Below are 115,343 nucleotides of genomic sequence, written 5' to 3' on the forward strand. Positions count from 1 at the left end.
GCAAGGGGGCCGGTTTCGATCCGATCAAGATCAATATGGTGGCCATGCGCGGCGTCAATGATAGCCAGATCGAGGCCATGGCGGCCTTCTGCATCGAGCAGCAGTTCATCCTGCGCCTGATCGAAGCCATGCCGATGGGCAGCACGGGCCGCAATGCCCGCTACATGCCGCTCGGTCCCGTGCGCGAACGCCTGGCGGCCCGATTTGGCCTGGTGCCGCAGGCGATGGAGCTCGGTGGCGGGCCGGCGCGCTACATGGCGACCCCCGACGGGCGCTCGAGCATCGGTTTCATCACGCCCATGTCGCAGCACTTTTGCGCCACCTGCAACCGCGTGCGCCTGTCCGTCGATGGTACCCTGTACCTGTGCCTGGGCCAGGAAGAAAAATTCGCCTTTGGCCCCATGCTGCGCGGCGGGGCCACGGATGCGGAGATCGAGGCGGCGATCCGTGCCGCCATCGAACTCAAGCCGCAGCAGCACGATTTCAATACGCAGCCGGACAAGATTATCCGTTTTATGGCCCAAACCGGAGGCTGAACGGGGCGGTGCCAAGTAAAGGGTGTATGAAATTTAAAGCGATGTTTTCCTCCTGGCAGAAGCTGTCGACCAAGATCGTCGGCGCGCTGCTGCTCATGCTGGTGCTGGCCCTGAGTGCCATCGGCTGTACCCTGTTCCTGTCGTGGCAGCTCGAAGGCAGTTCGGCCGCCATCAACGAGACGGGCCGGCTGCGCATGCAGACCTACCGCCTGACCCTTTTGCTTGCCAGCGACGCGGGCGAGCAGGCGCGCCAGCAAGTGCTGCTGATCGACGAGACCCTGGCCAAGATCGGCCATGGCGACCCGCAGCGCCCCTTGTTCCTGCCGCCCAGCAGCGCCATCAAATCCGAATTCGAACGCATCGGCACCGCCTGGCGCGGCGCCCTGCGTCCGGCCGCCCTGGCCGCCGATTCCAGCCTGCGCGCGCGCCAGTTCGAGCATGACGCCGATACCTTCGTCGGCCAGGTCGACCAGCTGGTGCGCCTGATCGAACACGATAGCGAACAGCGCACCTTCTGGCTGCGCGCCTCGCAACTGATCCTCGTCGGGATGGCCGTCATCGGCACGGTCAGCATGATTTACCTGATGTTCATGCTGATCATCGAACCGGTTACGCGCCTGCGGCTGGGCATGCAGCGCATGAAGGAACGCGATTTCAGCGTGCGCCTGGCCGTCGAGAGCAATGACGAATTCGGCCAGCTGGCCAGTGGCTTCAACCAGATGGCCGACCGCCTGCAGGCGCTGTACGGCAACCTGGAAGAGGGTGTGCGCAGCAAGACGGCCACGCTGGAATACCGCAACCGCGAACTGGCGCTGCTGTACGAAAGCGCCGCCTTCCTGCAGCGCCCGCAGCCGCTGGAAGACATCTGCGGCGGTTTCATGCAGCGCATCGTCGACTATTTCGAGGCCGACGGCTCCACCGTGCGCGTGCTCGACGCCGAGCGGGGCAACCTGCACATGGTGGTGCACCACGGCCTGTCCGAAGAACTGGTGGCGTCCGAGCATTGCCTGAAGGTAGGCGACTGCCTGTGTGGCACGGCCGTCGAGATGAAGGTGGCGAAGGTGCACGACATGCGCCGCATCGACAAGGCGCACGAGCTGCGCTGCCACCGCGAGGGCTTTGCCACCGTCTCCGTCTTCCATATCCACGCGCACGAACAGCACCTGGGCTTCTTCAACCTGCATTTCCGCCATGCCCGCGTGTTTTCCGCGCGCGAGCTGGCCTTGCTGGAAACGCTGGGCCAGTTGCTGGGCATCGCGCTGGAAAACCTGCGCCTGGCCGCGCGCGAACGCGAAATGGCCATTTCCGAAGAGCGCAACCTGGTGGCGCAGGGGCTGCACGACAGCATCGCGCAAAGCCTCAATTTCCTCAACCTGCAAGTGCAGATGCTCGACGACTCCGTGCGCAACGCCCGTTTCGACGAGGTAGCGGGCATCGTGCCGGCCCTGCATGCGGGCGTGAAGGAAAGCTATGAAGACGTGCGCGAACTGCTGGCCAATTTCCGCAGCCGCCTGATGGAAGATGACCTGATCGGCTCCCTGCGCGCCGCGGTGGACAAATTCCGCCGCCAGACGGGCATCGACGCCGAACTGCTGGCCGATGTCGACGGCGCGCCATTCCCCCGCGAGCAGCAATTGCAGTTATTATTCATCGTGCAGGAAGCGCTGTCGAACATCCGCAAGCACGCCCAGGCCAGCCACGTCGAGGTGCGCCTCGCCGACCACCAGGACTTTACCTTGACGATCAGCGACAATGGCGTCGGCTTCGACGCTTGCGCCGTGCTGGAAAAGGGCGACAGCCATGTCGGCATCCACATCATGCGCGAGCGCGCGCAGCGCATCGAGGCCACGTTCGACGTGCACGCCTGTCCTGGCGGCGGCACCACCGTCGAACTGCATTTGTCGCGCGAGCAGCGCCGCGCCGCCTAAGTAACCACCTGAAAGTACAAAAAATGGAGACTCCCGATAAACCGATCACCGTCATGCTGGTGGACGACCACGCGCTGTTCCGCAGCGGCATACGCTCGCTGCTGCAGCGGCATACGGACTTTTCCGTCGTGGGCGAGGCGGCCGATGGCGTGGAAGGCATCAAGCGCGCCATCCAGCTGCAGCCCGACGTGGTGCTGCTGGACCTGAACATGGCCGGCATGTCCGGCGTGGAAGCGCTGCAGCTGATGCAGCACGATTGCCCGGACACGGCCATCGTCATGCTGACCGTGTCCGAAGACGCGGAAGACCTGGCGACGGCCTTGCGCGCGGGCGCCTGCGGCTATCTGATCAAGAATATCGACGCCGATTACCTGGTGCGCGCCATCCGCCGTGCGGCCGCCGGCGAAGTCGTCATCGCCGAAGCCATGACGGGCAAGCTGGTGGCGCAGCTGCAGGCGGGCACGCGGCGCGAGGAGCCCGTGTCGGAACTCGACAAGCTCACGCCGCGCGAAAAGGAAATCATCGACTGCCTGTCGCGCGGCGAGAGCAACAAGGGCATCGCCCGCACGCTGGACCTGGCCGAAAGCACGGTCAAGATCCACGTGCAGAACGTGCTGAAAAAACTCAACCTCACCAGCCGCGTGCAGGCGGCCGTGTACGCGGTCGAGCACCGCCAGGGCAAGTAGCCTGCGCCGGCGGCTAGTCCTTGCGGGCTAGCCGTCTAATCCTTTTGCCGATGGCGGCAGCTGTGCTTTTAAAGTAGTATATTGAATATATCTTTAAATGCGAGTCCATCATGGCCATCACCCCGATCAGCGAACCATCTCCTTCTCCCGCCGCCCCCGGCGCTGCGCCCTGGCATGCCGGCCACGCCGTCTGGCAACTGGGTTTCCGCCCGTTTTACCTGCTGGCGGCCGTGTTTGCGGCCATCAGCATTCCCCTGTGGCTGGCCAGCTACTTCGGCGTGCTGGCGGGCGGCTTGCACGTGGGGCTGGGCTGGCATATGCATGAAATGGTGTTCGGCTTCGCGCTGGCCGTCGTCGTGGGCTTCCTGTACACGGCGGGACGCAACTGGACGGGCTTGCCCACGCCGCATGGCGCGCCGCTGATGGCGCTGGCGGCGCTGTGGCTGGCGGGGCGCGTGGCCATGCTGTGCGGGCCAAGCCTGCTGACGGCGCTGGTCGACTGGCTGTTCCTGCCGCTGGCCGCCTGGCCCCTGTATCGGGTGCTGCGCCGCTCGGGCAATACGCGCAACCTGTTCCTCGTCGGCCTGCTGGCCTTGCTGGCGCTGGCCAACGGCCTGTTCCACGCGGCTGTGCTGGGCTGGCTGCCGCTGTCGCTGTTCCTGCCCGTGCAGGCGGCCATCTTCATCATCGTGCTGATCGAATCGGTGATCGGCGCGCGCGTGATCCCCATGTTTACCCGCAATGGCGCTCCGGGCAGCACGCCGGTGGCCAGCCCGCGGCGGGCCTTGATCGCCGTGGCCTGCATGGCGGCGGCCGCGATCGCGTGGCTGGCCGGCGCGCCGGCCTGGCTGACGGCGCCGCTGGCTTTCTGCGCTGCCGGCGTCTCGCTGGCCAACCTGCTGGCCTGGCAGCCGCAGCGCACCCTGGGCGTGCCGCTGCTGTGGATACTGCACCTGTCGTATGCGTGGATAGGCATCGGCTTCGCGCTGCTGGCGGCCGCCAGCCTGGGCCTGCTGCCGGCCAGCGCCGCGTTTCACGCGCTGACGGTGGGCTCGATGGCGGGCCTGATCATCGGCATGATGACGCGCACCACCCTGGGTCATACGGGGCGGCCGTTGAAAGGCGGCAGGGCGGAAGCGGCGATGTACTGGCTGATCCAGCTGGGCGCGCTGGCGCGCCTGCTGGCCGCCGTCGGTCCCGCAACGCTGGCCATGCCGCTGCTGCTGGCAGCGGGCGCCTGCTGGTCGCTGGCCTTTTGCCTGTATGCGTGCGTGTATGCGCCGTACCTGTGGCGCGCCAGGGTGGATGGCCGCGAAGGCTAAGCGTCAGAAAGGGCGCCAGGCCAGCAGTTTCCTGATTTCCGGCGTCCAGTAAGACAGCGATTCGCCCACGACGAATAGCAGCAGCCCCAGCATCAAGGCTCTCAGCAGCAAATCCCTGCACCAGATCATGGCGTCTCCCAAAATTTCATATTGGCAAGTTTATCATTGGCATGCCCGGCCATGTTGCGTTTTTGGTACGGGCGCCTGGTCGGGCGGCGGCGTCCGTGCCGTGAAGGCGGCGACAGCCTCGAGGGCGTGCGCCAGCGCCTGCTCCAGTGTGTCGAGCGCGGCGGCCGCATCGTCGCCGGCGTGCAGCAGCTGTTCGGCATGCCGGGCCGCATGCAGGGTGGCGGGCAGGGCCAGGCTGCCCGCCTCGCCGGCCAGCTTGTGCGCCAGCGCGGCCGCGTCGCCGCGCGCATCGGCCGCCAGCAGCGCCCGCATGGCGCCGACCGTGTCGCCGTAGGTGTTGCTAAAACGCGACAGGTGCTGGCGGTAGGGCGCTTCGTCGAGCCACTGCGCCATCCCTTGCGCCAGGTCGATCGCAGGCGCCGCGCCGGCCGGCGGCTCGGTCATTGCCATTTCGGCCGTGACAGGCTGCAGGGCAGGCAGTCCTTGCGCATGACGCCGGTGCGCGCGCGCCACCAGGGCGATGGTCTGCGGCACGTCGAACGGTTTGCTGATGAAATGGTTCACGCCCGCTTCCAGTGCCGCCGTGCGCTGCGTCTGGAAGGCGCCGGCCGTCAGCGCCACCACGGGCAAGTCCTGGAACTGCGGCAACTGGCGCAGCGCGCGCGTCGCCTGCAAGCCATCCATGACGGGCATCTGCACATCCATCAGCACGATGTCGACGTCGGCGGGGTGGGCGAGCAGCCAGTCCAGCGCCTGCTGGCCGTCGCAGGCGAACGAGGGCACGGCGCCCTGGTCGCACAGGATATGCCTGACCACGTCGCGGTTGATTTCGCTGTCGTCGACCACCAGCACGCGCACGCCGGCCAGCTGGCGCTCTTCCAGCGGAGCCAGACTGGCGTCCAGGCCGGCGTCCCTGGCGCGCTGCTGGCGCGCAGCCATCACCGCGTTGTACAGGCTGGAAGCGGTCACCGGCTCGTTGAGGATGGCATCGGCGGCATAGACCGGGTCGGTGCGCCGGCGTGCCGGCGCCATTGCCGGCGCGCCGCTGGCGGCCAGGATGACGACGGGGCAGTCCTGCGGCGGCAAGTATTCGCGCAGCGCGCGCGCCGTCGCTTCGCCGTCCAGGTCCGGCATGCGCGCGGCCAGCACCACGACGCCGGGCCGCTCGCCCTCGGCGCAGGCCAGCGCATAATCGAGTGCCGCCTGGCCGCCGGACACGGCATGCACGCTCCAGCCCAGGCCGCGCGCCACGGCGTCCACCGCCTCGCGCGTGCCGGCGTTGTCATCGGCCAGCAAGACATGCAGGCCCTGCATGTCGGGCGAGGACAGGGCGCCGGCGGGCATCAATTGCAGGGGCACCGTGAAACTGAATTCGCTGCCCTGGCCCAGGCCGCTTTTCAGCTGCAGGGTGCCGCCCATCAGGTGGACCAGCTGGCGGCAGATGGTCAAGCCCAATCCCGTGCCGCCGAAGCGGCGCGTGGTGGAACTGTCGGCCTGGGCGAAGGCGGAAAAAATCGCTTCCTGCACCTCGGGGGCGATGCCGATGCCCGTGTCGCGCACGCAAAAGCGCAGCACCGCGGCGTCGCCGTCGCGGCTGTCCAGCGTGGTCAGCAGCTCGACCGTGCCCTGCGGCGTGAACTTGATGGCATTGCTGCCCAGGTTGACCAGCACCTGCTCCAGCCGCAGCGCGTCGCCCAGCATGTGGTCGATACCGTCGGGCAACGGCCCGATCCGCACCTCAATCGGCTTGTCGTGCGCGGCAACGCCCATGCTGGCGGCAATCTTTTCGATCACCTCGGCCAGGCGGAACGGCGCCTGCTCGATGCGCATGTGGCCGGCCTCGATTTTCGAGACGTCCAGCACGTCGTTGATGATGCCCAGCAGGGATTGGCCGGCGGCGCGGATCTTGCGCGTCATCAACAGTCCATCTTCATCCAGGCGGCCCCTTTCCAGCAGCCAGGCCATGCCGAGGATGGCGTTCAGCGGCGAGCGGATTTCATGGCTCATGTTGGCGAGGAATTCCGCCTTGCTGCGGTTGGCCGCTTCGGCCCCGTCGCGCGCCAGCAGCATGGCCGCCTCGGCCTGCTTTTGCGCGGAAATATCCTGGGCAAAGATCAAGGTGGCCGGCCCATCCTTGAGCATCACGCGCGTGCTGGTCTTGAGGGTGGGCACGGGCCGGCCCTGCTTGTCGAGGCCGACGGCTTCAAATACCTGTTCGCTGGCCGAATCGGCCTGGATCAGCGCCTCGTTGCTTGCCAGCGCCACTTGCGAGTCGGCCGTGAGCATGGTGCGCCAGGCCAGGCCGCTCAGGTCATCCTCGGGCGCATAGCCATGCAGGTGGCGGTAGCGCGGGTTGGAATACACGAAGCGCCCATGGCGCAGGATGGCGATCGCCACGGGCGCATCTTCGATCAGGGTGCGAAAGCGCGTTTCGCTGTCGGACACGGCTTGCATGGCCTGGCGCTCCCTTTCCTGTTCCACCTGCCAGGCCGCCTGCTGCCGGCGCCGCCGCTGGCTCCAGAACAGCAGGCTGGCCGCGGCCAGCGCCAGCATGGCAAAACCGAGCACGTAGCCCAGCGCCTGGCGCCGCAGGGGGGCCGCGATGGCCGCTTCTTCGCGGCTCAGGCCGATGATCAGGGCGCGGTCCATGTGCAGCGCGGCGGGGGCGATGGTTGCCATCGCCATGACGCGGGGGGAGGCGGACCCGCCGGCGCCGGCAATCTCGACGCCGCTCAGCACGCCCGCCTGAAAGCCGCTGTCGCGAAAGCGCCGCAGGAAGCTGCCGGGCGCGTCCACATTGCCGCCATTGGCGTTCCTGGGGGGATAGTTCAGGAATTGCCGGCCGTCGCCATGCACGACCACGGCCCAGACGTCGGCCGCATACATGGCGGTGCGGAACTTGGCCGTGAAATAGTCGGGGTCGAAGGTGGCCACGACGACGCCGGCAAAGCGGCCTTGCCGGTCCTGCACCATGCGCGCCGCCGTGATGACCAGGTCCCGCTTGAAGGACAGGAAAGGTGCCGAGATGTACAGCATGCGCGCATCGGGGGCGTCGCGCGCCGTCTGGAAGTAGCCGCGGCGCGAAAAATCCTGGCCGGCCAGTTCCGGGATGTTGGTGGCGACCGGCTTGCCGCCGGCATCGATGACCAGCATGGTGCGCACGCCCGGCATGGCGTCGACCAGCGCGGCCAGGCGCCGGGGCAGCGCTTGCCCGGCGTCGGGCGCGGCGCCGGCGGCAAGATAGTCGCGGATCACGCCGTCGAGCACCAGGTTGGTCGACGCCAGGTCGACTTCGATATTTTTTGCCAGCAGCGCCGTCAGCACGCTGAGCCTTTCGCGCTCGGCCGCATCGTGCCGCGACGCTTCGGCCAGGTGCGCGTAGGCGAGGGCGGCAGCCACGATCAGCAGCCCGAGGAGCAAAAACAGCCATTCGATCAATCGCCTGTGCACTGCCGCCGCGTCTGTGTGGTAGGTCATGTGGCGATGCTATACCCGATATGCACGGAGAACAACTTTTGCGCATGACTACGCAGGTGATAGTGTGGTCAATTTGCCGCCAGGCGGCCGCCGCGGGCTAGCGCGCCAGCCAGCGTTCCACCATGGCGCGCAACTGGGCGGCCGTGAAGGGCTTGGACAGGTAATCGTCCATGCCGGCCGCCGCGCAGCGCTGCCGGTCGTCGTCGGTGACGCCGGCCGTGAGGGCGATGACGGGCAGGCGCGGCGCGCCGCTGGCCGCTTCGCGGGTGCGCAGGGCCTGGCACGCCTGGTAGCCGTCCATGACGGGCATCATGCAATCCATCAGGACCAGGTCGTACTGCTGTCCGGCCAGCGCCTGCAGGCCCAGCGCGCCGTTCTCCGCCGTGTCGATGGCGTAGCCGCAGGTACCCAGCTGCAGGCACACCAGCTGGCGGTTCAGCGCCGTATCCTCGACCAGCAGGATGCGCGCGCCCGGCGCTATCTCCTGCTCCGGCGGCTTGGCGGCATCCGCTGGTGCCGCGCGCTCCTGCAGCGCCAGCACCGTGGCCGCGTCGCGCTCCTGGCGCCGCAGCAGGGCCAGGATCAGCGCGACGGCCGCGGCCAGCACGAGCAGGCTGACGACGGCCGCGCCGCCCATGGTGAGCAGCATGCGCCGCCAGCCCGCCAGGTAGACGTCGTCCGTCACGGTCACGTTGATGGCCAGCGGATAGTCGCGCACCAGCCGTATGGCGGCCAGGCGGTCGACCGCGCGCCCCTGGTCGGCCGCGCGCGGCGAGTCCACCTGCAGCACGCCATCGGTCTTGCCCTGTTCCAGCAGGCGGTAGGTGCTGCCCGTCAGGTTGCGCTTGCCCATCATGGCGGGTACGGCCGGCCAGCGGGCCAGCAGCCTGTAGTCGCTGCGGTACAGGGAAAAGGCCGTGTGTTCGCCGATGCTGGTGTTCTGGAAGAATTTGCTGAAGAAGTCGCACGACAGGCCCACCAGCACCACGCCCAGGAAGCGGCCGTCCGTGCCGCTGATGCGCCGGCTGATATAGAAGGTCCAGGCGCCATCGCCCTTGTTTTGCACGGGCGCGCTGACATGCATGCCGCCGTCCGGGTGGCGCCGGTGATACTCGAAGTAATCGCGCTCGTCGAGGCGGAGGGGCGGCGCGGGAAAGGCGCGGCTGAAGGCCAGCACCTTGGCATCGCCGCCGATGATGGACACCCCGTCCACTTGCGGCACGCCGCCGATCTTGTGTCGCAGCATCTGCTGCATGGCCGGGGTGCCGACGGCGGCGGCCAGCGCTTGCGCATCCGCCGGGGCGGCGGCATCGATGTCGCGGCTGACGCCGTCGAGCACCAGCCTGGCCGCCGTCATGCTCTGCGCCGTGTTTTCCGCCAGCAGCAGCGACAGCTTGGACAAGTCCTGCTTCCAGTCATCGACGGCTTCGCGGTGCAGCAGCACGCCGGAGACGACGATGCGCAACGCCAGCAGGCCCACCAGCACCAGGCCCACGACGGCCGCCGTGGTGCGCGGCCGATAGCGGTGCACCAGGCGCAGGGCGGCCTGGCGCGCGTTCATGCCTGCGCGCCCGTGTAGTCGAGCATGCTGCGGCGTACCTCCTGCTCCACGGCGCCGACCAGCGCCGCCGTCTCATCGAGCCAGTTCGCTGCCGGCACACCCTGGTGGCGCACCAGCTGCTCGAGTGCCGCCAGGCGCGCCGCCAGGGCGCTGGCGCCCAGCAGGACGACGGTGCCGCGCAAGGTATGGCAACTGTGCACGATGGCTTGCGCCGCGCCGCCGCGCACGGCCTGCTCGACGCGGGCAAACATGGCCGGCGCCGTATCGAGGTAGGTCTGCGACAGGGCGCGGAACATCTCCAGGTCGCGGCCGGTGGCCTGGAACAGCACGGCAGGATCGATGTGGCGATAGGCTGGCATGGCGGCTCCGTGGCGGGGGGAAGGCGGTGGCCGGCTAGGCGGCCAGGCTGTTGCGCCGCGCATGGCCGGCGCAGCAGGCGCGCAGATAGCCGCGCAGTTCGTCGTAATTGACGGGCTTGGCAAAAAATACCACGCCGGGCGGCACGCCGCCCCGTTCTTTCAGTTCCTCCGGCGTCAGGCTCGACAGCATGGCGATGTGCATGTCCGCCAGCAGCGGGTCGGCCAGGATGGTGCGGATCACCTCGTAGCCGTCGATGCCTTCCATGATGATGTCGGCCAGCAGGATGTCGGGCTGGTCGCGGGCGATTTCCATCAGCGCCTGGTAGCCGTTTTCGCAAAAGCGCAAGTCCGCCTGCAAGCCCCAGGAACCGATCTGCTTTTCATACAGCGCCCGTTCGATCGGGTTGTCTTCGATGACGAGGATGGACGGCGGGCGGCCGGACGGGGCGGGGCGGTTGGCGCGTGCGGCGCGCTGGTCCTGGCCCGGCTGGCCGGGATTGCCCTTGTAGGCTTCGACGGCCGCGAGGGGAATGCGCCGGTGGCCGCCCTTGGTCTTCCAGGCTTCGATCACGCCGGCCTCGACCAGTTGCTGCACCGATGTGACCGAGATGCCGAGGATTTCGGCGGCCTTTTGGGTAGTGCAAACGTCTGCAGTGTGCATGATGGGCTGTCTGGTCGCGGATGAAGTTGAAGGAGATGATACGCAATCGCGCTCAAAAAATCAATTTTAACGAATTAGATGAATTCAATAAAAACCTGGCTGGTTCAGGGTCGGGCAGGCGCGCCACGCCGATGCCCGCGCTCATGGCCGGCTGCCTGCGCCGCTGCGCTCCTCTGCCAGCACCGCGCCCGTTTGCAGGGCCGTGACGGCTTGCGACAGTGTGTCGAGCGCCATTAGCAGTTCCGCATGCAGGCGGCGCAGCGCGCCGATATCGTTGGCAAAGCCCGCATGCACGGCCTGGCGCGCCAGCGCCTGCAGGGGGAGCAGGCCCATGGCCAGGCTGCCGTCGAGAATTTCCTGCGCCAGCACGCGCGCCGGGGCGGTCCGCTCGCAGCGCAGCGCATGGGCGATGCCGGCGAGGCGGTCGCGCGTCTCGGCCACGAACAGGGCCAGAATCTCGCCCTGCAGGCGCCGGTCGTGGCCGAACATGGCGTCCAGGCGGGCCAGTTCGAATGGCGGCGCGCCCGGCGCCCTGGGCGCTTGCGGCGGCGGTGCGCTGTCAGTCCCCCTGGCCGGCGGGGCCGCTTTGCGCATCTGCAGCAGTTGATGCAGGTCGGACGGCGCGCTGCCGCTGGCCGCTGGCGCGCGGCCGGCCTGGCGCCAGCGGGTGCGGCGCCAGAGCAGGGCGGCCAGCAGCAACAGTAAGCCTGCCAGCGCCAGCGCCGGGCGCATCAGCGACAGCTCTTCGCAGCGCAGGAAGGGGTGGATGGAGAGAAAGGCATTCATGGCGGTGCTCCGGTGCGGACGATGCGCGTGATCCTACGTGAGGGCGGACCTAAAATACTTCCCAGTCGCCGGCATCGGCGCCGGCCGACGCCGTGTTCCCGGCCTGGCCCGCGTGGCGCGTGGCGACCAGCCTGAGCGTGGCCTTGTGCTGTGCGGGCCGCCGGGCGGCAGGCGCGCGGGGCGCCGCGCCGGCTTGCCCTTGCGCCAGCTTGAAGGTGCCCACCACGCCGGCCAGCTTGGCCGCCTGTTCCTGCAGCGATTGCGATGCCGCCGCCGCTTCTTCGACCAGGGCCGCATTCTGCTGCGTGACTTCATCCATCTGCGCGATGGCGCGGTTGATTTCCTCGATGCCCGTGCTTTGCTCCACGCTGGCGGCCGAGATTTCGCTGACGATGCCGGTGACGCTGCGTACCGTGTCGACCACTTCCGTCATGGTCGCGCCGGCTTGCTGGACCAGCTTGCCGCCTTGTTGCACCTGTTGCACGGAGTCGCCGATGAGTGCCTTGATTTCCTTGGCGGCGGCCGCCGAACGGTGCGCCAGGTTGCGCACTTCGGTGGCCACGACGGCAAAGCCGCGTCCCTGTTCCCCGGCGCGCGCCGCTTCCACCGCCGCGTTCAGGGCCAGGATATTGGTCTGGAAGGCGATGCCGTCGATGACGCCGATGATGTCGGCGATCTTGGTGGACGAGCTGTCGATCGCTTGCATGGTGCGGATCACGTCGCCCATCACTTGCCCGCCCCGCTGCGCCTGATCCGAGGCGCTGACGGCCATTTGCCGGGCCTGGCGGGCGTTGTCCGCATTCTGCCGCACGGTGGCCGTCAGTTCTTCCATGGCCGAGGCGGTTTCTTCCAGCGAGCCGGCCTGCTGCTCCGTGCGCGCCGACAGGTCCAGGTTGCCCGCCGCGATTTCGCTTGACGCCGTGCCGATGGTGTCCGTGCCGGCACGCACTTCGGCCACGATGCGCACCAGGCTGCCGCTCATCTCCGCCAGGGCCGTCATCAACTGGCCCACCTCGTCGTGCGAGGCGGCGCGGACCTGCACGCTGAGGTCGCCGCTTGCAATGGTGCGGGCCACGCCGATGGCGTCGGCCAGCGAGGCGGCGATGCGCCGCGCCAGCAGCAGGCCCATGCCGGCCACCAGGGCCGTCACGGCCAGGGCCAGGCCGCTGGAAATCCAGCGCGCGCTGGCCGCGGCCGCGGCGCCGTCGGCAGCCCCCTTGGCGGCCAGGGTTTCGTTGTAGCGGTGATGGGCGGCGAGGGCGTCGACCAGTTCCTTGATCAGGGGTTGGCTTTCCATCAGCAAGTCGCGTGCGGCGTCGAGTTCGCCCGCCTTCGACAGCGCCAGCACCTTGTCGCGCACGGCGTCATAGCGCAGCAGCACGGCACGGTCCGTGGCCAGCAGCGCCTTGTCTTGCTCGTCTGAAATGTTTTCCTTTTCATACTGGTCGAGCGCCTTGCCGACCGCCGCGCGCGCCTCGTTGATGCCCGCTTCCAGTTTGTCGCGCCTGGCGGCGTCCTTGCTGGCCATGTGCTGCCAGACGGCCGTGCGCATCTGCGTGAACGGCACGAACGCCCGGTTCAGGGTCAGCAGGCTGGGAACGGTGTTGACGGTGGCATAGCTGGCCGCCGTGTACACGCGGTCCATCTGGTAGATGCCAAAGCCCGCCAGGGCGGCCAGTCCCAGGACGACGGAAAGGATCAAGACGTACAGCCGTTTAGCGATGGTCATGATGGGCGCCGCTCCAATGAAGTGAAATTCAAGAAAAATACTTTGCCTGGATGAGTTTTTTCATTTTACGCCAAAAATTTGTTTTATTCGAGAAATTTGTTGTTTATCTATTTTAATTTATGTTTTTCATCAAAATCGCATCGTGGAAGCTGGCTGAACGCGCATGTCGTGTATAAAAAGCCACACGGCACGCGGCGGGCGTTCTGGCGTGTGGCACGCTTTGTCAATTAGTGAAAAAATGCAATTTCATTGATTGCCATCAAATACGGTGCGCAGGCGCGTGCCGCCGACTGACTCTTGTAAAGGAGCATCATGACTGCCTCTGCCCGGCCTGCACCCTTGCTTGTCATCACCGCAGTCATCTTTATCTTGCTGGGCCTGGCGCTCGTTGGCGGCGGCGCCTGGCTCGTCAGCCTCGGCGGTTCCTGGTATTACGTCGTGGCGGGTATCGGCATGATAGTTGCCGGTGTGCTCGTGTGGAAAAGGCGGCGCAGCGCCCAGCTCTTCCTCGCGCTGCTGCTGTTCGGCACCCTGATCTGGTCCGTGATCGAAGTGAAGTTCGACTGGTGGCAATTGCTGCCGCGCCTCGATATCTGGTTCGCCGCCGCCGTCTGGCTGCTGCTGCCGTTCATCGACCGCCGCCTCGATCCGCCGCTGATCGCGGGCGCAAAGCCGCGCGATGCCGGCAAGAGCGCGCTGCTGGCGGCCGTCGTGGTGACGGCTGCGGTGGGCGTGTTCTCGCTGTTCCAGGATTACTACACCTTGCACGGCGAAGTGCCGGCCGAGAACATGGCCGCCGCGCCCGCAGGCGATTTCGCGCCCGGCGTGGCGCCCAACGACTGGGCTGCCTATGGCCGCTCCGGCTATGGCGACCGCTATGCGCCGGCCGCGCAGATCACGCCGGCCAACGCGGCGCAGCTGAAACAGGCGTGGGTCTACAACACGGGCGACTTCAAGGGGCCGACGGATCCGGGCGAGATCGCCAATGAAGTCACGCCGCTGAAAGTGAACGGCATGCTGTACCTGTGCACGCCGCATAACATCGTCATCGCGCTGGACCCGGACACGGGCAAGGAGCTCTGGCGCCACGATCCGAAGATCAACCGCGACGCGTCCAGCTACCAGCACATGATCTGCCGCGGCGTTGCCTACTGGGACGTCAATGCGGGCCGCGCCAAGGACAGTCCGGCGCCGGAAGCGGCCAGCATGGAATGTCCGCGCCGCATCTTCGCGCCCACCATGGATGCGACCTTGATCGCCGTCAACGCCGATACGGGCGAAGCGTGCAAGAGCTTTGGCGAAAATGGCGTCATCGGCTTGTACCACGGCATGGGCATGAAGAAGCGGGGCTTCCTGATGCCGACGTCGCCGCCGGCCGTGGCGCAAAACGTGGTGGTGATGGCCGCCAGCGTGACCGACAATTTTTCCACCGAGGAGCCGTCTGGCGTGATCCGCGGCTACGACCCCGTCACGGGCAAGCTGATGTGGAACTGGGATGCCTCGAACCCGGACGACACGGCGCCGATTGCCGATGGCAAGACGTACACCAACAATTCGCCGAATTCCTGGGGCGTGTCCAGCGTGGATGAAAAGCTGGGCATGGTGTACATCCCGATGGGCAACGAAACGCCCGACACGTGGGGCGGCAACCGCAACCCCCATGGCGAGAAATACAATAGCGCCATCGTCGCGCTGGACCTGGCGACGGGCAAGGTGCGCTGGGTGTACCAGACCGTGCACCACGACATCTGGGACATGGATATCGGCGGCCAGCCCACCCTGGTCGACATCGACACGCCGAAAGGCAAGGTACCGTCCGTGGTGGCCACGACGAAACGCGGCGATATCTATGTGATCGACCGGCGCGACGGCAGCCTGGTCGTGCCGGCGCCGGAAAAACCCGTGCCGACGGCCAACGCGGCCCCCGGCGACAAGCTGTCGCCCACGCAGCCATTCTCTGCCCTCACTTTCTTGCCCGAGAAAAACATCAGTGAAACGGATATGTGGGGCACGACGCCGTTCGACCAGCTGGCGTGCCGCATCATCTTCCGCCAGCACCGCTATGAAGGGCCGTTCACGCCGCAAACGGTGGCCGAAGGCAAGATCAAGGGCGCCATCATTTCGCCCGGTCCGCTCGGCATCTTCGAGTGGGGCGGGGCGGCCGTCGATCCCGTGCGTCAGTTGCTGCTGGTCAACCCCGACTACATGGGCTTCCTGGAACGCCTGGTGCCGCGCGCGCAAGCCAATGCGCCGGGCGGCACGGGCACGGAAATGGGCTTGCAGCCGCAGACGGGCGTGCCATTCGCCGTGGAAATCAAGCCCTTCCTGTCGCCGCTGGGCTTCCCATGCCAGGCGCCGCCCTGGGGCTATATCGCCGCCGTCGACTTGCGCACGATGAAAAAAGTGTGGATGCACAAGAACGGCACCACGCGCGACAGCGCTCCCGTGCCCATCGCCTTGCCGCTGGGCGTGCCCAGCCTGGGCGGCATCAGCACCACGGGCGGCGGCGTGGCTTTCCTCAGCAGCACGCTCGACTACTACATCCGCGGCTATGACGTGCGCAACGGCAAGACCGTATGGAAAGCCCGCCTGCCGGCCGGCGGCCAGGCCACGCCGATGAGTTATGTCTCCGACAAGACGGGCAAGCAATATGTGGTGGTGATGGCCGGCGGCCACGGTTCGCTGGGCACGAAGATGGGCGACAGCCTGGTGGCGTTTGCCTTGCCGGACGAGGCGGTGAAGGAGGCGGGGAAAGGGAAGTAAGAAGAGAGGTAATTGAAGCGCATCCGCGGCATGGTCTGGCCATGCCGCGGATGCGCCGCCATCGAGGCACCAGCCGCTATTGCAAGCGGCGATTCAAGACGATGAGTTCGGCATTCTCCGCGCCATCGCCTGCCATGGGGTAGAGCACTACCGCATAAGCACGATCGCTCGTCTTGTTGATGCTTGAAATGATCAAGTTGTCACGGGGTATAGACAAAAGCTCGTTGGTCAGCAAGTTCCTGTAGCCTTGCTCATCTTTGCTATAGAAGATTTCCAATAACTCATCATTTTTCGTGGTCAGCCAGCCATTTCCAAACTCGCTATTGAAGCGTGTGATGAAAGTGTTGTCGGCGATGTTGACTGGTTGCCATGTATTGAACAATGGGTCAGCAAAATCCACCAATTCAATGACGGCACTTGCACCATTCTCATCTATTTTCTGGATAACGAGCTTGTCTTTTTCCTGCGCCAGCAGATAAGAATTCCCATCGAAGGAAGCGCTTAATATCTGCAAGACATAGACGCCATCCGAGTCGATTTCGCGATGGCGAATCACATTGCCTTTTTCATCAAGCTCCCGGTGCAGCAGCAGGCTGTCTTCATTGGCCAGCAAATGAATCGCCTTGTTGGCAATGCTGATTCTGTTATTTGCGGGCAATGGGATCTTGATATTGTTTTTCTTTTTTAGTTTTCCATTGATAAATTCGATGGCCAGGATCTTATCGGGTTTGCTGTCATAGAAATCCACATCGTGAAATATCGAACAGGTTTCCGTTGTTCCAATGAAGGTTCCTGTAAATGGACGGCTGCCCTTCGGTATTTCCACGTCTTCACGGTCAAAGATGGGAATGCTGATTTCCAGTTCCTTGTCAGGACGATAGGGGATGACGGAGACATAGTTTTCCTGATCCGGACTCAGGAACAGTGTCGGCAAGATGCCGTCATCCTCGATGTAGTTGTCGATATGGCCATCAATCCCGACCACCGTATAAATCAGCTTGTACGTGCCATTTTTCCCGTATACATAGTTCGCCAGCAGCGTCTTTTCAGCAAATGCAATGCTGTCTTTTGCCGATACCTGTGTCTCAGCGACGAGCGTTGTCATGGTGCACAAGTCGCCCTGTGTAACAGACGATGCATAGGGCGCTACCTTGTCGAGGTTTTTCATGCGTCAGATTCTCTCCGTGTCTTATTGCGTGGCCAGTCCCAGCTTCAATCCCACCAGCTTGCCCGGCGCGGCATCCGTTTTTTCCGGCGCGCCCGCGCTGACCCTGGCCGCCGGCGTGCCGTCCTGCTGCAGGGCCGCCAGGATGGCCGCGCTGCGCTGGGCGCCCAGCTTGCTCAAGGCGTCGGCAGGCAGGGGCTGTTTGGCTTCCAGCTGCTCGCGCAAGCCGTTATAGAAGGCGCCCGTGTCGGCTACTTGCGGCTCGCCCTCGATCAGCTTGCCCAGGCGTTGGAAGACGGGAATCTTGGCCGCCGCCGGAGCGGAGGCTGCCGCCGCTGTGGCTGGTACGGCCGATTCCGCCGCCTTTTTCTGCTTGTCCAGCTCGGCCTTGCCGAAGCGTTCGCCGTACAGGTCGCGCAGGGCGCCCCGTATCTTGCGTTCGCCCAGGTTCAACGGTCCCGGTTCCTCGCCCGCTTCCAGCTTGATGCCGGCCTTGGCGGCGACGGCGCGGCGCACGGCCTGGGCGCGCAGGGCGGCCGCATCCGTGTCGCTGTACTGGCCCGGCACGGCCAGCTTCAGCTGTTCGCGCTTGGCGAGGATTTGCGCCACCTGCTTGAGCTTTTCCCGTTCCGGCGGCAGCAGCACGGCGCTGCCCGCATCGAAGTCGATGGCTTCGAGCTTGTCGGCGCTGATGCCCAGCAAGTTGCCCAGCGCGCGGAACGGCGCCGTGACGATTTTCGTCAGCACATTGCCCACGGCTTTCCAGATCAGGGCGCCATAGCTGAATTGCGGGTCGTTCATGTCGCCCGACACGGGCAAGCCCAGGTCGATGCGCCCGTCGCTATCCTTGAGGATGGCCAGCGCCAGTTCCAACGGCAGTTTCAAGGCGTCCGGGCTGTCGATGCGCTCGCCCAGGGTCAGCTTGTCGAGCACGATCTGGTTGGTGCCGTCCAGCTGGTGGTTGCGCACCTTGTATTGCAAGTCCAGCGAAATCTTGCCTTCAGCCACTTTGTAGCCGGCGAACTTCATCGTATACGGCGAGGCGGACACCATGTCGACGTTCTTGAACACCACGTTCAAGTCCGTATTGTCGGTCGGCGCGAACGGATTTAATTGACCACGCACGCGGGCCAGGCCGAATTCGTCGATGCGGCCGTCCAGTTCGATCTGGCTGCGCGCATCGCGCTTCGTCGACAGGCCCGTGACGACGCCGTTGAGTTCATAGATCTTCGCGGCGAACTGGGGCCGCAAGCTCAGGTCGGCAAAGTCCAGCTTGGCATTCTGCAGGCGCACGCGGCGCACGCGCACGGGGAAGGCGGCATCGGCGGCCGGCGTGGCGGTGGCCGACGCCGCGGGCGCTGGCGCGGCCGGTTCCGGCGCTTTCACCAGCAAGCGCTGCGCGTTCAGGCTGCGGTCGTTTTCGATGATCAGCTGGGCGTTCGGTTCGACCACGCGCAGCTCGGGGATGTCGACAAAATCGGGGCCCACGCTGGCCGTCAGCTTGTCGGCGCGCACGCTTTTCCACGAGGCAAAACGCTTGCCATCCGTTTCATTGAGCACGAGGCCGGCGATGTCCACGCCCCCCACATAGCGTACTTTCGGCGCCTTCGGCGCGCCGCCGCCCGTCGTCAGGCGGCCGCTGCCGGAGAGCGAGCCTCCCGCCAGCTTCAGTTTCAGATGCTGCGCCAGCAAGGGTTGCACGGGGGCCAGGGTCAGCTGTTTCAAATTCAATTGCGCATCGACGGCGCCCGTGCCCGGCACGAACTTGCCGTTGGCAGTGAGCAAGCCGCCTTCGCGCAGGCCCACGCCCAGCTCGAACGGCAGCGCCCGCTGCATATCGTTGCTGACGTTCTGCAGGGACAATCTGGCATCCTGCAGATTGCCCTTGATGCCAGTGCCCGCATCGTCGAAGCGGGCGCCGAACTTGCTCAGTTCGACCTTGTCTACCTTGGTGGACCACGGTGCGGATGGCGCATCCTTGGCCGGGTCGGTTTTGCCGGAGGCAAACACGGGCAGCTTTTGCGTAATCGCAAATTCGCCCTGGCGGTTGCGCGCCAGGTCGATCTGCGCGCCGCTGGCCGTCACGGAACCCAGGTGCACGGCATGCGCCGCCAGGTCGATCTTGCCTTCTGTAAAGCCCAACTGGGCCAGCTTGAACGGCGTTTGCGCGCCTCGCTGCATGGCGAGGTCGGCCAGGCTGAAGCTCGCGCCGTCGATCACGGTAGCCATGCCCGCTGGACCTTGCTGCAAGCCCAGTTGCAGCTGCAGTTGTAATTGTTTCGCGCTCAACTGCAAGGCTGGCGAGACGGTTTCATCAATGGCGGACACGTCCACATTGGCCAGCGCCAGCTGTTTCAAGTCCACCTTCCATTTACCAGGCTTGGCTGGTGCGGCTGGCGCGGTGGCGGCGGGCGCGGGATTACCCGGCAGCATCAGGTTCGCCACGTCGATCTCGCCCTTGCTGTCGCGCCGCACGGCCACCTTGCCGCCATACAAGTTGATTTTATCCACGGTCACGCTCTGGCGCGCCAGATCCACGTTCACGCCGGCGACGCCCAAAGTATTGAGCGAAGTAAATGCTTCTCCTTTTCCGTCGCGCACCAGCGCCAGGTCGCGCAAGGCCAGGCCCGCGCCTTTGACGCTCGCTTCCAGCTTGCCGTCCGCATAGGAAAAGGCGTAGGGCAGGCGCGCCGACAATTGTCCGCTCGTCACCGTGGCGCGCGTATAGGCTTTCAGATACGCGGCCAGGCCGGGCAGGGAAGCGTCGTTCAATATCAGTTCGCCTTCGCCCCGGATCGGGCTGAGCGAGGCCGTGCCGCGCCAGTGCAGCTTGCCGCCGCGCGCCGCATCGGCGCTGAGGCTGTAGCTGCCGTTGGCGTCGGGCAGGGTCGAAATATTGTCGAGCGTAAAGTTAATGGGCGTGAAGTTGTCCGCATAGCCCGCCTTCTGGTCGTGCCAATCCACTTTGCCTTGTTCCAGCGCAAAGTGGGCGATGACGAGGCGCGGCATGCCGCCTTCGCTTTTTTCCGGATGGTTGCGTTGCCAGGTGGCCAGCACTTCGGCCAGGTTGAACTTGCCGTCCGGCGTGATCGTCAGCTGGGCTTGCGGCGCCGTGATGCGGATTTCCGCCAGGCTCCAGGCGCGGCGCACGATGGATTTCCATTCCAGCTGCACGGCCAGGGCGCCGATGGACAGCAGCGGCGCGCCGCTCTTGCCATCCGCGCCGGCCGCTTCCTTGAAAGCGATCTGGTCCGCTTCCAGGCGCAGGGTAAACGGGTTGAAGCGCACGTCGGCGATGCTGGCCTGGCGCGCGAGTTCTTTCTCGGCAAATTTGGGCAGCTGGTGCTTGATGACGTAGGGCACCAGCCAGAAGCCGGCGGCACTGTAGGCGGCCAGGGCGCAGCCTGTGCCAACGGCCCAGCGCTGCCAGCGTTTCCAGCGAAATGTTTTCGTCTGCACGCTTTTGTTGTCGATTGTATTCACGAACTTACCTTTTGATCTTGTTGGGCGGCACATCTTGCACGCCGTGACTGTCAGTATGCCTCTTTGCGGCTGTGTCTGCAAAATCCAAACGTGTTCAAGTGATAACAGGCGGCCTGGCGGACTGTTTATCTTATGAAATTCTCTGATTCTCACAAATTGTCACTTATTTATTGCGAATGATTCTCGTTACGGATATTATGCGCGGTAACTTGAAGTTTCCTTCTATCACTGTTCTCTGTTGAAAGACCCGTTTATATGCGCGCAGCTTTTCCTTCCTTGCAACTACTTCCAGTGGCCGCAGCCCTGTCGCTGGCTTTCGCTTCCCACACGGCCTGCGCCGCCAATGGCGCCAATGGCCAGGACGACTTGACGGCTGGCGATGAGAAAGTCATGCAGGCGGTGCAGGTGACGGGTGCGCGCGCGCAAGGCCTAGTGCCGACCACCACCGAGGCGGGCAGCTTCCGTGGCGCCAACATCATGGACGTGCCATCGACCGTCAACGTGATCACGCGCGAATTGCTGGAACAGCAAGCCGTGTCCGGCCTGTATGACGCCGTGCGCAATACGGCGGGCGTGACGCGCCAGCAAAACGGCGGCGATACCTGGGATCAACTGGTGGTGCGCGGCATCGCCGTGGAAAACCGCACGAATTACCGCCTCAATGGCTCGCTGCCCATCATGAATTTTTCGCAAGTACCCATGGAAAACAAGGAGCGCGTGGAAGTGCTGAAGGGAGCTTCTGCCCTGTATTACGGCTTCACCTCGCCGGCTGGCGTGGTCAACTTCGTCACCAAGCGGGCCGGCAGCAAGCCCGTCACGAGCATGGGCTTGAGTCTCGACGACCGGGGCAGTGCCGTGGCAAACGTGGACATCGGCCGCCGCTTTGGCGCGGAGCAGGAATTCGGCGTGCGCGTGAATGCAGCCGGCGGCACCCTGGGTTCCTGGCTGGACAATGTCGGCAACGGCAACCGCAGCTTCATTTCCACGGCGCTGGACTGGCGCGTGACGAACAAGCTGCTGCTGAAAGCGGACCTGGAATACGACCGCCGCCGGGTGACGGAGCAGGCGGGCGTGGCCTTGCCCACGGCCGTGAAAGGCGTGATCACCTTGCCGCGCGCCGTCGACCCGCGCAAGCTGATCGGCCCCGACTGGTCGAATTTCGAGGCGCAGACGAAAAATGCGCAATTGCGCGCCGACTACGCCATCACGGATGGCTGGGCCCTGACGGTCGAGGCGGGTCACTCGGAAACGGCGCGCGACCGCCGCCTGGCCATTTTCCGCCTGAACAATGTGGCGGCGCTGGCCACGGGAGCGGGCCGCATCACGGGCAATATGCAGCATCACGTGACGGCGTCGGACTTGCTGCGCGCGGAACTGGCCGGCACTTTCAATACGGGTTTCATTGCCCATGAACTGACCCTGGGTGCCTCGCGCACGGACAAGTCGCAAGACCCTATTTACCAGAGCAATTACACGATCGCCTCGCAAAACCTGTACAACCCCGTGCCCGTGACGAATGTCGTGTTCGGTCCCAAGCCGACGGCGCCCACGACGGCCGCGCTGGACACGCGCGACACGGGCCTGTATGCGCTCGACCGCATGGTCTTCAGCCCGCAGTGGCAAAGTGTCATCGGCGTGCGCCGCACCAGCTATCAAAGCGACCAGGGCGCCAGCCACTATGACGTCAGCAAGACCACGCCCATGGTGTCGCTGGTCTACAAGCTGACGCCGGCGATCTCGTTCTACGCCTCGTCGGCGCGGGGCCTGGAAGAGGGCGAGACGGGCCCGACGGGCACCGTCAACCAGAACGTCAAGATGGCGCCCGGCGTGAGCAAACAGAAGGAACTGGGCGCACGCTGGCTGACGCCTGGCGGTACCCTGGTGTCGGCCGCGCTGTTCGACATCACGCGTCCCGGCTACTACACCAACAGCAGCAACGTGTTCACTTCGGATGGCGAACAGCGCTACCGCGGCCTGGAATTGTCGACCCAGGGCAAGCTGACGCGCCAGCTGTCGTGGCAAACCTCGGCCCAGTTCCTCGACCCGAAATTCGAGCACATCAACGCCGACTACAACGGCAAGGCGCCGGAAAATGCGTCCAAGCGCACGGCCAGCACCTTCCTCGCTTACGCGTTCGACGCCGTGCCGGGCCTGTCCGTCAATGGCGGCGCGTATTACTACAGCGCCCGTCCCGTCAACGACCTGAACCAGGCATTCCTGGGCGGTGTGACCTTGTTCAGCGCCGGCGCCCGCTATGCGAGCACGGTCATGCACAAAGCCGTCGTCTGGCAGCTGAACGTGGAAAATGCGGCCGACAAGCGTTACTGGGCTGGCGCAGGCACGCGTCTGGCGTCCGGTGCGCCGCGCGCCATCAAGCTGAGCATGAAGGTGGACCTGTGATGCGTCTCGTCAAAACCGCGCTGGCGGCGGCACTGCTGGCAGGCACCTTGCATGTGCAGGCGGCGCAGATTGCACCTGGCAAGCAGGTGTTGCTGGTGGTGCGCCTGGAAGGCAAGAGCCTGCCTTTCGACCAGAAAATCAAGGAACACCTGGAATCGCGCGGCTATGCCGTCACGCTGCACAGCCAGTACGCGCCCGTGTCCGGCGCGCAAGGCAAGGACCTGGTGATCCTGTCGTCCACCATCCGTGGCCGCGACTTGCTGGGCGCCTACCGCAACGTCACGGTACCCGTGCTGACGTGGGAAAACGATTTGTATGACGACATGTCGATGACGGGCAAGCGGGCCGGCGTGGACTATGGCACGGTGGAAAAGTCGCGCTATGTGTGGCTGGTCAACGCGCCGCACGCGCTGGCAGGCGGCTTGCCGGCCGGCACGGTAGATATTTATCAAAAGCAGGCGACCATGAGCTGGGGCAAGCCTGGCCTGGGCGCGACGACCATCGCCACCATCTATGGCGAGCCGGAAAAAGCCGCAATCTTTGGCTATGAAAAGGGCGCCACCATGGATTACGACAGCCTGGCGCCCGCGCGCCGGGTCAGTTTCTTCCTCGATAATGAAACGTTTACGAATCTGTCGCCGGCCGGCTTGCGCCTGTTCGACGCGGCCGTGGACTGGGCCAGCGATGGCAAGTAGCCCATCCTTGCCGCTGGCCGCACTGATGCTGGCCATGTCCGCACCGGCAGCGGGCGCAGCCGCACTCGACCCCGCCTTGCCCGCCTACGCGCCGCAGCCCTTCAAGGTGCCGGCCACGGCCGGTTACCTGGACCGCAAGACGGGCGCGGCCATGATAGGCGGCGCCGAACATGTGGCTTCCGTCGTTGGCCAGTGGAATGCTCTGTTTGCGGCCAGCCATCCGGGCATCGTGCTGGGGTTTGACGGCAAGGGCACCAGCAGCGCCGTGCCGCTATTGATGCACGACAAGGTGCTGTTCGGCGCCATGGGCCGCGCCATCAATCCCATCGAGCTGGTGCCATACCGCAAGATCGTGGGGCGCGACGCGCTGGAAATCCGCATCGCGCACACGGCATCCACGCCGGGCGAGCACCTGGCCACGTCCCTGGCCGTGTACGTGAACCGGGCCAATCCCTTGACGCGGCTGACGGCGGCGCAAGTGTCGCAAATTTTATCTATCGGTAATCCAGGCGGCGACTTCAGCCGCTGGGGACAGCTGGGCTTGAGCGGCGAATGGCGCGAGCGCGCGATTCACCCGTACGGCACGGCCGCGTACACGGGCTTTGGCGACTACTTGCAGCGTGAACATTTCCAGGGCCGCGCGCTGGCAGCCAGCCACGAAGAGCTGGGCAACACGGTCGCCATCACGGGCCGCATCGCGCAAGACCCGGCCGGCATCGGCGTGGCCGCACTCGGTGTGCAGCACCCGCAGTTGCGCCAGCTGGCCATCGTGGGTGCGGATGGCCGGGCGACGACGGGCACGGACGAGGAAGTGGTATCCGGCCGCTACCCATACGGCCGCTACGTGTACCTGTACGTGCGCCGCTTGCCGGGCCAGGCCGTCGATCCGCTGGCAAAGGAATACCTGCACCTGGTGCTGTCGCGCGAAGGACAGGCCATCATCGCCGCGCAGCCGGGCGGCTATCTGCCCCTGACAGCCGCGCAAGCCAGGGCTGAACTGGAGAAACTCGAATGACGCCGTTGAACAAGACCGCGCTGGCCGTTTGCTGCGTGCTGGCGGCCGCCGTGCAGGCCGCGCCCCTGGCCGTCGATCCCGCGCAAACCTATGTGAACCGTGACGGCACGGTGGCCATCGTCGGCAATGATGGCCTGGAAGAAGTGATTACGCAGTTGAACGCGCTGTTTACGCGCCAGCATCCGCAGGTGCGCTTCAGCTTGCGCATGGAAGGCTCGTCGGCCGGCATGCCCGCACTGACGGCGGGCGCCACGGCGTTTGCGCCGCTGACGCGCGACATGTGGCCGGGCGACCAGGCTGCCTTCCGGCAAGTCTTTGGCTACGACGCCACGCCCGTGCGCATCGGCTACAACGGCCACGGTCCCCGCCCGCCGGCCAAGACGCCGCCCGCCGTGTACGTGCACCGCGACAACCCGCTGGCGGGCTTGACGATGGAGCAGCTGGGCCAGGTATTCACGGCAGGCGCACCGGGAGGCGACGCCAACCTGTGGTCGCAGATGGGCGCGACAGGGGACTGGGCGCCGCGCCGCATCCACGCCTATGGCTTGCGCGACGATGGCGGCTTCGCCACGGGCTTGCGCCATGCGCGTTTCGGCAAGCGTCCGTTTGCCGCCAGGTACGAGGCGCTGGCCTCGCGCGAAGCCGTGATCCGCGCCGTGGCCGCCGACCGCTATGGCATCGCCGTGCTGGGCTGGGTCAATGCGGCGCCCATCTCGGACCAGGTGCGCGTGCTGCCGCTGGCGGCGGCCCGGGGCGCGCCATACTACGGTCCCGACAAGGCCAGCGTGCGCGCCGGCAAGTATCCATTGACCATGCCGGTGCAGCTGTACGTGAACCGCGCGCCGGGGAAGGGGCTCGATCCGCTGGTGAAAGCGTACTTGCAGCTGGCCCTGTCGCCGCAGGGACAAGCCATCATTCTGGCCCAGCAAGATAGCGAAGAGGGCTACTTGCCGCTCAGCGAACAGGATTTGCAGGCCGAGCTCAAGAAACTGGACGCCTTGTAAAGTTTCTTTGACCGCATGGCTGGCTGCAGGGCAGGGCGGCCGCTATAATGCCGCCATGTTTATTCGCCAAGGCCGCGCCGTCGTCGTCCTGTGGATCGCGTGCCTCGCCATCCTCATGGCCGCGCTCGCCCCCACCTTGTCGCGCGCGTTCACGGTCGCCAGCGGCCAGGCCGTCCCCAGCTTCGAGATTTGCTCGGTGGCGGGCGGCATGAACATGCTGCCCGTGAAATTGTCCACGGACACGCCCGATCCCGCCAAGGGCGGCATGCGCATGGGCGATTGCCCGTGCTGCAGCATGCATGCCGACACCCTGGCGATACCGCCCACCTCCCTCGTGCTCGCTTCCGGCGAACTCATCACGGGCTTGCTGCCCGAGTTGTTTTACCAATCCGCCACGCCATTGTTCGCCTGGACGCCCGTCCAGCCCCGTGGCCCGCCCGCCGCTTTCTGATCTGTCCTTTCCCTGAACGGCCTTGCCTCGCACCCCTCGTGCGCTGGCGCCTGTTCGTCTTGCCCATACAGAAACTGAAAGCAGCACCATGAAACATTTACCGTTATTGATTTCCCTCGCCATCGCCATGCCTGCTGTGGCGCAAACGCGCACCGAAGCCGGCACCACCGTCTTGCCCGAAATGAAAGTCATCGTCACGGCCATAGGCGACGGCTACCGTCCTGCCGCCGACACGGCGCTGATGCTGTCTAGCACCCCCGGTTACAGCGTGGCGGCCGGAGGCGGCGTGTCCGGCTTGCCGGTAGTCAATGGTTTCGCGGATGACCGTATCAAGATCCGCATCGACGGCATGGAACTGACGTCGGCCTGCGCCAATCATATGAATGCGCCGCTGTCCTACATTGATCCGCAACAAGTGCAGCGCATCCGCCTGATCGCGGGCGTGACGCCCGTCAGCGCGGGCGGCGACAGCATCGCCGGCACCATCGAGGTGCAGTCGAACGCGCCCGTGTTCGCCCAGCCTGGCGGGGGCTTGCTGACGCAAGGCAGCTTTGCCGTCTCGGGACGCAGCGTCAACAGCAGCGTGGCGACCAGCGTGAATGCGTCGGCCGCCAGCGACACCTTGAGCGTCGGCTACAGCGGAGCTTACACGCGCGGCCACAGCTATGAAGATGGGCATGGCAACACGGTGCTGGCCAGCATGTATGAAAGCATCAACCAGTCCATCGTGCTGGCGGCGAAAGGCCAGGGCCAGCAGCTGATCCTGCGCGCCGGCGTGCAGCACATCCCGTACCAGGGTTTCCCCAACCAGTACATGGACATGACGGATAACCACGGCCAGTTCGCCAATCTCGCTTACAAGGGCGAATTCGGCTGGGGCGTGCTGGACGCGCGCGCCTACTGGCAGCAGACGGACCATGAGATGGGCTTCTTCAGCAGCGAGCGCAAGGGTTCGATGCCGATGCTCACGCATGGACGCAACACGGGCTATGCGCTGATGGCCAGCTTGCCGACGGCGGCGGGCGAGTTGCGCCTGGGCCAGGAGTGGCACGGCTTTCGCCTCGACGACTACTGGCCGGCCGTGCCCGGCTCCATGATGATGGGGCCGCGCACCTACCTGAACATCAATGACGGCAAGCGCGACCGCACCGTGCTGTTTGGCGAACTGGAAACGCGCCACGATGCGCGCTGGACCAGCGTGCTGGGCGTGCGCGGCGAATCCGTGCGCATGGACACGGGCGACGTGCAATCGTACGGCACCAACATGATGAACATGCCGGACCTGATGGCCGCGAATGCTTTCAATGCGCGCAGCCGCAGCCGGCGCGACACGAATATCGATGCCTCGGCGCAAGCCACTTTCACGCCCGATGCGGCCAGCAGCTACGAATTCGCGCTGGCGCGCAAGGTGCGCTCGCCCAATCTGTACGAGCGTTATTCCTGGGGCCGCGGTTCGATGGCCATGACCATGACCAACTGGTTTGGCGATGGCAACGGCTATGTGGGCAATATCGACCTCAAGCCGGAGACGGCTTACACGGCAGCATTGACGGCCGACTGGCATGGCGGCGGCGAGGAAGGCTGGTTCGTCCGCGTCAACCCCTATTACAGCAAGGTCGACAATTACATCGATGTCGACGTGCTGGCGTCTTTCCATCCGTACATGAAAATGGGCGCCAATGGCAACTTGCTGCGCTTTGCCAACCACGACGCCAGGCTGTACGGCGCCAATGTGGCGTGGCAACTGCCGCTGGCCAGCAGTGCCCGCTGGGGCCGTTTCATGGCGACGGGCAATGCCGCTTATACGCGAGGCAAGCGCAGCGATGGCGGCGACCTGTACCGTATGATGCCGTTCAACGCCTTGCTGGCCGTCGAGCACAAGCTGGGCGCCTGGAGCAACCGCATCGAAACGAAGATCGTGGCCCGCAAGGACAAGGTCGATGCGCGCCGCTTCGAACCGGAAACGGGCGGCTATGCCCTCGTCAACCTGCGCAGCAGCGTGGCATTGAACAAGATGGCCAGCCTGAGCGCGGGCGTGAGCAACCTGTTCAACCGCGCCTATGCGGACCCGCTGGGCGGCGTGTACCTGTCGGGCTTGAAGGCGAACGGCGGGGCGCTGCAAGCCTTGCCAGCCGAGGGCCGGTCGATTGATCTGGGGCTGCAGCTGAAGTTCTAACAGCAATGGCGCCTTCCCGTTGCCGGCGCGGGAGGGGAAGGCGCCTGCCAAGTGCACCGCATCGGCGCTGGCCAGGTGCTTGTGACAATGTGCGCATGTTTCTTCTTGGTAATTTGTTATGCTGCATAGCGTCCGGTTTTCGGCGTTTGCCGCACAGGCGGGCGATGGCGAGGTTTGCGGGTGTGGTATGAAGTGGGCGCCGTGCCGCTAAAGCCGTAAGGGGATTACTTTTCCTGGTTAATTCATCGTCATCCTGTTTCACCAATTAGTGCCATCGGAAACCTGTGAAATATCAAAAAATACTCGGCGAAGATGCCGCCGCCATCGTGCTGTCCCTGAGCGTTGTTGCATATGTGGCATCCCTGTTTTTAACGGCAATCGTGGACTCCCACGAAGTCTTGCCGGGCGGGGGCGTGTTATTGCTCGGCTGGCTAGGGCCGCTGGCCGGCAGTTTTGCCTGGTTTGCCAATCCGCTGCTTATTTTTGCCATGTATTTTTCGAAAGAGAAGCCCAGTGCCGCGATGCTGGCCGTTTTTTTTGGCTTTGTGCTGGCACTGACCACCTTTGGCATTAAAGAAATTCCTAGTGATAATGGTTCTTACGCGGTGTTGGGATTCGGCGCCGGATGCTATCTGTGGCTGGCCTGTTTTCCAGCCGTGTTTATTGCATCGTTCTTGAGCAGCAGAAAATCCAGGGCGCTTGCTCCTGGCAAATAGTCTTTTTTTCTGTTGCGGCATGACAGGTGATATCCCGTCACCTGTTGCCTGATCAACCATCCTTTGCCAGCAGCGCCCGGATGCGGTCTAATCATGGCTTGTTCCTTCACGAGGTTGCCATGCTGCCCACTTCCGCCATCGCCGCGCTGTGCGAAAAATTTCCCCTGATTACAGAACTGATGGCCTTGCAGCCCTTGAGCTGGTTCAATCCCCGCATTGCGCCGGCGGCCGAGGCCTTGCACGACGTGGGCTTGACGGCGGACGATGTGGCGCAGGCCAGCGCGCGCCTGGCGCGCTTTGCGCCATATCTGGCCAAGGCGTTTCCGGAAACGCAGGCCAGCGGCGGCGTCATCGAGTCGCCCGTCGTGCCGCTGCCCGCCATGCAGGCGGCGCTTGGCATGACGAGCGGTCAGCTATGGCTCAAGCAGGATAGCCATTTGCCCATTTCCGGTTCCATCAAGGCGCGCGGCGGCATCTATGAAGTGCTGAAGCACGCGGAAACGCTGGCGCTCGACGCCGGCTTGCTGAAGGAGGGCGACGATTACAGCGTGCTGGCCAGCGACGCCGTGCGCGCCTTCTTTGGCCAGTATGCGATCGCCGTCGGCTCCACGGGCAATCTGGGCTTGTCGATCGGCATCATGAGCGCGCGACTGGGCTTTCGCGCCACCGTGCACATGTCGGCCGACGCACGGCAATGGAAAAAGGACAAGCTGCGCAGCCACGGCGTCACCGTCGTCGAATACGCGACCGACTACAGCGTGGCCGTGGAAGCGGGGCGCAGGCAGGCGGAGAACGACCCGACCTGCCACTTCGTCGACGATGAAAACTCGCATGACCTGTTTCTCGGCTACGCGGTGGCAGGCCAGCGCCTGAAAGCCCAGTTCGCCGCAAGCGGCGTCGCGGTCGATGCGGCCCACCCCCTGTTCGTGTACTTGCCGTGCGGCGTGGGCGGCGGCCCCGGCGGCGTGGCCTTCGGCTTGAAGCTGGCCTTTGGCGACGCCGTTCACTGCATCTTCGTCGAGCCGACCCACTCGCCGTGCATGCTGCTGGGCGTGCACACGGGCTTGCACGAGGGAATCAGCGTGCAGGAAATCGGCATCGACAATGTCACGGCCGCCGATGGCCTGGCCGTGGGACGCCCGTCCGGTTTCGTCGGACGCGCCATGCAGCGGCTGATCGACGGCTACGCCACCGTCACGGATGAAGAACTGTACCGCCTGCTGGCGACGCTTGAGCAAACGCAAGGCTTGCGTTTGGAACCGTCCGCCGTGGCCGGTTTCGCCGGCATTCCGCCCGTGCTGGCCGCGCCGCAATACCAGCAGCACCTGGAAACGGCCACGCATCTGGTGTGGGGCACGGGCGGCAGCATGGTGCCGGAGCAGGAGATGACCGCCTACGTGGCGCGCGGCCGCGCCTTGCTGGCGGCCGGAGCCGCTTGATGCTGGCCGGCGCGCCGATCAGGGCCACGCTTGGGGCCACGCTCACGGCCAGCCAGTTCGCCAACCTGCACACCTTTCTCGTGGCGGCGCGCCATGCCAGTTTCGCGCTGGCCGCGCAGGAACTGGCGCTCACGCCCAGCGCCGTCAGCCACCGTATCGCGCGGCTGGAAGCGGGGTTGGGTCTGCGCTTGTTCGAACGCCTGACGCGCCAGGTCAGGCTGACGCAGGACGGCGAGCGCATCTTTGCGGCCCTGCAAACGGGCTGGGACAGCCTGCATGCGGCCCTTGCCGGCGGCGATGCGCTGACGGGCAGCGTCACCGTGCATGCGCGCCCGTCGGTCGCGCAATGCTGGCTGGTGCCGCGCCTGGCGGGCTTCGCTGCGCAGTATCCGGACGTGTCGATCGACTTGCGTGTGGGCAATGACGCCGTCGACTTTCGCGCCGGCCAGGTCGACCTGGCCTTGCACTATGGCGACGGCCACTTTCCCGGCCTCGTATCGCGCAAGCTGATGGATGAATGGCTGGCGCCCGTCTGCAGCCCGCAGTATGCGCGCGACCACGGCTTGCTCGATGCGCCACACAACTTGCCTGGCGCGACGGTGCTGCACGATACCCTGGCCTGGCCCGCCTCCGCGCCCGATGCCGAGTGGCGGTTGTGGCTGGACGCGCAGGCATCCGGCGTGGACTTGCCCGCGCGCAGCCTGCGCTTCGACCGCGCCGACCTGTGCGCGCAGGCGGCCATCCACCACGCGGGCGTGGCCATGGGCCGGCGCCAGCTGGTGCAGCCGTGGCTGGACAGCGGCCAGCTGATCCTGCCGTTCGGCGGATTCAACTTGGCCAGTCCGCAGGCGTATTACCTCGTGCACGCCGCGCGCACACCGTTGCCGGCACGAGTGCAGGCGCTGTCCGACTGGCTCGTGGGGCAGGCAATTTGATACACTGCGCGCCTTACCAAGCAACGCGCCAGAAAGCAGCCCCATGCAACCATCTCCCTTGACCTCCACCGCGCCAGCGGAATTGCGCGCATCTGCGCTCGCTTGCCTGCTCGAACCGGACCCGGCAACGAAGGTGGCGATGGTGGCAGCCATGGCCGCAGCCGGGCTGGCGCTGGACGTCAAGGCGCCGCTGGCGCCATCCGGCGCCGTGCCGGGCCGGCCCGCGCGTCCGGAGCTGGTGCCGCCGCGCCTGGTGGGACGGCGCTCGATGATCACGCCGGAAGGGCGCGCCATGCTCGTCCACGCGCTGGCGCATATCGAATTCAATGCGATGAACCTGGCGCTCGACGCCCTGTGGCGCTTCCCGGACCTGCCCGCTGAATACTATACGGACTGGTTGCGCGTGGCGAAGGAGGAAGCGACGCATTTCGCCATGCTGCAGGCGCACCTGCAGGTGCTGGGCCACACGTATGGCGACTTTCCCGGCCACGACAGCCTGTGGGAAATGGTCGACAAGACGCGCGGCGACGTGCTGGCGCGCATGGCGCTGGTGCCGCGCACCCTGGAAGCGCGGGGCCTGGACGCGATTCCGCCGCTGCGCGCCAAGCTGGCGCAGGCGGGAGACCTGGCCGCCGCCGGCATCCTCGACATCATCCTGCGCGATGAAGTGGGGCACGTCGAGATCGGCAACCGCTGGTACGGCTACCTGTGCGATCAGCGGGGGCTGGAATTGCGCGCCACCTATGCGGAGCTGGCGCTGCGCTACGAAGCGCCCACCCTGCGCGGCCCGTTCAATCTGGAAGCGCGGCGCCGGGCGGGGTTTTCGGAGCTGGAACTGTCCGACTTGCCTGCCTGAACACGTCCGGGCCGCCGCCCGGCTGTTCAAGGATGGGCCGTCATGCTCAGATGCCAGTGGTGCAAGTGGGACGGGTCGATGCTCACCTTGAGGGGTTTGGTCCACACCGGCACGCCCGGTATCCGCGCGTGCGGCGGGCTGGCGAAACAGCCGTCGATGAGGGCCAGCTTGATGAAACGGTGGCCGATGTAGACGACGCGCGTGCTGGCGGCGCCCGCTTCCAGGGTCAGCATGGCCCGGTTGGCCGTGATCCACGCGCCCAGCCTGGCCAGTTTCGGCTTTTTCGGCAAGCCGGCCGCCACTTCCGCTTCCGCATCGTTGATCAGCTGCAGAATGGCGGCGCCATTGCCCAGGCCGCCCAGCTCGTCCGAATAGCCGCCCGCGCCATCCGCGTAGCGCATGTCGATCTGTTGGCCATCGCTGTGGCCGTCGTGGTCGAGGATGGAACGGCCTGACGCCTCCTGCGTCACGTGCTGGCCGCTGATATCGTTGAAACGGTAGGGTTTTCCCGCCAGCCAGGCGATGGTCAGGCGCGTGGCCCACGAATCGCCGCCGTCATCGCGCGGCCCGTAGCGCCGCTTCGCCAGCGCCGCTTCGTTGTGGGCAAGATACAGCGGGATGAACGCCGTGTCGCCCTTGAGCGCCACCTGCCCCCCTTCCGCGGGGTCGGACACGGCGTTGGCATTGCCGACGCGTCCCTTCAGGCGGACGGTGAGCACGGCTTTCCTGTCGATTTTCGGCCCCGGGAAGTCGGGCAGCTTCAGGCGCGGGAAGGTGATCCTGTCCTTGCCGCGGATGTTGGCCTGGTCGAGCAGATTGACCGTGCTGAAGGCCGGGTTGGCGCCGTCGGCCGACATGCCGATATTCACCTCGGTCAAATTGACCCGCTCCGGCGAATAGCGCACTTCCAGTGAGATGGTGTGCCGGTCGGGCGTGTTTTGCGGCACGGACACGTAGGGGCCGGGGAGGTTGTGCGTGAGATTGCGCGGCTGCAGCACGGGATGCAGTTCCGCATTGATGGGGAACAAGCGCGCCCGCGTGATCTTCAAGCCCTTGCAGGCCAGGCTCAGTTCCACCGTGGCGAGCGTGGCCAGCAGGCTGTCGCCGATATTCGTGGCGCTGACGGCGCCCGTGATGACGAGCGGCCCCGTCCTGGTTGCCTGGCTGACATCCACGCATTCCGTCCTGACGGTGGTGCCTTGCGTGAAGTGCGACTGGTTGACGGCGCCCATGCTTGCCAGGTCGACGCCCGGCAAGCCGACCACGACGTAGGACCAGGTATCGTTGTACTGGCTTTGCTGGGTCGTGTAGGTGGGATATTCCGCCGTCCTGACGGTGATTTTCACGCCCACGTCCTGCGTGCCTTTCGCTACCGTGTAGCTGAAAGGACGCACGACGGTCTGGTTTTGCGGGCCGGCCGTGGCGGTGAAGGACTGGGTGTTGTCCTCATCCTGCGGCGTGGCCGGCGCCGGCGCGGCCATGGCCTGCGCCGCTTGCCGCGCCGGCGGCGCGGCGCCATCCTGCGTCACAGGTGCGGCGGTCCATGGCGCCGTCGCCGCCTGCAAGCCGGGGCCGGCGGCATACGGGTAGGTGATGCTGACGTTGACGATGGTGCTGGTGGGGAAGATGGCCGTGCTGATACCGACGACATTCGGATGGTCGAGGTCGTTCAGGGTCAGCTGGTAGGTGTCGGGAATGACGCCGTCGAAATGGAAGGCGCCCGCCGCGTCGATCACGGCCACGCGGCGCAGGTGGAAGTTATAGCCAGTGAGCAAGATTTTCTTGCCGGCCAGGCCGCTGGCGTTGCCGCCTGCCGGCGTGCGCATCTGGCCCTGCAGCACGGTGGCGGCCTTGATGACGGTGAGCGCGTATGACACGGCAAATTCGCCATCCTGCGTGACAAAATTCAGGTGCAGCTGCAGCGCGCCGGCCGGCAGTACGTTCAGCAGTTGCTGCATGGCCGTGGCGCTGATGCTGAAGCTGCCCGTGTCCGCATGAAAGACCCAGTAGGAATGGATGGCCACCGTCGCGCCGCCTTGCGCCGCCAGGAAGCCGCCGCTGTCGTTGCGCAGGTTCATCGGCGCCACGCCCTCGAGGCGGAAGGAGAGGCCGCCGGGCTGCAGCGTATTGTTCGGCCCCAGGCCGCCGATGGCCAGCTTCGGCGGCGCGGGCGGCAGCGAACCGTTCTCGAGCGGCTCGACATACACTTGCAGGGCGGTCGGCAGCTCGCTCTGGATCAGCAGGTCGAGGGTGGTGACGATGTTGCCCTTGGTGACAAAAAACTGCGCGTGCTGGTCTTCGCCCGTGTCGCCCGGGGTGGAAAAGCGCAGGCTGCCATCTTTCAGCAGCACGTCCGTCACGGCGCCGCTGGCCGCGACCTTGTCGGCGCCGGCGGGAAAGCCCAGTTCGGCCAGCGGCAGGCTGACCACCTGCGCCGGGCGCACGGGGTCGAGCGCCACGCTGGCGCCGGACGTGATGTTCCACGCCAGGCCGCCAAGCTCGAATGGACGCGTGCGGTCGATGCGCAGGGTGATGGTGTCGTCGGGGGTGACCGTCGCGCCCGCGTCGATGCCGCCGGCCAGGACGCTGTCGTCCACGATGCCGGCGCCGGCGGGCACGCTGGCGAGGACGGCGCGCACGTTGCTTGCCGCTTCGCTGCCATTGTTGCGGATGCTGATGCGGAACGTGTATTCGTAGATGCGGCGGTTGATGCGCTGCTCGCCCACCTTGCGCAGTGCCGTGACCGTGAAGGGACCGGCAGCCAGGCCGGCGTCCGCGCTGGCCGCCAGGGGCACGGCCGTGTCCGGCCCCGGCAGCGTCTGCGCATCCGCCGCCAGCATGACTTTCGGCATGGGCGGCTGCGTCGGATCGTTCGAACCGCCGCAGGCGCACAGGCTCAGGGTCAGCAATGGGGCCAGCACGGCGGCGGCCAGCTGCCGGCGCCGCAGGCGCAGTATGGCCAGCACGCCGGCCAGCAGCAGCCAGGGCGTGGAGGGCAGGGCGACGGCGGCCGGCTGCGTGCTGCCGGAGTCGAGTTCGATGAAGGAAACGGGGTCGAGGATGGAAAACCGCTGGGCGCCGGGGCTGCCCGCGCCCAGGTAGTCGAAGGTGACGGAAAAGCCCGTGGCCGTGGCGCGGGGATTGATGCCGCCGGCCAGCGCCAGCGCGTCGAGGTAACCGCTGGCGGGGATGGCGGGATCGGGCTGCACCAGCAGCAAGTCCCAGCCGGGCGCCGTGGAAACGTTGTGCAGGTTGGCGTACCGGCCCACGTTGAAGAACAAGGTGAATTCCCCGATGGGCACGCCCAGGGTGGTATTGCTGACGGTATAGTCGTAGCGCCACTGCGTGCCACCCAGCGCGGTTGCCGTGTAGCCGATGCGGGTGGCGTGCGCGGCGGACATGGCGCACAGCAGCAGCACCAGCAGCGCCTGTTTGATGAAACCCATGATCGTTCCCCCGTTGACTGGCGCCAAGCGTGCCCAGGCAAGAGGTCAAGCAGGAAGCGTTCCTGTATAAAATGTGCTGTAAAAACAAGGGCTTGGCTGAAACGGGCCGGCGCCGGTGTCAAATCCGCCGACACGGGTCTTTATGGCTGAGCCTGTCAGCGCTGTCCTACTTATCTTGTCGAAACTGTCTGATTGTATGCCTTGCGGAAACACGCGATGATGATGTTCATGCTGCAACAGCCAACCAGTCCGACGGAGTATGCGATGCAAAAGCCAGTCCAGTCCATCCACGTGAACAAGCCGTTCCTGCTGATCTGCCTGTTTACTTTTTCGACCCTGGCAGCCACCTTGATGAATACGGACGAGGCGCAGGCGGACGATGCCGCCCCGGCGCCCGTGGCGCGCGACGTTGGCCACGGCGCCTTGCCCGTCTGCCGCAGCGACGCCCTCACACTGTCGGCCCAGTGCCAGCCCCAGCCCGCCCGCCAGGCTTGATGGGGTCAGGCCTGCAGGCGCTGCTGCAGCAAGGCCAGCACGGCCGCTTCTTCCGGCGCCAGCGCCGGCAAGTCTTCCTGTAATTGCTGCCGCGCCCGCGCGCGCATGCCTTCCCATAAACTGCCATCCAGATACGATTCCAGCACGGCCGGGTGCACATAGCACTTGCGGCAGATCGTCGGCGTGTTGCCCAGTTTTTTTGCCACCGACTCGATCGCTTGCACGATGTTTTTCTTCACTTGCGCCTCGGAATCGACTTGCTCGAACGCCTGCAGGGCCAGCGCGGCCAGCAGGGTGCCGGACCAGGTGCGGAAATCCTTGGCCGTGTAGTCTTCGCCCGTGACCTCGCGCAGGTAATCGTTGACGTCGCCCGAATCGACGCCGTGGCGTGCGCCATCCTCATCGACATATTGAAACAGTTCCTGCCCCGGCAGCTCGCGCATGCGCTGCAGCACCCTGGCCAGGCGCCGGTCGCTCAGGCGGATATCGTGGCGCACGCCGCTCTTGCCCTTGAAGCGGAAGGCCACGGCGCTGCCGTCGAGCTGCACGTGGCGCGTGCGCAGGGTCGTCAGGCCGAACGATTTATTGGTGCGCGCATATTCTTCGTTGCCGATGCGCATCATCGTCAATTCCAGCAAGTGGACGATGGTGGCCAGCACTTTTTCACGGGGCAGGCCGGGCAGCTGCATGCCGCGCGCGACGGCGGCGCGGATGGCGGGCAGGGCGCGGCCAAAACTGAGCATGCGCTCATATTTCACTTCATCGCGCACCTGGCGCCAGCGCGCATGGTAGCGGTACTGCTTGCGGCCCCGCGCATCGCGCCCCGTCGCCTGCAGGTGTCCCGTCGCGTGCGGGCAGATCCACACGTCCGTCCAGGCGGGCGGTATGGCCAGTGCCTTGATGCGCGTCAAGGCTGCGGCATCGCGCAGGAACTGGCCGTCCCCGTCGCGGTAGCGGAATTTTCCGGGCTTGCCCAGGCGGGCGATGCCGCGCTGGTGGTCGCCCGTGTAGCGCAGGCCGGCGGCGCGGGCCGTGGTGGTGGCGGATATTTCCATGACGATAGCTTACCTTGCTCGCCGCGCGCCCGGCGCGCCGTTATGCTAAGGTGCGCATTCGTAACGCCGTGCGCGGCAGACAGGAGCAGCAGATGTTTGGCAGAAAAAAGAATCTGGAAGAAGACCACGCCCCCCAAGCCGACAAGCAGTATGAAAAGAAATACACGGATGACAGCTTCTGGGACAAGGTCGTCAAGTTCGCCAAGACGGCGGGGCGCGAAGTCATCGAGAAAGCCCTGTGGCTGTACTACGCGGCGCAGCAGCCGAACACCCCGCTGTGGGCCAAGACGGCCATCTATGGCGCGCTCGGCTATTTCATTTCGCCCATCGATGCGATTCCCGACATCACGCCCGTCGTCGGCTATGCGGATGACCTGGCCGTGCTGGCGGCGGCCGTCGCCACGGTCGCCACCTACATCACGGCCGACGTCAAGGAACGGGCCGCCGAGAAACTGCGCGGCTGGTTCGGCGCCTAGGCTTTCTTTGCCGCCGGCGCGCCGCTGCCGCCATGGGCCAGCAGGCGCAGCACGACTTCTTTCTGGAATGAACGAAACTCCTTGTCCGCGCTGACATTGGCGAAGGCCAGCACGGCCGTCTTGCTGGCGCGGTCGACGCAGACGACGGACGCGGCGCCCGGGTCGCCGCCGCTGTGCGTGGCCAGCGGCTTGCCGTCGACGTCGCGCAGCAGCCACACCAGGGCCTGGCGCACGGATGAATCGGCGGGCACGACGGGGGCCGCTTGCGGGGCGAAAAACAGTTGCAGGGTGGCGTCTTGCAGGTAGCGGTGGCCATCGACCCGGCCGCCATTGCTGAAAATGGCCAGGAAACGGGCGAAGTCATGCGCCGAGCTGCGCAGCAGGCCGGCCGGCCAGTCCGGATAGCCGACGGGCGGCAGCACTTGCAGGCCCGGCTCCTTGTGCACATACGGCTGGGCGACGACGGCGCGCCGCGGCAAGCCGGCCAGGCTCCACGCCGTATGGTCCATGCCCAGCGGTTCGAACAGGTGCTCGTGCGTAAAGGCGTCGAGGCCATCGGGGTTCACGCGGCCCACCAGATAGCCGAGCAGGGCGATGCCGACATTGCTGTAGCGCCATTCCGTGCCGGGCCGTGCCGCAAACGACACATCCGCGTCGTACCAGGCGCCGCCGCGCGACAGATAGCCCTTGACGAAGTCGCGCAGCGGTAATCGCGGGTCGCCCTGCACGGCAAACGCCGTCGTCTTTTCGTACACGGCGTCGGAAATGCCCGAGGTGTGGTTGAGCAGATGGCGAAAGGTGATGGGTACGTCGGGAAACTTCGGGTGCATGAGCGGGAAGTCCAGGTAGGCCGCCACCTTGTCGTCCAGCTGGAAGGCGCCCTGTTCCAGCAGCATCATGACGGCCGCGGCCGTGACGAGCTTGCTGACGGACGCGACATGGAACACCGTGTTGGCATCGGCCTTCTTGCCGGCCTGGATGTCGGCCCAGCCATAGCCGCGCGCGAAAATGGTCTGCTCGCCGCGCACCACGGCCACGCCCATGCCCGGCGTTTCCGTGCGGGCCAGTCCATCGCGCATGAAGCCGTCAAATTCCGTTTCCCACGCCAGCCTGGCCGGATCGGTGGCGCAGCCCGTTTGCAGCAGGGCCAGTGAGACGCCCAGTCCCAGCACGCTTCGTCGTTTCATTGATTCTCTCTTTTGCCATTTTTAATTATCTTAACAACATTTCCGCCCGACATAGGGGCGATTGACAAAACATTGCTGTGCAGCAATGACAAAGCGGGATAGCCGGCGCCTATTTGCGCCAATAGCGTTCCAGCAGGGGCTTGACCGTCAAGCCGTGCGCGACGATGGACAGAATGACGACGACCAGGGTGATGTCGGCCAGTTCGCGCGCGAGGCCGCGCGGCAAGCCATGCGCGATGGCATAGCTGAGGTAGTACAGCGAGCCGATGCCGCGCACGCCGAACCAGGCGGCCAGCCCGCGCAGGCGCACGCTGGTGCCCGAAGCGAGCAAGCCGAGCATCACGCTGGCCGGGCGCGCCACCAGCAGCAGGAACAGCGCCACGCTCCACGCCTGCCAGCGCCAGGCGGCGGCCGTGACGGCGCCGCCCAGCAGCAGTACCAGGGTCAGTTCGGACAGGCGTTCCAGGTGTTCCTTAAAGACGAGCGATTCGCCGCTGACGGTCAGCGTCACCTCGCCGTCGTGCGGCCTGGCGGCGGACGCGGCGTGGGTTTCCCCCGCTTGCAGCAAGCCTTGCCGGTCTTTCGGCGCGCCGGCCAGCCGGAGTTCCGTCTGGCGCAGGGCCACGCCGGCAAAGAACACGGCCAAGAAGCCCCACGCGTGCAGCCAGGTCGCCACGCCGTACACGCAGGCGATCAAACCCAGGGCCACCAGGTCGTCCAGCATCGCGTGTTTCGGTTCCTTGGCGCGCACCTGCCAGGCCAGCCAGGCCAGCAGCGCGCCGCCGGCCGCACCCAGGGCGATGGCGCCCGCGCTGGCCCAGAGCAAATCACGCCACAGCCAGGTGGCGCCATGGGGACCCAGCTCATGCAAGCCCAGCAATCCCAGGCCCAGCATGACGAAAGGAAAGCCGCTGCCATCGTTCATGCCCGCTTCGCTGGTCAGGATGAAGCGCAATTGCTCGCTGTCGCCCGCATGGCGCAGCTGCACGTCCGTGGCCAGCACGGGGTCGGTGGGCGCGAGGATGGCGCCCAGCAGCACGCCCGCGCCCAGGGGCAGGCCCAGCACCAGGCATGCAAAGGCCGCCACCAGGGCCACGGAGATGGCCATCGACAGCCACGCCAGGCGCAGCGACGGCAGCCAGCGCGCCAGGCTGAAGGGCACGGGCATCTTCACGCCGGCGGAAAACAGGGAGATGAGGACGGCGATTTCCGTCAGGGTTTCCAGCAGGGGCGCCTGCCGCACCAGGTCGAAGGCAAACAGGCCGAGGAACATGGGGCCCAGCAGCAGGCCCACGCCCAGGTAAGCCATGGCCGAGGTCAAGGGCAGGCGCGCGATGCCGTCGGCGCCCAGGCCGCGCGCCAGCATCAGGCAGCCGATCAGGATGAACCAGGCGGTGGTGCTCATGCGCCTTATTCTAGCGGCGCGCGGGCGAGGGCAGCGCGCCGCAGGTTTTGTCAAGCCTTGTGCTGCGCCTTGTACAGCGACACGCTGTCGTTCTGCGCCTGCATGGCGTGCAGTTCGATGGGGTCGTGCGTGGAGCGCAGGCGGGGCAAGCCATGCGGATAATTAGCCGTGATAAAGGCCAGCATCTGCTCGCGCACGATGCAGCGCAGCTCGAAAGCGAGGCCCGAATCTGCCGCACTGACGAGGAAGCGCACGCGCACGGCCCGCTCGTTCGAATCCGTCGCCTGCACCGTGCAGACGCGGCCATCCCATTGCGCGGCCCCTTCGCAGATGCGCGTCAGTTCCGCGCGCAGCGGGTCGAGCGGGATGCTGAAATCGAGCCACAGGAACACCGTGCCCAGCAGGGTGGACGAGCTGTGCGTCCAGTTCTCGAACGGATTTTCAATGAACCATTGCAGCGGCACGATCAGGCGGCGCTCGTCCCACACGCGCACGACGACATACGTGCCCTTGATTTCCTCGACCTTGCCCCATTCGCCATTGACGATCAGCACGTCGTCGATGCGGATGGGTTGCGAAAACGCAATTTGCAGTCCTGCAATGAAATTGCCGAGCACTGGGCGGGCGGCGATACCGGCCACCAGGCCCGCCACGCCGGCCGACGCAAGCAGGCTGGCGCCGATCTGCCGCGCGCCGGGCAGGGTCAGCAGCACGAAGGCCAGGCCCAGGATGACGACGATGGCGTGCGCGCTGCGCGTGAGCACGCGGGCTTGCGTGATCAGGCGGCGCGCGCGCAGGTTGTCGGCCACGTCGACGGGATTGACTTCGGAAATCGTGATGGACAGGGCCTGGATGCATTGCATGGCCAGCCAGGTCAGCGCGATGATCAGCGCCACGCTGGCGAGATGCGACATGGCCAGCAAGCCCGGCGTGTCGTCGGGCGCGCCGGCCAGCACCATGCGCAGGCCGAAGACGATCACGCACAGCTGGCTGGCGCGGAAGGCCACGCGCGTGGCGTTGGTGGTGAACGGCCGGCCATTGGCCAGCCTTTTCAGTAAACCAATGCCGGCCCGGTGCACGCCGATGGCGACCACCGTGACGAGCAGGGCGGAAACGAGCACGGTCAGCGCCGAGCGCAGCGGGCCTCCCATCAGCGAGTGGAACGTGCTGAGATCCATAGGTGAAAACTCCTTGTTTTTAGTGAAATGGATGTCGGAAGCGGTATTTTACGGGCAGATGGCGTAACGGGGGCGTGCGTTGCCGTACGGATAAGACCTGCGTCAAGGTGGATACTGGAAGAAATTGATGCGCTGCGCCATGCCACGTTGACGTTTCGCTACGGAAAGCAAACGGGCGTCGCCGCAGTGGAAACATAGTCATACTTGCCATGCTTTTTGTTTTTGCAAAGGAAAATGATGATAGTACGATCACTCCGAATGTCCTTGCGCTTCATCCTGCCACTGGCTCTGGTGCTGGGATTGTTTGCTTATATCGTGGTACCCCTGCTCGACAACATCACCCTGCGCTGGTATGTGCGCGACCTCGACAGCCGGGCAGAATTGCTCGCTGGAACCCTCCGGCCCTCGCTCACCGAATACCTGCCCGCGCAAGACGCCACGCGCGTCAAAGAACTGTTCCAGGGCGCCACGCGCGACGAACGCCTGATCGCCATCGGCTTTTGCGACAATGCAGGCCACTTGCTGTACCAGTCCGCGCAATACCCAACTTCCATCGGCTGCTGGAGCACGCCTCCCACGGGCGGCCTGTACAAATCCCTCGCGCAATTGCCGCAGGGCCAAGTCCACCTCAGCGAAACCCCCGTCATGCAGGATGCCTCCCAGCTGGGCCGCCTGGTGCTGGTGCAGGACATGAGCTTTGTCGAGCGCCGCAATACGGATACCAAGCGTTTCATCTTTGCCTTCCTGGCCGTGCTGGCCGTGCTGATTTCCCTGATGACCGTGTTCGTGGCCCACCTGAGCTGGCGCGGCTGGCTGTCGGCCGTGAAAGATATTCTGCGGGGCGAATTGTTGCCGAAAAGTAATGGGGCCGTGGCCGCCGCCGCACCCGCCGCCGCGCCCGCGCCGCCGCCGGAAATGCAGCCGCTGATCGGCGATTTGCGCGAATTGCTGCAGGAATACCACCTGGAACGCCAGGGCGATAACGGCTGGTCGTCCGACTGGACGCCGGACAAGCTGCGCGGCTTGCTGGAAGCGGATCTTGCGGGAGATCAAGTGCTGGTGGTGTCGAACCGCGAGCCGTACATCCACACCAAAACGGACGATGGCAGCGGCGACATACGCGTGCAGCGCCCCGCCAGCGGCCTGGTGACGGCCGTGGAAGCCGTGATGCGCGCCTGTTCCGGCACGTGGATCGCGCATGGCGCCGGTTCCGCCGACCGCGAGACGGTGGATAAACTCGACCATGTTCCCGTACCGCCCGACAATCCCAGCTATACCTTGCGCCGCGTATGGCTGACGGAAGAGGAAGAGCAGGGCTATTATTATGGTTTCGCCAATGAGGGCATGTGGCCGCTGTGCCATATCGCCCACGTGCGCCCCGTGTTCCGCTCGTCCGACTGGGAGCAGTATGTGAAGGTCAACCGCCGCTTCGCCGACGCCGTGATCGCCGAAGCGAAGACGGACAATCCCGTCGTGCTGGTGCAGGATTACCACTTTGCCTTGCTGCCGCGCATGGTGCGCGAAGCCTTGCCGAAGGCGACGATCATCACTTTCTGGCATATCCCCTGGCCGAATTCGGAATCGTTCGGCATTTGCCCATGGCGCGAAGAAATCCTCGACGGCTTGCTGGGCAGCACCATCCTCGGCTTCCACACGCCATTCCACCGCAAGAATTTCCTCGAAACGGTGGACCGCTACCTGGAAACCCGCATCGAGCCGGAAGCGTCGACCATTTCCTACGGCGGCGAAATGACGCAGGTCGAGGATTACCCGATTTCCATCGCCTGGCCCGAGGACGACCCGGCGCAGCCCGACGTGGCCACCTGCCGCGCGCAGATCCGCAGCGAGCTGGGCGTGGCCCAAGACCACTTGCTGGGCATCGGCGTGGACCGCCTCGATTACACGAAGGGCATCGTCGAGCGCTTCCAGGCCGTCGAGCGCATGCTGGAACAGCAGCCTGGCATGGTGGGCAATTTTACCTTTGTGCAAATCGCCGCCCCCAGCCGCGCTTCACTCGATGAATATCAAAGTTTTGACGCCAGGGTGCGCAAGATGGTCGAACGCATCAACCGCCGTTTCGGCAGCGGAGATTACGTGCCCATCCTGCTGAAAGCCGAGCACCACGGCCAGGACGATTTGCAGCGCTATTTCCGCGCCTCGGAAGTGTGCATGGTGACAAGCTTGCATGACGGCATGAATCTGGTGGCCAAGGAATTCATCGCCGCGCGCGAAGACGAGCTGGGCGTACTTGTTTTAAGTCAATTCACGGGCGCCGCGCGCGAGCTGCACGAAGCGCTGATCATCAACCCGTATCACATCGAGCAGGGCGCGGACGCCCTGTACCGCGCCCTCGTGATGCCGCCGGTGGAACAGCGCGAGCGCATGAAGAGCATGCGGGCCCGCGTGAAACATTTCAATGTGTACCGCTGGGCCGGGCGCATGCTGCTGGATGCGGCCCGTTTGCGCCAGCGCGACAAGGTCATGACCAAGATCGACGCCCACAGCCGCATCAAGCGGCGCAAGGGGATGATCTGATGGCCGATACCCCTGACGATAGCGCAGCCTTGCTGCAACTGCTGGGTACGCCCGGCACAGCCGTTTTCCTCGACTTCGACGGCACCCTGGTCGACCTGGCGCCCACGCCCGACGGCGTGCGCCTGGAAGCGGGCGTCATTGAGGCGCTGGCGCTGCTGGCCGAACGCCACGGCGGCGCGCTGGCCGTCATTTCCGGGCGTCCCGTGGCGCAGATCGACGCCATGCTGGCGCCCCTGGTGTTGCCGGTGGCGGGCGTGCATGGCGTGGAGCGGCGCGGCGCCGATGGCACGTTCAGCGTGGCGGCCACGCCCGACGTGTCGCCCGTGCTGGCGCGCGCGCAGGCGCTGGCGGCGATGCACCCCGGCTTGCTGGTGGAGCGCAAGCGGGGCGCCGTGGCCCTGCATTACCGGCTGGCGCCCGAACTCGAGCAATTGTGCTTGCAGGAAATGACGGCGGCCGTGCAAGCGTGCCCAGGGGTATTGCTATTGCATGGCAAAATGGTTCTGGAAGCCAAGCCGTCCGCCACGGACAAGGGCGGCGCCATCGCCGCCTTCATGCAGGAAACCCCGTTCGCCGGCCGCCGGCCCGTGTTCGCGGGCGACGACACCACCGATGAGGCAGGCTTTGTCTTTGTTCAACAAGCAGGCGGGCAGGGCGTGAAAGTGGGCAGCGGCCCCAGCGCCGCCACCCTGCGCCTGGCCAGCCCGCGCGCCTTGCGCGTCGCGCTGCTGGCCGCGTCCGTATCCCCTTTCAAGGAGTAGCCGATGACCATATCCCATGAACAAGCTGATGACACCCCCGGCGGCGCGTCCGCGCAAGCATCCCTCAACTGCGGCGTTGTGGGCAATTGCGCCTTCAGCGCCCTGATCGACCAGGCGGGGCAGGTCGTTTGGTCGTGCCTGCCCCGTTTCGACGGCGATCCCGTCTTCAACCGCTTGCTGGACGACACTGAAAACGGCAGCGTGTGGACCATCGACATCGAAAACTTTGCGCGCAGCGAACAAGTCTACGAGCCGAATACGGCCGTGCTGCGCACGCGGCTGTACGATACGCAGGGGCGCGGCGTGGAAATCACGGATTTCGCCCCCCGATTCCTCAGCCGCGACCGCATGTTCCGGCCGCTGATGCTGATCCGCCGGGTGCGGCCGCTCGATCATGCCGTGCGCATCCGGGTGCGCCTGCGCCCCCGCTACGACTGGGGCAAACTGGCGCCGCAGATCACGCAGGGCAGCCACCACATCCGCTACGTGGGGCCGGAACAGACCTTGCGCCTGAACACCGATGTGTCGCTCAACTATGTACTGAGCGAAACATATTTCGTGCTGGGCGGCACGGCCAACTTCCTGCTGGGCCCTGATGAGACCCTGGCCGGCGGCATCGACGAAACGGCGCGCATCTTCGAAAAGGAAACCATCAACTATTGGCGCACCTACACGCGCCGCCTAGCCGTGCCGCTGGAGTGGCAGGACGTGGTCATCCGCGCCGCCATTACATTAAAACTGTCTTTATATGAAGACACGGGCGCCATCATCGCCGCCATGACCACCAGCATTCCCGAAGCGCCGGGCAGCAGCCGCAACTGGGATTACCGCTATTGCTGGCTGCGCGACGCCTTCTTCGTCGTACGGGCATTGAACAGCCTGTCGGAAGTGGGCACCATGGAAGAATACCTGCGCTGGCTGACGAATATCGTTGCCCGCTCGAAAGGCGGCCATATCCAGCCCCTGTACGGCATCGGCCTGGAAGAGCAACTGCCAGAATCCATGCTCGACCACTTGCCCGGCTACCGGGGCAACGGTCCCGTGCGCGTCGGCAACCAGGCGCAGGAACACTTCCAGCACGATGTCTACGGCAACATCGTGCTGGGCGCCGCGCAAGCCTTCCTCGACCACCGATTGTTCCGCCGGGCCGGCAAGGCCGAGTTTGCCGCGCTGGAAGCCGTGGGCGACCAGGCCTTCCGTCTGCATGCGGAGCCGGACGCGGGCATGTGGGAACTGCGCACGCGGGCGAGGGTCCACACCTCGTCCATGCTGATGAGCTGGGCCGCCTGCGACCGCCTGGCCAAGGTCGCGCACAAGCTGGGCTTGCCGGACCGCGCCGACCATTGGAACAGCCGCGCCGTGCTGATCCGCGAGAGATTACTGCGCGAAGCGTGGAGCGAAGAGCGCCTAGCCTTCGCGGAAAGCCTGGGCGGACGCGACCTGGACGCGTCCGTGCTCTTGATGGCGGAAGTCAACTTCATCGACCCCATGGACCCCCGTTTCATCGCGACAGTCGATGCGCTGGAAGCGTCGCTGTGCGACGGCCCCTACATGCGCCGCTACGAAGCGCCCGACGACTTCGGCAAACCGGAAACGGCCTTCAACATCTGCACCTTCTGGCGCATCGACGCCCTGGCGCGCATCGGCAGGAAAGACGAGGCCCGCAAAATCTTCGAAACAATGTTGATGGCGCGCAACCACCTTGGCCTGCTGTCGGAAGATACGCATCCCGTGACGGGCGAAATGTGGGGCAATTTCCCGCAGACTTACTCGATGGTGGGCTTGATTAACTGCGCGGTGAGGTTGTCGGCGCCGTGGGATAGCGCTATTTAACTGTGCTATTCCAGCTTAATTATTCTAATTGAGTTTGATTTAATTTTTTCCTTGAAGTCCGCTGAAAGCGGGCTTTTCTCATACAGCGTTTGATCGATATTTTTAATGCCTTTATCACGCGGATTTTGTATTGCAAGGTGTAATCTAAAATAAAATTCCACTTTGAATTTTTCAGTTATATGAGAAGGTGTCTGTGGAGGTAAGTCACCTTCGAGTAGGCTTAGAGTAAGACGCGACGACTATCCGGAGCAGCCATTGCGGTGTTGGGAGATACAGTGGATAAGGTAAGCCCAAAAGTTAAATTATCAATATCTTCCTGCATGATGCACAGATCTTTCGCCAGCATGCTGCGTGTGATCTTTTCTGCCCGAAGTGCATCGAAAATTTTTCGTAAAACTTGAGAGGATTCATGACGCATCGGTCTTGGCTCTGAGGTGCGATAGCCATTTTTTGCCATTTGAATGCAAAGATTGCGATATGACCACTCAGTAAATAGGCCTAAATGATTCATTCGATATGCAAGAGCCGCTAACGAGACCCCCCATATATGTTTTATCTGCATCAATTTGTCTAGCGTCAAAACTCCAGAACCTCTTGCGAGTACATTCGCTCTCGGCATTAGGAATGCCGAGGCAAATGCATTCGCCTCACGTTCCATCTCCGGGTTATGATCCTCTCCGTGCAACATGCTATGTCGGTCGCGGACTAAGTGACCTAGCTCATGAGCAGCATCAAATCGGCTATGTTCGGCAGACTTGAACGTGTTGAGAAAGACAAAAGGATGTTCCCGGTGCCACACGCTAAATGCATCTACCTCTTTAGCTTCAATCGCTAATGAATAGACCCGAATTCCTTTTGCTTCTAGTAGATGAATAAGGTTGCCGATCGGAGTCTCTCCCAAGCCCCAAACACGACGTAAGGTTGCTGCTGCGTCTTCAGGGGATAGGTCACTTAGGTCAGGTAAGTTGGCCTGTGGAAGGCGAAATCGTTCTTCTATCCAATCGTTGAGTAAAAATGCCATTACACCAGCACCTAGAGCGGTGTTTCTTAGTGCTGCGGACATTTTTGACATTGACCGGAAACTGACTGTGTCCGGTTCAATAACGGGCAGGTCGTCTCCTGAAAAAAATTCTACTGGGAAATGGAGAAGCGAACTAATCGCTGCAAGTTTCTCCGGTTCTGGTGTGTATTCGCTCAATTCATATCCTTGTATCGAGCGCACTTGCAGACCTAATTCCTTGGCAAGGCGAGCCTTCGTAAATCCGCGTCGTGTACGAGCGAACGTTAGCCTTGATGGGTTAAAAAACATTATACCTCTAAATTATTTATGTTCCAGTGCGTCGTTCAATGGGTACATCAATCGGTCCAGTGGGACTGTCATTTTGAATAAAAGCTTCACCGTCAGGTAGAATGGAAGAGAGAATAATTCTCTCTTTCCAATTTATAATTTTTTTTCTTTCAAATTCCGAAGGCAATGAGAGTTCAGCTCTAATTTCAGCTTTCCCATTTGAGCCAGTACTGACGTGATAAAGTAAAACCCACAGTTGTGTAGCTTCTTTCGAATTGGCAAGCCTTGTAGATGCCAAATCTGCGTTAAAAAGAGTCAATTGTTTGTAGTTGTTGGCTACGGCTTGTTTAAGAACAGCCCCTTTTTCTGCTTGATTTGTGGGATATCCGCCGATGGAGCCAGTATCTGAATCACCTGTCATTACTACAATTGCAATTTTTCGATTGGGGTCGACAATAAACGGACAATTACGCGTGTTCTCAGGTTTCCAACCGCGCTCAACTAGTAAAGAGCGAATAGCGTACACAGCAGCGTGCCAATGATATGAACCAGCGGCTGTGGTCGAGTGTAACTCTGTCGCTTCAATTCGCGCTCGGTAGCCATGTTCGCTGACTTCTCGTAACAACGCTTCATTCAGGCTTGCGCTCAGTTCAGAGAGGCGACTAGAGACCAATGTGGGCTCCCAGACTACCTTGCACACAAATTGATTGGGCATCGGGGGAATACCAGGCAGTTCTTGTAACAAGGAAGCCTCCACAGGTAAATTTACTTCCGATAATCTTACCACGGAATGAGGTTGATAAACCGGAAGTTGGCGCTCGATTAGACTATAAGCATTTTTCGTCTGCACGGTGGCGTGGTAACGACGAGAACTCTCCTTCGTAGGCTCGAACACGGATCGTAAGGGCTACTGGCAACTTTTATGGCTACTGATACTCTGAAAAGCGTTCATAAAGCAGAAATCTATTAAGCACTCGAGAGCCTGCTGAACAGAATCATTCGCTGCGCTCGCCACGCCCATACAACCTGCATTCCGCCGCCAGCGCCAGCAGATTCGGGTCGCGCTCGCGGCTGCTCAGCATCAACAGGGTGATTTGCTGGTGCGAGCCGTAGCGGGCGTGCAGGGGCAGCAGTTCGATGCGCGAGCTGAAGGCGCGCACGCGGCCGGGCAGCAGGCTGTAGCCGATGCCGCCGCTCACCAGGTTGATCAGCGAGAAGATGTCGCCCACCCTCATGGCCGTGTCGGGCACAAATCCCGCCAGTTCGAATGCATGGTTGAAGCTTTGCGAGGTGACGAAACCCTCGTTGAGCGTGACGAATTTGTCGTCGCGCAGCGCCTGCAAGTCCACGGAAGCGGCCCCCGCATAGGGCGAAGCCAGCGGCGCGGCCAGGAAGATGTCGTCCTGGAACAGGGGCACGGCCACGAGGCCCGCATGGTGTTCGTCTTCCTGCACGCCGACGATGATGGCGTCCAGCCTGCCGTCGGCCAGGCTTTGCAGCAGTTCGCGGTTCGACCCCAGGGTCAGGTCGATGTCCAGGCCCGGCCGGCGCAGTTTCAGGGCGATCACCAGTTGCGGGATGCAGTGCAGGGTCAAGGAATACAGCGAGCCGATCTTCAGGCGCACGGGGTTGATGCCCGACATTTCGCGCACCTTGCGCACGCCTTCCTCGCACTCGGCCAGCGCGCGCCGCGCCGATTCGGCAAAGGTGTAGGCCGCATGCAGGGGGATCAGGCTGCGGCCCTCGCGCTTGAACAGGGGGCAGCGCAAGCCGTCTTCCAGCGAATGCAGGGCGCGGTGCACGCTGACGGTGCTCTGGCCCAGCGCATCGGCCACCCGCGCCAGGTTGTTCAATTCCATAAAGCTGAGAAACACTTCCAGCTTTTTCAAGGTGATTTCTTCATTGATGGCCATGGCTAAACCTTTTTAAGGGAGTTCATTAACTTCAAGGTAAAGAATATGCTAGCAGGTTGATTGTCGCGGTGACGCTTTCGTTCTATCGTCGGGGTTCGATAGCTCATTCCGGAGGCATGATGTCAACCGCCACAGCAGCGCCAGCGCAGCGGCAAAAACAATGGGACACGCGGCGCACCGAGAAGCGCCGCCGCCTCGACGCCGTGCGCCAGTACGCGAGCGGCCCCGTCCTGCAACAGGGCGACATGGTCGCCGTGCTCGAAGCGCTGCTTGCGCCGGGCGACCGCGTCGTACTCGAAGGCAACAACCAGAAGCAGGCCGATTTCCTCGCCCGCATGTTGACCAAGGTCAACCCCGACAAGATCAACCATCTGCACCTGATCATGCCCAGCGTCAGCCTGCCCGAGCACCTGGACCTGTTCGAGCGGGGCATCGCCCGCAAGCTCGATTTCTCGTTTGCCGGCACGCAAAGCCTGCGCATCGCACAATTCCTGCAGGATGGCTTGCTGGAAGTGGGCGCCATCCACACGTATATCGAGCTGTATGCGCGCCTGTTCGTCGACCTCACGCCCAACGTCGTCATGGTGGCCGGCTACATGGCCGACCGCCAGGGCAATCTGTACACGGGCCCCAGCACCGAGGACACGCCCATCCTGGTCGAATCGGCCGCCTTCCGCGACGGCATCGTCATCGCCCAGGTCAATCAGATCGTCGACGACGTCAGCGACTTGCCGCGCGTCGACGTGCCCGGCTCGTGGATCGATTTCGTCGTGCAGTCCGACAAGCCGTTCTTCATCGAGCCCTTGTTCACCCGCGACCCGCGCGTCATCAAGCCCGTGCACGTGCTGATGGCCATGATGGCGATCCGCGGCGTGTATGAAAAACACCAGGTGCAGTCGCTCAATCACGGCATCGGTTTCAATACGGCCGCCATCGAACTGATTTTGCCCACCTACGGCGAGCAGCTGGGTTTGAAGGGCAAGATTTGCCGCAACTGGGTGCTCAACCCCCATCCGACCCTGATTCCCGCCATCGAGACGGGCTGGGTCGAGAGCGTGCACTGCTTCGGCGCGGAGCTGGGCATGGAAGGCTATGCGGCCGCGCGGCCCGACGTGTTCTTCACGGGCCGCGACGGTTCCATGCGCTCGAACCGCGCCCTGTGCCAGCTGGCGGGCCAGTATGCGGTCGACCTGTTCATCGGCGCCACCCTGCAGATGGATGGCCTGGGCAATTCGTCCACCGTCACCAACGGCCGCCTGGCCGGTTTCGGCGGCGCGCCCAACATGGGCCACGATCCGCACGGCCGGCGCCACCCGACGCCCGCCTGGCTGGACCTGATCGAGACGGACGATCCGCTCGCGCGCGGCAAGAAGCTGGTGGTGCAGATGGTCGAAACGTTCCAGGACGGCGGCCAGCCGACCATCGTCGAATCGCTCGACGCCGTGGCCGTGGGCCAGGCCAGCGGCATGCCGCTGGCGCCCGTGATGATCTACGGCGACGACGTCACCCACGTGCTGACGGAAGAGGGCATCGCCTACCTGTACAAGGCCCGTTCGCTCGACGAGCGCAAGGCCATGCTGGCGGCGGTGGCTGGCGTCACGCCCATCGGCCTGCGCCACGACCCGAAGACGACGGCGAAACTGCGCGCCGACGGCCTGATCGCGCTGCCCGAGGATATCGGCGTGCAGCGGGGAGCGGCGAACCGCTCGCTGCTGGCCGCGAAAAGCATCGCCGACCTGGTCGAATGGTCGGACGGCCTGTATCAACCACCCGCCAAATTCAGGAGCTGGTAGTGAGCACAATGATGACGACAATGACGATGACAGTGCCGGTGCAGGAACGCGCCGCAGCGCTGGGACGGCAAGTGCTGCAGGCGCTGCTCGATGAAGTGACCCTGACGCCGAAACCGGGCCTCGTCGATTTGCGCAGCCGTGGCGCCCACGCGGACTTGAACTGGGCCCTGATGTGCCACTCGGCTTGCGTGCTGGAGCCCGTGTTTGCCGCCATGGCGCAGGCAGGCTGGGAAAGCGGCGATGACGACGAGCTGCGCCAGCACATCGGCGCCATCGGCCGCGATGGCGAAGCGCTGATGCTGGCAGCCACGGGCGGCGTGAACACGCACCGGGGCGCCATCTGGGCGCTGGGCCTGCTGGTGACGGCGGCGGCGCAGCAGGGTGCGCGCGGCGCGTCGCTGGCGCCGCAAGCCGTGGCGGCGCGGGCCGGCGCGCTGGCCCGCTTGCACGACCGCGGCGCGCCTGGCGCCACTGGCAACAAGGGCGAGCTGGCATGCCGCCAGTATCAGGTCGATGGTGCGCGGGGCCAGGCCCGTGCCGGCTTTCCCCTGGTGACGGGCGCGGGCTTGCCCGCTTTGCACGCCTCGCGCTTGCGCGGCGACAGCGAGACGACGGCGCGCCTGAACGCCTTGCTGGCCATTCTCAGCTGCCTGGACGACACCTGCGTGCTGTCGCGCGGCGGCGCGTTGGCCTTGCTGGCACTGCAAACGGGCGCGGCGCGGGTGCTGGCGGCCGGCGGCGCAGCCACGGCTGCCGGCACGCAGGCGCTGCTGGCGCTGGAAGCGGTGGCCCTGGCGCGCGGCGTGTCGCCGGGCGGCGCGGCGGACTTGCTGGCGGCCACCCTGTTCCTCGATCGATTGACAGAAGGAGAAGCGCATGGAAACGCGTGACTATACGTTCCCGGCCGGGCCAGCGGCGCCGGGGCGCGCTCTGGCCGGCGTCGTCGGCTCGGGCGACCTGGAAGTGCTGCTGCAGCCGGGCGACGACGGCGTGACCCGCATCGTCGTGAACACCTCCGTCGATGGCAAGGGCGCCGTGTGGGATGCGCTCCTGCAGCGCGTATTCGGCGGCGAGCCGCTGCCGGCGGCGAGCATCGTCATCAACGATTGCGGCGCCACGCCGGGCGTGGTGCGCATGCGCATCGAGCAAGCGTACGAAGAATTGCAAGCGGGGAGGGCGGCATGAGCACATTGACGCAATTGCTGGAGCGCGACAGCTTCATCGAACGGGGCGCGCGCAGCCGGGCCAAGGCCTTGCTGGACTCTGGCAGCATGCGCGAATTGCTCGACCCGTTCTGCGGCATCGCTTCGCCGTGGCTGCCAAAGCAAGGCGTGACGGCGCAGGCGGACGACGGCGTGGTGGTGGCCAAGGGCCTGTTCGACGGCCAGCCGGCCGTGGTGCTGGCCATCGAAGGCGCCTACCAGGGCGGCAGCATGGGTGAAGTGGGCGGCGCGAAGATCGCCGGCGCGCTGGAACTGGCGGCGCGCGACAACCGCAATGGCGTGCCGACGCGGGCAGTGATCCTGTTCGAAACGGGCGGCGTGCGCCTGCAGGAAGCCAACCTGGGTCTCGCTGCCATTGCCGACATCCATGCGGCCATCGTCGACTTGCGCCGCTACCAGCCCGTGATCGGCATCACGGCCGGCACCGTGGGCTGCTACGGCGGCATGTCGATCGCGGCGGGCCTGTGCAGTTATCTGGTCGTCACGCGCGAAGCGCGCCTGGGTCTCAACGGGCCGGCCGTGATCGAGCAGGAGGCGGGCGTGGACGAATTCGACTCGCGCAACAAGCCGTTCATCTGGAGCCTGACGGGCGGCGAACAGCGCTTCCACAGCGGCCTGGCCGACGCCTACGTGGAAGACGACACGGCGCAGATGCGCGCCACCGTGGCCGCATTGTTCGCGCGCGGCGTGCCGGCGCAGCACCGCAGCGACCAGGCGGAAGGCTACCTGGCCCGCCTGGCGCAAGTGGACGCGGGCCCGCAAGCCACGCCGGAAGCCGTACGTTTGATCTACAGCAAAGGAGCAGCAGCATGAACGCCATCACCGACACGAGCCGCGGCGCCGTCTGGCTGGCGGCGCTCACGAACAACGCTGCGCCGCTGGACGGCTATCCGCCTTCCGTGCGCGTGGTGGACGCGCCGCTGGCGGGCGAGCCGGCGCGCTACCTCGCCGTGCTGCCCGACCCCGGCAACCGTTTTACGCGCGCCCGCACGGGGGAGGTCGGCCTGGCCGAGGCGTGGCAGCTGGCGCGCGCCGTGCAGCAGGTGCTTGCCGAGGACCGCGACCTGGCCGTGAAGCGGCCCATCGTCGCCGTCATCGACGTGGCCAGCCAGGCGTATGGCCGGCGCGAAGAAGCGTATGGCATCCACCAGGCGCTGGCGGGCGCGGCGGGCGCGTATGCCGAGGCGCGCCTGGCGGGCCATCCCGTGATCGGCCTGATCGTCGGCAAGGCCATGTCGGGCGCCTTCCTCGCCCACGGCTACCAGGCCAACCGGCTGATCGCGCTCGACGATCCGCAAGTGATGGTGCACGCGATGGGCAAGGCGTCGGCCGCGCGCATCACCCTGCGCACCGTGGAAGCGCTCGAAGCGCTGGCCGCCACCATCGCGCCCATGGCCTACGACATCAGGAACTACGCCACCCTGGGCCTGCTGTGGCAAACCTTGCAGGTGGCGCAGCCGGACGCGCCGTCGGAGCTTGATCTGGCGCAAGTGCGCGCCAGCCTGCAAGCGGCGCTGGGCGATATCCGCGCCGATCCGGAACGGGGACTGGCCAGCCGCCTGGGCGCGCCGCACCGCCAGGCGTCGGCAAGAGTCAGGGAGGTGCTGGGGCAGCAGTGGTAGGTGCAACAACAGAGAAGACATCAAGTCATTCCTATTCCTATAACGGAGACAATCATGATCATTTACGGAACCGCATTGCTGGCCCTGTGCCATTTGCTCGGCATCTTCCTGGGCGACCTGCTTGGGCAGCTGATGGGCGTCAAGACCAACGTGGGCGGCGTGGGCATCGCCATGCTGCTCTTGATCTGCGCCCGGCTCTACATGCAGCGCCGCGCGTGGCTGCCGCAGATGACGGAGCGGGGCGTCGAATACTGGGGCGCCATGTATATTCCCGTGGTGGTGGCCATGGCGGCGCAGCAGGACGTGGTCGCAGCCCTGCGCGGCGGCCCGGTGGCCGTGCTGGCCGCCGTCGGTTCCGTGCTCGTTTGTGGCGCCGTGATTTCGCTGATTAACCGGTCGGAAAACCCTGCCGCCATCGCTGCCGCTGAAGCCGACCGCGTGCAGTCCGACTCGATGTTGATGAAGGAGCACCGTCATGCTTGAAATCTTTGAAAAAGCCGCCATCCACAATGGCCTGGTGACGGCCTTCGCCTTCGTCGGCCTGATCATGCTTGTCTCGGTGGCGCTGTCGAAATACCTGACCCTGGGCCGCGTGCACGGCTCGGCCATCGCCATCGTCATCGGCCTGGGCCTCGCGTACTGGGGCGGCGTGCATAGCGGCGGCCACAAGGGCCTGGCCGATTTGTCGCTGTTCGGCGGCATCGGCTTGATGGGCGGCGCCATGCTGCGCGACTTCGCCATCGTCGCCACGGCCTTCGAGGTGCAGGCGACGGAAGCGCGCAAGGCGGGCCTGATCGGCGTCGTGGCGCTGATGCTGGGCGTGGTGCTGCCGTTCCTCGTCGGCGCCGGCGTGGCCTATGCGTTTGGCTATTCGGACGCCGTCAGCATGACCACCATCGGCGCCGGCGCCGTCACGTACATCGTCGGTCCCGTCACGGGCGCGGCCATCGGCGCCAGTTCGGACGTCATGGCCCTGAGCATCGCGGCGGGCCTCATCAAGGCCATCCTGGTGATGGTGGGCACGCCCGCCGCGGCGCGCTTTTTGCGCCTGAAGACGCCCCGTTCGGCGATGGTCTTCGGCGGCCTGGCCGGCACCGTCAGCGGCGTGTCGGCCGGCCTGGCCGCCACCGACCGCAAGCTGGTGCCGTATGGCGCGCTGGTGGCCACGTTTCATACGGGCCTGGGCTGCTTGCTGGGGCCATCGCTGCTGTTCTTTGCCGTCAAGGCGGTGGTGGCTTGATGGACGCCTGGCGCGCGCATGACTTGCTGTGGGTATCCGGCCTGCCGGACGACGCATCCTTGCCCGCCTGGGCCGACGCGGCCTGGCTGCAGGCGGCGCCGCTGGTGGTGCGGCGCGCCAGCACGGCGCCCGGACGCATCCCCGTGGGCTTGCGCGGCCGGCTGCGCAGCGAACGGCATGCGTGCGAAGTGGAGTCTTCCGCCGTGCTGCGCCGCGTGACGCCGGAGGCGTTGGCGCGGCTGGCGCACACCCCGCCGTCCGGTTTTGACTGTACTGCGCTCGATGCGCTGCGGCTGGTGGCGCCCCTGCTCGACGCCACGGGCTGGGCCTGGGGCCCGACGGGCGGCGTGGGCTTTGCCCTGGCGAGCGGCTTGCCCGTGCTGCGCGCCGACAGCGACCTCGATCTCGTGCTGCGCATCGCCGCGCCGCCGGACCCCGCGCAAGCCGACGCCCTGCGCGCCATCGCCGCCACGGTCACGGCGTGCCGGCTGGATCTGCAAATCGACACGGGCCATGGCGGCTTTGCGTATGCGGAATGGGTGGCGGGCCGGGGCAGGGTGCTGCTGAAAACGGACCACGGTCCCGTGCTGACGGCCACGCCCTGGGAGTGTGCATGAGCGTATTGTTTACCTTTCCGGGCCAGGGCGCCCAATATCCCGGCATGCTGCATGCGCTGCCCGACGATGCGGCCGTGGCGGCAACCCTGGCCGAAGCGGCGACCGTGCTGGGCTGCGATCCCTTGGCGCTGGACACGGCGGAAGCGCTGGCCTCGACGCGGGCCGTGCAACTGTGCTTGCTGATCGCGGGCGTGGCCATGGCGCGTTCGCTGGCGGCGCGCGGCGCGCTGCCCGACATGGTGGCCGGCTTTTCCATCGGCGAGTATGCGGCGGCCGTGGTGGCCGGCGCGCTCGATTATGCGGATGCCGTGCGCCTGGTGGTGCGGCGCGGAGAGTTGATGGAACAGGCCTATCCGGCCGGCTACGGCATGGCGGCCATCATCGGACTTGATCTGGCGCAACTCGAATCGTTGCTGGCACAAGTGCATGGCGCCGCGAATCCCGTGTATGTCGCCAACCTGAATGCGCCGCGCCAGATCGCCATTGCCGGCAGCGAGCCCGCCTTGCAAGTCGTGATGGCGCTGGCCCTGGCGCACGGCGCCAGCAAGGCCAAACGCCTGGCCGTCAGCGTGCCGTCGCATTGCCCTCTGCTGGAAGGCGCGGCGGGCGGCATGGCCGCCGCTTTTGAGGGCGTGACCGTGCGACGCCCCTCGCTCGTCTACCTGAGCAGCAGCGCGGCGCGCGCGTTGTTCGACCCGGCCCGCATCCGCGACAGCCTGGCCGCCAACATGGCGCGCCGCGTGCAGTGGACCGCCACGTCGCGCCTGGCGTGGGAGCGGGGCGCCCGGCTGGCGCTGGAAATGCCGCCCGGCAGCGTCCTGACGCGGCTGACGGCGCCCGATTTCACGGACGGCGTGGCCGTCTGCTGCGACGGCAACCGGGGCGACAGCGTGCTGGCGTTGGTGCGGCGGGAGCGAAACGGCAGCGTGCCTTAAAGCCTGGCGCTCAGGCCAACTTGAAAGCCGCGGCCCGGCAAGGGCGCGATGTATTTCAGTGGGGAATTGTGCGGCCTGGCATCCGCATCGAGCAGGTTGCTGCCGCTGATGAACACGTCGATGCCTGCAAACGGCGAATTGGCTACCTGTAGGGCGCGGCTCAGCTGGAAGTTCACCATGGTGTAGCCGTCGAGCGGCACTTCCTCGCTGACACTCTTGCCCAGGTACTTTTGCTTGTCGTAGCGGGTGCCGGACAGCTTGGCCTTCCACCCCTTGTTTTCCCACAGCACATTCGCGCCATAGCGGTTGGTGGGCATATTGGGCAGGTAGGCGCCGTCGTTGTGTGCCCGCAGCTTGTCCGGATTGTCCGCCTTGTTCTTGACGAGGTCGGCAAAGGCGGAGAGGTTCAGCTTGCCGTAGCCGCCAAGCTGCACGGCCTGGGAGGCGTCGACTTCGAATCCCCTCACCGTCGTATCCGTCTGCTTCCAGTATTTCAAGGGCAGGCGATTGGCCATCTGGGCGCCCGAGTGGCCAAGGTAGAGATAGTTCTCGTACTTCATGACGTAGCCGGTGGCCGACAGCTGGAAGCCGCGGTTGGCGAACAGGCTGGTGAGCTCGGTACTCTTTGCGCGCTCGGCCTTCAGGTTCTGGTTGCCTTCTTCCTGGGTCATGATCGAATAGTGGCGGTTGCTTGCATACAATTCATTGACGTCGGGCGCTCTTTCCGACGATGAATAGCGCAGCTTCGCGCCGAACAGCTGGCCCAGCTTGGCCGAGGCGCCCAGGTTATAGCTGTTCAGGCTGAACGACCTGTCCTCGAGTCGGGAGTTGCTCGCATTCCTCGACGTCTTGAAGCCGCTCTTGCGGATCTCGTGCTCGACTTTTTCATGGCGCAAGCCCGCGTCGAAGGTGGCCCAGTCGAGATCGAGGCTTTCCTTGAGGAACAGCGCACGGCTGACCGTGTTCGCGTCGGGCAGGTACAGCTGCGGCCCGCTGCCGGCGATATCCCTGGCCTTGTGGCTCAAGCCCAGCATGCCGCTCAAGGGGCCCGCGCGCCGGTGCGCCAGCAGAAGCTCGGCTTGATTCGTGTCGAATTGGTAATCATTCGCCTTGATGGAACCCAGGCGCTCTCCCGACGCATTGTCCAGGCGTGACATGCGCAATTGCACGCTTTCAAGATACGCAACGGGGCTGGACAGCCGGGCTTCCAGCGCATATTTATCCTGCTTGATCACGACGCCGACGGGCAAGCCCTCGTCATAATTCGCCCCGAACGACTTGTTTTCCATGGAAAAGCCCGGCACGCCATACTCGCTTTCCTTGGAGTCGAGACTGACGGCCACGTAGCCCTGGTCGAAAAAGTAGGTGGTGCCGACGGCAAAGTGGGCATTGCTGGCATGGCTGTTGCCCAAGGTGCCGTGGTAATCGGGGGTGACGTCCTTGTTGATCTTGTTCTGGGTCATCGACGGCGTACCCGGCACGTAGGCGGGATTGGCGGGATTGACGTAGGTCTTGCGCTGCCAGACGGAGGTGGGATTATTGGTGTAGAAGGAAAAATCACCGTCCGCCCAGTCCGGATTTTCCTTCATGAACTGGTCGATAAACGGTTGCGACGCCTTGTTGTAGATTTGCTGGATGCGCGCTTCCTTCTGGCAACTGTCTGCCAGAAAGGTGTTGACACCGCCGGTTGCAGGGAAGAGCTGGCTGTTGCACACGCCGGCCTTGCTGTTGCCGGGAATATCGTAATGCCCGATCTTCTGGAAGGACAGTTGCAGATTCGTCGAGAAGCGCTTGCCATCGTTGAAGTTTGCGCGCAAGCCTTGCGCGTCGGCATCATTGAAGCCCTTGCGCAGGACCAGTTCCACGTCCTTTTCTTTGGTTTCCATCTTCCTGGAAACGATGCCGGAATCGACGTCGACGCTGCCGCCGATGGCATTGCCGCCGAAACGCACGCTATCGGACGATTTGTTCACCGTCACGCTGCGCGCGAAAAGCGGATCGAAGGGGATGTTGATGTCGCCGCTGAGCGCATTCATGCCGAGGATGGACTGGCCATCTTCGAGGATCTGCACGCGGCTGCCGCTCAGGCTGCGGATCACCGGCGCGCCCGCATTCGGCCCGAAGGCGCTGCTTTGCACGCCCGAGACATGCTCGAGCATGCCGCCCAGAGTCCGGTTCTGGGCTTGCATATTCTCGACGAGGACGACGCTGTCGATGCTGGAAGGCCGGTCAGCCCGGACCTTGATGGTTTGCAGGGTGACGTCGTCCGCCGCGTAAGCGAGCGGGGCAGTGGACAGCATGGCAGCTGCGAATACGTGATGGCGCATAGGACTTTCTAAAAAGGCGGAAGGTGGTGCTGGACGCGGGTCCGGCGTGAAGGTATAAATGCAATTGAGTTGCAATAATAGCTTGCGCCCAATGCTATTGCAAGTAAACTGCATTTGATGGCATCGGCGGACTGGCGCACGGAAGCTGCGCAGCGCAGGCAGCCGGCATGTGCCGGCTACTGGGTTGTAAAGTGGGGAGGTGTGCTGGCCTTGCGCGTTGCGCGTGATCAGGCCGCTGGCAAGGTGTGCGGCGCAGACTGCATTGGTCCGCCTGCGCCGTGATGGAGTCGCTGCTTCAGGTGAAGTTCGCTGGCTTTTTCGCCTGCAGTCGGCGCGCGCGCCGTTTTCTTTCCCAGATGACGATGCCCGTCACCGACAGCATGGCCACCATCAGGCCCATGCAGGACATCAGTATGCGTCCCGGCAAGCCGAGGATGCGGCCCGAGTGCAGGGGGAATTGCAGTTGCACGAAGACGTCGGCGGCCGTGCCTTCCCACGGCTTGTGCTGGCCGATGATGCTGCCGTCCATGCCGTCGACATACAGGTTCGACAGGCCCATGCCGGCCGCGCCGAATTCGTCGGCCGGGTCGAAGAACGAGACGTTGTAGAACGAATAATTGCCGCCATAATAAATGCCGCCGATGGGCGCCGTGATGCCGCGCTGCGCGGCTTGCTTTTTGGCAATCTCCACGGCCTGCTCGAAGCCGATTGCTGGCGTGATATACGTGCCATAGGGCGCCGGCACCTGCGTTTCGTACGGTCCCGGCGTGGTGGTGGACACGAGCGACATGACGGGATAAAACACCTCGCGGTACAGGTTCAGCGAAAACGAGGTAAACGCGACGACGATGATGACGGGCCATACCCACAGCCCGCCCGCGCGGTGCAGATCGAAATTGAGCTTGTAGCCGCCGGCCGCCCAGCGCAGCACCCACGACGGTTTCCAGCGCTGCCACCAGCTGGCGGCGTCGCGGTGGCGCGGTGCCTCGTCCTGCGCGCGCGGTCGCAAGCGGCGCGGCGTGGTCAGATAAAACGCCACCATGCTGTCGAGCAGCCACACCAGGGCTACCGTCCCCATCAGCCAGTAACCCCAGCGGTCCGTACCCCAGAAGGCGGGCACGTGCAGGCTGTAATGCAGGTGGCGCAGGAACGGCATCAGGCTGCGGCGCGACAGGGAAATGGCCGTCGAATCGCGCGTGCCCGTGATCTGCGCCGTGACGGGGTCGATGTAGACGGTGTTGTAGTCGAGCACGAACGGCTTGTTCGTGGCCGGCTCCGTCAACGGGCGCACCATGAAGGCGGCCGCATGGCCTTCTTCCAGGCCCAGGGTCATGTAATTGACTTCCACGCGCGGGTCGGCGGCGGCAACTTTTTGCGCCAGCACAAACGGCGGCTGCAGGGGACCGCGGCCCGGCGTGTCCATGATGTCGGCGTTGAGCCATTCGTCCAGTTCGTGGTCCCACGACGTGACGGCGCCCGTGAGGCCCGCGACGATGAGGAAGAGGGCGATGGTCAGGCCAGCCCAGCGGTGTATGACAGTCCAGAAAGCGCGCATGCGGTACAAACCTTCAACATAAAACCGGCTTGTTGCCGCCAGCAGGCGCCACGGGGGCGCACAGGGAAAAGCCAGGCACACGCCTGCTATTTTGATAATGGGAATCGTTCTCATTATCCGCCGTGGCGTGGCGTTTGTCCAGCGCCAATGGTGTTGCCCAGGGTCAAATGGCGCATGCTAAGATGCTAGCAAGAAGTTAATTTACATTCCACATGGAAATATTCAAGGCTGAGGCGGCATGCGCATAGAAGACCGGAACAATGTCCGCATTCGCGAATGCAACGGTGCGCCGCAGGCGGGCGCGGCTGCCACCATGGTGTTCATGCATGGCTTTGGCTGCGACCAGACCATGTGGCGTTACCTGGAGCCGCTGTTTCGTGCGCGCTACCGCACCGTGCTGTTCGACCTGGTCGGCAGCGGCGCTTCCGACCTCAGTGCCTATGATTTCGATAGCTACGCGCGGCTCGACGCGCATGGCGCCGATTTGCGCCAGGTCATCCATGCCGTCGGCGGCGGCCCCGTCATTTGCATCGGCCATTCCGTCAGCGCCATGAGCGCTTTGCTGGCCAGCATCGCCGAGCCGGAGCTGTTCGCCGCGCAAGTCATGCTGGCGCCGTCGCCGTGCTATGTCGACGATGCGGCGGCCGGCTATCGGGGCGGCTTCAGCCGTGCCGATATCGACGACTTGCTCGATGCCATGGACAGCAATTACCTGGGCTGGTCCGCCGGCATGGCGCCTGCCATCATGGGCGCGCCAGGGCAGCCGGCGCTGGGGCAAGACCTGGCGAACAGCTTTTGCCGCACCGACCCCGTCATTGCCCGGCATTTCGCGCAAGCCACGTTCTTGTCCGACCACCGCGCCGTCTTGCCGCAGAACAGCACTCCGGCCCTGATCGTGCAATGCAGCGACGACTTCATCGCGCCACCTTGCGTGGGTGTGTACTTGCGCGAAATGTTGCCGCACAGCAGCCTGCACGTGCTCGAAAATGTGGGCCATTGTCCGCACATGAGCGTGCCCGACGCCAGCTACCGCGCCATCCGCCACTTTCTCGACGGCCAACACCTGTAATGCGCGACACGATGCCTTCCTTGCCTGACGCCGCCACCCTGTTCCAGCACGCAGCTTGCGGCTTGCTGCTGTGCACGGCCGACGGCACCATCGTGCAGGCGAACGCCACCTTTTGCGGCTGGCTCGGCTATGGCGCAGGGGAGCTGCTGGGGAAAAAGAAACTGCAAGACTTGCTGACCATCGGCGGGCGCGTATTCCACCAGACGCATTGGCTGCCGCTGATGCAGGTGCAGGGCAGCGTGTCGGAAATCCTGCTCGACATGCGCCAGCGCCAGGGGCAGTCCATCCCCATGCTGTTCAATGCCGTGCGCCGCGAACATGATGGCGTGCGTTATGACGAGATCGCCGTCTTTGTCGCCAGCGACCGGCGCAAGTATGAACAGCAGTTGCAGCTGGCGCGCAAGGAGGCTGGCGAGCTCAATGAACAGCTGGCGGCCGCCGACCGGCGCAAGGACGAATTCCTGGCGACCCTGGCGCACGAGTTGCGCAATCCGCTGGCGCCCATGCGCAACGTGCTGGAAGTGTTGCGCCTGGCGCAACTGGACGACCCGCAGCTGCGCTGGGCCCGCGACGTGCTGGGCCGGCAAGTGGGGCACATGACGCACCTGGTCGACGATTTGATGGAAGTGTCGCGCATCACGCAGGGGCGTTTGGAACTGCGCCGCGCCAGCGTGGAACTGGCGCCCGTGGTGGAGGCGGCCCTGCACAGCGTGGCGGAGCTGGCGGTGCAATCCGACCACAAGGTGCTCGTGGAGCAATGGCCGCAAGCCATCTGGCTCGACGCCGATGCCACGCGCCTGGGGCAGATGATCGCCAACCTGCTGACGAACGCCATCAAGTATACGCCCGCCAACGGCGTCATCGGACTGGAAGTGGCATGCACGGACAACGACGTGCACATCAGCGTGCGCGATTCGGGCATCGGCATCGCGCCCGAGCACCTGGACACGGTATTCGACCTGTTTTCGCAGCTGGAACCGGCCCTGTCGCGGGCCCAGGGCGGCCTGGGCATCGGCCTATCGCTCGTGCGCGGCCTGGCCGAGTTGCATGGCGGCAGCATCAGCGCGCACAGCGATGGCGTGGGGCAGGGCAGCACCTTCGCCTTGCGCCTGCCGCTGCCCGCCGTGCCCTTGCAGGCGCCGCCCGAACCCAACCGCCGCTTGCTGGCCGGCACGCGCGAAGGCAAGGTGCTGGTGATCGACGACAGCGCCGACGCGGCCGAAAGCCTGGCGCTGGCGCTCGACATCCTCGGCTATGACGTGCGCACGGCCTACGACGGCGCGGCCGGCATGGCGGCCGCGCAAACCTTCATGCCGCAAGTGATCTTGCTCGACATCGGCTTGCCGCACATGAATGGCTACGACGTGGCGCGGCTGTTGCGCAGCCAGCCCTGCGGCAAGGACGCCATCCTCGTGGCCGTCACGGGTTGGGGCCAGGACAAGGACCGCCAGATGGCGTCCGACGCGGGCTTTGATTTGCATCTGACCAAGCCCGTGGATTTTTATGAGCTCGATGCGGTGTTACAGAAGATGTTGCAGGCGGGTGCAGAATAGTAAGAATGAATTGAAGGTAATGGAACAACTGACAGAACTTGAAATCGCCGTTTTCCAGCTGCGCATGGGCTTTGGCCATGCCGACCGCTGCGTGGACTGGGCTGTGGAACGCCTGCGCCGAGACGAGGAAGGCGACGACCTGGAAGCCGTGCTGCTGGCCAGCGCCCGGGGCCGCGACGAGGTGCTGCCGCTGGCCGAGGTGATCATCGCGCGCTACCGGGGAATGCAGCGCCTCGGTGAACAATTCCTGGCCGGAAAATACATCGTCGAACTGCGCGCCGCCTATCTGGCGGGCCGGGAAAGCGCGGCGTCGCTCGATGCCATCTTTACCCGCCTGTACCCGGCGCTCGATTATCCCAACTGGCTGGTCATGCTGAGCCGCAATTGCGAGTATGCGATGGACGTAGCCGATTTCGAGCTGCCGTTCGAGGATGAATTCCGTTATATTGCCAGCCTGTGGGCGCAGGCGGAGAGCATGGCCGCGTTCGAGCGCGAATACCGCCGTGAGACATCCAGCCAACATGATGCGGCAGACGTTTGACTGTGCCAAATGGCTGCAATATGAAAAAAATCGATATTTTTGTCTGTTCCGACGGCGAGATGCGCGCGTGTGCCAGCTGGCAGGATGCCTTCGACTCCTTTCCCGTCACGGGCATTGCCTTGCCCGGCGAACTAGATTTTGCGTCGCTGGGGCAATTGCTGACCCACTCGGCAGCGCCTGCTATCAGGCCCGTGTCTATCCCGGGGCGTGAGCTTTACGTGTTTGCGCATGCCATGGGGCAGGCTATCGAGCGGCTGACGGCCGACGATTTGGCCGATATCGCGGTGGCATGGGCGCAGACGGCGCCATGGGCCGGGCTGGATGTCAATCCCTTCGATCTGGCCGGATTTCTGATGGAGTTGCAATCGACCTGGCATCAATCCGCCACGCCGGACAAGGCGCTGTTTGCGTGGATCGACGCCTAAGGTCGGCATGCGCGTGGCGGGCGGCCGCTATCGTATAATTTGCGCAATTCTTTTCGCAGGGAATAATGTGCAAAACAAGACTATAGGTTTACTTGGCGGCATCGGCTGGGCTTCGACCCTGGAATACTACCGGCTTCTCAATGAAATGCTCGTGGCGCGCATCGGGTCCGCGCACAGCGCGCGCATCCTGCTGGTCAGCATGGACCAGGCCGATTTCGTCGCGCACGCAGCGCAGCCCGATTCCCATGCCATCGAGCAATTTCTCGTCGGGGAAGGGCAGCGCCTGCGAGGCATGGGCGCGGACTTCTTCCTGCTGTGCGCGAATGGCGCACACCGCTTCGCGCCAGCCGTCGTGCCGCGCATCGGCTTGCCTTTTATCAGTATCGTCGAGGAAACGGCAAAGCGGGTGCAGCAGTCGGGCATACGCAAGGTGGGTTTGTTGGGCGTCAAGCAGACGATGGCAGGGAGTTTTTACCACCAGGCGCTGGCGCAGCTGGACATTGCCACGGTGACGCCCGAGGCGGCCGACCAGGACATCCTGCACGACATCATCTATACGGAACTGGTGCAGAATATCTTTACCGACGCCAGCCGGAAAATTTTTCTCGCCATCATCGAGAAATTGCGGCGGCAAGGCGTGCAGGGCGTGATTTTGGGATGTACGGAGATACCGCTGCTGATCCAGCAGGGCGATGTGGACTTGCCGCTATTTAATACCACGGCCATTCATTGCGAGGCGGCGGTGGCGTTTGCCATCGAAGATTGAGCGCTGGCAACAGAGCGGCTGCCTGAGCAGGCTGCCGCTCTCGTTATCATCAAGCCGGCTGCGCGCCGCTCACATTCCGGCTGCGGTTTTCCACCAGCACGGAAATACCGAGCACGACGATGCCGCCGCAGGCCAGCATGGCGCCCACCCAGCCCGTCGAGCGCAAACCCATGCCCATGGCGATGGCGATGCCGCCGGCCCAGGCGCCCAGCGCGTTGGCGATGTTGAAGGCTGAATGGTTGAGGGCGGCGGCCACGGTTTGCGCGTCGCCGGCCACGTCCATCAAGCGCGTCTGCACGGCCGGGGCGACGGCGATGCCGGCGCCGATGGCGAACAGGTTGATCGCCGTCAACCAGACATTGCTGCTGGTATAAGTAAAGGCGGCCAGCGCGGCCACGTTCCACAGCAGCACGCCGAAGATGGTCCACAGGCGCGAGCGGTCGGCCAGCCAGCCGCCGATCAGATTGCCCACCGTCATGCCGATACCGATGATGGCCAGCAAGATGGAAATGACAAGCGGCGACACTTTCGTCACTTCCAGCAGGGTTGGCGTAATAAACGTGTAGACGGCGAACATGCCGCCGAAGCCGATCGCCACCATCAGCAGGGTCAGCCACACTTGCAGGCGGCGGAACACGCCCAGTTCGCGGCGCGGGCTGGAATCGCCGGCGGCCACCATGGGCACGAAGATGCGCACCATCAGCATGGTCAGCAGGCCCAGTGCGGCGACCAGCAGGAAGGCCGAGCGCCAGCCCAGGGTCTGGCCGATGTAGGTTGCCAGCGGCACGCCGAAGATATTCGCCACGGTCAAGCCCATCAGGACGCGGGCGACGGCCTGGCCGCGCCGGTCCGGTTCGGCCAGCGCGGCCGCCACCAGCGCCGCCACGCCAAAGTAGGCGCCGTGCGGGATGCCGGCCACGAAGCGGGCCACCACCAGCAAGCCGTAGTTGGGCGCGATGGCGCTGAGCAAGTTGCCGCCAGCGAACATCAGCATCAGACAGATCAGCATCAGCCGGCGCGGCATGCGCGCCAGGAAGATGGTGATCAGGGGCGCGCCGATGACCACGCCCAGCGCGTAGGCGCTGATCATGTGGCTCATCTGCGGCAAGGTCGTGCCCAGGTCGTCGGCCACCACGGGCAGGATGCTCATGGAGGCGAACTCGCCCGTGCCGATGGCGAGGCCGCCGATGGCCAGGGCCAGGTCGGCGTATCCAGCGCCAAAAGGCGCGGTGACGCGCGGAATCAGGGGATCTACGGAGGCGTGCATGTTCTTGTTAGTTGGGTAAAGAATGACAGGGCGGAGGGGCGCGCAGTGGCCCAGCCGGAGGTGGCAATGCGCCACCAGAGTCGACGGATGGCCGGTATTTTCGGGCTAGAAGAGCTGCCCAAAGACAACATTGTAAGAGATTCGGGCAAGCTCTGCAGGGCGCCGGCTAAAATCTGCTGCACTGCACACAACAGCGTTTGCTCTTGTTGTTAACGATAACACGGAATCTGCGCGATTCCGCCACAGGGTGAGCGAAGAAAGCCTGGCTGTGGCGGAAATGGTCTTCCTTGCGTATTACTTCGCTAACGATTGCTGCAGCGCTTCCAGTCCCGCCACATAAATGCCGTGGAACAGGTCCGTCACTTCCTGCTCGCTCACGCCCACGGGCGTGAAGCGGCCCGACCAGGTGACGCGCGCGCCGTCGCTGCCGGCAAGTGGTTCCACTTTCAGGGTCGACAGGTAATCGGCGGCGGGAAACGGCGCCTGCAGGATGGAATAGCTGTAGCTGCGCGCCGTGTTGTCGTACGCTTCCAGCTGCTCGACGATGACGTCGCCGGCCGGGTTGGCCAGGTGGCGGATGCGGCCCCCTGCGCTCAAGGTGCTGCTGGGAATATAGGGCAGCCAGTCGGGCAGGGCATTGAAGCCGCCGATCAGTTGCCATACTTGCGCCGGCGTGGCAGCGATGTCGATCGAGGTGGTGGTGTGTGCCATATGCTTTCCTTATCTATTAGTTGGCGCCAGTTGGCAGCGGGGCGAATGGCGACACCAGCTGCTCGGCGCGCATGTCGTGCCAGAAGGCGGCGGGGATGACGGCGTGTAACGCTTGCTGGTCTTCGGCCAGGCGTTCCGGACGGCTGGCGCCGGGGATTACGGCGGCCACGGCCGGATTGGCCAAGGAAAATTGTAGGGCGGCAGCCTTGACGCTGACGCCGTGGCGCGCGGCAATCGCCTTGATGCGTTCTACTTTGGCAATGATTTCGGGCGAAGCCTTCTGGTATTCGAAGTGCGCGCCGCCGGCGAGGATGCCCGAACTGTAGGGGCCGCCCACGACGATGTCGACGTTCTGTTTTGCCGCGGCCGGCATCAGGCGCTGCAGCGCACGTTCATGGTCGAGCAGGGTGTAGCGGCCGGCCAGCAGGAAGGCGTCCGGCTGGGCTTCGGCCAGGTCCAGGGTCAGTTCCAGCGGTTCCACCTTGTTCACGCCCACGCCCCAGGCCTTGATCACGCCTTCTTCGCGCAGGCGGGTCAGCACGCGGAAGGCGCCCGTGCGGGCAATCTCGAATTGCGCCAGCCAGTTGTCGCCGTGGAAATCCTGGGCGATGTCGTGCACCCAGACGATATCGAGGCGGTCCGTATCCAGGCGTTTCAAACTGTCTTCGATCGAGCGCAGGGTGGCGTCGGCCGAGTAGTCATCGACGATCTTGTTCTTGCGGCCAAATTCGAACAAGCCCCCTTTTTCGCCCAGTTCGCGGGCGGCGGGGTCTTCCAGTTCGTCGAGGATGAGCCGGCCCACCTTGGTGCTCAGCACGTAATCGTCGCGGCGGCGCTGCTTCAGGGCGGCGCCCAGGCGCAGCTCGGCCAGGCCGGCGCCGTAAAACGGGGCCGTGTCGAAGTAGCGGATGCCCGATTCCCAGGCCGCGTCGACGGTCGCCAGCGCTTCCTGTTCCGGAATGTTGCGGAACATATTGCCCAGCGGCGCCGTGCCGAAACCCAGTTTGCCTGTCAGTAAGTGTTTGATTGTCATGGTGTTTTCCTTCAATGAGTGAGTCAGTGCAGACAGAATAGCTGGACAAGTTAAGCCTGTCCAAGACATAATTGGCGCAACTTGAGTCCTGAAAGGTCTGACATGCTGGACATACGCCAATTGCAATACTTCATCGCCGTTGCCGAGGAAGAACACGTGGGGCGGGCCGCCGAGCGCCTGCATATTTCCCAGTCGCCGCTGAGCCGGCAAATCGCCCAGCTCGAAGACAGGCTGGGCCTGACGCTGTTCGAGCGCAGCGCCCAGCGCATCCGCCTGACGCGCGATGGCCACACCTTCCTGGCCGAAGCGCGCGCGTTTATCACCCACGGGAATCGCCTGGAAGCGCTGGCGAAACGGCTGGGGCGCGGCGACGAGGGGGGCCTGTGCATAGGCTACATCGAAAACGCCATGCATGCGGGCGTCTTGCCGGAGGGGCTGCGCGCCTTGCGCGCCACGCGGCCGCAAGTGCACGTGGCCCTGTACAACCTGCATTCGGCCGAGCAGATCGAAGGCTTGCGCCAGCGCAGCCTCGATATCGCGCTGCTGTGCGAGCCGCCGCTGCCGAACGACCCCGACCTCGATTGCGCGCAAGTGCTGAGCGACCCCATGCTGCTGGCCTTGCCCGCGACGCATCCGCTGGCGGCCAAGGCCCAGCTGACCCCGGACGACCTGGCGGGCCAGGAGTGGATCGCCGTGCTGCACAAGGAAAGCGTGCTGAAACACGATAACTTCATCGCCACCTGCGCGCGCGCCGGTTTTACGCCCGACATCCGCATGGAAGCGACAGAGCCGCTGACGGCGCTGGGCCTGGTGGCGGCCGGACTGGGCATGGCCATGATCCAGCACAGCCTGCGCCAGCACGCGCCGGCCGGCGTCGTCGTGAGGGAATTGCCGTGGTTCAGCTACCGCACGCCCCTGTGGCTGGCCTGGCACAAGGTCAATCTGCGTCCGCTGGTGGGCATCTTCCGGGAAACCTTGCTGCAGCAGGCGGGCGCAGCCGCTTAGCAACACCTAACAAAACCGTAGCGAGCGGGATGAGTTGTGGCTGAGAAGCGGAGCTGTGCTTGAGCACAGTGAGCATCGGAGGCCGCAAATCGCGACGCGCAGTAGGTTTGGTTAGGTGTTCTAGATTTTCCTGGCGTGCTTCAAGTGCAGGGGCAGCCACCACCACATGCAGACGATGAGCGAGCCCATCAGCACGCAGGCGACGATGCCGGCGACGTGGCCGAACACTTCCGACATCACCAGATTGGTGCCGAGGATGAACGCCAGCGCCAGCGAAAAGGCGCCGCACATCATGATGCGGTCGGCCACGCGCTTGAAGCGTTCGCGGTCTTGCAGGGGGCGCATCACGCGGTGCTGGATGGCTGGCGCGCTGAGCAGCACCAGGCTGGTCATGGACAGGAAAAACGTCAGCAGGAAGACGATTTTTTCCGCCTGCACGATCTTCGCGAAGCCGCCGTTGAAGGGCAGGATGATGAGGAAGGCCGTCAGCATCTGCGCGCCCGGCAAGAGGATGCGCAATTCGCTGAGCAGGTCGGACAAGTCGCCTTCCTCGCCTGCTTGATTATTGTCGTCATGTGGCGGGGTGTGCGGCATGGCGCTATTCCTGTTGGTGGCGATGGGGCCAGTCTACGCACAGGCGGGCAGGCCGACTGTGGGCGGGCGCACCTTCGGAAGCATTGCGTCAGAACCAGTGCGGGTAGCGTTGGCGCAGCCGCCACAAGGGCGTCGAGACGATGGCCGTGGCGCTGTGCGAGGCGTCGTGGCCGCAATGGCCGCAACTGTGGCGCCGGTGCGGCGCCAGCGCGAAGTCGCCCAGGTCCAGGTGCGGGTGGCCGCAGCGGGCGCAGTCGCTGCAGCCCAGCGGCGCGCCAGCCTGCAAGGCGGCGGCGAACGTCTGCGCGGCGGGCGGTGTGATATTCAGTTGCACTATGTCGGGAGGAAACAGGCCGGGCAGGGCGCGGCAGTCGATGGTCAGGGCTGGCAGGTCGCGGCTGAACAGGGCGCCGCCGTCATTGGCCCGGGCGCGCAGTTGCAGCAGGCCATCATTGCCCAGGCGCAGGGTGCTGGTGTGGAATTGCGTGGGGTCGAACAATTCCGGATACAGCACATAGCCCATGGGGCTGGCGTGCTGGCGGCATTGCATGGGTTGCGCGGATGGGCAGGCGGCCAGGTCGGCTTGCGTGCCCCAGTAGCACTGGTGCGTGCGGCACCAGTGTCGCGCCGCGCCATTGCGAAATTTTCCAGCGGGCAGCAGATCGCACACGATGACGGCGTCCAGTCCCGCACCGGCGCGAAAGTGGCCCGTGATGTGGGACGTGGTGACGGCAAGACGGCCCGTGCTCGCGTGCAGGGGCCAGCAAATGCCCGGCAGGGTCAGCGGCGTGGCCAATGGCGCCTCCGCGCGGCTATCGGCTTGCCAGCCGCTCGCTGGCCTGAAGCAAAAAACCCGCCGGTTGGGGCGGGCTGTGCTGACGGGGATGCCTGAGGCATGGCCCGGTCTATTCTTCCGTATCGGCCAGGGTGACGATGGCGCGCGCCCACTTCGAGTATTTCAAGTTTGCCAGGTCGCGCACGGTCTTGATATTGAATGCCTGCTTGAGCAGCTCCGCATCCTTCTCGCTCACGCCTTGCAACGCATCGACGGGTGCATCAGCGATTTCCTTGAACGTCTTTTTTTCGTAAGCCTTGTCTACCGCTTTATTGATGTTCATGTGTTGATACTCCTCAGTAAGTGGGAAAATTAATTCTACACGTTTTTGAGAACCGTCAATTTACGCTTGCAAGTTGTGCCGAACTAAATATGATGGAGGTGGGCGCCTCGACAGTGAGGCCGTCTGTGCGTTCGCCTTGAGATTGTAATTATGTCACTGTTATTATTCATAGTATAATGATTTCCATGGCGGAGAATGGTCTGCGCCATGCCGGACACCGCGGTCACGCGGCACCAATCGATAGCGTTCAGGAGAATACGATGAGTTTGCTAGATCAACTTGCAGGACAGGCGATGAGCGCTTTGGGCAATAAAAGTGCTGACGGGGAAGCCCCATCGGGATTGATGGCCAGCGTGATGGACCTGGTCAACCAGCATGGCGGCTTGCCCGGCCTGCTGCAGAAATTCCAGGAAAGCGGCCTGGGCGACCAGGTGGCCAGCTGGATCGGCACGGGCGCCAATGCGCCCGTCTCCGGCGAACAGATCAAGGATGCGCTGGGCAGCGACACGATCACCCAGATCGCTGAAAAAGCGGGCGTCGCCCCGGACGCGGCCTCGGGCGGCCTGGCAGCCTTGCTGCCCCAGCTGATCGACAAGCTGACCCCGGACGGTCAGGTGCCGGAAGGCAACGACCTCGTCAGCCAGGGCTTGAATATGCTCAAGGGCAAGATCTTCGGTTGATTCCCTGGTCTTGCAAGTGAAAAACCTCGCAGCGATGCGAGGTTTTTTTGTTTTCAGGCGGCGGCCATTATTCCCAGGCGCTGCGCCATATACGCCGGTTCGCTGGTCAGCCGCGCCGTACTCCCCTCCACCAGATACGAGCAATACCGTCTCCGCTCGGCGCTGCCGCCGCGCCGTTCCATCAATTCGCCCAGCATGGCGACGGCATCGGCGGCCATCTTTTGCACGGGCTGGCGCAGGGTGGTGATGTCGTAGCTGAGCCAGCCGGACGCTTCCAGCGCGTCGAAGCCGGCCACCGACATTTGCAGCGGCACCTGGATACCCATCTGGTGGCGCGCCGTGTCCAGGCAGCCGATGGCCATGATGTCGTTGCCGCAAATGACGGCGTCCGGCACGCGGCCCAGGCGGTCGATGACCTTGCGCAAGCCCCGTCCGCCGCTGGCGTAGTCGTAGTTGCCGCTGACGACGATGGGCGCGGGCAAGCCCAGGGTCAGCAGCCGGTCCAGCATGCCGGCCTTGCGTTCCTGCGCGACGGCCGAATCGCCGGGGCCGTCGATGATGGCGAACTGGCGGTGGCCCGCTTCGGCCAGGCGCGAGACGAGCAGGCGCGCCGCTTCGCCCTGGTCGCACAGCACGGCATGCACGGCGTGTTCGCGCGGGCTGCGGTTGAACAGCACCAGGGGCACGTCGCGCCGGCCGAATTCGGCCATCTGCTCGTCCGAAAGGCAGGCGGCCACGACGGCGCCGTCGACCTGGTATTGCCACACATCGCTGAGGGCCTTGCCGATATCCGCTTCGCGCTCCAGGGTAAACAATAACAGGCGCTTGCCCTGGCGGGCGATGTGTTGGCTTAGGTCGGACAATACTTGCGGATAGTACAGATTGGCCAGGTTGGAAATGATGACGGCCACCAGGTTCGAGCGGCGCGTGATCAGGCTGCGCGCGGCCGCGTTGGGGATGTAGTCGAGGCTGATGGCCGCCTGCATGACCTTGGCGTGGGTGGCTTGCGAGATGCTGGCGCCCGGCTTGAAGCAGCGCGACACGGCCGATTGCGACACGCCGGCCAGCAAGGCCACGTCATACGAGGTCACGCGCCGTCCGGCGCCGGGTATGGCGCGGCTGGCGGTGTTGGGTGTCCGGGCTACAGTATTCTTTTTTCGCATATTGGTCTGGCAAGCAACCTGTCTCAAAGTATTCCTGCAGGCCCGGCCGCTTGTGGCGGCCTGGGCGGGCAGAATGAGCATAGCGTAAAAGATTGCCGCATGGCAAGACTGTTTTCTTGTTCATGTTGCAAAAAATATGACTGAATGGCAAGTGGTATGCTTGCTCCTCAATCGGCGCTGTCGCAGGGCCCGCTGCCATAGGGGCTGAGGCGTCCCGGCGGGTCCACGCGGCGCGCGCTGAAATCGCTGGCCAGCGTGGGTAATGCCCATTCCGCCGTGGCGCTCGCTTCCGTGCCGCTGACTGTGCCGCGTACGGTCAGGGCCACGTGCACCCAGGAACCATAATTGCGCGGATAGCTGACGGTGACGGTGGCCATGCCCAGCGCGTCGCTCAGGCCGCTGGCGCTGACGGTCAGGGGGATGCCCGGATCGAGCACGCCATTGCCGTTGCGGTCGTAGGCGGCATCAAAGATGCCGTTGCGCAAGACGTCTTCATTGGCGCAGCTGTAGAAGGGCAGGGCCAGGCGCCAGACGCCCGTGTCGGGGAACTCGGGCTTGTCCGCCTGCCATACGTAAGATCCCTTGGCATAGCGGCTGGGCCAGGCGGCGGCCGTGATGGCGACGCCCGGCACGGCATTACCGGCGCTGTCGGACACGAACACGGCAAAGTCCTTCTGCAGCACGCCGGGTGAATATTCGCGCAGCAGGCTGCCCGTGCCCAGCTTGATCGACAGCGCTTGCCGCGCCACCGTCAGGCGCACGAGGGCCGTGGCTGCCGCTTGCGGCGCGCCTTCGATGCGGGCCTGGATCAGCACGCCGTCGCGGCCGCTGTCGGCCGGCCCCGCCACATACACGGCGCGCGCCAGGCCATCGCTGCCCGTCAGCACCCGGCCCGCCTGCCGCAGGTAGCCGCCGCTGGGGTCGCTCAAGATGGAAAACAGCACGGGCGCGTTCTTGACCAGGTTGTTGGCCGCGCCATCGCGCACCACGGCGCTGATGGTGCTGATACTTGTGCTGACGTTGTCGGCCGATGCCGCCGAAGTGGTCGTATTCGCGCGCAGCACTGCCGGGTCCGCTTGTACGGCCAGCTTGCTGGCGCCGCTCAGGGGCGCGACGAATTCCAGCCGCGTCTGGGCCGTGGGTCCGCCCGCCACGGCAGCCGTGAGGGTGGCCACGCCCGCGTTGGCCGATTGCACATAGCTGCGCGGCAAGTTGCCATTGCTAAAAATCAAAATGGCAGGCAAGGGCTGGCTGCAGGCGCTGTCGCTGAACAGGCTGCCGCGCGAGGTCGACAGGGTGGCGCTGCCCGCTTGCGGCACGCCCGCCTTGTCATAGCGCGCGTCGATGGGCTGGCACGCCAGGGTCGCCACTTCCGGCAGCACGTCCGCGCCGCTGGCGTCCTGGCCCACGGCCGGACTCAGGCGCAGGTCGCTGCCGGCCACGGCATACGCTTGCGTGGCGGCGGCGCCCAGCGCGCTGACGGAGACGGCATCCTTGCCCAGGCTGCCAGCCGTCAGGCGCAGCACCAGCTGGCCTTGCGCATTGCTGAGCGCCGCGCCCCCATCCTTGACGCGCACGCCGTTGCCCGCGCCCGTGCTGTAGGCGATGGCGGCACCGGCCACGGGTTTGCGCGCCGAGTCGCGCACGGTGACGGTGAGGTCGGCGCCCTGGCCCAGCATCAGGGCGGCCGGCCCCAGCACTTCCACGCTGCTGCCCGTCACGGCCACCGTGCCCTTGCCGCTGCGCGCGCCGACAGTCGCCGTCACGGTAATGCTGCGGTTGCTGTTGGCGCCGCCGGTCCCCAGCAGGGCGCGCGCCTGGCCGTTCTTGTCCGTCACGGCGTCGACGCTGCCGAGGATGCCGGAATCGGCGGCAAAGGAAATCTTTGCGTTTGGCAAGGCTAGGTTGGCGCCATCCTTGACGAGGGCCGTGACGGCCACTTCGCTGCCGGCCAATCCCGCCGAGGCCAGTTCCGTGCTGGAAAACACCAGGTTGACGGCGCTGGCCAGGCTGGCCGGCTCGGGCGGCGTGACGGGTGGAATCACGGGGGGCGTCACGGGCGGGGTGACCGGCGGCTTCACGGGCGGCACGGTGGGCGGCGGGCTGCCGCCGCAGCCTGTCGTGCTGTGCAGCGAGCAGCCGGCGCCGGCCTGGGCATCGGCGGAACCGCCGCCGCAGCCGGCCAGGGAAACGAGGAAGGTCGCCAGCACGGTAGCAGGCAGCAAAGCAGCGGGCAGGTGGCGTGGGTGGCGCAGGCAGGCGAGGGGCACGATGGGTCTCCGGGAGCTGGCCGAGTTGCTCGGCATTCATTTCCCAAGAGTAGCTTTTGCGCGCGGCCGCTACTTGATGCAAAGCAAGTTTATGCTGTTGACCCCGTCGAAAGGGTTTTGCTGGTGCAATAGCCTGCCTTCTGATAACATAACGCCCCTTTATTCAGGGAAGGGTCGACATGGCCAATGCTTGCGGCGTCGATTTCGGCACGTCAAATTCCACGGTAGGCTGGGCACGTCCCGGGCAGAGCACCATGCTCGGCCTGGAAGATGGCAAGACGACCTTACCGTCCGTCGTCTTCTTCAATGCGGAAGACGAGGAAGTCAGTTTTGGCCGCGCGGCGCTGGCCGGCTATCTGGCCGGTTACGAGGGGCGCTTGATGCGCTCGCTGAAAAGCTTGCTGGGCACGAGCCTCATCGATGGCCAGACGGAAGTGGGTGGCCGCGCCTTGCCATTTCGCATGTTGCTGGCACAATTCATTGGCGAAGTGAAACGTCGCGCCGAGCAGTCCGCCGGCCGCGAATTCTCGTCCGCCGTGTTCGGCCGTCCCGTCTTCTTTATCGATGACAATGCACAAGCCGACCAGCTGGCGCAAGACACGCTGGCCGAAGTGGCGCGCTCCGTCGGTTTCAAGGACGTCGCGTTCCAGTTCGAGCCGATTGCCGCCGCGTTCGACTACGAGTCGCAGATCGACAAGGAAGAACTGGTACTGATCGCCGATATCGGCGGCGGTACGTCCGACTTTTCGCTGGTGCGCCTGTCGCCGGAACGGGCGAAGAAAACCGAGCGGCGCGACGACATCCTCGCCACCGGCGGCGTGCACATCGGCGGCACGGATTTCGATAAATACCTGAGCCTGTCGTCCGTCATGCCTCTGCTGGGCTATGGCAGCCGCCTGCATAACAATAGCGAAGTGCCGTCCAGCTATTATTTCAACCTGGCGACCTGGCACACGATCAACCTGGCCTACACGAAGAAGATCTGGGTGCAACTGGCCGACGTGTGCCGCGATGCACGTGAGCAAGACAAGATGGGGCGCCTGCAAAAGCTGATCGACGAGCGCGCCGGCCACTGGCTGGCCATGAAAGTTGAAGAAGGCAAGATTGCCCTGTCCGATGCGGCCGAAGTGCAGCTGGAACTGGACCGCTTGTCGCCCGCGCAAAGTCTGTTGCTCAAACGCACGCAGTTCGACGAGGCCATCGGCCACTTGTGCGGTTCCGTGGAAGAAACCGTGCTGCGTCTGCTGCGCGACGCGGGCGTGGCGCCGGAAGCCGTCGACACCGTGTTCTTCACGGGCGGTTCGAGCGGTGTGCGCTTGCTGCGCGAAAAGATCGCAGCCCTGGTGCCGGCCGCGCGCAAGGTCGAAGGCGATCTGTTCGGCAGTATCGGTGCGGGTTTGGCGCTGGACGCCGTGCGTAAATTTGGTTGATAAAATGTGCATGGCGGCGTTGCCGCGTCTTGCCGTACTGGTGTACTGTCTGCGACGCGGCGCCTTGCCCTGCGCATTTTATCGATACCCCCACTGTTGCACCCACGAAAGAGCGCCCCATGAATGTGTTTGACAAACCGATCGTCATGATCGACTTCGAGACGACCGGTTTATCTCCCGACATGGGCGACCGCATCACGGAAGTGGCGGCGCTGCGCATCGAGGGCGGGCAGATCACGGACCGTTATGTGACCCTGATCAACTGCAATGCGCGCATCCCCTCGTTCATCACGGGCTTGACGGGCATCACGCAAGCGATGGTGGACAAGGCGCCGCCCGTGGCCGAGGTGGTGCCGCAGCTGCTCGACTTCATCGGCAGCGATGCCTTGTCGGCGCACAATGCCAGCTTCGATGAAAAATTCCTGCGCGCGGAAAGCGCCAGGCTGAACCTGACACCTGCGCACCAGTCGCTCGTGTGTTCATTGAAACTGTCGCGCCGCGTGTTTCCCGGCATGGCCAGCTACAAGCTGGGCTTGCTGTCCAGCCAGCTGGGCATCGCCTTCAAGAGCGCAGCCCACAGGGCCGAGTCCGATGCGGAAGTGGCGGCGCAGGTGCTGATCCATATCGGCCGCCATTTGCGCAGCAGCTATGGCATCGCCGACGTCGACGCGGACTTGCTCGTGTCGCTGAACAAGCTGGCCGCCGCCAAGGTGCCGCAATTCCTGCAAAAACACCCATCACGCCGCTGAGCGCCATGCCTGCCTAAGCGGGCTCATCAAAACGATATAATTTTGTTATTTCGTTTGAGCCTGCTCAAGTCCTTCCCCCGCATCGAATTTAAAATTTAAGCAACACATGATTTCGCCGCCCTGGGCCGCCGTTTTGCGCGTGCTGCCAGCAAGCGCAATGTGGATGGGGGCGCACATGGACAAGCACCATACTGCCAGAGATAGCCACGAGGCGTATATCTGGTTCCGCACGGCTGCCGAGCAGGGCAATGCCTACGCCCAGTTCAATCTGGGATTGATGTACAAGAAGGGCGAAGGTGTGGCGCAGGACGATGCGCGCGCCTTTGTCTGGCTACGGCTGGCCGCGCTGCAAGGGCTGGCGTTCGCGCAAAACCACCTGGGCGCCCTGTATTACCACGGCCGCGGCGTGGCGCAGAGCGACGAGGACGCCGTGCTGTGGTTCCGCCGCGCGGCCGCGCAGGGCGACGCCTCGGCCCAGCAAAACCTGGGACAGATGTACCGCAAGGGGCGGGGCGTGCTGCAGAGCGACGAACTGGCCCTGGCGTGGTTTTACCGTGCCTCCGAACAGGGCGTGGCCAGCGCGCAATCCTTGCTGGGCGAGGCGTATGCGCAAGGGCTGGGCGCGAAAAAGAACGATGCGCTGGCCCTGGCGTGGTTCCGCAAGGCAGCCTTGCAGGGCGATGCGCAGGCACAGCTGAACCTGGGGCTCGTCTACAAGCGGGGCCAGGGCGTGGCGCAAAGCGATACGCAGGCGCTGGCCTGGTTCCGCCAGGCCGCCGCCCAGGGCCTGGCCGTGGCGCAGCGGCAACTTGGCGTGGCGTATGCGGAAGGCCTGGGCGTGGCGCCCGATCAGCTGCGCGGCTACGCCTGGCTGCAGCGGGCGGCCGAACAGGATGACGCCGACGCCCAGTTCAACCTGGGCCTGATGCTGGCGCGGGGGCAGGGCGTGGACAAGGACGAGGCGCGCGCCGTCGTCTGGTACCGGCGTGCCGCCCTGCAAGGTCACTGCATGGCGCAATACAATCTGGGCGGCATGTTTGCAGGCGGGCGCGGCGTCGCGCGCGACCTGCGCCAGGCGCTGGACTGGTATGCCAGGGCGGCGGCCCAGGGCGCGTCGAATGCGCAGTTCAACCTGGGCGTGATGTATGCGAATGGCCAGGGCGTGGAGCGCGACGAGGTGTGCGCCGTGCGCTGGTACCGCACGGCGGCCGAGCAGGGCGATGCCAGTGCGCAAAACAACCTGGGCGTCATGTATGCGAGCGGTCACGGCGTGCCGCAAGACGATGGCCTGGCCGTGCAATGGTATGCGCGCGCGGCCGGCCAGGGCCATGCGCTGGCGCAGTACAACCTGGGCGGCATGTACAACAGCGGGCGCGGCGTGGAGAAGGATCCCGTTTGCGGCTATATGTGGCTGGCGCTGGCGGCCGAGGGCGGCGATAGCGGGGCGGCCAGGGCGCGGGAAGCGGCTGCCGCCAGGCTGGAGCCGGCACAGCTGCAAGAGGCGCAGCAGCGCATGCGGCAATGGCACCAGGTGCGTTCCCCGCCACGGTCGCCACGGCCATCGCGCGACTGAAGCGTGGGCGCGGACGCGGGCTGCGTGCGATAATTGCTGGCAGGAATGTCGCGAAGGCGGCGTGGTTTTTGGCACAGCGAAAGGCGGAATATGGTAAGGCAGGCAGGCGAGGATGCATCCGAGCAAAAAGTCATCGACGACATCGCCACGCATGGCTGGCATGGCGTGCATATCAGCGCCGATGAAGAAGGTCCAGGCTATGCGTTCACGATAGGCGCTTGCCACAGTTTCGGCCAGCCTGAATTCCTCATCATGGGCTTGCCGCGGGCCGTGGCCCACCAGATACTCGACGTGGCGCTGGACGCCGCGCGCAGCGGCGCCATCACGGATTTCACGGCCACCACGGACGTCTTGCTGAAGGGCCATCAGTGTGCCTTCGTGCGCGTGCCCGTCGAGCAATACCGCAACTATGTCGGCTATGCGCGCTGGTATTACCAGGGTGACGAGTTTACCGTGTACCAGATCGTCTGGCCGTCGCGCGATGGCCATTTTCCATGGCAGGCGCAAGCCAGTGCGCAGTACGTGGAAAGCCAGCCACTGCTGGGACCGGCGCCGCTGGCGGCATGACGAGAATCGTGACCGGCACGGCCACCCTGTGCGTGTTCGATCCGGCCCTCTTGCGCCACAAGCTGGAAGATGACTGCGATTGGTGGAGTATTCCCGGCGCGGAACTGGCGGCCGTGAACGCGGGGCAGGTAGCGTTTTTCAACGTCGGCGGCGACGGCGCGTATGACATCGCCTTGCACGCCGAACTTGCCGAGCCGCATGTGGTCGTGCATCTGGCCGTGGTCTCAGGCCGGGTCTTCATCGGCGCAGGGGAAGACGTCACCGGCGGCGGCCTGGAACCGGACACGGCATATGGTGGCCTGTTCGTCGACGTGCCCGCGGGCAGTTACCGCTTGCAGGCGCGCCGCGATGAGGCACGCATCAGCCTGGCATTCGTGCCCGATGCCCGCAGCAGCAATGCGTTTGTCGACCTCGTGCGTATTTGAGCGTGCCTGGCCTGCCGCCGTCCAGCTTTGACTAGTGCCCCTGGCTACGCATCCATGCGCGCCACGCCCACGCCTTGCCGCCGGTCCAGGAACAGGCTGTTGCCGTGGATTTTCTTGGCCTGCTTCTTCGCTTCCGCCGCCTGCGTGGCAATCTGGTGGTGCGTGTAATACTGGTGCGCCTCGACCTTGATGACGCCCAGGGATAGGCTGATCAGGGAATAAAACACTTTCTTGCCTTGCCGGTCTTCGCTGATGTAGCCGCCCCGTTCGCAATCGCTGGTGCTGTAATAGGCGAGGATGGCGGCCGCGAAGTCGTCCAGCATGGCCTGGCAGCGCGCTTCCCAGTCTTCGCTCTGGAACAGGATCATGAAATCGTCGCCGCCGATGTGGCCGATGAAGTCGCGGTTCGGGTCGCAGTGGCTGCTGAGGATTTCTCCCGTCAGCTGGATCACGTCGTCGCCCTTGCGGTAGCCGTACACGTCGTTGAAGGGCTTGAAGTGGTCGAGGTCGCAATAGCAGACCCAGAAGCGGCTGCCGCTGTGCAGCAGGCGGTCGATATGCTCGTTGATGGGCACGTTGCCGGGCAGTTGCGTGAGCGGGTTGGCATAGCGGGCCGCGTTGATCTGCATCTGCGTGATTTCGCGCATCAGGTCGTGTCCCGTGCCCATGCCCAGGTAGCGGCCGTGTTCGGTAATGATGAAACCGTTGAACAGATGGTGGGCGCTCGATTGCACCATGGTGTAGCTGAGTTCCTGCAAGCTCGTCTCGTGGTCGGCGATCAGGGGCGTGGCATCCATGAACAGGCTGCATGATTTCTTGCCATACAGTTCGCGCTGGTAGGGGCGGGCGAAGTGGTCGATCATCTCGAAGCGGCTGATCAGGCCCAGCGGCACGCCATCGTCGACGACGGGAATGATCATCAGTTTCGGGTCTTTCAGGAAAATATCGTACACCTCGTTATTGTTTTTCTTGGGCGAAACGGCCGCCACGCGGTGCAGCAGCTTGCGGATGCTGGCGCCGTTCTTTTCCAGGCTGCTGCGCTGCGGATACACGGCCACGCCGTTGCGTCCCAGCGCCTGCACCACTTCGGCCGGCAGGGCGCGCGCCGGCACCGCGTTGGGCCGGCCCAGGTGATAGCCTTGTCCGAACGCCACGCCCAGGTCGCGCAAGACCAGCAATTCCGTCTGCGCCTCGATGCCTTCGGCAATCACCAGGGTGCCCGATTTCTCCGCGATTTCCTGGATCGAGCGCACGAACTGCAGTTTCACAGGGTCATTATTGATGCCCTGGATGAAATGCATGTCGATTTTCACGTATTCCGGGCGCAGTTCCGACCACAGGCGCAGGCTGGAAAAACCCTCGCCCAGGTCGTCGATGGCGATCTGGAAACCCATGTTGCGGTAATGCAGCACCGCTTCGCGCATCAGCTCGTAGTCATACGTGGGCTGGTTTTCCGTCAGCTCGATGATGACGCGGTCCGGATTGATGCCGATGTGCTCGATGTATTCCAGGGTTTCGCCATGGCGGGCATTGCGCAGCAGCAGGCATTCGGGGCTGACATTGAGAAACAGCTTGCCCGGCAGCTGCAGTTCGGCGAAGCGTTCGAGCACCACTTGCCGGCACAGGTGCTCCACTTCCAGGGTCAGGTCATGCGCGCGCGCCACCTTGAACAGATTCATCGGCGCGTGCAGGGGGCTGTCGGACGGCCCCCGTATCAAGCCTTCGTAGCCGATGATGTCGCCGCTGTGCATGTGGATGATGGGCTGGAACAGCGCGCTGAGCTTGCGGCCCGCAATGATCTCATGCAAGGCATCCGTCCCTTCGATGCTCATGGATATCGATGGCGGCTTCAGGTAAGCCACATTCGATGGCACCGCGCCGGGCGGCGCGGCGGTGGCGGTGGGGAGGGCGAGAGTGTGCATAGGCGGATGTGGCGGCACGGCCTCTGGACGGGCCATGAACATGTTGCCGATAGTAAAGAAGATTTATGACGGCTTGATGAAACGACTTTGTTTTTGATAATGTTTCTTGCATGAACGTCAGTTTGCCGATTCCGGCGAAAGCGAGATTTATCATGGTCATTCATGTAAATTCCCCAAACAAAAGACGGTAAATCCACTGGATAACTGTGCTTTAAAAGTGGCAATCCGCGCTATGATTTCTCTTGGCGAAAGTCAACATGGGCAGCCGCCGCGTATGCAGGCGGCCTGCTTTCCTCGACATCCAACAATGAGACAACAACCCATGCAATTACGTAGTGCAACCCTCATATTCAGCTTGATGGCCGCCTTCGGTGGCAATGCCCTGGCGCAAAGCGCCGCGATGCCATCGTGCCCGGCCGGCGATGGCGCACCCGTGACGTATCCGGTCAGCAAGAAAGTCGACCAGCAAGACAGCTATTTCGGCACCACCATCGCCGACCCGTACCGCTGGCTGGAAGATGCCAACAGCGCCGAGACAGGCGAGTGGGTTGCGGCGCAAAACAAGCTGACGCAATCGTACCTGGGCACCATCCCGGAGCGCGCCGCGATCAAGCAGCGCCTGACCAAGCTGTGGAACTATGAGCGTTTCTCTACGCCAACGAAGCAGGGCGGCCGTTACTTCTACAGCCGCAATGATGGCTTGCAGAACCAGGCTGTGCTGTACACGGTGAAAAAACTGACGGACGAGCCGCGTCTGTTGCTGGACCCGAACACCCTGTCCACGGATGGCACGGTGGCGCTGGCCGGCACCTCGATCAGCCCGAACGGCAAGTACCTGGCGTATGCCACGTCCGCTTCCGGTTCCGACTGGAACGAGTGGAAGGTGCGCGACATCGAATCGGGCAAGGATTTGACGGACCACATCAAGTGGGCCAAGTTCTCCGGCGCTTCGTGGACCAAGGACAACACCGGTTTCTTCTACAGCCGCTATGACGCGCCGAACGAAGCGACCAAGCTGGCCGATATCAATTACTTCCAGAAATTGTATTTCCATAAGATCGGCACGCCGCAAAGCGACGACGTGCTCGTCTTCGACCGTCCCGACCAGAAGGAATGGGCGTTTGGCGGCAGCACCGTGAGCGACGACGGCAATTACCTGATCATCACGGCCACGCAAGGCACGGAACGCAAGAACCGCATTTTCTACAAGGACTTGCGCCAGAAGAACGCCAAGGTGGTGGGCTTGCTGGAAGCGTTCGATGCATCGTACTCGTTCATCGACAATGACGGCCCCGTGTTCTTCTTCAAGACGGATAACAAGGCGCCGAAATCGCGCGTGATCGCCATCGATACGCGCAAGCCTGCGCCTGCCGACTGGAAAGAGATCGTGCCGCAAAGCGCGGAAACCCTCGTTGCCGTCAACCTGATCAACAACCAGTTGGTGCTCGACTACTTGAAAGATGCGCAAACGCAAATCAAGATCGTCGACCTGAACGGCAAGCTGGTGCGCGAAGTGGCCTTGCCGGGCATCGGTTCGGCCGGCGGCTTTGCCGGCAAGCGTGGCGACACGGAAACGTTCTACTCGTTTACCAGTTTCACGACGCCAGCGACCATCTACCGCTACGACATGAAATCGGGCAAGAGCAGCGTGTACCGCCAGCCGAAGGTCGATTTCGACCCGAACGCCTTTGAAACGCGCCAGCAATTCTTCACCAGCCGCGACGGTACCAAGGTGCCGATGTTCATCGTCTCGAAAAAAGGCATGAAGCTCGACGGTTCCAACCCGACCTATCTGTACGGCTATGGCGGCTTCAATATTTCCCTGACACCGAGCTTCTCCGTGGCGAATCTTGCCTGGGTGGAAATGGGCGGCGTCTACGTGATGGCCAACCTGCGCGGCGGCGGCGAATACGGCGAAGCCTGGCACCAGGCTGGCACCAAGCTGAACAAGCAAAACGTGTTCGACGACTTTATTGGCGCGGCGCAATGGCTGGTGGACAACAAGGTCACTTCGCCATCGAAGCTGGCCATCGGCGGTGGCAGCAATGGCGGCCTGCTGGTGGGCGCGGCCATGACGCAGCGTCCCGACCTGTTCGCCGCGGCGATCCCGCAAGTGGGCGTGCTTGACATGTTGCGTTTCCACAAGTTCACCGTGGGCTGGGGCTGGGTGCCTGACTACGGTTCGTCGGACGATGCCGAACAGTTCAAGGCGCTGGTGAAGTACTCGCCGCTGCACAACCTGAAGGCGGGCGGCTGCTATCCAGCCACCATGATCACGACGGCCGACCACGACGACCGCGTCGTGCCTGCCCACAGCTTCAAGTTCGCCGCCGCTGCCCAGGCAGCGCAAGGCGGTGCGGCGCCCGTGCTGATCCGCATCGACAGCAAGGCCGGCCATGGCGCCGGCAAGCCGACGACCAAGCAGATCGAAGAAGTGGCCGACCGCTGGGGCTTCCTCAGCCGTTCGCTGAAGATGACGCCGGTAGTGGCGGAGCCGGCGAAAGTGGCGGCGCAGTAATCAGGTAGTGTTCAGGTAAACAGCGCGGGTGCCGTTGGCCCGCGCTTTTTTACGTCCGCTGTAAAGGCGCGATGCGCGCCAGCACGCCGTTGCCAAACGTGGACTGGAACGGCAAATCCTTGCGCTGCGCATAGCCGATATAGCAATCGCACTTGAAGCGGGGGCAGGATTTCTCTTGCAGCATGTGTGCCAGGTCGTCCGTGTACAGGTTGCCCAGGCGCTCGGGCACGAAATGGCAGCGCGCCAGCTCGCCGTCGCCATCGACGGACAGCGACGCCTCGCCCGCCAGACAGGGCTTGCCGCGCGAGGGCGAAGGGCGCCGGTTTTGCGCGAACCACGGGTCGACGGCGTCCAGCCAGGCCAGGTCTTCCACCGCGTAGTAGCCGGGACCACGCCGGTCGTACGCGTTCAGCCACAGGTAGACGTGCGCGGGCAGGGCCGCGCGCAGGGCGCGGATGGCATCCAGGTGCTCGTTCATCGCCACGACGCCGACGGAATAGCGCACGCCCATGGCGTCCAGGCGCGCGCAGCGTTCGAGAAAGCGGGCCAATGTCGTCTGATCCGGGTGGTAGGTGCACCACAGGCCGATCTTTTCCAGCCCATCCATCCCCTGCAGCCAGTTCAGGGGGCCGGACAGATTCGTTTGCAGCGCCACCTGGCGCACGTGCGGCAGTGCGGCCAGGGTTTGCATGGCCGCACGGTAGTGGCGCCGCACCAGCGCTTCGCCCCAGGGGGTGAACAGCACGCCGATGGGGCGCGTTTGCCGCGCCACCCAGTCCGTGAAGCGGACAAGCTCGCGCGCATCGCGGGCCAGCGCGGCGCGGCTGTCGCGCTTCTTGGCAAACGGACAGTAGCCGCAGGCGTAATTGCAGCTCGCCAGCGTGCCCCGGTACAGCAGGGACAAAGTGCCAGGCGGCGTTGTCAGCACGCCTGGCCCTCTTGCGCCATCAGCGCGCGCACCGTTTCGGAGGCCAGCCACGGGCCGATGGTGTCGGCGTAGCTGTAGCCGCGGTCATTGAGGCGCAGCAGCGGACCATCGTCCTGCACCAGCTCCAGCGCGTGCAGTTCGGCCAGCTGCGGCAGATCCATCTCGCAGCGCGTGCCGAAGCGCGCCGTGTAGGCGTCGCGGTCCAGGCCCGGTTCCGTCAGCAGCGACTGGATCACGTAGCGCCGGCGCTGTTCTTCCTCGCCCAGCACGTAGCCGTGTTCGGCCTGCGCGAAGCGTTCCTCGTCCAGCGCCAGGTAGTTGTCGATGATGCCGATGGTCTCTGTCCGTGCCACCGCGTACTCGCTCGAATAATGCAGGCTGGCCGTGTAGGAGCGCGCGCCCGCGCCCAGGCCCACCATGCCGTCATTCTGGCAGCAGTACGAGGGACCGTTTTGTTCCGGCGCATGGGGAGCGCGGAACATGCGCATCGATACCTGCTCATAGCCTTGCGCGCGCAAATGGTCGCGCGCGGCCGCATACAGTGCCAGCCGGCTGTCGCCGTCCTGCGCCAGCATGATGGGGTTCAGCGTATCGGCGCCTTTGCGCCGCGCGATCTTGCCAAGGCCCGTTTGCTCGCGCACGTACAGCGGATACAGATAGATTTCCTCGGGCCGGAAGGCCAGCGCGCTGTCGATGGACGCCAGCAGGCTGGCGACGGTTTGCCCCGCGATGCCGTAGATCAGGTCCAGGTTCAGGGTGGGAAAGCCGGCCGCGCGTATCAGGCCGATGGCGTGATGGACGGTGGCGTTTTGCTGGGGACGCGCCAGCGCGCGCATCTCGCCGGCGGCAAAGCTCTGGATGCCCAGGCTGACGCGGTCGATGCCGTGCGCGCGGCAGACGGCCAGGCGTTCCGCCGTGATGGTTTCGGGCGACGCTTCGATGCCGGCCGGCGTGGCTTGCAAATCGATGCCGAGGATGTCGCGCGCGCCGCACAGCAAGGTGTCCAGCTGCGCCGGCGACAGATAGGTGGGCGTGCCGCCGCCCAGCGCGAAGCGGGCGAAGCGCCGTTCGCCCAGCGCGCCGGCCAGTGCGCGCATCTGCACCAGCACTTGCCGCACGTAGCGTTCGACCATGTCGGCGCTGGGGCGGGCCATGGCGAACAGGTTGCAAAAGCCGCAGCGCATCTCGCAAAACGGAATATGGATGTACGCGAACAGGGCGGAGCGGTCTTGCCGCGCCCACAGGGGCGCCAGCGGCGCCGCCTGCGGCAAGGCGCGGTAGGCCGCCTTGTGCGGATACGAGTACGAATACGCCTGGTAGGGCGTGTGGCGCATGCGTTGCGCCAGGGTGCCAGGTTGTTCGGCTGGGTTCACGGTGGGGACTCCTTGGGAGGTGTATCGGGGGCGATGAGGAAGTGCGCATACGGCACGTTCCACACGCTGTCGTGGGCGATGCGGTGGCCGCGGTAGCCATCTTCGCCATAGGCGCTGCCGTGATCCGAGCAGACGATGGCAAACGTGGGCGCGCGCGCTGCGCAGGCGGCAAACAGGGGCGCCAGCGCGCTGTCCACATAGCGCAGCGCCGCCGCATGGCTGTCCAGGCAATCGGCGCGGCAGCCGGGCAGGTAGGCGCGGTTCGGCGTGTGCAGGGCGGCCACGTTGATGAACAAAAAAGTGCGCTGATCGCCATCCGCCAGGCGGGCTAGGGCCAGCGCCACCTGCTTTTGCGTCGAATGGCGGCTGGCCACGCCCATGCCCGCGCTCCAGTGGCTTTCCTGGAACAGCGACGGCAGCACCGTGCCCAGCGCCGTTTGCTTGTTGAAGAAGCCCACGCCGCCGATGCAGATGGTGCGGTAGCCGCGTGCGGCCAGTGCGGCGGGAAGGTCGGCTTCCGCGAAGGTAAACGTGTCGGGCGACGTCGTTTCGCTGCCTGCAAACGCGCTGGCGAACAGGCGCGGATGGCGGCCCGGCGCGGCCGGCGTGGGCAAAAAGCCCGCGAAGAAGGCCTGGTGCGCCGCATAGGTGAACGTGGCGGGCGAGTGGCGCCGTTCCCAGCCGCCCGGCGGTAAAAAACGCCCCAGCACGGGCAATTCACCCGCCTCGTACAGGGCTTGCGCTACGTCAAAGCGCAGGGTGTCGAGCGTGAGGAAGACGATATCGTGGCTGCCGACGATGGCGTGCATGTCGGGGATGGCCGGTGTGTCCGGTGTATCTTTAAGCATGTGTCAGTTGCGTCAATTGCGCCGCATAGGTGTCCGCGCCTTGCCACAGCAGGCCTGGCAGCAGGTCGCCGAAGGCGTTCGCTTCCAGCACGTGGGCCTGGCCCTGGCGCACGACGAGGTCGTAGCCCGTCACGTGGCTGGCGGGGAAGGCGCGCGCGGCCTGGGCGGCAGCCGCTTCCAGTGCCGCCAGGTCGGCTGCGTTCAAGAGGCCGGATGCCTCGCCGCGCCGGTTGTCGAGGTGCAGATTGGTCATCATGTGCTGTCCGATGCGCGCCACCCGGTGCGCGGGCTGGCCCGCCAGGGTCACGACGCGCAGGTCGTAGTGGCTGTCGCCGCAGCGCGGCTTGTTCAGCCACGTTTCCGCATACAGTTCCTGGGCGGCCAGCGCGTCGACGAGGGCGGCGATGTCGTGCTGCGTGTCATAGCGCGCCATGCGCTTGACATTGAACAGGCGCGCCGCGCCATCCCCATGCTGCAAAGCGGCCGAGGTGGTGGCTTGCTGGCGTCCCGCCTTGTTCCGGCGGTAGGCGACGACGCCGGACGCGGACGAGCCGTAGCGCGGCTTCAGATACACGCGGTCGAGGTCATGCTGGCGCAGCAGCGCTTGCAGATGCTCGTAGCCATGCACGGGGCCGAGCAGGGCGGGAATGGCGATGCCGTGCGCGGCCAGGTGGCGCTGGCAGGCCAGCTTGTCCGTCATGCGGACAATCTCGGTCGGCGCATTGAAGACGCGTATGTGCGGCAAGGCCGCCAGTTGCCCCGCCAGGTCTTGCATGGCGCTGGCAAAGCCCGCAAACCACGCATCCATGGCCAGCAGTTCGCCATGTTCGGGCGCCTCGACGAGGGGACGGTCCAGCAAACGGCAGCCCGCCTGCAGCAAGAGAAAATGCGCGGCGGGATCGTCGCCGGGCGGTTCGATTTTCAACAGGCCGGGCTGGCGCAGGGCGTCTGCCAGCAGCGCCGGCTGCGCCAGCCAGTCGCGCCATTCCAGCACCTGCGCGGGCGACAGGCGCAGTTGCGCGCGCGCCGCCTGCATCAGGCGCACGCGCTTGCTGCCGGCGCTGGCCAGCAGGGTGAGGGGTGTAGCCAAAGGAAAAGACTCCGCTTATTCGCCCACGGCCACGTAGCGGTAGCTTTCGCCGTCGTCTTCGTCCGCTTCCTGCGGGTCGTCCAGCACCACCTCGAAGGGCAGCGCCTTCAGCTTGGCCTGGTTTTCTTCCGAGATGTAATGGTGCGACAGGTCCAGGCGTTTCAGCTTGCCCAGCTGCGTGTGATTGAGTACGGCCACGGCGCCCAGGTCGCCGATGGTGCCCAGCGACAGGTCGAGCGTGTCGAGCTGCGCCACCAGCGGCTCTTCCGCCAGCCACACGGCCAGGTCATCGGCGATTTCCGCGTCGCGCAAGCCCAGGTAGCGCAGGGTCGGCACGGTCAGCTGCGCCAGCACCTTGCGGTACAGGTCGACGTCGCCCGAGAAGCCGTATTCCTCGGTGCCCAGCCACAGTTCCAGGTGTTCCAGCTGCGGCATGCTCGATTGCGCCAGCGCTTCGGCGATCTTTTGATCGAGGCCGCCCGTTTCGATGGTGAAGCGGCGCAGGTGCTGGTGCGCGAACGGCTCGATGACGAGCTCATTGCCGCCGCGGATGCGCAATTCTTCCAGCTGCGGGAAGGCGTCCAGCAGGGGCTTGTAGCTGCCTTGCACGATCCACGAGATTTCGCATTCCTCGTACGTCATGTCGCCGATGAACAGGGCGCGCACATTGGGCAGTTGCGGCGCGTGGGCGATCAGCGCGGCGATCACTTCGTCGGCGCCCGATTCGTACGGATCGCCCCACATGCCGATGATCAGCGCTGCGAGCGCGTTCCGGTCCGCCTTGGCGAGGAAGTCGGCGATCAGCTCGTCCATCTTGCGCTTGTCGTCGTATTCGAGCGACAGGCGGTAGACGATGTCGGGCGAGGCGTCGAAGGGCAGGTCCGGGTCGTACTGGACGACTTTCTTGTTGTGGAAGGTGGTGGTGCTGTCGGAAATCGTCATCGGTAAGGCTCCATGAAGGGCAGTGGAAATCTTGTCTAGTCCGAAATCTTAGCATGGGCATAAGGGCTTATTGCACACTGCTGGCCCCTACAATGGGAGCCATCAATGCTTATCTTGCATCAAAGTTGTCAAAAAGGTTTACCTTTTTCATATTGTCGATTATCTTATTAATTTTATTGGAAAATTGACAATGAAACCGATGCATAAAACCCTGTGTTTCTTGCTGTTGAGCGCTGCGACAACGACGGCGTTTGCACAAATCCTGCCTGCACCTGCACCGATTTTCTCTTCGACAACGTTTGCGCTCCCCTCGACTGGCCGTTTGCAGTGGGGCGGCATCACGGCGCTGGGCGAACTGTATGGCTATGTTCAGCTGAATGGCGTGGACATGTGGTACGGCACCTCAGGCTCGGCAGTGACGGCCGTGCCTGCGGCTCAGGCAACGAATATGCTGCGTGGCGGCAATATTGCAGGAGATTTGCTGCTGCGCTCCACCGCCGCCGATGGCACCTTGCACATGCAACTGCAGTCGGGCAACACCCTGACGTCGCTGGATATTCCCGGCCAGGTGTCGTGGACCGGTCAAGTTAATGCGTCGGGGAAAGTTGCGTTTGGCGCCACCGTGGTCGACAGCCAGACCAAGGTCAGCAGCACCAACGCCTATCTGTACGATTCCGCATCGGGCATTACTCCCCTCGGTACGCTGGGCGGCGCCTGGAGTAGTGTTTCAGCAATCAATGATCATGGGGTCATCGTCGGCAACTCCTCGACGGCCAGCGGCAAGCAGCACGGTTATATCTATGAAAATGGTGTGATGAGAGACATCACGCCCACGATCAGAGACGCCGAGGTGAAGATGCGAGGGATTAACAATGCAGGGGAAATCGTGTTCAACCAGTACTTCCCCAATGCCCCCTGGCCGGTTCCCTACCGCGCCTTCAAGATGGTGGACGGCAGCTGGAGCGGGATCAACTCCATGTCGGAAGCGCTCGGGATCGATGGCAAAGGGAACGTGGTGGGTATCAGCCTTTCAGGTGCGGAATCCATTATCAATATGAATGGCAACACCTATATGCTGGCCGACCTGGTCGATGGCATGGAAGGCTGGCGCAATCTGCAAGTCAATGGCATAAACGAGGCTGGCCAGATCGCCGCCAGCCGCTGCAACGACCGCTTTTGTGAAGTGATCCGCCTCGACCCGCTCAGCGCCGTGCCGGAGCCTGAAACCTATGGCATGTTGCTGGGCGGCCTGGCATTGCTCGGCTTTGTCAGCAGGAAGCGCCGGCAGCGCCAGGCCTGACGCCGGAGCCGTACGCCGCGTTGCTGGTGGCCACTAGCGGTGGATCACCACCAGCAGCGCTTTTCCTTCCGTCTTGCCCAGGTTGCGTATAGTATGCGGCAAGTCCGCCGGATACCTGGCCGTGCCGCCATTCTTGACCTTTTTCTTCGCCGTCCCCACTTCCAGTTCCAGGTTGCCGTGGATCACCGTCAAATGCTCGGTGGTGCCCGGATCGTGCGGCTGCGACGCCAGCTCGCCGCCCGGCGCCAGGGTCACCTCATACCATTCATATTTGCCGGCCAGTTCCATCGGTCCCAGGATGCGCAGCACGTAGCCCGCGTGGTCGCCGGGCAGGGTGGGGGTTTCGTGGGCGTCCGTGATGCGGATGGTTTCCACGGCTTTTTCCGCGCTGGACAGCAATTCGCCAATCTGCACGCCCAGGGCGTTGGCCAGGCGCCACGTGATGGCGATGGTGGGATTGGCCTTTTCGCGCTCGATCTGCGACAGCATGGACTTCGAGACGCCCGCGATGCGCGACAAATCCTCCAGTGTCAGGCCGCGCGCAAGGCGCAGCCGTTGCAGGGTGGCGCCCACTTCGGGCGGAGAATTGGTCGAAACGCTGGTTTTCATCGGCAGGTGGCTTGCAAAGTTCAAAAGGCTTGGGTAATATCCACTATATTGAATTTCAGTTCGAAATAGTGGATTTTGAGGAAAAACACGGAAACGTGTAGACTTCAAACAGCGCTTCACGGTACAGCATTGTGCGCGCACCGGTCAAGCGGGCGCCTTTCCCTATGGCAACTGAGCTCACCCGGATAGCACACATACAACAGGGACACACAAGGATCATCATGAGCGAGCAAGCGAAGAACACCTTTTTCAGCGGTCTGCAACAGAATCTCGATCAACTGCGCCAACAGGGCTTGTACAAGCCCGAGCGCGTGATCGCCTCGCGCCAGGGCGCTGAAGTGGTGTGCGACGATGGCCGTACCCTGATCAATATGTGTGCGAACAACTACCTGGGCCTGTCCGGCGACGTGCAGACGCAGGAAGCGTCTATTGCCGCCACGCAAAAGTATGGCTACGGCCTGTCGTCCGTGCGCTTCATCTGCGGCACGCAAACCGTGCATAAAGAACTGGAACAGGCGATTTCCGCTTTTCTCGGCACGGAAGACACGATTTTGTACGCGGCCGCATTCGACGCCAACGGCGGCGTGTTCGAGCCCCTGTTCGATGAAAATGACGCCATCATCTCGGATGCGCTGAATCACGCTTCCATCATTGACGGCATCCGCCTGTGCAAGGCTGGTCGCTACCGCTACGCCCACAACGACATGGCCGACCTGGAAGTGCAGCTGAAAGCGGCCGTCGCCGCCGGGAAGCGCCATAAAGTCATCGTCACGGACGGCGTATTCTCGATGGATGGCACGATCGCGCAACTCGACAAGATCTGCGACCTGGCCGACCAATACGGCGCGCTGGTGATGATCGACGAATGCCACGCTTCCGGCTTCATGGGCGCGACGGGCCGCGGCACGCACGAACACCACAATGTGATGGGCCGCATCGACATCATCACGGGCACCCTGGGCAAGGCCCTGGGCGGCGCCATGGGCGGTTTCACGTCGGCGCGCAAGGAAGTCATCGACACCCTGCGCCAGAAATCGCGTCCTTATCTGTTCTCGAACACCCTGGCGCCATCGATCGCCGGCGCTTCGCTGTCGGTACTGGAGCGCCTGGCCAAGTCGACGGAACTGCGCGACCGCCTGCATGAAAACACGGCTTTCTTCCGCAGCGAAATCGAACGCATCGGCTTCACCATCAAGCCGGGCACCCATCCCGTCGTTCCCGTGATGCTGTTCGACGCTCCCGTGGCGCAGAAATTCGCTGCCCGCCTGTATGAACTGGGCGTGCTGGTGACGGGCTTCTTCTACCCGGTCGTGCCGATGGGCCAGGCCAGGGTGCGCGTGCAGCTGTCGGCCGCCCACACCCGCGAACAGCTGGTGCAAGTGCTGGCCGCCTTCGAGCAGGCTGGCAAGGAACTCGGTTTGCTGACTACCACTACCAACTAACAAGAATTCAGGAAAATAGCATGGAACGCATCTTAGTCATTGGCGCAAACGGCCAAATCGGTAGTGAACTGGTGGGCGCACTGGCGCAGCAGCACGGCGCGGACAACGTGATCGCCAGCGACATCGGCACGAAAAATCTGTACCAGGCCAAGCGCTATGCGCAATTGAATGTGCTGGACAAGGACGGCCTGGCGAAGATCATCGCCGACGAAGGCATCACCCAGGTGTACCAGCTGGCGGCCATGCTGTCGGCCACGGGCGAAGCGGCGCCTTTGAAGGCGTGGAGCCTGAACATGGACGGCTTGCTCAATATCCTGGAACTGGCGCGCGAGCGGGGCGAAGCGGGCAAGCCGCTGCGCATCTTCTGGCCGTCGTCGATCGCCGCCTTCGGCCCGAACACGCCGCAGGTGAACACGCCGCAAATGACGGTGATGGACCCGACCTCGATGTACGGCATCAGCAAGCTGGCCGGCGAGCGCCTGTGCGAGTACTACTTCAACAAGTACGGCGTGGACGTGCGCAGCATCCGCTACCCGGGCATCATCAGCTACAAATCGCCTCCGGGCGGCGGCACCACCGATTACGCCATCGCCATCTTCCATGCGGCCTTGCGCGGCGAGCGTTATGACTGCTTCCTCGATGCGAACACCACCTTGCCGATGATTTACATGCCCGACGCCATCCGCGCCACCATCGAACTGATGGATGCGCCTGTGGCCCAAATCAAGATCCGCTCCTCGTACAACGTGGCCGGCGTGTCGTTCAACCCCGAGCAGCTGGCCAAGGCCATCGTGCGCATGGTTCCGGACTTCAAGATCAGCTACAAGCCGGACAGCCGCCAGGCCATCGCCGACAGCTGGCCGCAAAGCCTGGACGACAGCAAGGCCAGCGCCGACTGGGGCTGGAAGGCGCAGATCGGCGTCGAGCAGATGGTTACGGACATGCTGGCCAATGTCGACGTGGGCCATGCGGCCAAGGCTGCCTGAATCCAGCACCGGCATTCATAAAAACATACTAATATAAAGAGACACTACATGGACATGAGCGTATTTGACCTGTTTAAGATCGGCATCGGGCCGTCGAGTTCCCACACTGTGGGGCCGATGGTGGCGGCGCGGCGTTTTCTGGTCGAATACGGTCCGCTGGACCAGGTGGTGGGCGTCGAGGCGGCCCTGTATGGCTCGCTGGCGCTGACGGGCGTGGGCCATGCCACGGACAAGGCCGTCATTCTGGGCCTGATGGGCGAGACGCCGCAAGACGTGGCGCCCGATGCCGTCGACAGCAAGCTGACCGCCATCGAGGCGGCCGGTGAAATCGCCTTGCTGGGCACGCACGTGGTGCCATTCACGGCCGCCACGGGCTTGATCTGGCACAAGAGCGAATCCCTGCCTGAACATCCGAACGGCATGCGCTTTACCCTGAAACTGGCGGATGGCAGCCGCGTCGACAAAGTGTATTACTCGATCGGCGGCGGCTTTATCCGCGAAGCGGGCGAGGCCCAGGCCGAGGCGGCCGTGGAGTCGGCCGCCAGCGCGCGGGTCGTCTTCCCCTTCGATACCATGGAGCAGTTGCTGGCGCACGGCGTGGAAAGCGGCCTGTCGATCCCGGAAATGCTGCGCGCGAACGAATGCGTCAAGCGCAGCGACGATGAATTGAACGAGGGCCTGGACCGTATCTGGCACGTCATGCGCGACTGCATCGCGCACGGCCTGGAAACGACGGGCAACCTGCCGGGCGGCTTGAACGTGAAGCGCCGCGCCGCAAAATTGTGGCGCCTGGCGCAGGAAGCGAAAGCATCCGATAACCGCGCCAACGACTTGCCGCACGACGCCGTGCACCTGGTCAGCCTGTACGCGATGGCCGTCAACGAGGAAAACGCGGCGGGCGGCCGCGTGGTGACGGCGCCGACCAACGGCGCCGCCGGCATCATCCCGGCCGTGCTGCGCTACTACGCGCAGGATTGCCGTCCCAGCGACCCGGTCGGCGGCGTGCGCCGCTTCATGCTGACGGCGGCCGCCATCGGCATGTTGTGCAAACGCAATGCCTCGATCTCGGGCGCCGAAGTGGGTTGCCAGGGCGAAGTGGGCGTGGCCTGCGCCATGGCGGCGGCCGGCCTGGTGGCGGCCCTGGGCGGCACCAATGAGCAAATCGAGAATGCGGCCGAAATCGGCATCGAGCACCACCTGGGCATGACGTGCGACCCGATCGGCGGCCTGGTGCAGATTCCCTGCATCGAGCGCAACGGCATGGGCGCCGTGAAAGCCATCACGGCCGCCTCGCTGGCGCTGAAGGGCGACGGCACGCACTTCGTCAGCCTCGACGAAGTCATCGAAACCATGCGCCAGACGGGCGCGGACATGCAGGACAAGTACAAGGAAACGTCGCTGGGCGGGCTGGCCGTGCACGTGATTACCGTGAACCACGCCGCTTGCTGACGGCGACGTCCCGTACGATTCCCTAACATCGTGTATGTCGGCTTGCCGCAGTGCGCAAGCCGACAGCCTTACTCCTCCTCAAACAGCTGCTCCAGCCTTCTCGGGTAGTTATTCAGGAAATCGCGCGTCACGGCGTAGTGTTCCGTGTCTTCATACGCCACTTCGTGGATGCCGCCGCCCGTAAAACTGAGGATTTTCGCATTCGGATAGGCCAGCAGGATGGGCGAATGGGTGGCGATGATCAATTGCGAGTCGTCCTGCACCAGCTGGTGGATCACGGATAATGCTGCCATCTGGCGGCTGGGCGACAGGGCCGCCTCGGGTTCGTCCAGCAGGTACAAGCCTTTTCCCCGCAGCTTGTTGATCAGGGTGGCCATGAACGCTTCGCCGTGCGATTGCGCGTGCAGCGACTTGCCGCCATAGCTGGCCAGGTATTCCGGCATGTCGTCCATGTAGGTGGCGACGTTGAAAAAGCTTTCGGCGCGCAGGAAATAGCTGTCCTCGGGTTTTTTATAACTCTTGCTCAGGCGCAAGTGCGCGTGCAAGCCCGATTCCTCGTCCGACGGCAGGGCGATGCGCACGTTGCGCGTGCCGCCATCCTTGCCAAAACCGAGGGCCACGGCCAGCGCTTCGAGCATGGTCGACTTGCCGCTGCCATTCTCGCCCACGAAAAACGTCACGTCGCGATGAAAGTCCATGTGCACGAAGTCGCGGATGGCGGGAATGGTGAATGGATAGTGGTCAAGGTCGACGACGGCGTCAGGGCGCAGCGCGGCGCTTTGCAAATACGGTTTTTTACTCAGCGACATGGCCGGTTCCATGAATGACCCGGAGGCGGGCCGACGGGTACCAGTGTGGCGCAAATCCGGCGCACGCGCCAGCACGCGCGCCGGATTTTTTGATATTACAGGTCGTTCAGGCAGTTGCCGAAGTAGTCGTTATAAAATGCTGTGGGTGCACCATTCTTGTCGAGCAAGCCAAAATGTCTACCGACATTGAGGCCTACACGATACAAAGTGTCGGCCGAGTTTTCTGTTCCGGCATAGCCTCGCTCCATCAATAATGCTTCGCGGGCATTATCCGTTAGGTGGGCAACTCGTCCTGCAAGCAGTGCGTCAAAAAGACAAATGTGTTCGCGTTCGTCACTTTCCTTGTACGCATCTTTACTGCCGACAGCCATGTATAGGCCAGCTTCGCCACCAGCGCTGATGCACTCCAGGTCAGCAACTGATCGTTCATGGAGGCCGAATTCGCCCTTTGCCAAGGGAAAACAATAGCTGTTTGCACTACTTTCCTTCAGCGTCTTTGTTTTATAGTTGTTCGTAAGCCATTTGGAAAACGCGGAAGAGCTTGGCTGGCCGCCCTGGCGACGATAGGCGGTATAGTAAGTGAGTACGGTCGAAAAAGGGTGGCCGCTAGGTACGGCTCCGAATGTTCCTGATTTGGCTACCGCCGGCATCGTGGCTGCAACCGTATCTGCTGGACCAAAACACCGCAAGTCATACCCCAGCATGAACAAACTCGCTTCGAAGGCATGGCAGCGGGCGGCCATGTCGGCGCTGTCCGCCTTGAACCAGTCGCACTTTTCCAGCACGGCGCGCAGGATCCAGCCCAGCTTGACCTGCCATTGTGCCCAGTCCTGGCACGACACGGCCTTGCCAAAGAATTGCGGTGCGCCGGGAAAGCCGCTGTCGATACCCTTGGGATTGCGGATCTGCTTGCCGCGCGCGGCGCCCGAGGGGAAGGCCAGCCAGTGTTTCTTGGCCAGTTTGGCGCCTGCCTGGCTGCGGTACTGCGCATACAGCATGGCCATGGCCGCGCCCACGCGGCTGTCGTAGATGGGCGAGCCGCTGTCATCAAACAGGGCGTGGATCTTGGTCAGACCCGCGTCGAAGCGCTCCACGCTGTCCGTATCGAGCGCATCGAGCGCGGCGTCCGAGTCGAGCGACATGAATGGCGCCAGGCGCGTGAAGTAGGCGGCCAGGCGGCCTTGCGCGTGCAGGCGCTTCAGGAAGACGATGGCGCCGCGCACGCCGCCCCATTCGAGGATGGCCAGGCAGGCCGCCAGCGCCTGGTCTTCATCCTGCCGCGCGATGGCGTCCTTCAACCAGCCGCGCAGCATGCCCAGCGAGGCGCGCGTCTCGCGCCAGTTGCCCGAGACGACCGCCTTGCCGCGCGCATCGGTCCAGCGGGTGTTCCACACATAGTGCCCCAGCACCGCTTCCAGCCCCGTCGCCTGCACGTCCAGGCCGCCCGGCACGAAGCGGCTGCGCGCCATCTTCAGCTGAAAGCGCTTGACCGGCAGTTCGGCCGCCAGCCAGTCGATAAAACCGCGTACATCGTCCTGCTTGAGAAAATCGTCACGTTTCATGTGGCATTCCTGTTCATTGCTAAGTTGTGAAAGTGGGGGCAAAACGGATGCGGGGCTACAAATCTTGCGCCCAGCGGTCCCAGAAGCCGGGTTCGTCGTGGGCCGCGTTCTGCATGGCGAGATCAAGGGTGAGCAGGTAGAAGCGCACGCCCGAGTGGCGCATGCTGCCATCCGCATGTTCGAGATAGTCGCGCAGCTGGCAATATGCGGGCAGCGTGTCGTCATGCGGCAGCTCGAAGCAGATCTGGCCGCGCCACGACGAAAAGCCCGACAGCTCGGCGTAGGGGCCGCAAGGCTGCCAGGCGATGGCATGCGCGTCCAGCCAGTCGAGCATGCTGCTGCGGACAAGGTCCTCGTCATGGCGATAGCGGCGCGACTCTTCGTGGCTTTTCGGGTGGAACTCCAGGTACAGCACGTCACGCTGGCGCTGGCGCGCGATGGCGTCGATATGGTCGATGAGCTGTGGCATGGTCGTCATGGACGGGGTTGGCACCCGCTTGGTCTGGAAAGCGGCCATGATACAGTTGCCGTGCGACAAGGTGTGTCGTTTGGCAACAGTCGCCGCTCGTATCGGGACGGCGGTGCCCGGGCAAATGCCACGCGATTCGCCTTGGACGGCGGCTGGCACTATAATATCCGCTGCCATTCATGATCAACCGCACTCAGCTCAACTGGACTCTTCAAATCTATGCACTACGTGTCTACCCGCGCTGATAAAGCGCCAATGAATCCGCAGCAATTCTCCGACATCCTCCTGGGCGGCCTGGCCCCCGATGGCGGACTGTATCTCCCTGAACACTACCCGCAAGTCACTGGTGCCGAGCTGAACGCCTGGCGCACATTGTCGTATGCCGACCTGGCCTACGAAATCCTGAAGAAGTTCGCCACCGATATCCCGGCCGCGGACTTGAAGGCGCTGACGGCGAAAACCTATACCAAGGCAGTCTACAAGAACGCCCGCGCCGGCGAAAACGCGGCCGACATCACGCCGCTGCGCGTGCTCGAAGAAAACGTCGTCAAGGGCGACCAGACCACCCTGATCCTGCAGGCGCTGTCGAACGGCCCGACCCTGGCCTTCAAGGACATGGCCATGCAGCTGCTGGGCAACCTGTTCGAATACACGCTGGCCAAGCACGACGCCGAACTCAATATCTTCGGCGCCACCTCGGGCGACACGGGCAGCGCGGCCGAGTACGCGATGCGCGGCAAGAAGGGCATCCGCGTCTTCATGTTGTCGCCGCACAAGAAAATGAGCGCCTTCCAGACGGCGCAGATGTTCAGCCTGCAAGACCCGAACATCTACAATATCGCCGTCGAAGGCGTGTTCGACGATTGCCAGGACATGGTCAAGGCCGTGTCGAACGATTTGCCGTTCAAGGCGAAACAGAAGATCGGCACCGTCAACTCCATCAACTGGGCGCGCGTCGTGGCGCAGGTGGTGTATTACTTCCGCGGCTACCTGGCGGCCACCACCAGCAACGAACAGAAAGTGTCGTTCACGGTGCCGTCTGGCAACTTCGGCAATATTTGCGCCGGCCACATCGCCCGCATGATGGGGCTGCCCATCTCGAAACTGGTGGCCGCGACGAATGAAAACGACGTGCTCGACGAATTCTTCCGCACGGGCGTCTACCGCGTGCGCAAGTCCGCCGAAACGTACCACACGAGCAGCCCGTCGATGGATATCTCGAAAGCGTCGAACTTCGAGCGCTTCGTCTACGACCTGGTGGGCCGCGACAGCGGGCGCGTGCGCGCGCTGTTCATGAAAGTGGAAACGCACGGCGGCTTCGACTTGTCCGGCAAGCCGGGCAGCGATGGCGACGAGTTCAAGCTGGTGGCCAAATATGGCTTCAAGTCGGGCAAGTCCACGCACCAGGACCGCCTCGACACCATCCGCGACGTGGCCGACGACTATGGCATCACCATCGACACGCACACGGCCGACGGCATCAAGGTGGCGCGCGAGCACCTGGAGCCGAACGTGCCGATGATCGTGCTGGAAACGGCGCTGGCGGCCAAGTTCAACGAAACCATCCTCGAAGCGCTGGGCGTGGATGCGGAACGCCCGGCCGGCTTCGAGAACATCGAAGACTTGCCGCAAAAGTTCGTCGTGATGGATGCGGACGTGGAAAAAATGAAGGCGTACATCGCCTCGAACACGGGACTGTGATGACAGACGCGAGCACTGTACGTAAACCCATGCTGTCGGTGGCCGAGGCGCAAGCCTTCATGCTGGGCGCGGCGCGCCCGGTGACCGACGTGGAGCTGGTCGACACCATGCGCGCCAACGGCCGCGTGCTGGCCAGCGCGCAGACGTCGACCCTGAACGTGCCCGAGCGAGATAACACGCAGATGGATGGCTACGCCGTGCGCGCGCAGGATTGCGCCAGCGGCGCGGCCAGCCTGCCCGTGTCGCAGCGCATCGCGGCCGGCCACGTGGGCCAGCCTTTGCAGCCGGGGACGGCGGCGCGCATCTTCACGGGCGCCCTGATCCCGGACGGCGCCGATTGCGTCGTGATGCAGGAGCAGTGCACCTTGCTTGATGGCGTGGTGACGGTCAATCACGTGCCGCACGCGGGCGAATGGGTGCGGCGCCAGGGCGAGGATATCCGCGCCGGCGGCGAGATCCTCGGCGCCGGCCGGCGCCTGCGCAGCCAGGAAATGGGCCTGGCCGCCTCGGTGGGGCTGGCGCAAGTGCCCGTGCTGCGCAAGCTGCGCGTGGCCGTGTTCTTCACTGGCGACGAGCTGGCCATGCCCGGCGAACCTTTGGCGCCGGGTGCCGTCTACAACTCGAACCGTTTTACCTTGCGCGGCTTGCTGGAAAATTTGGGCTGCGAGATCACGGACCTGGGCATCGTGCCCGACAGCCTGGACGCGACGCGCGCCGTGCTGCGCCAGGCGGCCCAGGGCAATGATTTGATCATCACTTCGGGCGGCGTGTCCGTGGGCGAGGAAGATCATATCAAGCCGGCCGTGGAAGCGGAAGGGCGCCTGAACATGTGGCAGATCGCCGTCAAGCCGGGCAAGCCGCTGGCGTTTGGCGAAGTGCAGGACGCGTTCTTTGTCGGCTTGCCCGGCAATCCCGTCTCCAGCTTCGTCACCTTTCTGCTGTTCGTGCGTCCGTTCATCCTGCGCCTGCAGGGCGTGGCGGGGAGCCTTGCGCCGCGCAGCTACAAGCTGCCGGCCGCGTTTGAGCGCCTGAAGGCGGACAAGCGCAACGAATTCCTGCGCGCCAAGGTCAATGACGAGGGCGAGCTGGAACTGTTCGCCAACCAGAGTTCGGGCGTGCTGACGTCCACCGTGTGGGGCGACGGCTTGATCGATTGCCCGCCGGGGCTGTCGATCGCGCGCGGCGACATGCTGCGGTTTATCCCGTTTAATGAATTGCTGTACTAAGGAAGTCTTGATGAAGATCAATCTGCGATTTTTTGCCAGCGTGCGCGAGCTGGTGGGCACGGGCCAGGAAGCGCTGGAAGTGGCCGGGCCGCTGACGGTGGGCGAGGTGCGAACCCTGCTGATCGCCCGTGGCGGCAACTGGGAACATGCGCTGGCGCAGGGACGCGCGCTGCGCATGGCGCATAATCAGGTGATGTGCGATGCCGATACCGTAACAGGCGACGGCGACGAAGTGGCGTTCTTCCCGCCCGTGACGGGCGGCTGATCCCGCGCGCCAAATGAAACGGCCACTTCATCGAAGTGGCCGTTTTTTCATGGCGTCTTGGTTTTCGGCTTGCTGGCCGTGGTATCGCCGCAGGTGGCGCAGGCGATGGCTTTCTTGTAGCGCCAGTATTTCGAGCCGATGAAGATGGCTGACGCCACCAGCGACCAGGCCAGCGCGCTGAGGATGTCTGCGCGGCTGGTGGTGCCCTTGCTGTACTCGACCACCGTCAGGATGATGAATAAAATCGAACTGGCCAGCAAATAACGGGAAATCCAGAATCCTGCGCCCATGTGTTTCTCCTCTTGTCGTCGCGTTGTCTCGTGAAGTCGAAGTGCCGATCGCTGCAGCATGTCCGCGCAGTATGCATCATTTTTCGGCCTTCTTGCCATCCGCCGGCCTTATCTCGACTAAAATGCCGGGGTTTTCACCGTCTTTCCAGCTCGCCATGACCCAAACCAGTTCCCCTCCGTTTCACATCGCCGTCATCGGCGGCGGCCCCGCCGGCCTGATGGCCGCCCAGGCGGCCGCCGACCAGGGAGCCAGGGTGGAGCTGTTCGACGCCATGCCGTCCGTCGGCCGCAAATTCCTGCTGGCGGGGCGGGGCGGCATGAATATCACGCATGCGGAAGGCTACCAGGCCTTTGTCTCGCGCTACGCCAGGCAAGCGCACCGGGTGAAACCGGCGCTGGACCAGTTCGGCCCGCAAAAGGTGCGCGACTGGGTGCACGGTCTGGGCGTGGAAACCTTTGTCGGCTCCTCGAACCGCGTCTTCCCGACAGACATGAAGGCGGCGCCCTTGCTGCGCGCCTGGCTGCACCGCCTGCGCGAAGCGGGCGTGCAATTTCACATGCGCCACCGCTGGACGGGCTGGCAAGACGGCCATCTGGCCTTCGCCACGCCGGACGGCGAACGGCTATTCGCTTTCGACGCCGTGATCCTGGCGCTGGGCGGCGGCAGCTGGGCGCGGCTGGGATCGGACGGCGCCTGGGTGCCGCTGCTGCAAGGGCGCGGCGTGGCCGTGACGCCCCTGGCGCCGGCCAATTGCGGCTTCGATGTGGACTGGAGCGAGTATTTCCGCAGCCGTCATGCGGGCGAGCCGCTGACCACCGTGGCCATCACGGCGCGCGATATCGATGGCTTGACGATCAGGCGCCAGGGCCAGTTCGTCATCACGGCGGGCGGCGTCGAGGGCAGCCTGATCTACGCGCTGTCGGCCGCGCTGCGCGAGCAGATCGCCGCCGAGGGCAGCACCACCATCTGGCTCGACCTGGCGCCCGACCACAGTCATGAACGCGTGTTCGCGGAAGTGACGCGCCCGCGCGGCGCCCGCTCCATGTCCAGCCACCTGAACAGCCGCCTGGGCATCAAGGGCGTGAAATCGGGCTTGCTGCGCGAATGCTTGAGCGCGGCAGACTTTGCCGACGAAGCCAAGCTGGCCGCCGCCATCAAGCTGCTGCCCGTCACCTTGCAGCGTCCGCGCCCTATCGATGAAGCCATCAGCAGCGCCGGCGGCGTGGACTTCGAAGGCATCGACGGCAGCATGCTGCGCGCCATGCCGGGCGTGTTCCTGGCGGGGGAAATGCTGGACTGGGAAGCGCCGACGGGCGGCTACCTGCTGACGGCCTGCCTGGCGCAAGGCAAGGCGGCCGGCGAGCAGGCCGTGGCATGGCTGGAAGAGAATTCTTGAAATCACAACGGCATTGAATCGTTGGCGCCACGACGCCGCTCACCATCGTAGCGAGCAGCGCCAGCTGCAAATCGCGCCGCGCAGTCGATTGTGAGCGGTTGTCCTCATCAGTGCCAGATGATGTCGCCCGAGCCGCTCTTCTGCGTCTCGCGCTGGCGCGGGTTGCCGTGGACGTGGATGTCGCCGCTGCCGCGCACGGTCAGGTTGGCGGCGTCGCGCACGAAGACGGTGCTCGTGCCCGAGCCTTGCAGGCTGACGCTGGCCTTGTCGGCGGCCAGGTGCTCGGCATCGATGTCGCCTGAACCGCTGAGGTCGGCGCGCAGGAATTTCGTGTTGCCGCTGGCGGCGATGCGCCCGGAGCCCACCATTTCCAGCACCACGCTGTCGCTGTTGCCGGCATTGATGTCGAGGTCGCCGCTGCCGTTGACGGTGGCTTGTACCTGCTTGTAGCGTCCCGTGAAACTGACGTCGCCCGATCCTGTTAATTCCAGGATGAAACTGTCGCCGGAAAAGCCCGTGATCTTGCTGTCGCCATTGCCATGCACTTCGACGCGCACGAGGGCTGGCAGCACCAGTTCCACCTGCAGCGGCTGGCGATGGTGGAACAGCATGCCTTTCGGGCCGATATGCACGGTCGTGCCATCCTGCGTGGTGTCGACGTTCGACAGCAAACGCTGTTCGCCGCTGACCTTCAGCGATGGCGTGGCGCCGCGGCGCAGCACCAGGTCGATGGGGCCGGCCAGGTCGATGCTGGTGATATCGGCGGAAATCGGGCGCGTTTCGCTGCGCACGGCGCGGCCGGCAGCGCTGCTGGGATTGCTGATTCCCTTGGCGCGCAGCGCCGCATACGACATGGCGATCAGGACCAGTGCCAGCAAGAGCATGGACAGGCCAACTTTGAGCAAGCGTTTCATGGCAGCCTTTCTAGTGACCTTTGAGCAGGGAAACATTCATGGCAACGTAGCGCTTGATGCCGATCAAGGTATAGCGCGTTACGACCAGACTGAGCAGGAAGATGGCGATGCCGCCGAGCAGCATGCCCACGCCAAAGACGGTTTGCGTGGTGCGCGCATCGCGGTCCATGTCGGTGGAGATGCGGATGCCGCCGCCGGCCAGCGCTTCGGCCCGCTCCATCATGCGCGACGAGGCGCCCGGTGCCTCGGGTGCGGACTCGGCTTTGACGGGGCCGGGCACGTGGTCGACTTCGATGCCCGTGTCGCCGATGGTGATGCGCGTTTCGCGCCGTTCGCCGCCTTCGCCGCCGTCATCGTCATGGATGAAGACGTGGCGCAGGGGGCCGTCGAGCACCAGTTCGTTGGCGCCGGACAAGCCGCTGGCCGTGATGGCGATGCCGGCCAGGTAAAAACTCAGGCCGACGGCGTACAGGGTGGCCAGCAGGGCCGCGTAGACGGCGGCTGGCACGACCATGAACAGGTTGAAGATGGCCAGTCCCACCAGCGAGACGAGCAGGCGCAGCAGGTTGACGGGCGTTTTCTTTTGCTCGAAAGCCTGGCGATGGGTGCTGCTGCGCAAGGTGAGGGCGATTTTTTTCGGGTCGCCCAGGTCATCGGCGATTTCGTGCTCGCTGCGGCCGGCCGCAGCGCCTTCGATGAAGGTCTGTTCGTAATAATCGAGGGTCTTGGCCACCAAGTCCGGTGGCAAGCCTGCCAGTGCGCGCCGCAGCGCGTCGAGATAATCTTGCTTGTTCATCATATTTTTCCTGTCCGCCGCTTCAGCCCACTGCCGGCAGCAACATGCTTGCCTGGCTCAGCAGCAACGGTGCCTGTGGCGCCTGCTGTACCTGCATGACGATCAAGGTGGCCAGCGCCACACCCGCCAGCAGCGCCAGGGCTTTCAAGCTGTTTTTCAAGTGCAAGGTGGTGTGCATGGTATTCCCCGTGGCATGGCCGTTGTCGATGATCAGACTGTACCCAAGCGCACGCGAGCGCACCAGCGCGGTGCGACAGAATGCAATTTCGCGGGGGCGAGCGACGCCAGGGGAGGATGCACCGTCAAGTCTACTTTGCCGCTTTGCCCGTGGTGACGACCTTGGCGGCCGCCACGCCGCTGCGCACGGCCGCCTCGATGGTGGCCGGATAGTCTTGTGTCCGGTCGTCATTCGCTGTGTAGTCGCCGGCCAGCAGCAGGCCCGGCACGCCGCTGGCGTTGCCGGGGCGCGCCAGGTCCGGCGTGCAGGCGAACGTGGCGCGCTTTTCCGTGATCAGCTGGGTCCACAGGGGCTGGGCCAGGGCAGGGCGCTGCAAGACCTGCGCCAGCTGGGCCGCGATGGCTTGCGCCAGCGGCCCGTGGCCTTGCTCGGCGGCAGGGCCGGAAGCGCTGATGACGACGGCCAGCAAGCCGGCCTGTTTGCTGTCGAGCTGGCCCCGGTCGAAGACGAACTGGCCCCAGTGCCGGTTCGCCGGCGTATCGACGAGGGCGTAGAACGGCAAGTCCAGGCGCACCGAGGCGTCGTATTGCAGGTAGCAGGTGCTGATCGCTTCCGGCGTGAAGGCTTGCATTTTGGCAATAACGTTATCGAGGCGCGCGTCCTGCAAGCCTTGCAGCAGGCCGGCCGCTTGCACGGACGAGGTGGCGACGATGACGCCGTCAAAGATATCTCCATCGTCGACGCCGTCATCGAGCCGCCAGCGGCAGTCGGGCAGCGCCTGCAGGGCGGCCACCTTGGCGCCCGTGCGCACTGCGCCGCCATGTTGTGCCACATAGCGGGCGGCCGCGTCGGGCAAGACGCTGCTCAGGTCCGCCTTCGGGACCAGCATGTCGGAGGCGCGGCGGCGGCTGGCGCCCAGGCTGTCGCGCAGCACGTTGAGGAAGACGCGGGCCGAGGCGCGCTCGGGCGGGGTATTTAATGCAGCCAGGCACAGCGGGTGCCACATCAGCCGGTTCAGGCGGTCCGTCTGGTCGAAGCGCTGCAGCAATTCGTTGACCGTGCAATCGTTGTACAGTTGCCAGCCCATCGTCCGCATGGCGGTGGAAAATCGCATCAGGGCCATTTTGTCGGCGCGCAATAATCCCGTGGCGCGTAGCAGGGCCCAGACCAGGTGCAGCGGCGCGGGCAGGCGGGGGGCGATGAAATCCATGCCCCCGGAGCCGGCCGGATAGCGCATCTGCAGGGGCAGCGTAAGGATCAGTTCGTCCGGGTCTTGCCCCGCCAGTTTGATCAGGCGCAAGGTTTCCGTGTAGGCACCCAGCAAGATATGCTGACCGTTGTCGAGCACCGTGTTTTCTCTCTCGACGCGGCGCGCGCGCCCGCCCAGGGTGCGCGCCGCCTCGAAGACGGTCACCGGGTGACCGGCGCGCGCCAGCTCCATGGCCGCCGCGCAGCCAGCCCAGCCGGCGCCGATGACGGCGTAGCGTTGCTTCACGATAGGCTTAGCCACGAACCCAGGTCTTCCAGGCCAGCCACAGTTTGCGGATCGGCGTGAGCGAGATGCGCTGTTTCAGCACGTGGTAGCCGTCGCGCTCGACTTCGTTAAGCAGGGTGCGGTAGATGGCGGCCATGATCAGGCCCGGACGCTGGGCGCGGCGATCCTCGGCCGGCAACAGCGCGAAAGCTTCGTCATACGCCTTTTGCGCGCGCGCCACCTGGAAACGCATGAGGTTTTCAAAGTTTTCGCTGTGGCGCGCGTTCAGCAAGTCGGCCGCCGTCACATTGAATTGCTGCAATTCGCTGATCGGCAAATAGATGCGCCCCTTGCGCGCATCTTCGCCCACGTCGCGGATGATGTTGGTCAGCTGGAAGGCATGGCCCAGTTTTTCCGCGTACAGCAGGGTTTCCGGGCGGGTCGCGCCAAAGATGCTGGCTGACAAGATACCCACCACGCTGGCCACATGCCAGCAATAGCGGCTCATGGCCTGGTAATCGAGGTAGCGGGTCTGGTTCAAGTCCATTTCCATGCCGTCGATGATGGCCTGCAAATGCTTTTCTTCCAGTTGATACACGGCCAGATGCGGTTCCAGCGCGCGCATCACGGGATGCGTGGGGATGCCCTCGTACATGGCCTTGACTTCCTTGCGCCACCAGACCAGCTTGGTGCGTGCCACGGCTTCGTCCGTGCATTCATCGACCGTGTCATCGACTTCGCGGCAGAAGGCGTACAGGGCCGTGATGGCCTTGCGGCGCTCGGCGGGCAGGAACAGGAAGCTGTAGTAGAAGCTGGAGCCGCTCTGGGCGGCCTTTTGTTGGCAGTATTCGTCGGGAGACATAGTCAAAAGAGCAAGGGTTGCAGATCGAAGCCGCTATTCTATCGTCTTACAGAGTGGGCGACGGGGGAAAAGCCGTTTTTACTTGTGTCTCTTGATGCAAGCTTTTGCGCGACATGCGCAGGGCGCGCCAGAAAATGATCAGCCAGTCGCGTTTCTCCAGCTTGGGACGGCGCCGGAACACGTCGTAATTGACGGCTTCGATGCATTCGAGGATGCGCAAGCCGCCTTGCACCACCAGGCGCAATTCCCAGCCGATGCGCCCGCGCAAGCGCAGGGCCAGCGGCGCGCCGGACAGCATCAGGGCGCGCGTGCGGGCCACTTCGAAGCGCATCAGGGCGCTCCACTTGCCGTGCGCCTCGGGCCGCTCGAAGGCGGCGGCGGAGACGGCAAAGCGGCTCAAGTCTTCCATCGGCAGGTAGATGCGCTCTTTTTGCTGGTCGATGGCGACGTCTTGCAAGAAATTAATTAGTTGCAAAGCTGAACATATCGCATCGGAATCGCGTACATTCTGTTCATCGGCCGCGCCATACAGGTGCAGCATCAGCAGCCCCACGGGGTTGGCCGAGCGGGCGCAGTAATCGAGCACATCGTCATAGCTGGCGTAGCGCGTCGTTTCCACATCCTGTTTAAATGCCGACAACAGATCGTAGAACGGCTTCAGCGGCAGCTGGTGTTTGGCGATGACGGCGGCCAGGCGCTCGAACATGGCGGCGTTCTCGCCGGCATGGCCTTCGTGGCGGTCCATGCGGCCCAGCGCTTCTTCATAGGCGTGCAGGGCGGCCAGGCGCTCGGCCGGCGTGGCGTCGCCCTCATCGGCCAGGTCGTCGGCGCTGCGGGCGAAGGCATAGATGGCTTCGACGGCGGGCACCAGGCGGCGCGGCAGTAAAAATGATGCAACAGGAAAATTTTCGTAATGGTCTACAGGCATGAACACACTTCTCTAGTCTTGCGTTTGTCCGGCACCCTCACACGCTGGAATGGGGCCGGACGTTGTACGTCTCAAGATTAATGACGCAAAAGTCACTAAAAACTTTTACGCACGATTATAATTAATAACCAGAAAGTCATTAGGGGAAAATCGCTCCCCGCGATGACCAAGCTGATATTGTCACAAATTTAAGGATATCGCGTGCGAAAAAGTTTGGCTTGGCCCACAGGACAAGCAAAAAGTTTCTCCGCATAAAAATATTGCAGCCCGCATAGTAAAGGAAAATACCTTGTTTGCCCTGAAAACCCTGCGCCGCGAGACCGGCGCTCCCGCACTTCCCGCCCTGCGGCTGATTGCCGCCGCCGCCCTGGCGCTGACCCTGGCGGCTTGTTCCAAGCCTGCCGTCAAAGTGGAAGACGTGCGCCCCGTGCGCGCGATCGTGTTGTCTAGCAGTAATGTTGACGTGAGTGCCGAGCTGTCGGGCGAGGTCGTGCCCCGTGTCGTATCGCAGCTGGGCTTCCGCGTGGGCGGCAAGATCGTCGCGCGCAAGGTGGACGTGGGCGCCAGCGTCAGGAAGGGGCAAGTGCTGATGCAGCTCGACCCTGCCGACTTGCAGCTGTCGCAGGCGCAGGCCAAGGCTTCGCTCGTCAGCGCGGAAACGAGCCGCGACCTGGCGCGCGCGGAATTGAAGCGCTACCAGGATTTGCGCGAGAAAAATTTCGTCAGCCAGGCCGTGCTTGACGGCAAGGACGCCGCCTACAAGGCGGCGCAGGCGAACGTGGAAGCGGCCCAGGCCCTGTACCGTGGTCAGGCAAACCAGTCCGGCTATGCCAGCTTGCTGGCCGACGTCGATGGCGTCGTCACGCGCATCGAGGCCGAAGTGGGGCAGGTGGTGGCGCCCGGCGCGCCCGTCGTGCAAGTGGCGAAGAGCGGCGAGAAGGAAGTCGTGATCGGCATTCCTGAAGACAAGGTCGAGACCTTGCGTGGCGTCAAGGATGTGGTGGTGCGCCTGTGGGCCGACCCGAAGCAGGGCTTGCCGGGCAAGATACGCGAAGTGTCGCCCGTGGCCGATGCCGCCACGCGCACCTATATCGCCAAGGTCAGCATCCCGGACGCGCCGCAGGCACGCCTGGGCATGACGGCCGTGGTGCAGTTCGCCTCGCAGACGGCCACGCCGCAGATCAAGGTGCCGCTGACGGCCCTGTTCAATGAGAAATCGCAAAGTTCCGTGTGGGTGGTGGAAAACGGCGCCGTGAAGCTGGTGCCGGTGACGGTGGGCGGCGTGGCGGGCAATGAGCTGCTGCTGACTTCGGGCGTGAAGGCGGGCCAGACCGTGGTCACGGCCGGCGTCAACCTGCTCAAGCCGGGCCAGAAAGTGACCATCCTCGGCGCCGAACTGGCCAGCAAGCCTGCCGCCGGTGCCGCCGCCGTCAGCGTGGGTGCGGCCAAATGAAGGGCGGCTTCAATCTGTCGCGCTGGGCGCTCGAACACATCCCGCTGACGCGCTATCTGATGGCCGTGCTGCTGATCGGCGGCATGCTCAGCTACGCCAGCCTGGGCCAGGATGAAGATCCTCCGTTTACTTTCCGCGCCATGGTGCTGCAAGCGTACTGGCCCGGCGCCACGGCCTTGCAGATGGCCGAGCAGGTGACGGACAAGCTGGAAAAGAAACTGCAGGAAACGCCGTACATCGACGAAATCACCAGCTATTCGAAGCCGGGCGAAACCCTGATCCTGCTGGAACTGCGCGAATCGGCGCCGCCCAAGGAAACGGCCGCCGCCTGGTACCAGGTGCGCAAGAAGATCGGCGACATCCAGGGCACCTTGCCGGCCGGCGTCGTGGGCCCGTTCTTCAATGACGAGTTCGGCGATACGTATGGCTCCATCTTCGCCCTGTCCGGCGACGGTTTTACGTACGCGGAAATGAAGGATTACGCGGACAAGGTGCGCCAGGAATTGCTGGCCGTGGGACAGGTATCGAAGGTGGAACTGTTCGGCGTGCAAGATGAAAAGATCAATATCGTCTTTTCGCACAAGAAATTTGCCCAGCTGGGCATTCCTTTCGACGCCATCGTGCAGCAACTGTCCGCGCAAAACAGCATCAACGCCACGGGCGTGCTGGTGACGCCGACGGACAATCTGCAAGTGCGCGTGACGGGCGCCATGCTGACCGTCAAGGACCTGGAAAACCTGGAATTGCGCGCCAACGGCACCACCTTCCGCCTCGGTGATTTTGCTACCGTGAAACGTGAACTCATCGATCCGCCGAAGGACAAGATGCGTTTCAACGGCAAGGAAGTGATCGGCCTGGGCGTGTCGATGGAAAAGGGCGGCAATATCATCGACATGGGCAAGGCCTTGCAGGCAACGGTCACGCGCATGAAGAGCGAGTTGCCGGTCGGCATAGAACTGCAGCGCGTGTCGAACCAGCCGGAAGCCGTGTCCGCCTCCGTGGGCGAGTTCGTGCATACCCTGGTCGAAGCGATTCTGATCGTGCTGGCCGTCAGCTTTGTCGCGCTGGGCTTGCACACGAAACCGCTGCGCATCGACGTGCGTCCCGGCCTGGTGGTGGCGCTGACCATCCCGCTGGTGCTGGCCGTCACCTTCCTGTTCATGCGCCTGCTCGACATCGACTTGCACAAGATTTCGCTGGGCGCCCTGATCATCGCGCTGGGCTTGCTGGTCGATGACGCCATCATCGCCGTCGAGATGATGGTGCGCAAGATGGAAGAGGGCATGTCGCGCTTCGACGCGGCCACGTTCGCCTATACGTCGACGGCCATGCCCATGCTGACGGGCACCCTGATCACGGTGGCGGGCTTCTTGCCCATCGGCCTGGCCAAGTCGGCCGCCGGTGAATACACGTTCTCCTTGTTCTCCGTCAATGCGCTGGCCCTGATCATTTCGTGGGTGGTGGCCGTCGTCTTCACGCCCTACATCGGCTATGTCTTGCTGAAAGTCAAACCGCACGCGCATAACGACCATGAATTGTTCGATACGCCGAACTTCCGCCGCTTCCGCCGCGCCGTCACCTGGTGCGTGGAATGGCGCAAGACGACGATTGCCGCCACCCTTGCCATCTTTGCGCTGGGCATCTACGGCTTTAACTTTATTGAAAAGCAATTCTTCCCCGATTCCAGCCGTCCCGAACTGATGGTGGAGCTGTGGTCGCCCGAAGGCACGACATTTGCCGCGAATGAAAAGCAGGTGAAGAAATTTGAAGCCTTCGTGGGCAAGCTCGACGGCGTGGAAAGCGTCACCAGCTATGTTGGCACGGGCAGCCCCCGTTTCTACTTGCCGCTGGATCAGATCTTCCCGCAGACCAACGTGTCGCAAGTGGTGGTCTTGCCGAAGAGCCTGGCCGATCGCGAACGCTTGCGCCAGCAAATCGTCGATGTCTTCAAGAAAGATTTCCCGGAAGTGCGGGGCCGCGTCAAACTGTTGCCGAACGGGCCGCCCGTGCCGTATCCCGTGCAATTCCGCGTCACGGGACCGGAAGTGGCCGGTGTGCGCGCTATCGCCGACCAGGTCAAGGACATCATGCGCGCCAATCCGAACACCTTGGGCGTGAACGACAACTGGAATGAATCGGTGAAAGTATTGCGTCTGGACCTGGACCAGGACAAGATGCGCGCGCTGGGCGTCACGTCGAAAACGGTGATGCAGGCGGCCAATACGATTTTGTCGGGCACGGTCATCGGCCAGTTCCGCGAAGACAATAAGCTGATCGATATCCAGGTGCGCCAGCCGCTGGAAGAGCGGGCGACGATTTCCGTGTTGAATGACACGAATATTCCGACGGCGACAGGCAAGTCCGTGCCCATCTCGCAACTGGCCCGCGCGCATTTCGTGTGGGAACCGGGCGTCGTCTGGCGCGACAAGCGTGAATGGGCCATTACGGTGCAGTCGGACGTGATCGACGGCATCCAGGGCGCCACCGTATCGACGCAGCTGGCGCCGCAGCTGGACGCCTTGCGCGCCAAGTTGCCAGACGGCTACCGCATCAATGTGAAGGGCGTGGCGGCCGATAGCGGCGAAGCGGAAGCGTCGATTTCGGCGAACTTGCCGTTGGCTATCTTCATCATCTTCACCTTGCTGATGCTGCAACTGCACAGTTTCTCGCGTTCCCTGCTGGTCTTCCTGACGGGGCCGCTGGGCGTGGCGGGCGCCGCGTTTGCCTTGCTGCTGCTGCACCGTCCGCTGGGCTTCGTGGCCAACCTGGGCGTCATCGCGCTGTTCGGCATGATCATCCGCAACTCGGTGATCCTTGTCGACCAGATCGAGCAAGACATCCGCGATGGTTCGGCCCCATGGGACGCCATCATCGACTCGGCCGTGCGCCGTTGCCGCCCCATCGTACTGACGGCCGCCGCCGCCGCGCTGGCCATGATCCCATTGTCGCGCTCCGTGTTCTGGGGGCCGATGGCGGTCGCCATCATGGGCGGCCTGATCCTGGCGACGGCCTTGACTCTGCTGTTCCTGCCGGCCCTGTATGCGGCCTGGTTCCGGGTCAAGAAGCCGGCGCCGGCGACCGCAAAAGAAGGCTAGCCGCCAGCGCCAGGGCATAGGCAAAAAAAGGCGGCATTCCTCTGGGAAATCCAGTAGAATGCCGCCTTTGCTTTACCGAGGGCTTGCTCGTTGAGTCTGCGGTAGCCAGATCGCTCCCGAGTTGTTAAAATCAGGGAGGCGCAGACGACAGTCTGCGCGGCGGCAGTCTGTTGCTGGTAGTGAAAAAATGCGGATGTGGTGGAATTGGTAGACACGCTGGTCTTAGAAGCCAGTGCTTCGGCTTGGGAGTTCGAGTCTCCCCATCCGCACCAATCCGGGTTGTTCCAGCCCGGACGTGCAGCACCATCAAGTTGTTCTTCAGCCTCGTTCAGGCATCTTCCGGTTTTTCTTCCCGTTCTTCCCGTGTTTTCGTCATGGGATGCGTCTTCCATCGTGCTATTTTTCGTCCGGCACGGCAGGATAGGGCGGGGTATGGGCGGCGATTTGCCTGAAAAATGGCCAAATTGAGATAAATCAAAGGTTTTTTGCCCGAAATCTTCGCCATGAGCGCATTTCTTTGTTTCGGACGGGGCGCCAGTTCGCATATACTAATGAACGAAGCAGGCTGGAAAGCCTGTCTCTGGCGAAACAAAGAATGCCGGGGCAAGAGTAAAGACAGGGCACCCCCAGGCTGTGGCGACTCGTTCGCCGCCGCTGGTATCCTCTGTGGCCGGGCTGCAAAGCCAGCCACTTTCCCGAAGTCCTTTGTTATAATGCCACGCTTTACCGAATGATGGCCGGCCCTGCATTTACTTAGAAGCAAGGCTGGACGCTCGGAGCCCTGTCGCAGTACTGGAAGCGGCGGATTGTTTGGTGCCTGGTGCGGGTTTTCCCACTGCCGGGTAGACCAGGTCCATTGTCCTGTTTGCAGTACTTTTACAGATGATATATGCGAGCGAGTGAAGCTGGACCCATGTCTTGCCGCCAGTGATGGCGCAAGGGGTCGGGTCTTCTTTTCTCGCACCAACAGTGTTTATTTTTTGGACGATTTTTTACATGGCAACTGCAGTCGAAACCTTGGGCAAACTCGAACGTCGTATCACGATCTCCTTCCCGCTGACGGACGTCCGCACGGAAGTTGAGAAGCGCCTGAAAGTGCAAGCCCGTACGGCTAAGGCACCGGGCTTCCGTCCGGGCAAAGTGCCGTTGAAAATGGTCGCAGCACAATACGGCTACCAAATTGAATCCGAAGTGCTGAATGACAAAGTCGGCCGCGCGTTCAACGACGCCGCCAACGAAAACAATCTGCGCGTGGCCGGTTTCCCGAACATCGTGCCGAAAGAAGAAGCAGCCGAAGGCCAGCTGGCTTTCGACGCAACGTTCGAAGTGTATCCGGAAGTCGCCATCGGCGACCTGACGGCCGTTGAAATCGAAACCGTGCAAGCCGACGTGTCGGAAGCCGAAATCGACAAGACCATCGACATCCTGCGCAAGCAGCGCGTGCACTTCCACACCAAGGGCGAAGCTGGCGAACACGGCGACGGCGGTGAGCCGATCGCTGCCAACGGCGACCGCGTGACCGTCGACTTCGTCGGCTCGATCGACGGCGTTGAATTCCCAGGCGGCAAAGCTGAAGGCTACGCTTTCGTGCTGGGCGAAGGCCGCATGCTGCCAGAATTCGAAGCAGCGACCCTGGGCCTGAAAGTGGGCGAGTCGAAGACTTTCCCATTGTCGTTCCCTGAGGACTACCACGGCAAGGACGTAGCCGGCAAAACCGCTTCGTTCACCATCACCCTGCAAAAGCTGGAATGGGCGCACCTGCCGGAAGTCGATGCCGAATTCGCCAAATCGCTGGGCGTTGCCGATGGCGACCTGGCCAAAATGCGCGAAGACATCAAAGTCAACCTGCAGCGCGAAGTCGCTGGCCGCGTGAAAGCACGCAACAAGGAAGCCGTCATGGACGCGCTGATCAAAGTTGCTGAGCTGGAAGTGCCAAAAACGCTGATCGCTCAGGATTCCGAGCGCCTGGCCGAAATGACCCGCCAGGACATGGCGCAGCGCGGCATGAACGTCAAGGACGTGCCTTTCCCAGCAGAACTGTTCGCAGACAAAGCCGAGCGTCGCGTACGCCTGGGCCTGATCCTGTCGCAACTGGTGGGCGACAACAAGCTGCAAGCTACGCCTGAGCAAGTCAAGGCGCAAATCGAAGATTTCGCTCAAAGCTACGAAGATCCACGCGAAGTGCTGAAGTACTACTACAGCGACCGTCGTCGTCTGGGTGAGATCGAAGCCCTTGTATTGGAAGAAAACGTCGTCACTTACGTGTTGGGCCTGTCGAAAGTCACGACGAAAGCAGTTGCTTTCGACGAACTGATGGGAAGCAACGCACAAGCGTAAACCAGTTGGTATTGGGATGCCGCCTTTTGCCGCAAGGGAAGGGGCGTCTCCCCTAACTGCTTCACAAGGAAATGAAATGACAGGT

At 64.1% G+C, this 115,343-nt stretch carries 98 protein-coding genes and 1 tRNA gene (1 of these 99 running past the window's edge); 54 read left to right on the forward strand and 45 right to left on the reverse strand.

Translation table 11 applies throughout. The features are described 5' to 3' along the window. From moaA to O3301_RS01425, 4 genes are all read left to right on the forward strand, one after another. Positions 1-536: the 3' portion of a GTP 3',8-cyclase MoaA gene (gene moaA / locus O3301_RS01410; RefSeq protein WP_251348986.1), read on the forward strand. Its footprint begins 451 nt before the window's first position; the window shows 536 of its 987 coding nt (coding positions 452-987); its start codon lies beyond the left edge, outside the window; the stop codon is at positions 534-536. Between the two features lie 26 nt (positions 537-562). Continuing rightward, positions 563-2,464 carry a type IV pili methyl-accepting chemotaxis transducer N-terminal domain-containing protein gene (locus tag O3301_RS01415; protein ID WP_305055283.1) on the forward strand — a complete coding sequence of 634 codons (1,902 nt, stop codon included), beginning with the start codon at positions 563-565 and terminating at the stop codon, positions 2,462-2,464. Between the two features lie 23 nt (positions 2,465-2,487). After that, positions 2,488-3,150 carry a response regulator gene (locus tag O3301_RS01420; protein ID WP_034781594.1) on the forward strand — a complete coding sequence of 221 codons (663 nt, stop codon included), beginning with the start codon at positions 2,488-2,490 and terminating at the stop codon, positions 3,148-3,150. 110 nt (positions 3,151-3,260) lie between these two features. Next, a complete protein-coding gene (locus tag O3301_RS01425; RefSeq protein WP_305055284.1) occupies positions 3,261-4,472 on the forward strand; it encodes an NnrS family protein in 1,212 nt (403 codons plus the stop codon). 3 nt (positions 4,473-4,475) lie between these two features. On the opposite strand, the gene O3301_RS01430 is transcribed toward O3301_RS01425, so the two are convergent. From O3301_RS01430 to O3301_RS01460, 7 genes are all read right to left on the reverse strand, one after another. Beyond that, on the reverse strand, positions 4,476-4,601 hold the full coding sequence (locus O3301_RS01430) for a hypothetical protein (protein WP_257218626.1): 126 nt from the start codon (positions 4,599-4,601) through the stop codon (positions 4,476-4,478). 33 nt (positions 4,602-4,634) lie between these two features. Continuing rightward, entirely contained in the window at positions 4,635-8,078 is a 3,444-nt protein-coding gene (locus O3301_RS01435; protein WP_305055285.1) for a response regulator, read from the reverse strand. 97 nt (positions 8,079-8,175) lie between these two features. Continuing rightward, complete coding sequence (locus O3301_RS01440; protein ID WP_305055286.1) at positions 8,176-9,639, reverse strand: response regulator; 1,464 nt, start codon at positions 9,637-9,639, stop codon at positions 8,176-8,178. Continuing rightward, a complete protein-coding gene (locus tag O3301_RS01445; protein ID WP_305055287.1) occupies positions 9,636-9,998 on the reverse strand; it encodes an Hpt domain-containing protein in 363 nt (120 codons plus the stop codon). The genes O3301_RS01440 and O3301_RS01445 overlap by 4 nt, the downstream gene beginning before the upstream one ends. Before the next feature lie 34 nt (positions 9,999-10,032). Further along, positions 10,033-10,659, reverse strand: coding sequence for a response regulator (locus O3301_RS01450; RefSeq protein WP_305055288.1), 627 nt, complete (start codon positions 10,657-10,659; stop codon positions 10,033-10,035). A gap of 141 nt (positions 10,660-10,800) precedes the next feature. After that, entirely contained in the window at positions 10,801-11,445 is a 645-nt protein-coding gene (locus tag O3301_RS01455; RefSeq protein WP_305055289.1) for a hypothetical protein, read from the reverse strand. A 49-nt stretch (positions 11,446-11,494) separates the two neighbouring features. Then, on the reverse strand, positions 11,495-13,174 hold the full coding sequence (locus O3301_RS01460; protein WP_305055290.1) for a methyl-accepting chemotaxis protein: 1,680 nt from the start codon (positions 13,172-13,174) through the stop codon (positions 11,495-11,497). A gap of 312 nt (positions 13,175-13,486) precedes the next feature. Between O3301_RS01460 and O3301_RS01465 the strand changes: the two genes are divergently transcribed. Next, positions 13,487-15,937 (forward strand): membrane-bound PQQ-dependent dehydrogenase, glucose/quinate/shikimate family, encoded by a 2,451-nt coding sequence (locus tag O3301_RS01465; protein WP_305055291.1) that lies wholly within the window; start codon positions 13,487-13,489, stop codon positions 15,935-15,937. A gap of 76 nt (positions 15,938-16,013) precedes the next feature. On the opposite strand, the gene O3301_RS01470 is transcribed toward O3301_RS01465, so the two are convergent. Both O3301_RS01470 and O3301_RS01475 read right to left on the reverse strand, forming a co-directional pair. Next, complete coding sequence (locus O3301_RS01470; RefSeq protein WP_305055292.1) at positions 16,014-17,105, reverse strand: hypothetical protein; 1,092 nt, start codon at positions 17,103-17,105, stop codon at positions 16,014-16,016. Positions 17,106-17,126: 21 nt separating this feature from the next. Then, the gene (locus O3301_RS01475) at positions 17,127-20,585 is read right to left on the reverse strand and encodes a DUF748 domain-containing protein (protein WP_305055293.1); all 3,459 of its coding nucleotides are present in this window, start codon (positions 20,583-20,585) and stop codon (positions 17,127-17,129) included. A 255-nt stretch (positions 20,586-20,840) separates the two neighbouring features. On the opposite strand from O3301_RS01475, the gene O3301_RS01480 reads away from it, so the two are divergent. From O3301_RS01480 to O3301_RS01525, 10 genes are all read left to right on the forward strand, one after another. Continuing rightward, entirely contained in the window at positions 20,841-22,985 is a 2,145-nt protein-coding gene (locus O3301_RS01480; protein WP_305055294.1) for a TonB-dependent siderophore receptor, read from the forward strand. Then, positions 22,985-23,680 (forward strand): hypothetical protein, encoded by a 696-nt coding sequence (locus O3301_RS01485; protein WP_305055295.1) that lies wholly within the window; start codon positions 22,985-22,987, stop codon positions 23,678-23,680. The genes O3301_RS01480 and O3301_RS01485 overlap by 1 nt, the downstream gene beginning before the upstream one ends. Next, complete coding sequence (locus O3301_RS01490) at positions 23,670-24,695, forward strand: PstS family phosphate ABC transporter substrate-binding protein (protein ID WP_305055296.1); 1,026 nt, start codon at positions 23,670-23,672, stop codon at positions 24,693-24,695. Before O3301_RS01485 ends, O3301_RS01490 begins: the two co-directional genes overlap by 11 nt. Next, positions 24,692-25,699 carry a PstS family phosphate ABC transporter substrate-binding protein gene (locus O3301_RS01495; RefSeq protein ID WP_305055297.1) on the forward strand — a complete coding sequence of 336 codons (1,008 nt, stop codon included), beginning with the start codon at positions 24,692-24,694 and terminating at the stop codon, positions 25,697-25,699. Before O3301_RS01490 ends, O3301_RS01495 begins: the two co-directional genes overlap by 4 nt. Positions 25,700-25,754: 55 nt before the next feature. Continuing rightward, a complete protein-coding gene (locus O3301_RS01500; RefSeq protein WP_143451320.1) occupies positions 25,755-26,150 on the forward strand; it encodes a DUF2946 domain-containing protein in 396 nt (131 codons plus the stop codon). 88 nt (positions 26,151-26,238) lie between these two features. Continuing rightward, a complete protein-coding gene (locus O3301_RS01505; RefSeq protein ID WP_305055298.1) occupies positions 26,239-28,326 on the forward strand; it encodes a TonB-dependent receptor in 2,088 nt (695 codons plus the stop codon). A 284-nt stretch (positions 28,327-28,610) separates the two neighbouring features. After that, on the forward strand, positions 28,611-29,042 hold the full coding sequence (locus tag O3301_RS01510) for a hypothetical protein (RefSeq protein ID WP_305055299.1): 432 nt from the start codon (positions 28,611-28,613) through the stop codon (positions 29,040-29,042). A gap of 119 nt (positions 29,043-29,161) precedes the next feature. Beyond that, positions 29,162-30,481, forward strand: a complete 1,320-nt coding sequence (locus tag O3301_RS01515) for a D-serine ammonia-lyase (protein ID WP_305055300.1) — start codon at positions 29,162-29,164, stop codon at positions 30,479-30,481. Next, on the forward strand, positions 30,481-31,416 hold the full coding sequence (dsdC, locus tag O3301_RS01520; RefSeq protein WP_305055301.1) for a DNA-binding transcriptional regulator DsdC: 936 nt from the start codon (positions 30,481-30,483) through the stop codon (positions 31,414-31,416). The genes O3301_RS01515 and dsdC overlap by 1 nt, the downstream gene beginning before the upstream one ends. A gap of 43 nt (positions 31,417-31,459) precedes the next feature. Next, a complete protein-coding gene (locus O3301_RS01525) occupies positions 31,460-32,272 on the forward strand; it encodes a ferritin-like domain-containing protein (RefSeq protein ID WP_305055302.1) in 813 nt (270 codons plus the stop codon). 26 nt (positions 32,273-32,298) lie between these two features. Here O3301_RS01525 and O3301_RS01530 read toward each other — a convergent pair whose 3' ends face one another. Further along, on the reverse strand, positions 32,299-35,718 hold the full coding sequence (locus tag O3301_RS01530) for a hypothetical protein (protein ID WP_305055303.1): 3,420 nt from the start codon (positions 35,716-35,718) through the stop codon (positions 32,299-32,301). Between the two features lie 264 nt (positions 35,719-35,982). On the opposite strand from O3301_RS01530, the gene O3301_RS01535 reads away from it, so the two are divergent. Then, complete coding sequence (locus O3301_RS01535) at positions 35,983-36,213, forward strand: hypothetical protein (protein ID WP_289915260.1); 231 nt, start codon at positions 35,983-35,985, stop codon at positions 36,211-36,213. A 5-nt stretch (positions 36,214-36,218) separates the two neighbouring features. Here the strand turns inward: O3301_RS01535 and O3301_RS01540 are convergent, their stop codons facing one another. Next, positions 36,219-37,268, reverse strand: a complete 1,050-nt coding sequence (locus tag O3301_RS01540) for a DNA topoisomerase IB (protein ID WP_305055304.1) — start codon at positions 37,266-37,268, stop codon at positions 36,219-36,221. Between the two features lie 92 nt (positions 37,269-37,360). Between O3301_RS01540 and O3301_RS01545 the strand changes: the two genes are divergently transcribed. Further along, positions 37,361-37,744 carry a YkvA family protein gene (locus tag O3301_RS01545; RefSeq protein WP_099664192.1) on the forward strand — a complete coding sequence of 128 codons (384 nt, stop codon included), beginning with the start codon at positions 37,361-37,363 and terminating at the stop codon, positions 37,742-37,744. On the opposite strand, the gene O3301_RS01550 is transcribed toward O3301_RS01545, so the two are convergent. The 3 genes from O3301_RS01550 to O3301_RS01560 all read right to left on the reverse strand — a co-directional run bounded on the left by O3301_RS01550 (position 37,741) and on the right by O3301_RS01560 (position 41,514). Then, the gene (locus O3301_RS01550) at positions 37,741-38,931 is read right to left on the reverse strand and encodes a serine hydrolase (RefSeq protein WP_251348961.1); all 1,191 of its coding nucleotides are present in this window, start codon (positions 38,929-38,931) and stop codon (positions 37,741-37,743) included. The genes O3301_RS01545 and O3301_RS01550 overlap by 4 nt on opposite strands. A gap of 109 nt (positions 38,932-39,040) precedes the next feature. Next, positions 39,041-40,336, reverse strand: coding sequence for a sodium:proton antiporter (locus O3301_RS01555; RefSeq protein WP_305055305.1), 1,296 nt, complete (start codon positions 40,334-40,336; stop codon positions 39,041-39,043). A gap of 50 nt (positions 40,337-40,386) precedes the next feature. Further along, on the reverse strand, positions 40,387-41,514 hold the full coding sequence (locus tag O3301_RS01560) for a mechanosensitive ion channel family protein (protein WP_305055306.1): 1,128 nt from the start codon (positions 41,512-41,514) through the stop codon (positions 40,387-40,389). Between the two features lie 258 nt (positions 41,515-41,772). On the opposite strand from O3301_RS01560, the gene O3301_RS01565 reads away from it, so the two are divergent. From O3301_RS01565 to O3301_RS01575, 3 genes are read left to right on the forward strand one after another with little or no spacing between them, the layout of a single operon-like run. Beyond that, complete coding sequence (locus O3301_RS01565; RefSeq protein WP_305055307.1) at positions 41,773-44,049, forward strand: trehalose-6-phosphate synthase; 2,277 nt, start codon at positions 41,773-41,775, stop codon at positions 44,047-44,049. Then, entirely contained in the window at positions 44,049-44,810 is a 762-nt protein-coding gene (otsB, locus tag O3301_RS01570; protein WP_305055308.1) for a trehalose-phosphatase, read from the forward strand. Before O3301_RS01565 ends, otsB begins: the two co-directional genes overlap by 1 nt. 3 nt (positions 44,811-44,813) lie before the next feature. Next, the gene (locus O3301_RS01575) at positions 44,814-46,643 is read left to right on the forward strand and encodes a glycoside hydrolase family 15 protein (protein WP_305055309.1); all 1,830 of its coding nucleotides are present in this window, start codon (positions 44,814-44,816) and stop codon (positions 46,641-46,643) included. A 220-nt stretch (positions 46,644-46,863) separates the two neighbouring features. Here O3301_RS01575 and O3301_RS01580 read toward each other — a convergent pair whose 3' ends face one another. The 3 genes from O3301_RS01580 to O3301_RS01590 all read right to left on the reverse strand — a co-directional run bounded on the left by O3301_RS01580 (position 46,864) and on the right by O3301_RS01590 (position 49,844). Next, positions 46,864-47,952, reverse strand: coding sequence for an XRE family transcriptional regulator (locus tag O3301_RS01580; protein ID WP_289905184.1), 1,089 nt, complete (start codon positions 47,950-47,952; stop codon positions 46,864-46,866). Positions 47,953-47,968: 16 nt separating this feature from the next. After that, entirely contained in the window at positions 47,969-48,676 is a 708-nt protein-coding gene (locus O3301_RS01585) for a hypothetical protein (RefSeq protein ID WP_289905183.1), read from the reverse strand. A gap of 250 nt (positions 48,677-48,926) precedes the next feature. Continuing rightward, entirely contained in the window at positions 48,927-49,844 is a 918-nt protein-coding gene (locus O3301_RS01590; protein ID WP_305055310.1) for a LysR family transcriptional regulator, read from the reverse strand. Between the two features lie 119 nt (positions 49,845-49,963). Between O3301_RS01590 and mdcA the strand changes: the two genes are divergently transcribed. The 9 genes from mdcA to mdcH are packed head-to-tail and all read left to right on the forward strand — an operon-like array spanning position 49,964 to position 57,274. Next, positions 49,964-51,637 carry a malonate decarboxylase subunit alpha gene (mdcA, locus tag O3301_RS01595; RefSeq protein WP_305055311.1) on the forward strand — a complete coding sequence of 558 codons (1,674 nt, stop codon included), beginning with the start codon at positions 49,964-49,966 and terminating at the stop codon, positions 51,635-51,637. An 8-nt stretch (positions 51,638-51,645) separates the two neighbouring features. Further along, on the forward strand, positions 51,646-52,527 hold the full coding sequence (locus tag O3301_RS01600) for a triphosphoribosyl-dephospho-CoA synthase (protein WP_369812169.1): 882 nt from the start codon (positions 51,646-51,648) through the stop codon (positions 52,525-52,527). Then, the gene (locus tag O3301_RS01605) at positions 52,514-52,822 is read left to right on the forward strand and encodes a malonate decarboxylase subunit delta (protein WP_305055312.1); all 309 of its coding nucleotides are present in this window, start codon (positions 52,514-52,516) and stop codon (positions 52,820-52,822) included. Before O3301_RS01600 ends, O3301_RS01605 begins: the two co-directional genes overlap by 14 nt. Next, complete coding sequence (locus tag O3301_RS01610; RefSeq protein WP_289915233.1) at positions 52,819-53,673, forward strand: biotin-independent malonate decarboxylase subunit beta; 855 nt, start codon at positions 52,819-52,821, stop codon at positions 53,671-53,673. The genes O3301_RS01605 and O3301_RS01610 overlap by 4 nt, the downstream gene beginning before the upstream one ends. Next, positions 53,670-54,482: a biotin-independent malonate decarboxylase subunit gamma gene (gene mdcE / locus O3301_RS01615; protein ID WP_305055313.1), complete on the forward strand. Its 813-nt coding sequence runs from the start codon at positions 53,670-53,672 to the stop codon at positions 54,480-54,482. Before O3301_RS01610 ends, mdcE begins: the two co-directional genes overlap by 4 nt. Positions 54,483-54,536: 54 nt before the next feature. After that, a complete protein-coding gene (madL, locus tag O3301_RS01620) occupies positions 54,537-54,965 on the forward strand; it encodes a malonate transporter subunit MadL (RefSeq protein ID WP_305055314.1) in 429 nt (142 codons plus the stop codon). After that, positions 54,958-55,722 (forward strand): malonate transporter subunit MadM, encoded by a 765-nt coding sequence (gene madM / locus O3301_RS01625; protein ID WP_219308892.1) that lies wholly within the window; start codon positions 54,958-54,960, stop codon positions 55,720-55,722. Before madL ends, madM begins: the two co-directional genes overlap by 8 nt. After that, on the forward strand, positions 55,722-56,339 hold the full coding sequence (locus O3301_RS01630; protein ID WP_305055315.1) for a malonate decarboxylase holo-ACP synthase: 618 nt from the start codon (positions 55,722-55,724) through the stop codon (positions 56,337-56,339). The genes madM and O3301_RS01630 overlap by 1 nt, the downstream gene beginning before the upstream one ends. Further along, positions 56,336-57,274: a malonate decarboxylase subunit epsilon gene (gene mdcH, locus O3301_RS01635; protein ID WP_305055316.1), complete on the forward strand. Its 939-nt coding sequence runs from the start codon at positions 56,336-56,338 to the stop codon at positions 57,272-57,274. Before O3301_RS01630 ends, mdcH begins: the two co-directional genes overlap by 4 nt. On the opposite strand, the gene O3301_RS01640 is transcribed toward mdcH, so the two are convergent. Both O3301_RS01640 and O3301_RS01645 read right to left on the reverse strand, forming a co-directional pair. Further along, the gene (locus tag O3301_RS01640) at positions 57,271-59,574 is read right to left on the reverse strand and encodes a TonB-dependent receptor (protein ID WP_305055317.1); all 2,304 of its coding nucleotides are present in this window, start codon (positions 59,572-59,574) and stop codon (positions 57,271-57,273) included. The two genes, mdcH and O3301_RS01640, sit on opposite strands and share 4 nt — an antisense overlap. Positions 59,575-59,896: 322 nt before the next feature. Continuing rightward, positions 59,897-61,156, reverse strand: a complete 1,260-nt coding sequence (locus O3301_RS01645; protein ID WP_305055318.1) for a PepSY domain-containing protein — start codon at positions 61,154-61,156, stop codon at positions 59,897-59,899. Positions 61,157-61,394: 238 nt separating this feature from the next. Here O3301_RS01645 and O3301_RS01650 point away from each other — a divergent pair, with 238 nt between their 5' ends. The 5 genes from O3301_RS01650 (at position 61,395) to O3301_RS01670 (ending at position 65,510) form a co-directional block, all read left to right on the forward strand. Next, positions 61,395-62,225: an alpha/beta fold hydrolase gene (locus O3301_RS01650; protein ID WP_251348944.1), complete on the forward strand. Its 831-nt coding sequence runs from the start codon at positions 61,395-61,397 to the stop codon at positions 62,223-62,225. A gap of 11 nt (positions 62,226-62,236) precedes the next feature. Further along, positions 62,237-63,778, forward strand: coding sequence for an ATP-binding protein (locus O3301_RS01655; RefSeq protein WP_305055319.1), 1,542 nt, complete (start codon positions 62,237-62,239; stop codon positions 63,776-63,778). A gap of 19 nt (positions 63,779-63,797) precedes the next feature. Beyond that, positions 63,798-64,319, forward strand: a complete 522-nt coding sequence (locus O3301_RS01660; protein WP_305055320.1) for a hypothetical protein — start codon at positions 63,798-63,800, stop codon at positions 64,317-64,319. Positions 64,320-64,339: 20 nt separating this feature from the next. Next, positions 64,340-64,744, forward strand: a complete 405-nt coding sequence (locus O3301_RS01665; RefSeq protein WP_305055321.1) for a hypothetical protein — start codon at positions 64,340-64,342, stop codon at positions 64,742-64,744. Between the two features lie 67 nt (positions 64,745-64,811). Further along, the gene (locus O3301_RS01670; RefSeq protein WP_305055322.1) at positions 64,812-65,510 is read left to right on the forward strand and encodes an aspartate/glutamate racemase family protein; all 699 of its coding nucleotides are present in this window, start codon (positions 64,812-64,814) and stop codon (positions 65,508-65,510) included. Between the two features lie 49 nt (positions 65,511-65,559). On the opposite strand, the gene O3301_RS01675 is transcribed toward O3301_RS01670, so the two are convergent. The 3 genes from O3301_RS01675 to O3301_RS01685 form a co-directional block, all read right to left on the reverse strand. Then, a complete protein-coding gene (locus tag O3301_RS01675) occupies positions 65,560-66,777 on the reverse strand; it encodes an MFS transporter (protein WP_083299622.1) in 1,218 nt (405 codons plus the stop codon). Positions 66,778-67,071: 294 nt separating this feature from the next. Further along, on the reverse strand, positions 67,072-67,488 hold the full coding sequence (locus tag O3301_RS01680; RefSeq protein ID WP_099664170.1) for an SRPBCC family protein: 417 nt from the start codon (positions 67,486-67,488) through the stop codon (positions 67,072-67,074). 16 nt (positions 67,489-67,504) lie between these two features. Continuing rightward, the gene (locus tag O3301_RS01685) at positions 67,505-68,521 is read right to left on the reverse strand and encodes an aldo/keto reductase (RefSeq protein ID WP_289898103.1); all 1,017 of its coding nucleotides are present in this window, start codon (positions 68,519-68,521) and stop codon (positions 67,505-67,507) included. A gap of 102 nt (positions 68,522-68,623) precedes the next feature. Here O3301_RS01685 and O3301_RS01690 point away from each other — a divergent pair, with 102 nt between their 5' ends. Next, entirely contained in the window at positions 68,624-69,526 is a 903-nt protein-coding gene (locus O3301_RS01690; protein ID WP_305055323.1) for a LysR family transcriptional regulator, read from the forward strand. 120 nt (positions 69,527-69,646) lie between these two features. Here the strand turns inward: O3301_RS01690 and O3301_RS01695 are convergent, their stop codons facing one another. The 3 genes from O3301_RS01695 to O3301_RS01705 form a co-directional block, all read right to left on the reverse strand. Then, a complete protein-coding gene (locus O3301_RS01695; RefSeq protein WP_305055324.1) occupies positions 69,647-70,120 on the reverse strand; it encodes a DUF6328 family protein in 474 nt (157 codons plus the stop codon). Between the two features lie 88 nt (positions 70,121-70,208). Next, on the reverse strand, positions 70,209-70,916 hold the full coding sequence (locus tag O3301_RS01700) for a hypothetical protein (RefSeq protein ID WP_289909701.1): 708 nt from the start codon (positions 70,914-70,916) through the stop codon (positions 70,209-70,211). A gap of 109 nt (positions 70,917-71,025) precedes the next feature. Then, a complete protein-coding gene (locus O3301_RS01705; protein WP_034751103.1) occupies positions 71,026-71,238 on the reverse strand; it encodes a hypothetical protein in 213 nt (70 codons plus the stop codon). Positions 71,239-71,498: 260 nt separating this feature from the next. Here O3301_RS01705 and O3301_RS01710 point away from each other — a divergent pair, with 260 nt between their 5' ends. Further along, positions 71,499-71,918, forward strand: a complete 420-nt coding sequence (locus tag O3301_RS01710) for a YidB family protein (protein WP_034751100.1) — start codon at positions 71,499-71,501, stop codon at positions 71,916-71,918. A 53-nt stretch (positions 71,919-71,971) separates the two neighbouring features. On the opposite strand, the gene O3301_RS01715 is transcribed toward O3301_RS01710, so the two are convergent. Then, positions 71,972-73,009, reverse strand: coding sequence for a LacI family DNA-binding transcriptional regulator (locus tag O3301_RS01715; protein ID WP_257218619.1), 1,038 nt, complete (start codon positions 73,007-73,009; stop codon positions 71,972-71,974). A gap of 239 nt (positions 73,010-73,248) precedes the next feature. Continuing rightward, positions 73,249-75,387 (reverse strand): Ig-like domain-containing protein, encoded by a 2,139-nt coding sequence (locus O3301_RS01720; RefSeq protein ID WP_305055325.1) that lies wholly within the window; start codon positions 75,385-75,387, stop codon positions 73,249-73,251. A gap of 143 nt (positions 75,388-75,530) precedes the next feature. Here O3301_RS01720 and O3301_RS01725 point away from each other — a divergent pair, with 143 nt between their 5' ends. From O3301_RS01725 to O3301_RS01745, 5 genes are all read left to right on the forward strand, one after another. Further along, positions 75,531-76,781, forward strand: a complete 1,251-nt coding sequence (locus tag O3301_RS01725) for an Hsp70 family protein (RefSeq protein WP_034781446.1) — start codon at positions 75,531-75,533, stop codon at positions 76,779-76,781. A gap of 119 nt (positions 76,782-76,900) precedes the next feature. Next, entirely contained in the window at positions 76,901-77,530 is a 630-nt protein-coding gene (locus O3301_RS01730; RefSeq protein WP_171985014.1) for a PolC-type DNA polymerase III, read from the forward strand. A 175-nt stretch (positions 77,531-77,705) separates the two neighbouring features. Then, the gene (locus tag O3301_RS01735) at positions 77,706-79,103 is read left to right on the forward strand and encodes a tetratricopeptide repeat protein (RefSeq protein ID WP_305055326.1); all 1,398 of its coding nucleotides are present in this window, start codon (positions 77,706-77,708) and stop codon (positions 79,101-79,103) included. Between the two features lie 90 nt (positions 79,104-79,193). After that, positions 79,194-79,670, forward strand: a complete 477-nt coding sequence (locus tag O3301_RS01740) for a DUF4262 domain-containing protein (protein WP_251348931.1) — start codon at positions 79,194-79,196, stop codon at positions 79,668-79,670. Then, positions 79,667-80,095 (forward strand): DUF6386 family protein, encoded by a 429-nt coding sequence (locus O3301_RS01745; RefSeq protein ID WP_289915200.1) that lies wholly within the window; start codon positions 79,667-79,669, stop codon positions 80,093-80,095. The genes O3301_RS01740 and O3301_RS01745 overlap by 4 nt, the downstream gene beginning before the upstream one ends. Before the next feature lie 44 nt (positions 80,096-80,139). Here O3301_RS01745 and O3301_RS01750 read toward each other — a convergent pair whose 3' ends face one another. Next, the gene (locus O3301_RS01750; protein WP_305055831.1) at positions 80,140-81,927 is read right to left on the reverse strand and encodes a GGDEF domain-containing protein; all 1,788 of its coding nucleotides are present in this window, start codon (positions 81,925-81,927) and stop codon (positions 80,140-80,142) included. A gap of 412 nt (positions 81,928-82,339) precedes the next feature. Between O3301_RS01750 and O3301_RS01755 the strand changes: the two genes are divergently transcribed. After that, positions 82,340-84,535: a prolyl oligopeptidase family protein gene (locus tag O3301_RS01755; RefSeq protein WP_289898094.1), complete on the forward strand. Its 2,196-nt coding sequence runs from the start codon at positions 82,340-82,342 to the stop codon at positions 84,533-84,535. Between the two features lie 49 nt (positions 84,536-84,584). On the opposite strand, the gene O3301_RS01760 is transcribed toward O3301_RS01755, so the two are convergent. From O3301_RS01760 to O3301_RS01780, 5 genes are read right to left on the reverse strand one after another with little or no spacing between them, the layout of a single operon-like run. Continuing rightward, positions 84,585-85,463 (reverse strand): STM4011 family radical SAM protein, encoded by an 879-nt coding sequence (locus tag O3301_RS01760; protein ID WP_305055327.1) that lies wholly within the window; start codon positions 85,461-85,463, stop codon positions 84,585-84,587. Further along, entirely contained in the window at positions 85,457-86,836 is a 1,380-nt protein-coding gene (locus O3301_RS01765) for an STM4012 family radical SAM protein (protein WP_305055328.1), read from the reverse strand. Before O3301_RS01765 ends, O3301_RS01760 begins: the two co-directional genes overlap by 7 nt. Continuing rightward, a complete protein-coding gene (locus tag O3301_RS01770; RefSeq protein WP_305055329.1) occupies positions 86,833-87,684 on the reverse strand; it encodes an STM4013/SEN3800 family hydrolase in 852 nt (283 codons plus the stop codon). The genes O3301_RS01765 and O3301_RS01770 overlap by 4 nt, the downstream gene beginning before the upstream one ends. Continuing rightward, positions 87,677-88,774, reverse strand: coding sequence for an STM4014 family protein (locus O3301_RS01775; RefSeq protein WP_305055330.1), 1,098 nt, complete (start codon positions 88,772-88,774; stop codon positions 87,677-87,679). Before O3301_RS01775 ends, O3301_RS01770 begins: the two co-directional genes overlap by 8 nt. A 15-nt stretch (positions 88,775-88,789) precedes the next feature. Continuing rightward, a complete protein-coding gene (locus tag O3301_RS01780) occupies positions 88,790-89,716 on the reverse strand; it encodes an STM4015 family protein (protein ID WP_305055331.1) in 927 nt (308 codons plus the stop codon). Between the two features lie 199 nt (positions 89,717-89,915). Here O3301_RS01780 and O3301_RS01785 point away from each other — a divergent pair, with 199 nt between their 5' ends. After that, on the forward strand, positions 89,916-91,016 hold the full coding sequence (locus O3301_RS01785) for a PEP-CTERM sorting domain-containing protein (protein WP_305055332.1): 1,101 nt from the start codon (positions 89,916-89,918) through the stop codon (positions 91,014-91,016). A 33-nt stretch (positions 91,017-91,049) separates the two neighbouring features. On the opposite strand, the gene O3301_RS01790 is transcribed toward O3301_RS01785, so the two are convergent. Continuing rightward, positions 91,050-91,625, reverse strand: a complete 576-nt coding sequence (locus O3301_RS01790; protein WP_077403922.1) for a helix-turn-helix domain-containing protein — start codon at positions 91,623-91,625, stop codon at positions 91,050-91,052. 221 nt (positions 91,626-91,846) lie between these two features. Between O3301_RS01790 and kbl the strand changes: the two genes are divergently transcribed. Genes kbl through O3301_RS01805 form a run of 3 tightly spaced genes read left to right on the forward strand, consistent with a single transcriptional unit; the run spans position 91,847 to position 95,502 of the window. Next, positions 91,847-93,067, forward strand: a complete 1,221-nt coding sequence (kbl, locus tag O3301_RS01795) for a glycine C-acetyltransferase (protein WP_305055333.1) — start codon at positions 91,847-91,849, stop codon at positions 93,065-93,067. Between the two features lie 20 nt (positions 93,068-93,087). Then, positions 93,088-94,053, forward strand: a complete 966-nt coding sequence (locus O3301_RS01800) for an NAD-dependent epimerase/dehydratase family protein (protein WP_305055334.1) — start codon at positions 93,088-93,090, stop codon at positions 94,051-94,053. A gap of 48 nt (positions 94,054-94,101) precedes the next feature. Beyond that, entirely contained in the window at positions 94,102-95,502 is a 1,401-nt protein-coding gene (locus tag O3301_RS01805) for an L-serine ammonia-lyase (protein ID WP_305055335.1), read from the forward strand. Positions 95,503-95,570: 68 nt separating this feature from the next. Here the strand turns inward: O3301_RS01805 and O3301_RS01810 are convergent, their stop codons facing one another. From O3301_RS01810 to O3301_RS01820, 3 genes are all read right to left on the reverse strand, one after another. Beyond that, positions 95,571-96,311, reverse strand: coding sequence for an AAA family ATPase (locus O3301_RS01810; protein ID WP_099664153.1), 741 nt, complete (start codon positions 96,309-96,311; stop codon positions 95,571-95,573). Between the two features lie 95 nt (positions 96,312-96,406). Beyond that, positions 96,407-97,873 (reverse strand): hypothetical protein, encoded by a 1,467-nt coding sequence (locus tag O3301_RS01815; protein WP_305055336.1) that lies wholly within the window; start codon positions 97,871-97,873, stop codon positions 96,407-96,409. Between the two features lie 55 nt (positions 97,874-97,928). Then, the gene (locus tag O3301_RS01820) at positions 97,929-98,342 is read right to left on the reverse strand and encodes a hypothetical protein (protein WP_305055337.1); all 414 of its coding nucleotides are present in this window, start codon (positions 98,340-98,342) and stop codon (positions 97,929-97,931) included. Positions 98,343-98,561: 219 nt separating this feature from the next. Here O3301_RS01820 and thrC point away from each other — a divergent pair, with 219 nt between their 5' ends. From thrC to moaD, 3 genes are read left to right on the forward strand one after another with little or no spacing between them, the layout of a single operon-like run. Beyond that, the gene (thrC, locus tag O3301_RS01825; protein ID WP_305055338.1) at positions 98,562-100,043 is read left to right on the forward strand and encodes a threonine synthase; all 1,482 of its coding nucleotides are present in this window, start codon (positions 98,562-98,564) and stop codon (positions 100,041-100,043) included. Then, positions 100,043-101,269: a gephyrin-like molybdotransferase Glp gene (glp, locus tag O3301_RS01830; RefSeq protein ID WP_305055339.1), complete on the forward strand. Its 1,227-nt coding sequence runs from the start codon at positions 100,043-100,045 to the stop codon at positions 101,267-101,269. Before thrC ends, glp begins: the two co-directional genes overlap by 1 nt. 10 nt (positions 101,270-101,279) lie before the next feature. Continuing rightward, positions 101,280-101,534 (forward strand): molybdopterin converting factor subunit 1, encoded by a 255-nt coding sequence (gene moaD, locus O3301_RS01835; RefSeq protein ID WP_305055340.1) that lies wholly within the window; start codon positions 101,280-101,282, stop codon positions 101,532-101,534. Positions 101,535-101,581: 47 nt separating this feature from the next. Here the strand turns inward: moaD and O3301_RS01840 are convergent, their stop codons facing one another. Then, positions 101,582-101,824: a hypothetical protein gene (locus O3301_RS01840; protein WP_289898082.1), complete on the reverse strand. Its 243-nt coding sequence runs from the start codon at positions 101,822-101,824 to the stop codon at positions 101,582-101,584. Positions 101,825-101,979: 155 nt separating this feature from the next. On the opposite strand from O3301_RS01840, the gene O3301_RS01845 reads away from it, so the two are divergent. Continuing rightward, complete coding sequence (locus tag O3301_RS01845; RefSeq protein ID WP_305055341.1) at positions 101,980-103,221, forward strand: TIGR03862 family flavoprotein; 1,242 nt, start codon at positions 101,980-101,982, stop codon at positions 103,219-103,221. 107 nt (positions 103,222-103,328) lie between these two features. On the opposite strand, the gene O3301_RS01850 is transcribed toward O3301_RS01845, so the two are convergent. The 6 genes from O3301_RS01850 to hpnC form a co-directional block, all read right to left on the reverse strand. Beyond that, positions 103,329-104,135 (reverse strand): head GIN domain-containing protein, encoded by an 807-nt coding sequence (locus tag O3301_RS01850; protein ID WP_289905143.1) that lies wholly within the window; start codon positions 104,133-104,135, stop codon positions 103,329-103,331. 10 nt (positions 104,136-104,145) lie between these two features. Further along, positions 104,146-104,934 (reverse strand): DUF1700 domain-containing protein, encoded by a 789-nt coding sequence (locus tag O3301_RS01855; RefSeq protein WP_251348914.1) that lies wholly within the window; start codon positions 104,932-104,934, stop codon positions 104,146-104,148. A 19-nt stretch (positions 104,935-104,953) separates the two neighbouring features. Next, positions 104,954-105,109 carry a hypothetical protein gene (locus O3301_RS01860; protein WP_305055342.1) on the reverse strand — a complete coding sequence of 52 codons (156 nt, stop codon included), beginning with the start codon at positions 105,107-105,109 and terminating at the stop codon, positions 104,954-104,956. A 130-nt stretch (positions 105,110-105,239) separates the two neighbouring features. Further along, positions 105,240-106,619: a hydroxysqualene dehydroxylase HpnE gene (hpnE, locus tag O3301_RS01865; protein WP_305055343.1), complete on the reverse strand. Its 1,380-nt coding sequence runs from the start codon at positions 106,617-106,619 to the stop codon at positions 105,240-105,242. Continuing rightward, on the reverse strand, positions 106,612-107,445 hold the full coding sequence (gene hpnD, locus O3301_RS01870; RefSeq protein WP_077403957.1) for a presqualene diphosphate synthase HpnD: 834 nt from the start codon (positions 107,443-107,445) through the stop codon (positions 106,612-106,614). Before hpnD ends, hpnE begins: the two co-directional genes overlap by 8 nt. 46 nt (positions 107,446-107,491) lie before the next feature. Next, positions 107,492-108,373, reverse strand: a complete 882-nt coding sequence (gene hpnC, locus O3301_RS01875; RefSeq protein WP_099664145.1) for a squalene synthase HpnC — start codon at positions 108,371-108,373, stop codon at positions 107,492-107,494. A 289-nt stretch (positions 108,374-108,662) separates the two neighbouring features. Here hpnC and O3301_RS01880 point away from each other — a divergent pair, with 289 nt between their 5' ends. From O3301_RS01880 to O3301_RS01890, 3 genes are all read left to right on the forward strand, one after another. Then, entirely contained in the window at positions 108,663-109,826 is a 1,164-nt protein-coding gene (locus O3301_RS01880; RefSeq protein ID WP_305055344.1) for an efflux RND transporter periplasmic adaptor subunit, read from the forward strand. Then, on the forward strand, positions 109,823-112,921 hold the full coding sequence (locus O3301_RS01885; RefSeq protein WP_305055345.1) for an efflux RND transporter permease subunit: 3,099 nt from the start codon (positions 109,823-109,825) through the stop codon (positions 112,919-112,921). The genes O3301_RS01880 and O3301_RS01885 overlap by 4 nt, the downstream gene beginning before the upstream one ends. A 189-nt stretch (positions 112,922-113,110) precedes the next feature. Next, positions 113,111-113,193: transfer RNA gene (locus O3301_RS01890), tRNA-Leu, on the forward strand. A 56-nt stretch (positions 113,194-113,249) separates the two neighbouring features. Here O3301_RS01890 and O3301_RS01895 read toward each other — a convergent pair. Next, the gene (locus O3301_RS01895; RefSeq protein ID WP_305055346.1) at positions 113,250-113,426 is read right to left on the reverse strand and encodes a hypothetical protein; all 177 of its coding nucleotides are present in this window, start codon (positions 113,424-113,426) and stop codon (positions 113,250-113,252) included. A gap of 491 nt (positions 113,427-113,917) precedes the next feature. On the opposite strand from O3301_RS01895, the gene tig reads away from it, so the two are divergent. Beyond that, the gene (tig, locus tag O3301_RS01900; protein WP_077409110.1) at positions 113,918-115,258 is read left to right on the forward strand and encodes a trigger factor; all 1,341 of its coding nucleotides are present in this window, start codon (positions 113,918-113,920) and stop codon (positions 115,256-115,258) included. Positions 115,259-115,343 lie beyond the last annotated feature (85 nt).

This window comes from Janthinobacterium sp. SUN211, assembly GCF_030587315.1.
GTDB lineage: Bacteria > Pseudomonadota > Gammaproteobacteria > Burkholderiales > Burkholderiaceae_D > Janthinobacterium > Janthinobacterium kumbetense.

Bases quoted from the DNA above. Each gene is read 5' to 3' on its own strand.
- O3301_RS01420 (WP_034781594.1), top strand. From the start codon at position 2,488: ATGGAGACTCCCGATAAACCGATCACCGTCATGCTGGTGGACGACCAC.
- O3301_RS01540 (WP_305055304.1), bottom strand. From the start codon at position 37,268: ATGGAAATATCCGCCACCACCACGGCCCGCGCCGCCGGCCTGCGCTAC.
- O3301_RS01810 (WP_099664153.1), bottom strand. From the start codon at position 96,311: ATGTCGCTGAGTAAAAAACCGTATTTGCAAAGCGCCGCGCTGCGCCCT.
- O3301_RS01530 (WP_305055303.1), bottom strand. From the start codon at position 35,718: ATGGGTTTCATCAAACAGGCGCTGCTGGTGCTGCTGCTGTGCGCCATG.
- O3301_RS01490 (WP_305055296.1), top strand. From the start codon at position 23,670: ATGGCAAGTAGCCCATCCTTGCCGCTGGCCGCACTGATGCTGGCCATG.
- O3301_RS01590 (WP_305055310.1), bottom strand. From the start codon at position 49,844: ATGGCCATCAATGAAGAAATCACCTTGAAAAAGCTGGAAGTGTTTCTC.
- tig (WP_077409110.1), top strand. From the start codon at position 113,918: ATGGCAACTGCAGTCGAAACCTTGGGCAAACTCGAACGTCGTATCACG.
- O3301_RS01770 (WP_305055329.1), bottom strand. From the start codon at position 87,684: ATGCTTAAAGATACACCGGACACACCGGCCATCCCCGACATGCACGCC.
- madL (WP_305055314.1), top strand. From the start codon at position 54,537: ATGATCATTTACGGAACCGCATTGCTGGCCCTGTGCCATTTGCTCGGC.
- moaD (WP_305055340.1), top strand. From the start codon at position 101,280: ATGAAGATCAATCTGCGATTTTTTGCCAGCGTGCGCGAGCTGGTGGGC.
- O3301_RS01895 (WP_305055346.1), bottom strand. From the start codon at position 113,426: ATGGCGAAGATTTCGGGCAAAAAACCTTTGATTTATCTCAATTTGGCC.
- O3301_RS01460 (WP_305055290.1), bottom strand. From the start codon at position 13,174: ATGACCATCGCTAAACGGCTGTACGTCTTGATCCTTTCCGTCGTCCTG.
- mdcE (WP_305055313.1), top strand. From the start codon at position 53,670: ATGAACGCCATCACCGACACGAGCCGCGGCGCCGTCTGGCTGGCGGCG.
- mdcH (WP_305055316.1), top strand. From the start codon at position 56,336: ATGAGCGTATTGTTTACCTTTCCGGGCCAGGGCGCCCAATATCCCGGC.
- O3301_RS01655 (WP_305055319.1), top strand. From the start codon at position 62,237: ATGCCTTCCTTGCCTGACGCCGCCACCCTGTTCCAGCACGCAGCTTGC.
- O3301_RS01690 (WP_305055323.1), top strand. From the start codon at position 68,624: ATGCTGGACATACGCCAATTGCAATACTTCATCGCCGTTGCCGAGGAA.
- O3301_RS01555 (WP_305055305.1), bottom strand. From the start codon at position 40,336: ATGAGCACCACCGCCTGGTTCATCCTGATCGGCTGCCTGATGCTGGCG.
- O3301_RS01755 (WP_289898094.1), top strand. From the start codon at position 82,340: ATGCAATTACGTAGTGCAACCCTCATATTCAGCTTGATGGCCGCCTTC.
- O3301_RS01495 (WP_305055297.1), top strand. From the start codon at position 24,692: ATGACGCCGTTGAACAAGACCGCGCTGGCCGTTTGCTGCGTGCTGGCG.
- O3301_RS01550 (WP_251348961.1), bottom strand. From the start codon at position 38,931: ATGAAACGACGAAGCGTGCTGGGACTGGGCGTCTCACTGGCCCTGCTG.
- O3301_RS01850 (WP_289905143.1), bottom strand. From the start codon at position 104,135: ATGAAACGCTTGCTCAAAGTTGGCCTGTCCATGCTCTTGCTGGCACTG.
- O3301_RS01660 (WP_305055320.1), top strand. From the start codon at position 63,798: ATGGAACAACTGACAGAACTTGAAATCGCCGTTTTCCAGCTGCGCATG.
- O3301_RS01485 (WP_305055295.1), top strand. From the start codon at position 22,985: ATGCGTCTCGTCAAAACCGCGCTGGCGGCGGCACTGCTGGCAGGCACC.
- O3301_RS01780 (WP_305055331.1), bottom strand. From the start codon at position 89,716: ATGACGATTTCCGACAGCACCACCACCTTCCACAACAAGAAAGTCGTC.
- O3301_RS01685 (WP_289898103.1), bottom strand. From the start codon at position 68,521: ATGACAATCAAACACTTACTGACAGGCAAACTGGGTTTCGGCACGGCG.
- madM (WP_219308892.1), top strand. From the start codon at position 54,958: ATGCTTGAAATCTTTGAAAAAGCCGCCATCCACAATGGCCTGGTGACG.
- otsB (WP_305055308.1), top strand. From the start codon at position 44,049: ATGGCCGATACCCCTGACGATAGCGCAGCCTTGCTGCAACTGCTGGGT.
- O3301_RS01695 (WP_305055324.1), bottom strand. From the start codon at position 70,120: ATGCCGCACACCCCGCCACATGACGACAATAATCAAGCAGGCGAGGAA.
- O3301_RS01705 (WP_034751103.1), bottom strand. From the start codon at position 71,238: ATGAACATCAATAAAGCGGTAGACAAGGCTTACGAAAAAAAGACGTTC.
- O3301_RS01800 (WP_305055334.1), top strand. From the start codon at position 93,088: ATGGAACGCATCTTAGTCATTGGCGCAAACGGCCAAATCGGTAGTGAA.
- O3301_RS01805 (WP_305055335.1), top strand. From the start codon at position 94,102: ATGGACATGAGCGTATTTGACCTGTTTAAGATCGGCATCGGGCCGTCG.
- O3301_RS01500 (WP_143451320.1), top strand. From the start codon at position 25,755: ATGTTTATTCGCCAAGGCCGCGCCGTCGTCGTCCTGTGGATCGCGTGC.
- hpnD (WP_077403957.1), bottom strand. From the start codon at position 107,445: ATGTCTCCCGACGAATACTGCCAACAAAAGGCCGCCCAGAGCGGCTCC.
- O3301_RS01575 (WP_305055309.1), top strand. From the start codon at position 44,814: ATGACCATATCCCATGAACAAGCTGATGACACCCCCGGCGGCGCGTCC.
- glp (WP_305055339.1), top strand. From the start codon at position 100,043: ATGACAGACGCGAGCACTGTACGTAAACCCATGCTGTCGGTGGCCGAG.
- O3301_RS01855 (WP_251348914.1), bottom strand. From the start codon at position 104,934: ATGATGAACAAGCAAGATTATCTCGACGCGCTGCGGCGCGCACTGGCA.
- O3301_RS01815 (WP_305055336.1), bottom strand. From the start codon at position 97,873: ATGAAACGTGACGATTTTCTCAAGCAGGACGATGTACGCGGTTTTATC.
- O3301_RS01785 (WP_305055332.1), top strand. From the start codon at position 89,916: ATGCATAAAACCCTGTGTTTCTTGCTGTTGAGCGCTGCGACAACGACG.
- O3301_RS01720 (WP_305055325.1), bottom strand. From the start codon at position 75,387: ATGCCGAGCAACTCGGCCAGCTCCCGGAGACCCATCGTGCCCCTCGCC.
- O3301_RS01790 (WP_077403922.1), bottom strand. From the start codon at position 91,625: ATGAAAACCAGCGTTTCGACCAATTCTCCGCCCGAAGTGGGCGCCACC.
- O3301_RS01435 (WP_305055285.1), bottom strand. From the start codon at position 8,078: ATGACCTACCACACAGACGCGGCGGCAGTGCACAGGCGATTGATCGAA.
- O3301_RS01610 (WP_289915233.1), top strand. From the start codon at position 52,819: ATGAGCACATTGACGCAATTGCTGGAGCGCGACAGCTTCATCGAACGG.
- O3301_RS01650 (WP_251348944.1), top strand. From the start codon at position 61,395: ATGCGCATAGAAGACCGGAACAATGTCCGCATTCGCGAATGCAACGGT.
- O3301_RS01465 (WP_305055291.1), top strand. From the start codon at position 13,487: ATGACTGCCTCTGCCCGGCCTGCACCCTTGCTTGTCATCACCGCAGTC.
- O3301_RS01675 (WP_083299622.1), bottom strand. From the start codon at position 66,777: ATGCACGCCTCCGTAGATCCCCTGATTCCGCGCGTCACCGCGCCTTTT.
- O3301_RS01535 (WP_289915260.1), top strand. From the start codon at position 35,983: ATGCAAAAGCCAGTCCAGTCCATCCACGTGAACAAGCCGTTCCTGCTG.
- O3301_RS01730 (WP_171985014.1), top strand. From the start codon at position 76,901: ATGAATGTGTTTGACAAACCGATCGTCATGATCGACTTCGAGACGACC.
- O3301_RS01605 (WP_305055312.1), top strand. From the start codon at position 52,514: ATGGAAACGCGTGACTATACGTTCCCGGCCGGGCCAGCGGCGCCGGGG.
- O3301_RS01680 (WP_099664170.1), bottom strand. From the start codon at position 67,488: ATGGCACACACCACCACCTCGATCGACATCGCTGCCACGCCGGCGCAA.
- O3301_RS01470 (WP_305055292.1), bottom strand. From the start codon at position 17,105: ATGAAAAACCTCGACAAGGTAGCGCCCTATGCATCGTCTGTTACACAG.
- O3301_RS01450 (WP_305055288.1), bottom strand. From the start codon at position 10,659: ATGCACACTGCAGACGTTTGCACTACCCAAAAGGCCGCCGAAATCCTC.
- O3301_RS01710 (WP_034751100.1), top strand. From the start codon at position 71,499: ATGAGTTTGCTAGATCAACTTGCAGGACAGGCGATGAGCGCTTTGGGC.
- O3301_RS01505 (WP_305055298.1), top strand. From the start codon at position 26,239: ATGAAACATTTACCGTTATTGATTTCCCTCGCCATCGCCATGCCTGCT.
- O3301_RS01515 (WP_305055300.1), top strand. From the start codon at position 29,162: ATGCTGCCCACTTCCGCCATCGCCGCGCTGTGCGAAAAATTTCCCCTG.
- O3301_RS01725 (WP_034781446.1), top strand. From the start codon at position 75,531: ATGGCCAATGCTTGCGGCGTCGATTTCGGCACGTCAAATTCCACGGTA.
- O3301_RS01840 (WP_289898082.1), bottom strand. From the start codon at position 101,824: ATGGGCGCAGGATTCTGGATTTCCCGTTATTTGCTGGCCAGTTCGATT.
- O3301_RS01820 (WP_305055337.1), bottom strand. From the start codon at position 98,342: ATGCCACAGCTCATCGACCATATCGACGCCATCGCGCGCCAGCGCCAG.
- O3301_RS01545 (WP_099664192.1), top strand. From the start codon at position 37,361: ATGTTTGGCAGAAAAAAGAATCTGGAAGAAGACCACGCCCCCCAAGCC.
- O3301_RS01885 (WP_305055345.1), top strand. From the start codon at position 109,823: ATGAAGGGCGGCTTCAATCTGTCGCGCTGGGCGCTCGAACACATCCCG.
- kbl (WP_305055333.1), top strand. From the start codon at position 91,847: ATGAGCGAGCAAGCGAAGAACACCTTTTTCAGCGGTCTGCAACAGAAT.
- O3301_RS01630 (WP_305055315.1), top strand. From the start codon at position 55,722: ATGGACGCCTGGCGCGCGCATGACTTGCTGTGGGTATCCGGCCTGCCG.
- O3301_RS01440 (WP_305055286.1), bottom strand. From the start codon at position 9,639: ATGAACGCGCGCCAGGCCGCCCTGCGCCTGGTGCACCGCTATCGGCCG.
- O3301_RS01425 (WP_305055284.1), top strand. From the start codon at position 3,261: ATGGCCATCACCCCGATCAGCGAACCATCTCCTTCTCCCGCCGCCCCC.
- O3301_RS01415 (WP_305055283.1), top strand. From the start codon at position 563: ATGAAATTTAAAGCGATGTTTTCCTCCTGGCAGAAGCTGTCGACCAAG.
- mdcA (WP_305055311.1), top strand. From the start codon at position 49,964: ATGTCAACCGCCACAGCAGCGCCAGCGCAGCGGCAAAAACAATGGGAC.
- O3301_RS01645 (WP_305055318.1), bottom strand. From the start codon at position 61,156: ATGCGCGCTTTCTGGACTGTCATACACCGCTGGGCTGGCCTGACCATC.
- O3301_RS01445 (WP_305055287.1), bottom strand. From the start codon at position 9,998: ATGCCAGCCTATCGCCACATCGATCCTGCCGTGCTGTTCCAGGCCACC.
- O3301_RS01455 (WP_305055289.1), bottom strand. From the start codon at position 11,445: ATGAATGCCTTTCTCTCCATCCACCCCTTCCTGCGCTGCGAAGAGCTG.
- O3301_RS01600 (WP_369812169.1), top strand. From the start codon at position 51,646: ATGATGACGACAATGACGATGACAGTGCCGGTGCAGGAACGCGCCGCA.
- O3301_RS01640 (WP_305055317.1), bottom strand. From the start codon at position 59,574: ATGCTGTCCACTGCCCCGCTCGCTTACGCGGCGGACGACGTCACCCTG.
- O3301_RS01560 (WP_305055306.1), bottom strand. From the start codon at position 41,514: ATGGATCTCAGCACGTTCCACTCGCTGATGGGAGGCCCGCTGCGCTCG.
- O3301_RS01565 (WP_305055307.1), top strand. From the start codon at position 41,773: ATGTCCTTGCGCTTCATCCTGCCACTGGCTCTGGTGCTGGGATTGTTT.
- O3301_RS01745 (WP_289915200.1), top strand. From the start codon at position 79,667: ATGACGAGAATCGTGACCGGCACGGCCACCCTGTGCGTGTTCGATCCG.
- O3301_RS01735 (WP_305055326.1), top strand. From the start codon at position 77,706: ATGGACAAGCACCATACTGCCAGAGATAGCCACGAGGCGTATATCTGG.
- O3301_RS01860 (WP_305055342.1), bottom strand. From the start codon at position 105,109: ATGCACACCACCTTGCACTTGAAAAACAGCTTGAAAGCCCTGGCGCTG.
- O3301_RS01480 (WP_305055294.1), top strand. From the start codon at position 20,841: ATGCGCGCAGCTTTTCCTTCCTTGCAACTACTTCCAGTGGCCGCAGCC.
- hpnC (WP_099664145.1), bottom strand. From the start codon at position 108,373: ATGCCTGTAGACCATTACGAAAATTTTCCTGTTGCATCATTTTTACTG.
- O3301_RS01740 (WP_251348931.1), top strand. From the start codon at position 79,194: ATGGTAAGGCAGGCAGGCGAGGATGCATCCGAGCAAAAAGTCATCGAC.
- O3301_RS01750 (WP_305055831.1), bottom strand. From the start codon at position 81,927: ATGAGCATCGAAGGGACGGATGCCTTGCATGAGATCATTGCGGGCCGC.
- thrC (WP_305055338.1), top strand. From the start codon at position 98,562: ATGCACTACGTGTCTACCCGCGCTGATAAAGCGCCAATGAATCCGCAG.
- O3301_RS01845 (WP_305055341.1), top strand. From the start codon at position 101,980: ATGACCCAAACCAGTTCCCCTCCGTTTCACATCGCCGTCATCGGCGGC.
- O3301_RS01580 (WP_289905184.1), bottom strand. From the start codon at position 47,952: ATGTTTTTTAACCCATCAAGGCTAACGTTCGCTCGTACACGACGCGGA.
- O3301_RS01525 (WP_305055302.1), top strand. From the start codon at position 31,460: ATGCAACCATCTCCCTTGACCTCCACCGCGCCAGCGGAATTGCGCGCA.
- O3301_RS01665 (WP_305055321.1), top strand. From the start codon at position 64,340: ATGAAAAAAATCGATATTTTTGTCTGTTCCGACGGCGAGATGCGCGCG.
- O3301_RS01430 (WP_257218626.1), bottom strand. From the start codon at position 4,601: ATGATCTGGTGCAGGGATTTGCTGCTGAGAGCCTTGATGCTGGGGCTG.
- dsdC (WP_305055301.1), top strand. From the start codon at position 30,481: ATGCTGGCCGGCGCGCCGATCAGGGCCACGCTTGGGGCCACGCTCACG.